This window comes from Mycobacterium sp. NGS51, from assembly GCF_059812525.1.
On sequence record NZ_JCALCV010000014.1, the window covers coordinates 56575 to 145836 of the forward strand.

An 89262-nucleotide genomic window follows, 5' to 3' on the forward strand; every position below is an offset into this window, starting at 1 on the left:
CACCACAACGATCGCCAGCGGCAGCAGCTTCGGACCCCGCGGCTCGGGCTCGGCGACCGCGTCTGAAGAGAAGCCGAAGTCGGGGATCGGCTCCGCGGGCCGACTGCGGATGCGCGCCGGCGGCCGGTCGGTGGTGCGACGAACCATCGTGGGTGCGTCGTGCGGCGGCGCCGAGAGTGCATCGCGGGCAGCGCGGGCCAGATCGCCGGCAGTGGCGAACCTGTGCTGCGGGTCCTTGGCCATCCCACGCGCGATCACGGCGTCGAATCGAGCTGGGATGGCACGCGGCCGCAGCAGGCTGGGCTTGGGCGGTGCGGCGGTCAGGTGCGCCTTGATCACCTGGCTCACCGTCGTTGCGCCGGCAAAGGGACTGTCACCGGTCAGCATTTCGCACAGCACGCCGGTCAGCGAATACACGTCGGCGCGGCTGGTCGGCCGCTCGTTGTCGAAACGCTCCGGCGCCGTGTACGCATAAGTGCCCGCCGTCGGCCCCCGTCCGTCGAGTGCTGTGTCGGCGATACCGAAGCCGAGTAGGTATACGACGTCGTCGCCGGTGACAAGGATGTTCTCCGGCTTGATATCCCGGTGGGTCAGCCGGGCCGCGTGAGCGACGTCGAGGACCGCGGCGAGCTGCTCGACGATCGCCACCGCGCGAGCCGGGGCGATCGGCCCATACATGGTCAGCAGCGACCGCAATGTTTCACCGGCTGTCGACGCAGTCGCGACATAGCCCACGCCGTCGGTCTCGCCCCAATCACGAAGCGGCAGGAGGTGCGGATCTGAGAGTCCCGCCACGATCGGCAACTCGCGGAAGAACCGCTCGCGATCCAGGGTGGGTGGCAACACGATGACCGCGACCGTGCGCTCCCCGGCCGTGTCCGGCCCGATTTCCACGGCCTGGTAGACCCGGCCCACGCCGGTTTGGCCGAGGACCGCCCGTATCTCGTAGCGGCCGAATCGCGTCCCGACTCGTGCGTCATCGGGCTGCTGCCCCATTGCGTGTCCCCTAAAGTCCCAAGCAATTCCAAACTCTAGCCTTTAGGAACGACGTACCGGCTTAAATCACGCTGAGACAATCGCGGGCAATGGCCAACTCTTCGTTGGTCGGAATCACTAGCACGGCAACGGCTGAGTCATCGGTGGAAATCCGCCGCGCATCGCTCGCAGGTTGGTTATTGCGCTGTTCGTCGATCTCGATACCCAGCGCGCCGAGTCCGCTCAGCGTGTCGCGCCGTACGGCCGCCACGTTCTCGCCAATGCCGGCGGTGAACGTCACCACGTCGGTATGCCCCAATACCGCCAAATATGCGCCGACGTATTTACGCAAGCGGTACACGAACACGTCGTAGGCCAACTGTGCTGTGGCATCGCCGGATTGGATCATCTCTCCCAGCCGGCGAAAGTCGCGTTCACCGGCTAATCCCAACATCCCGGAGTGTTGGTTGAGCATGGATTCGACATCGTCGACGCTCAGTTTCGCTTCCCGGCACAAATACCCGATGATGCCGGGGTCGATGTCGCCGCTCCGAGTGCCCATCACCAGGCCCTCCAGTGGAGTCAGACCCATCGAGGTGTCGACGGGCCGACCACCGGCAATCGCCGAGGCTGACGCGCCGTTACCCAGATGCAGCACAATCTGATTCAGCTCGCCCAGCGGCCGGCCGAGAAACGCCGCGGCCTGCTCACTGACGTACTGGTGCGACGTGCCGTGAAAACCGTACCGGCGGATCCGCCACTTCTCAGCGAGCTCATGCTCGATGGCGTAGGTCGCGGCTGCCGCGGGCAGGTCGTGAAAGTACGCCGTGTCGAAGACAGCGACGTGCGGTAGATCGGGCAGCATCTTGCGGGCCACCTCGATACCGCTCAGCGCCGGCGGATTGTGCAGCGGGGCCAGCGACGACAAATCCTGCAGCGCGGCGATCACCGTGTCGTCGAGGACGGTGGGATGATAGAACTTCGTTCCGCCGTGCACCACGCGGTGCCCGACCGCCGCCAGCCCGCAGCTTTTCAGGTGGATGCCGTTTTCGGCCAACTGGTCGAACGCCGCCCGGAGCGCCGCGTCGTGGTCGGCGACCGGCGACGACGGTTCGCCGATCTGCTCGATGATGCCGTCCGCCAGCGAGGTGCCCGAACCAGCTTGGATCAGCTGGTATTTCAGCGACGACGAGCCGGAGTTGATCACCAGCACAACACGCTCGGTCATGTGCCTTGCGCCTGGATCGCGGTGATGGCGACGGTGTTGACGATGTCTTCGACCAATGCCCCGCGGGACAGGTCGTTCACCGGCCTGTTCAAGCCCTGCAGTACCGGACCGACCGCGATGGCGCCGGCGCTGCGCTGCACCGCCTTATAGGCGTTGTTGCCGGAATTGAGGTCGGGGAAGATCAGCACGGTGGCCCGGCCGGCGACCGCCGAGTCGCGCAATTTGGTGGCTGCCACCGACGGGTCGACGGCGGCGTCGTATTGGATTGGGCCTTCGACCAGCAGATCGGACTGTCGCTTGCGCACCAATTCTGTTGCTGCCCTGACCTTGTCGACGTCAACGCCGGAGCCCGACTCGCCGGTGGAATATGACAGCATGGCGACCCGCGGCTCGATGCCGAACTGGGCGGCGGTGCGCGCCGAGCTGATCGCGATGTCGGCGAGCTGCTCGACCGTCGGATCCGGCACGATTGCGCAATCGCCGTAAGCCAACACCCGATCCGGCAGGCACATCAGGAAAATACTGGACACCGTGTCGACATCCGGAGCAGTCCGGATGATCTCGAACGCGGGCCGGACGGTATGCGCGGTGGTGTGCGCCGCGCCGGACACCATGCCGTCGACATAGCAGTTGTACACCAGCATCGTGCCGAAGTACGACACGTCCTGCATGACCTCGCCGGCCCAGTCGACCGTGACTCCTTTGCCTTTGCGGAGCTCGGCGTACTGGTGGGCGAACTTTTCGCGCAGCTCGCTGCTGATCGGATTCAGCACCTCGGCATCGGACAGGTCTACTCCGAGCTCTGCTGCCCGGGAACGGATCTCGGTTTCGTCACCGAGAATGGTCAGGTCCGCTACCCGTCGCCGCAGCAGCCGCCCCGCCGCATGCAGGATGCGGTCGTCGTCTCCTTCGGGCAGCACGATGCGCTTGCGGTCCGAGCGCGCTCGCTCCAGCACCTGGTAGGCGAACATCTGCGGCGTGGTGACAGATGGAATCGGAATCGCCAACCGCGCCAACAAGTCCGAGACGCCCACATTGCGCTCCATCAACGCCAACGCGGTGTCGACCTTGCGTTGCGACGTCGCGGTCACCCGCCCGCGGGCCGTCGCGGCGGCGCTGGCCGTTTCGAAGGTGCCGGTCGTCGTTGCGATGATCGGCAGCCGCAGCCCCAGCCCGGACACCAGCGCCGCGATCGCCGGGTGTGGCTCCAATCCGCCGTTGAGGATGAGGCAGGACAGCGATGGAAATCCTTCGGCCGCATGGGCGCTGGCCACCGCGAGCACGACGTCGGAGCGATCGCCCGGGGTGATCACTGCGATGCCTTCGGTCAGCCGCTCCAGCACGTGTTCGGCGGTCATGCCGGCGACCAGCACACCGCTCACTTCGCGATCCAGCAGGGCGCTGTCGCCGCTGATCAATGTCCCGTCGACGGCGTGCTGCATCTCGGTGACGGTCGGCGCGACCAGCAGCGGTTCGTCGGGCAGCACGTAGGTTTGCGGTTCGAAACGCTCCAGCGCCGCGGCCACCGCCGAGACGTCGGCCGGCGCGCATCGGTTGGCGACCACCGCCGCGGTGTGAGCGTGCTGGGCGGCGAGCTCGGCCAGACACACGTCGACGACCCGGACGACGTCGTCGGGGGTCCGGTCCTTTGCGCGCACCGTCAACACCACCGGCGCCCCGAGGTTCACCGCGATGCGGGCGTTGACCGACAGCTCGGTGGGAGTCGCGACGTCGGTGTAATCGCTGCCGACGATCACTACCGCGTCGCACGCATCGGCCATCGCGTGGAACCGTTCGACGATTTCGGCGATCGCGGCGTCGGTGTCGTCGTGCAACTGCTGGTAGCCGACGCCGACGCATTGCTCGTAGCGCAGGTCGGCGGTGGCGTGAGCCAGCAGCAACTCCAGGATGTAATCGCGGGGCTCGGGTCGAACAATCGGCCGGAACACGCCGACCCGGGCCACCGTGGCTGTCAGCAGGTGCACCACCCCGAGCGCGACCGTCGATTTGCCGGTGTCGCCTTCCGGGGAGGTGATGTAAACGCCGCGCGACGTGGCCACGTCAGCCGAGGCGCCGCAAGCGCGGCGCGAGGTCCTTTTGGAAGAGATCGAGGAACCGGCGCTGGTCGTGTCCGGGCGCATGGAACACCAGGTGGTTGAGGCCCCACGTGACGTACTGGCCGACCTTTTCGACGGCCTCGTCGGGGTCCGACGCCACGATCCAGCGTTTGGCGACCTGTTCGATCGGCAGCGCGTCGGCTGCCTTCTCCATCTCGATCGGGTCGTCGATGCTGTGCTTCTGCTCGGCGGTCAGCGACAGCGGTGCCCAGAATCGGGTGTTCTCCAGCGCCAGCTCCGGCTCGGGGTCGTAGGAGATCTTGATCTCGATCATCTTGTCGATGTCGTCGACGTTGCGCTCAGCGGCGGCCGCACCGTCGCGCACGGCCGGGATGAGCTTCTCCCGATATAGCTCCTCCCCTTTGCCGGAGGTGCAGATGAAGCCGTCGCCAGCCCGCCCCGCGTACTTGGCCACCGCCGGGCCACCGGCAGCGATGTAGATCGGCACCCCGCCCTCGGGCACGTCGTAGATCGAGGCGCCTTTGAGCCGGTAGTAGTCGCCGTTGAAGTCGACCCGGTCTCCGCGCCACAACTCGCGCATCAGCCGCACCGATTCGCGTAACCGGGCGAAGCGCTCCTTGAACTCCGGCCAGTCGCCCTCGTAGCCGGTGGCGATCTCGTTCAACGCTTCCCCGGTGCCCACGCCCAGGAAGATGCGGTCCGGGTACAGGCAGCTCATGGTGGCGAACGCCTGCGCCACGACGGCGGGGTTGTACCGAAACGTCGGGGTCAGCACCGAGGTGCCCAGCAGGATGCGCTCGGTGCGCTCACCGACCGCAGTCATCCAGGACAGCGAGAACGGAGCATGCCCACCCTCGTGCCGCCACGGCTGAAAATGGTCGCTGACCGTGGCGCTGTCCATCCCGTGAGCCTCGGCGGCAACCGCCAGCTCGACGAGCTCCCGCGGCGCGAATTGTTCCGCCGATGCCTTGTATCCGAGTTTCAATTCAGCCACGCTGTCGTTTCTACTCCACGCTTAAACTCACGGGCATGGCACCGGCGCTGACGGCCATCACCGAGACCGTGCACCTCGCCCAGGGCGAGGCGGTCAACTGGCTGCTGGTCACCGACAACACCGGGGTCATGCTGATCGACGCCGGCTATCCCGGCGACCGCGACGACGTGCTGGCCTCGCTGCGTGAACTGGGATATCAGGCCGGCGACGTCCGCGCGATCCTGCTCACCCACGCCCACATCGACCACTTTGGCTCGGCGATCTGGTTCGCCAAAACCCACGGCACCCCGGTGTATTGCCATCCCGACGAGGTGGGCCACACCAAGCGGGAGTATCTGGAACAGGCGTCGCCGCTGGACGTCGCGCTGCGGATCTGGCGGCCCCGCTGGGCGGTGTGGGCGGTGCACGTGGTCCGCAACGGCGGCCTGATCCGCGAGGGCATTCCGACCGCGCAGCCGCTGACTGCTCAGGTGGCCGCGGGCTTACCCGGCCAGCCGCTGGCCATTCCCACTCCCGGGCACACCGGCGGGCACTGCTCGTATTTGGTCGACGGTGTGCTGGCCAGCGGCGATGCCCTGGTCACCGGACATCCGTTGCTGGCACGCAGCGGCCCGCAGCTGTTGCCGGCGGTGTTCAGCCACAGCCAGGACGACTGCGTGCGCAGCCTGGCGGCGCTGGGCTTGTTGGAGACCGAGATTTTGGCTCCCGGTCACGGCGACTTGTGGCGCGGTCCGGTCCGTCAGGCCGCCGAACAGGCCCGTGCGCTCGCTCAAGTCCGCTGAACGCGGTCACAATTCGGTCACGGTGCAGATCACGATTCGTTAAGAACTCTCACGCTTTCGCTATCGCTCTCGTCGATTGCTTACCGAAAACGGCCGCAATTGAGATTCATTTCACGCGCGTGTGCCGGTCATGCACCGCGGCACCGGTTTTCGCGGATTTTCACACAGTTGACGCTCTTCGAGCCGCGCGTACTTTGGGCCTCGGGTGTCGGCAACCCCAATCCAATCACCGTGCAATTCGAGGAAACAACCAATGATGAAATTCCGTGGTATGACCGCGCGCCGGCAAGCCGCCGGCATCTCCGCCGCCTGCTGCCTTTTCGGGGGCCTGGCTGCAACCACGATCCTGGCGCCGACGGCGTCCGCAGCGCCGGACTGCAGTCCTGCCGGGGTGCAGAACACCGTCAACTCGGCGACCGGGTCGGCTCGCCAGTACCTCAACGGTCACCCGGATGCCGACACTGCGGTGACGGATGCGTTCAGCCGGCCGCGTCCGGAGGCGGCGGCCAGTCTGCGCACCTACTTCACTGCGCACCCGCAGCAGTACCACGACCTGCGGGGCATCCTGGCGCCGATCGGCGACACGCAGCGTCAGTGCAACACGACAGTGCTCTCGCCCCAGCTGCAGTCGGCCTACGACGAGTTCATGGCCGGCTGAACGTCGAGATGATCCCGCAGGGTTCGACCGGTGTATCGGGTGCGGTAAACACCGCGGTCCTGCAATAGCGGGACGACCCGGTCGACGAACTCGTCGAGCCCATGCGGGGTCAGGTGCGGCACCAGGATGAACCCGTCGCAGGCATCGGCTTGCACGTAGCGGTTCATCTCGTCAGCGATCTCGGCGGCTGTCCCGACGAATTGCTGACGGCTGGTAACGGCGATCACCAGTTCGCGGATGGTCAGGTTTTCTGCCTGGGCACGTTCCCGATAGAGCTTGGCCACCGCGACTGGGTCGCCGTGCCGCACCCGGCCCTGCGTGATGCCGGTGTCACCGGCTGGTTCGACGTCGGGCAGCGGGCCGTCGGGGTCGTAGGCCGACAGGTCGCGGCCCCACACCTGTTCGAGCATGGCGATTGCCGTCGGGCCGCTGACCTGCTGGTGGCGGATGTGCTGCGCTTTCTCGACCGCGTCGGCGGCGGTGTCCCCCAGGACGAAGGTGGCCGCGGGAAATACTTTGAGCGCGTTCGGGTCTCGGCCAGCGGCTACTGCTCGGGCTTTGACGTCGGCGGTGTAACGTTGTCCGTCCTCCAGCGAGCCGTGCAGCGTGAACATGGCGTCGGCGTGCCGCGCTCCAAACGATCGGCCTTCCGGCGAGTCGCCGGCTTGCAGCAGGACCGGATGGCCCTGCGGTCCGGCCGGCAGTGTCGCCATCCCGCGCACGTCGAATTGCTCGCCGTGGTGTTCGACGTTCCGGATGCGGCTGGGATCGACGTAGATTCCGGCGTCGACGTCAGCCAGCACGGCGCCGGAGGCCCAGCTGTCCCAGAATTGACGTGCTACTGAGAGGAATTCCTCGGCACGTTGATACCGGTCGGCGTGGTCGAGGAATCCACCGCGACGAAAGTTCGCCCCGGTGAACGCGTCTGACGAAGTGACGATGTTCCAGCCGGCCCGGCCCTCGGACAGATGATCCAGAGTGGCGAATTGCCGTGCCACTTCGAAGGGTTCGTTGAAGGTGGTGTTGATGGTGCCGGTCAGGCCGATCCGGTCGGTGACGCCGGCCAGTGCGGCCAGCACGGTGAAGGTGTCCGGGCGGCCCACCACATCCAGGTCGTAGATGTGGCCGCGGTGCTCGCGCAGCCGCAGTCCTTCGGCCAGAAAAAAGAAATCGAACAGTCCGCGTTCGGCGGTGCGGGCCAGATGTACGAACGAGTCGAACTCGATCTGGCTGCCTGCGGCCGGGTCGGTCCACACGGTGGTGTTGTTGACGCCCGGGAAATGTGCGGCCAGGTGAACCTGCTTCATTCGCACCGGCCCCGGCTTCGTCCGAACCAGCACTGCGCGATCAATTCATGCGAGCGCAGCCGGTCCTCGTGGCGATGGGTGACCGAGGTGACGACGAGCTCGTCGGCGCCGCTGACCCGCTGCAACGCTGTCAACCGCTCGGCTACCTCATCAGGATCGCCGACGAATTGTGTTGCCAGTCGGTCATTGACCACCGTCAGCTGCTCGTCGGTGAGCTGCGGGCAGTCGTTTGGGTCCGGATAGGGCATCGCGCCGTCGTCGGCCCGAATGGAGTACACCCACTGGCCGTAACTGGCGGCCAGCCGCCGTGCGGTAGCGGTGTCGTCGCCGACGACGATGTCGGCCGAGATCACCACATAGGGCTCGGTCAGTGTCGCCGACGGTACGAACGCGGCGCGGTAGGCGTCGACGGCGTCCAGCGCAGTGGCCGGGGTGAGGTGATAGCTGGCGACGAAGGGCAGCCCGAGCGCGCCGGCCAGCTGTGCGCTTTTGCCCTTGCTGCTGCCGAAGATCCACGGCGTCAAGCCGGTTCGCTCACCCGGTACCGCGTGCACGTCGAACCCGTCGGCCTGGTAGTTGCCGTCGAGCATGGCCAGGATGTCGCCGAGTTGTTCGGCGAAGTCGGGAGCGACGGCCTCGGGTTGCTGCAGGATCGCCATGGTGGCCTGCACACGTTCTTTGTTGAGTACCGTGCGCAGGTCGAACGGCGGCGGCACCACCACCCCATCAATCTCACGCCACTCGCGAGGCAATTCAATCTTGGGCCGTGGCTTGCGCGTTTTGTTGGTCCTGCGGCGTTGCCCCGAGCGGCCCACACCGAGGTCGATGCGGCCCGGATGGAATGCCTCGAGCATTCCGAAGCTTTCCACTACCGCGGCCGCAGTGGTATGGCTGAGCTGTACCGCTGCCGAGCCGACCCGAATCGTGTTGGTAGCGGCGGCGATCTGGCCGATCAACACCGCCGGCGACGAGCTGGCGACGGCGACGAAGTGGTGTTCGGCGATCCAGAACCGCCGATATCCCCACTGTTCGGCGTGCCGCGCCAGGTCGACGGTGTTGCGCAGCGCGGTCGCGGCGTCGCTGCCGGCGCTGATCGGCGCCAGGTCGAGAACTGACAACGGGACGTTGGTCATCGGGTCGCATACCTGTTGTGGGCCACCGGCAATCCAAGACGCTCGCGCAGCGTCTCGCCGCCTCGGTAACGACTGCGGAACACGCCGCGCTGCTGCAGTAACGGCACTACTTCATCGACGATCAGCGGCAGGTCTGTCGTGTTGACTGCCGGCCGTAGCCGGGCGCCGGCGATGCCCAGCTGCTGCCAATCGAGCATGAGATCCACCAATTCTGTTGGACTGCCGTCGAACACATGAGCATCCGATCGGAAGTTGGCATCGCCGCCGAACGTCACCACCACGTCGGCGTAGACCTTCAGCCGCTCGTCCAGCTCGTCGAGGATTGCCCGAAGCGATGCGTCATCGGTCGGTGTGACGAACACGAGATCGGCGCTGGCGGAAGCGAATTGGTAGATGGGTGTTGCGTGGGCCAGCGCAGCGACCACCGGTTGCCCCTGGGGCGGACGCGGGGTGATGGACGGGCCTTTGACCTTGAAATACCTTCCGGTGAAGTCGATGTAGTGCAGTTTGTCCCGGTCGACGTAGCGCCCGGTGGCCGCGTCGCGGATCACCGCGTCGTCCTCCCAGCTGTCCCAGAGCCGGCGAACCACCTCTACATAGTCGGCGGCCTCGTCGAACAGGTCGCCGGATGCCTCGCGTCGGCCGAACAGGGCCGCCTCGTGGGCGGTCGCACTGACTCGGGCCTGCCAGCCGCCCCGTCCGCGTGACACGTAGTCGAGGGTGGCGATGGCCTTGGAGAGATGGAACGGCTCGGTATGGGTGACGGTGGCCACCGGGATGAGCCCGATATGCCGGGTCACCGGGGCGATGCGGGCGGCGACCAGCACCGCGTCCCCGCGTCCGGCCAACCGGCGCGGATCGATTGCTTCACGGCGCCCGGGCTGGGGCATCAGGGTGTCGTCGATGGTGAGGAAGTCGAGCAGTCCGCGTTCGGCGGTGACGGCCAGGTCGGCCCAATAGCCGCCGGTGAGTACCTGCTGCGCCGCCGGTTCCGGCGTGCTGCGCCAGGCCTGCGGGTGCCAACCGTAACCGTCGAGCGCCACGCCCAGCTGCAGCCGCCTGGTCATGACAGATCCTTGCCGAACGCGACCGGATACACCGGTTCGGTCGAGGGCAACGGTTCGGCCAGCCGGGTGTAACCCGCGGCGTGATACAGCGCCTCGGCCTCGGGTTGCCGATCACCGGTCATCAGGTAGATACGCCGATAGCCGCGAGCGGTGATCGCCGCCTCCAGCTCGACCAGCAGTGCTGCCGCCAGGCCGCGACGACGGTATGCCTGGTCGGTCCAAATCCGCTTCAGCTCAGCAGTTTCGGCGTCGAATCGGCGAAACCCGCCGCCAGTGACGGGCGCACCGTCCAGCACACCGATCAGCCAACCACCGTCGGGTGGACTGAATTCGGCCGCCGGATAATCGCGCAGCCAGGTCAGCACGGCCTGCGGTGCGCCGCCGTAGCGCTGCGCGTACTCGGCGGCCAACTCGGTCAGCAGTGGCTGCGTCAGCGGATCGTCCTGGCCGACCGGCACAAACTGCAGGGTTTCTGGCATCACCTAACTGTCTACCGTGGATCGCCCGGTTGCATTCCCCCGGCTGGCTTTCCCGAGACCGTGAACGGACTGACCGGCCGGGTCAGGGCACAGCGATGATATCCAGTGCGCGATGCAGACCGAGAAAATCCGCTTCGTTGCGGGTAATGAGCGGGACTCCCAAAGCCACTGCCACCGCAGCGATGAGCAAATCAAATCGGCGCGGCTTGGGGTTTCGGCCGATACCGCGGACGCTCGCGCACAACGCTCCATAAACACGGGCGGCGGTCGCGTCGAATGGGATCGGCGCGAATGTGTTGACGATCCAGTGGTATCGCTGCTCGCGAACCGCGTTGACGAGCGGATCGTCGGTGTGCAGTCCGTAGGACAGTTCGGCGAGCGTGATGGTGCTGACCGCGGCGGTTGCGCTATGCGCGGCGATGGCATCAGCCGGAAAGTCGATCACGACGGAGGTGTCGAGCAATACGCGTTCATGCATCCGGTTACCTGACGTGGCGCCATGGATCGATGTCATCGTCGTCGACAGCGCCGTCGAGCGCGTGCAACTCCGCAGCGAAGTGCTCTGCGTTCCAGTCGGGAAGTCCGGCGGCGCCGGCAGCGATTTCCGCTACCGCGACGAAACGTGGCCGCTCGCCTGCATTGGTGCGCTCATGCGGTACCAGGTCCGCCACCGGAACACCGTTTCTCGTCACCGTGAAACTATCCCCGCGCTCGACGCGGCGCATGATCGTTCCGCTGTCGTTGCGCAACTCGCGCTGACTGATGGTGCTCTTCATTCCCCTACCGTAGCACGATTGTGCTACAGCTTGTAGCACTTGACGGCCGAGAAAGTGAACGATCGCCTCGATGCCGAGTGCCTGCCTCGTTGCGAATGCGACCTGCTGAATACCAATAATTAGTATTATGGGTTGATGGGTAAGAGCACCTCCTTCAGCCTCGACGAGCATTACAGCGCCTTCATCAACGCCGAGATCGCCGCGGGTCGTTATCGATCGGCCAGTGATGTCGTACGCTCCGCGTTGCGGCTGCTTGAGGACCGCGAAACCCAGTTGCGGGCACTGCGCGATGCCCTCGAGGCCGGTGAGCGCAGCGGCACCTCGACACCGTTCGACTTCGACGCCTTCCTCGACCGCAAGCGGTCTGAGGCTTCGCGCGGCCCGTGAGCAGCCGATACCTTCTCTCTCCTGCCGCCCAAGCAGATTTGGAGCAGGTCTGGGACTACACCCATGACCGTTGGGGTGTCGACCAGGCCGAGCAGTACCTGCGCGAACTTCAACAGGCCGTCGATCGCGCTGCGGCAAATCCTCGGATCGGCCGAGCCTGCGATGAAATCCGTCCCGGCTATCGCAAGCTCGCCGCCGGGTCACACACGCTGTTCTTTAGGGTGACCGCCGATGACGTCGTCGACGTCGTGCGTATCCTGCACCAACGTATGGATGTCGACCGTCACCTCTGACTCTCTATGCCACCATCCGTGACATGCTTGCCTGCATCCGCGCGGCTAGCTCCGCCCTTCCTGCCGCCCCGCCGTCAGGCCTCGTCGCCGCACCATGAGCACGGCCGCCGCCCGCCAACCCAGCAGTAGTACCGCGGTGACCGTCGAGGCCACCACCACGAAGCTGACAGCGACACCGGCCGAGCTGGCCTTGCGCAGCAACATCCCGACAACCACCGTGCACACCCAGACGATCACGCCGGTCGGAGCCAGCGCCGTCGGCCGCCGCCACCCTCGCGACAGCAGCCAACCCAAAATCGTGCCGATCAAAAACGGCCATGCCGTCGTCGCTACACCGGCAACACTGAGTCCTTCGTCATGGCTGCGCCGGCCCAATGCGCAAAACACCAGCACACAGATGACGTCAACGCCCAGCCAACCCAGGGCCATCGATGGTCGCATGCCGCGACAGTACCGGGCTTGACCGCCACCCGAACTGAATATAGATTCGTCCAGAATGAACGCCAATTCACCCTACGCAGACATCACCTACGAGATCGACGCTGCTGCGGCGATCATCACGATCAACCGGCCGCACCGCTACAACGCCTTCACCGGCAAGACCGTCGAGGAACTCGTCAGGGCGTTCCGCGCCGCGTGGGCCGATACCCGAGTGTCCGCAATCATCTTGACAGGCGCCGGCGACAAGGCGTTCTGCACCGGCGGCGACGTCAAGCAGCGGGCGGAGACCGGTGACTACGGGCCCACCGAGAGCGGCATGTTCGAAATCGGCTATCTGCACAAGCTGATTCGCGACGTGCCCAAGCCGGTGATCGCCGCGGTCAACGGAGTCGCGGTCGGCGGCGGTCATGTGCTGCATGTGCTGTGCGATTTGTCGATCGCCGCGGAGCACGCGACGTTCGGCCAGGCCGGACCGCGAGTCGGGTCGTTCGACGCGGGCTTCGGATCGGCGTATCTGGCGCGGGTGGTTGGCGAGAAGCGGGCTCGCGAAATCTGGTTCCTGTGCCGACGCTACGACGCCGCCACCGCCGAACGCTGGGGTCTGGTGAACTACGTGGTGCCCGCCGACCAACTGATGGCCGAGGCCAAGGCCCTGGCGGCGGAGATCGCCGAGAAGAGCCCGACCGCGTTGCGTTTCCTCAAGCAGTCGTTCAACGCCGACACCGACCACCAGGCCGGCCTCTCCAACATGGCGATGTCAGCGCTGGAAATCTTCGTGCACACCGACGAAGGCCGAGAAGGCGCGCAGGCGTTCGCCGAAAAGCGTCCCGCCGAGTTCGGCCGCTATGTCACGGCCTGAGGAGAAGCCGCAGATGAGCAAGCTCGCACTGGTGACCGGGGCCGGATCGGGTATCGGCAAGGCGATCGCGCTGGGGTTCGCCGCCCAGGGTGACCGGGTCGTCGCCGCCGACCTCGACCAAGCTGCTGCCGAGGCCACCGCCAAAGCACACCCCGAGTTGATCACCGCACTGCCGGTCGACGTCGCCGACCGCGCACAAGTGGACACCCTGCGCGACCGCACCCGCGCCGAGGTCGGTGTCCCCGACGTGTTGGTCAACGCCGCCGGCTGGGATCGCACCGACCAATTTCTCAACGCCACAACCGAGTTCGCCGAAAAGGTGGTGGCGATCAACTACCTCGGCCCGGTGCACATGTGCAGCGCGTTTCTGCCGGGCATGATCGAAGCCGGTGGTAATGGGCGAGTGGTCAACCTGGCCAGTGACGCCGGACGGGTGGGCAGCGCGGGCGAAACCATCTACGCCGGCGCCAAGGGCGGTGTCATCGCGCTGACCAAGTCGCTGGCCCGCGAAATGGCCCGCCACCAGATCACGGTCAACTGCGTGTGCCCCGGCCCGACCGACACCCCGCTATTCGCGGCGCAACCGGACAAGCTGAGAGAGGCTCTGGTCAAGGCGATCCCGTTTCGCCGATTGGCCCGGCCCGAGGAAGTCGCGGCGCCAGTACTGTTTTTCGCCTCCGACGCCGCGTCGTTCATCACCGGCCAGGTGATCAGCGTCAGCGGCGGACTTACCATGGCGGGATGATGAGCTTCGACCCCTACGATCCACTCGGCCTGGATGTGTCGTTGTCCAGCGACGAGATTGCGGTGCGGCAGACGGTCCGTGATTTCTGCGCCGAGAATGTCACCCCCTATGTCGCCGACTGGTTCGAAGCGGGCGATTTGCCGGTGGCCCGCGAACTGGCCAAGCAGTTCGGCGAGCTGGGCCTGCTGGGCATGCACCTGAAGGGTTATGGCTGCGGCGGCGCATCGGCGGTGCACTATGGGCTGGCCTGCACCGAGCTCGAAGCCGCCGACTCGGGCATCCGTTCACTGGTATCGGTGCAGGGGTCGCTGGCGATGTTCGCGATCTGGAACAACGGCTCCGAGGAGCAGAAGCAGCAGTGGCTACCGGGCATGGCGGCCGGCGAGCTACTGGGGTGCTTCGGGCTGACCGAGCCCGATGTGGGGTCCGATCCCGCAGCAATGAAAACCCGTGCGCGACGCGATGGTTCGGACTGGGTGCTCAACGGCCGCAAGATGTGGATCACCAACGGCACGGTGGCCGATGTTGCGATCGTGTGGGCGGCCACCGCCGACGGGATCCGCGGATTCATCGTCCCCACCGACACGCCCGGCTTCACAGCCAACACCATTCACCACAAGTTATCGCTGCGCGCGTCGATCACCTCCGAGTTGGTGCTCGACGACGTGCGGCTACCCGACGACGCAATGCTGCCGAACGGCAAAGGCTTGCGCGGGCCGCTGGCCTGCCTGTCCGAGGCGCGGTACGGCATCATCTGGGGGTCGATGGGCGCTGCGCGGTCGGCCTGGCAATCCGCGCTCGACTACGCCACCCAGCGCACCCAATTCGACCGCCCCATCGCGGGATTCCAGTTGACTCAAGCCAAACTCGTCGACATGGCCGTCGAGTTGCACAAGGGGCAGCTGCTGTCGCTGCAGTTGGGCCGACTGAAAGACAGCGTCGGGCTGCGGCCGGAGCAGGTCAGCTTCGGCAAGCTCAACAACACCCGGGAAGCGATCGAGATCTGCCGTACCGCGCGAACCATCTTGGGCGGCAACGGGATATCACTGGAATACCCGGTGATCCGGCACATGGTCAATCTGGAGTCGGTGCTGACCTACGAGGGGACCCCGGAGATGCACCAACTGATACTGGGGCAGGCCTTTACCGGCCTGGACGCCTTCCGATGAGCGCGCTGAGCTACACAGCCGAGCACCACCAGTTCCGGGAGCTGGTGCGTGGCTTCGTACAGCAGACCGTGCTGCCGGCCCACGAGAACTGGGAACGGGCCGGGTGTTGGGATCGGTCGCTGTTCACCGAGGCGGGCAAGCTTGGGCTACTGGGCTTTCCGGTGCCTGAAGACCTCGGCGGTCCGGGTGTCCACGACTTTCGCTACCACGCAATCGTTATTGAAGAACTGCAGCGGGCCGGCGCAGCCGCCGAGGCGATCGCCTTCTCGCTGCAAAACGACGTCGTGCTGCCCTATCTCACCGACATGACCACCACCGAACAGAAGCAACGCTGGCTGCCCCGAGTGGTGACCGGCGAGACCGTGCTCGGCATCGCAATGACCGAGCCCGGCACCGGCAGCGATTTGGCCGGCATCCGCACGACGGCGGTCCGCGACGGTGACCACTACGTCGTCAACGGCGCGAAAACCTTTATCTCCAACGGCCAGAACGGCGACCTGTTCGTCATCGCGGTCCGTACCACGGCCGAGAAGCACAAGGGACTGTCGCTGCTGGTGGTCGAGCCGGACACACCGGGATTCAGCCGCGGCCGCAACCTGGAGAAGATCGGCCTGCACGCCCAGGACACCAGCGAGTTGACCTTCACCGACATGCGGGTTCCCGTCGACAACCTGCTCGAGGACGAGGGCAAGGGCTTCTACCAGTTAATGAGCAACCTTCCCCAAGAACGCCTTTCGCTCGGCGTCGGTGCCGTGGGCGCCGCCGAAGGCGTGCTGGCCGAGACTATGGAGTATGTCCGGCAGCGGCAGGCGTTCGGCTCGCCGATCGCCGACTTTCAGAACACCCAATTCGTACTCGCCGAACTGGCCACCGAACTCGACGTCGCCCGGACCTTCCTCGACGACTGCATCGTTGAACACCTGACCGGTGAGCTCACCACCGCGCGCGCGGCCCGGCTGAAGTGGTGGACCACCGAACTGCAAGTGCGGGTGGCCGACCGCTGCCTGCAACTGCATGGCGGCTATGGCTATATGCGGGAGTATCCGGTGTCGCGGGCGTTCGTCGACGCGCGCATCCAGACCATCTATGGCGGCACCACCGAGATCATGAAGACGATCATCGCCAAGGATCTGGGCTTCTGATGGTGCTCGACTACGGCGACCTGCCAGTCGAGGAGGCCGTGCGCGCCGTACGCGCCAGCACGCGCCGCCGACAGTTGCTCGACGCCGCGGTTACGGTGATGGGCCAGAAAGGCTTTCACCAGATGTCGATGCAGGATTTGGCGGCCGAGGCCAGCGTCAGCGTGGGGCTGATCTACAAGTACTTCGGCGGCAAGGAGGATCTGCTGCTGGCGACGATCGTGCGGATCCAGGACGCTTTCCGCGACCAGTTGGCTCCGGTCATGGAGGCGGCCGGTGCCGACTCCGCCGAACAGCTGGCCGCCGGGATCCGGCGCTACATCGAGATCGTCGACGAAAACCTGGATGCGGTGGTGCTGACCTACCGGGAGAGCCGCACCCTCGACGCGGCCGGGCGTGCCCAGATCAAAGACCTGGAGATCGCCACCGCCGCGCCGCTGCGTGCGGCGATCGAGACGGGTATCGCCGACGGCACGTTCCGCGACGCCGACGTGGATCTGGTGGTCTTCGACATCATGCTGCTCGCACACGGATGGGCCTTGAAGCATTGGCATTTCGGGCCCAACTACAGCCTCGACGACTACATCCGCCTACAGACGCAGCACGTGCTCAACTCGTTGCAGTGTCGAGGCCGTGAATGACCGCACGGATCTGATGCTCGACGGCGCTGCCGGCGACGAACAACATTTCGTCGCCGGCCTCCAGCACGTCGTCCGGTTGCGGAAGGATGATCTCGTCGCCGCGCAGCACGGTGATCAGCGCGGTGTTCTCGGGTAGCGCCAAGTCACGGACCCGTTGTCCGACGAGTGGGTTGTCCGCGGGGAGCGTCAGCTTTTCCAGGTTGGCCTGGCCCCGCCGAAGCCCCATCAATCGCACCAGGTGGCCGACATCGATGGCGCCCTCCACTCCGGCCACCATGGCCGTCGGGGTGGAGACCGCCACGTCGACGCCCCAGGCGTCGGTGAACAGCCATTCGTTGCGCGATTCGTTGACTCTGGCCACCACCCGGGCCACGCCGAACTCGGTCTTGGCCAACAGAGCCGCGGCGAGGTTCACCTTGTCATCGCCGGTGGCGGTGATGACCACATCGCACATCTCGATGCCGGACTCTTCGAGCGAGGTCAGCTCACACGCGTCGGCAAGCAACCACTCCGCATCGGGAACGGCACGCGGCTCGTAGTGCCGGGGGTCGCGCTCGATCAGTAAGACTTTGTGCCCGTCGTCGAGCAGTTCCCGCGCGACGGACCGACCGACAGCGCCTGCGCCCGCGATCCCGATCCGCACCTCTGGTCTCCTCACCGCCGTTGCCCGGGGTGGTACTCGGCCGGTACCACGGCATTCACTAGCGTTGGTACTGATTTGCCGGCCTGAACGCAACTCCGGTGACCTTTGCTGCACGCAGTAGGCGGGATGTTCCGTCGCACGTGCGCAGGCCCGACGAGGATGACATGACCCTGCAGCAGCTGTACGTGGCGCTGCTGATCGGCGGCGTTGTGCTGCTGGCCAGCATCGTCGCCACCCGGTTGGCGGCCCGGGTGGGTTTGCCCAGCCTGTTGCTGTTCCTCGCGGTCGGCGTCGCGCTCGGCAACGACGGGCTCGGGCTGGACTTCAGCGACGTTCAACTCGCCAGTGATCTCGGCACCGCGGCGCTGGCCGTCATCCTCATCGAGGGCGGTTTGACCACGCGGTTCGCCGATATCCGGAAACTGCTGGCACCCGCCGGTGTTCTGGCCACCCTAGGCGTCTTCGTCAGCATGGTGGTCACTGCTGCTGGTGCGCACTTCCTGCTCGGGATCAACTGGCAACTCGCGCTGCTGCTGGGCGCCATCGTTTCCCCCACGGATGCCGCCGCGGTCTTTTCTATCCTGCGCGTCCTGCCACTACCGAGGCGCGTTGCGGGGCTACTGGAGGCCGAGTCCGGATTCAACGACGCGCCGGCGGCCATTCTCGTCCTGATGCTCAGCGCCACGCCGCTGACTTTTGCGCCCGGACCCGCCATCGCCGGGGTGGTGTACGAGTTGATTGCCGGCGCGGCAATCGGATTGGCGTGCGGGCTGGTCGGCGCCATCGCGCTGCGGCGCGCGGCCCTGCCGGCCTCGGGCCTCTATCCGCTCGCGACGTTCGGGCTGGGCATGGTGGCCTTTGCCGCGGCGGGCAGCGTGCACGCCAGCGGGTTCCTGGCCGCCTACCTGTCCGGAGTTGTGTTGGCCAACTCCGGGCTGCCGCATCGCTCGGCAACTCGCTCCTTTGCACAGGGGCTGGGCTGGCTTGCCCAGATCGGCCTGTTTGTTCTGCTCGGCCTGCTGGTGAGTCCGGGCCAGTTGGCCGGTGATTTGGTGCCGGCGATCGTCGTCGGAGCCGTCCTGCTGCTGCTCGGCCGACCGCTGTCGGTCATCGCCTCGCTTGCGTGGTTCCGGGTGCCGTTGCGCGAGCAGGTGTTTCTCTCGTGGGCCGGACTGCGCGGCGCAGTCCCGATCGTGTTGGCGACTTTTCCGATCGTCGAAGGTGTTCAGGACAGCTACCGACTGCTCAACATCGTCTTCGTCCTGGTGGTGGTGTTCACCCTGGTGCAGGGCCCCAGCTTGGGCTGGATCGCGCACTGGATGAGGTTGATCTCCCGCGAGGCCACCCGGGAAATCCAGGTGGAAGCGGCTCCGCTGGACGTGCTGGAGGCTGAGCTGCTGACGATGACGGTGTCCAAGGCGTCGCGGTTGCACAACGTCTCGCTTCTGGAGCTGCGGCTACCCGAACCCAGCGCCATCACCTTGATCATCCGCGACGGCAGCACGTTCGTGCCCCAGCCGGACACTCGCATCGAGGCCGGCGATGAGCTGCTCATCGTCACCACCGCCAAGACACGTGCGTCCACCGAACGGCGACTGCGGGCAGTCAGCCGCCGCGGCAAACTCGCGTACTGGTTCGACGAGTACGGCGAACCAGATTAAGACCGGGTTCCACACCGAACTTGACACCTGTAAAGTCGCTGGCCATGGACAACATCAGGGGTAAGACCGTCGTCATCACCGGCGCTGCCCGGGGTATCGGTCACGCCACCGCCAAGGCGCTGCTGGCCCGCGGTGCGCGGGTGGTCATCGGCGACCGCGACATCGACGTGCTGGAAAAAGCCGTCGCGGGGTTGAGCAGTCTGGGTGCGGTGTCGGGCCATCCCCTCGACGTCACCGAGCGAGAGTCGTTCGCGGCCTTTCTCGACAAGGCCAGCGCCGACGGCGGCGGGCACATCGATGTGCTGATCAACAACGCCGGTGTGATGCCGGTGGGCCCGTTTTTGCAGCAGTCTGCCGAGGCCATCCGCTCCTCGATCGAGGTCAACTTCTATGGCGTGCTCACCGGCTGCCAACTGGTGCTGCCGGAAATGGTCAAGCGCCGCAGCGGCCACATCGTCAACATTGCATCGATGGCCGGCATGGTGGCGGTCCCGGGCCAGGTGGTCTACGCCGGCACGAAGTTCGCTGTGGTCGGGCTCTCCAGCGCGATGGCCGACGAATTCGCCCCGCAGGGCGTCAACGTCAGCGCGGTATTGCCGACCTTCACCAACACCGAATTGATCTCCGGCACCGCTACCACCGCCGCGACCAAGCCGGTGCAGCCCGAAGACGTCGCCGCCGCAATCGTCAAGGTGCTCGACAAGCCGAAAGCGCAAGTGTCCGTACCCGGCTCGTCGCGCTTCATCGGCATCGTCACGATGTTGCTGCCGTCTCGGGGCCGGCGCTGGCTGGGCAAGAAGATGGGCACCGACACGGTGTTCCTCAACTTCGACAGCACCGCCCGCGCGGCCTACGAGGACCGCGCACAGCACGCGACCGGCGTCGTCGAGCACAAGGACTGAGCACTGGCCTGACCGGAGGCGTCGGTTTAGCCTCGATGAGGTGAGCCCGCCTGCAACCCAGCGTCACCGTGTCGTCATCATCGGGTCGGGCTTCGGCGGCCTGACCGCGGTCAAGGCTTTGAAGCGAGCGGATGTCGACGTCACGCTCGTCTCCAAGACCACCAATCACCTGTTTCAGCCGCTGCTCTATCAGGTGGCGACGGGGATCTTGTCCGAAGGCGAGATCGCCCCGGCCACCAGGCTGATTCTGCGCAAGCAGCGCAACGCCCGGGTGCTGCTCGGGGATGTCGAAGCGATCGACCTGACCGCGCGCACCGTGACGTCGAAGTTGATCGACATGCAAACGGTGACGCCCTTCGACAGCCTCATCGTTGCCGCGGGTGCGCAGCAGTCGTATTTCGGCAACGACCAATTCGCCACCTATGCACCAGGCATGAAGACGATCGACGACGCGCTGGAACTGCGCGGCCGGATCCTCGGCGCGTTCGAGGCCGCCGAGGTCACCACCGACCACGCCGAGCGGCAACGCCGTCTGACCTTCGTAGTGGTCGGGGCGGGGCCGACGGGCGTCGAGCTCGCCGGGCAGATCGCCGAGCTCGCCGATCGCACGCTGGCCGGGGCGTTTCGCACCATCGAGCCGACCGATTGCCGGGTGATCTTGCTCGACGCCGCACCCGCAGTGTTGCCGCCGATGGGTGAGAAGCTCGGGCTCAAGGCGCAGCGCCGGCTGGAGAAGATGGGCGTGGAGATCCAACTCGACGCGATGGTCACCGCCGTCGACTATCAGGGCATCGGGGTCAAGGACAAAGACGGCACCGAGCGGCGCATCGAATGCGCCTGCAAGGTATGGGCGGCCGGCGTGCAGGCCAGCCCGCTGGGCACGATGCTCGCCGAGCAGTCCGACGGGGCCGAGGTGGACCGCGCCGGACGTGTGGTCGTCGAACCCGACCTGACCGTCGAAGGACATCCGTACGTGTTCGTGGTCGGCGATCTGATGTCGGTGCCGGGTGTGCCCGGGATGGCGCAGGGCGCGATTCAGGGCGCGACCTACGCGGCCAAGTGCATCAAGCGCGCACTGAAAGGCCACGACGACCCCGCGCAGCGCGCGCCGTTCAAGTACTTCGACAAGGGCAGCATGGCGACGGTGTCGCGCTACAGCGCCGTCGCCCAGGTCGGCAAGCTGGAGTTCGGCGGCTTTCTGGCGTGGCTGGCGTGGCTGGTGCTGCACCTGTATTACCTTGTGGGACATAAGAATCGGTTCACCGCCGTGGTTGCCTGGGCCGTCTCGTTCCTGGGCCGCGGTCGCGGGCAGATGGCCATCACCAGCCAGATGATTTACGCCAGGCTGGCGATGAGCAGGGTGCGTGAGCAGCAGGCGGGCGCGTTGGCCGCGGTCGAGCAGGCCGAGCACGCCGAACAGGAGGCGGCGAGTTAAGACACCGGACCGGTGCTCAGCGCCCGAATCGTTTGAATTTCGCTGCCCTGGAAGGGCTGCCCGTCGGGTCGTAGCAGGTCGTGGAACCATACTCTCGGAATTGACGTGTACGGGTGGTTCCACGAGTCCCATGGGAAGTAGGTCTGGGTCCTGCCGGCGACCAGACCCCAGTTGAACGCTCCAACGTTGTGCTGCTTGGCAATTGGCAGGATTCCCTCGACCGTGCTGCCCTGGGTCCGCGCCATGTATTCGGTGCACAGCATCGGCCGTCCCAGCGGCGCGAGCTCGCCGATCCGGCTGGCGAAGGTGGCCGGTTTGGCATAGGAGTGGAACGTGATCACGTCGGAGTTGTCGAGCTGAATACTGGCTATTGTGCTGCGGCGTGCGGGATCTCCCCACTCGCCGTCCCACACACCGCTGGTCAGTGGCTGGCTGGGCTCGACTGAGCGTGCCCAACCGAAAACCTGAGGAAGCAACTCGGCAACCAGCTCCAGCTTGTCGCTGCGCTCGACGCTGCGGTACTGGTTCGCGGGATTGTCGGGCTCATTCCACAGGTCCCAGCCCAGAACACGATCGTCGTTGCGGAACTGGCTGATCACCCCGGTGACATAGGACTGCATAACGCGTTGATAGCCGCGGTCATCGAGACGTTCAGCGCCCGGGCTCTGCACCCAACCGGAGTTGTGGACTCCTGGTCTCGGTGCGTGCTGCCGGCCCAGTCTGGGGAACGGATCCCAACACGAGTCGAAGAAAACGAAAAGCGGTTTGATGCGATGACGCGCGGCAATGTTGACGAACTGCGCCAGGCGCATTTGAAAGCCCCGGGAATCCTGGGCCCAGAGCTGATCGTGCAGGAAGACCCGCACACTGTTGAGTCCGTGAAACCGCGCCCAGCCCAGTTCGGTGTCGATGCGCCGTGGGTCGTAGGTGCCGGGCTGAAACATCTCGAGCTGATTGATGGCGGTTGAGGTGCTGTAGTTCGCGCCGACGGGCCAACCCTGCGCTTGATACCACCGGTTGGCACGGTCAACCGACCACCGACTTGACTCGCCAGAGGCGCGGGGCGGGTCCGCAGCAGCGTGCGGCGCCTGGGCCATCGCCGCGCCTGCTGCCACCAGCAGCGGCAGCTTCAAGACGGTTCGGCGATACACAAAATGACGATATGTTGACCAAGGCGGTGTCCCCGGTATTTGCCCCGCGCGTTGCGCTAGATAGTCGTTAAAAAGTTATGCGGCAGCTGTAATCTCACAAATATCGTCAGCTCAGCGCCCGGTCGAGGTCGGCGATCAGGTCGTTGGTGTCTTCCAGCCCCACCGAGATCCGGATGACCCCTTCGCCGAGGCCGATCGCGGCCCTGCCTTCGGGTCCCATCGCCCGATGGGTGGTGGTCGCCGGGTGAGTGACAAGGGATTTCGCGTCGCCGAGATTGTTGGAGATGTCGATGAGCTGCAACTTGTCCAACAGGTCGAAGGCCCGCTGCTTGACCACGCCGGCCGGGGCATCGAGCTCGAACGTGACCACCGTCCCGCCGCCAGACATCTGCCGCTTGGCCAGATCGTATTGGGGGTGCGACGCCAGATAGGGGTACCGCACCCAGCGTACGCTCGGGTGACTTTCCAGGAACTCGGCCACCCGCTGCGCCGACGAGTTGGCGTAGTCAACCCGAACCGCCAGCGTCTCAAGGCCTTTCAGTAATACCCAGGCGTTGAAGGCGCTGATCGCCGGACCGGTGTGCCGCATCAGCTTCTGCACCGGGCCGTCGATGTATTCCTGGTCGCCGAGGATCGCCCCGCCCAGCACCCGGCCCTGCCCGTCGAGGTGTTTGGTCCCGGAGTACACCACGACATCGACGCCCAGCGGAAAGCCCTGCTGCAGCAGCGGCGTGGCGAAGACGTTGTCCAACACCACCTTCGCCCCGGCGGCATGCGACATTTCGGTGACTGCGGCGATGTCGACCAGCGACTGCATCGGGTTCGACGGTGTTTCGAAGAACACCGCCTGGGTGGGCACCGACAGCGCCTGCTCCCATTGAGAGAGGTCGTCGCCGTCGACGAACACGGTCTCCACACCCCAGCGCGGCAGGATCTCGTTGCACACTACGAAACACGAGCCGAACAAGCTGCGGGATGCGACCAGTCGGTCACCGGCACCCAGCAGTGCGCCCAGCGAGGTGAACACCGCCGCCATGCCGCTGGCGGTGGCGAACGCGGCCGGCGCACCCTCGATCAGCCGCAGCCGCTCCTCGAACATGGTGATGGTCGGGTTGCCGTAGCGGGAGTACACATACCGGTCCACCTCCCCGGTGAACGCTTGCTCGCATGCGGCCGCGGATTCGTAGACATAGCCGGAGGTCAGATACATCGCCTCGGCAGTCTCGTGGAACTGCGACCGCAACACCCCGCCACGCACCCCGATGGTGGCCGGACCGACACCCTCGGGCAGCGGCGGTGGTATCCGGATCGAGCGTTCGTCGTCGGCGCTAGTCATGACTGTTTCCACGGCAATCCGATTGCCCGCCAGCCGGTCACGCCGCGGTGGCCGGCCTCGTCGAGATCTCCTTCGAATCCGTCCAGCACGTTGTAGGACGGTGCGATGCCGGCGTCGGTGGCGGCCTCCGCGGCGCCCACGGAGCGGTTACCCGAGCGGCACAAGAACACCACCGGTCGGTCGTCTCGCGCCGGGACCTGGTTTAGCAGTTCGGCGACGAAATTCTCGTTGCGGGTGCCGTCCACGCTGTTCCACTCGATGTACACGATGTCGCGGCCGAGACTGGACAGGTCGGCCATGCCGACGAAGCGCCATTCGGCGTCGGTGCGTACGTCGACCAACACCGCTTCGGGATTCTCGCTGAGCAGCTGCCAGGCCTGCTGCGGCGTGATATCTCCTGCGTAGGGCATGTGCGCGAGTCTCTCACGACCGCCAATGCTTGCGCAGCGCGGCCGACGCCTGACGGGCGCGGTCACGCGCGGTGGCCACGTCGTCCGCGGTGATGACGGCCAGCCCAAGCCGGTGCCGCCCCTCGGCTTCCTGGCCGAAAACCCGCACATCGCTTTCCGGCACGGCCAGCGCTTCGCGTAGGGCGCTGCCTATGGTTCCGGGCTGATCGACCGCCTCCGTGTACACGACGTGTGCGGCCCCTGGCGAAATCATGATGGTGTCGGTGCGCAGGCCGAGGATCGACCTGGCCTGCAACTCGAACTCCGACAGCCGTTGCGTGCGCAGCGTCACCAGCCCGCTCTCGTACGGCGACGCGCTGACATCGCAGAAGTACACCTCGTCGCCGCGGACCATCAACTCGACCCCGAAGACGCCCCGTCCGCCGAGTGCCTTGACAATGCGCGCGGCGATCGACTTGGCGGCATCCAGCGCGGCCGGCGTCAGATTCTGCGGCTGCCATGACTCCACCACGTCGCCGGTGGTGTCGCCGTGCCCGATCGGAGTGCAGAACTCCACCACCGGACCGGTCGGTCCCTCGCTGCGCACAGTGAGCAGGGTGACCCGGAAGTCGATTTCGACGACGGTCTCGGCCAATACCCGGTTGGGTGTGCGAGATCCGCCGGCCGATACGGCGCGCTGCCAGGCCGCATCGAGGTCATCCGGCGCCGAGATCACCGTCGCTGCCTGGCCGTCAACGCGCGTGACCGGCTGGACCTGCAACGGGTACCCGGCGTAGTCGGCCACCGCGCGGAGTTCCTCCAGCGATCCGGCGAACCAGAACGGCGCAGTGGGCAACCCGAGTTCGTCGGCGGCCAGCCGCCGCAGAGCCTCCCGGTCGGTGGTGAGCCGGGCGCTGCGGGCGGTCGGGAACACCTGCGCGAAATCGGTTTCGGCGGCGGCCGTCAGCGCGTCGGCTGCGACCGCATCGGTCACGGTCACCACGAAATTGGGTTGCAACCGCCCGATTACTGCGGCCAGCTCGTCGGTGTCGGTCAGGTCGACGACGACCGACTCGTCGGCAACCCGGTGCGCGGGCGCGTCGGCATGCCGCCCCACCGCGATCACCTCAGCGCCGAGGCGCTGAAAAACCACCGCCAGCTCGCGGCTGAACTCACCCGCACCCAACAACATCACCTTGGTGTGTTGGATGTCATCGCTGCGGAGCTGCTCGTCCTCGACCGGTTCGGCCTGCATGCTGCTCAAGGATAGAGCGGGAAACTAAGCGCTGAACTGGTCGCAGGGTTGGCAGCCGGGCCGCTGTCGTGGTGGATACGGCCGTCGATATCGACCAGCCGACCGCCACCGCCGCCCCAGCGTCGGGCGATGATGTCGGCGGCAATCGACACCGCGGTCTCCTCTGGGGTGCGTGCCCCGAGATCCAGCCCGATCGGGCTGGCCAGCCGGCTCAGCTCGACGTCGGTCAACCCTGCTTCGCGTAGCCGGACCATCCGGTCGTCGTGGGTGCGGCGCGATCCCATCGCCCCGACGTAGCCGACGTCCAGGCGCAGTGCGACCTCGAGCACCGGCACGTCGAACTTCGGGTCGTGGGTGAGCACGCAGATCACCGTGTGCCGATCGATGGCGCCCGCCTGCGCCTGCGCCGCTAGATAGCGGTTGGGCCAGTCGACGACGACCTCGTCGGCGGTGGGAAAGCGCGCCGGTGTCGCGAATACCGAACGGGCGTCACAGACGGTGACCCGGTAGCCCAGCAGCGAGCCCTGTCGCGCCAGTGCCGCAGCGAAGTCGATGGCGCCGAACACCAGCATCCGCGGCCGCGGCGCGTGGCTGGCCACGAACACATCCATGCCTTCGCCCAGCCGTTGGCCGTCGGGCCCGTAACGCAGGACCTCGCTGCGCCCGGTCGCCAGCAATCCCCGCGCGTCATCGGTGACCGCGGCGTCGGCGCGCGCCGTACCGAGTGAGCCGGACACCGCCTCGGGGCGGACGATCAACCGTCGGCCCAGCCGCGTGGGGTCGGGATGAACGATCACGGTGGCGATCGCCACCGGCCGGTGGGCGTCCAAATCGTCGGCCACCATGCTTAGTTCTGGAAACGCTTCCCGCGAGATCGCCTCGATGAAGACGTCGATGCTGCCACCACAGGGCAATCCGACGGCGAACGCGTCGTCGTCACTGATGCCGTAGCGCTCCAGCCGCGGCGTCCGGCTACGCGCGGTCTCGGCGGCGAGCTCGTAGACGGCGCCCTCGATACAGCCGCCCGATATCGATCCGCTCACCGACCCGTCGGGAGCCACCACCATCGCCGCGCCCGGCGAGCGTGGTGCGGACTGGAAGGTTCGCACCACGGTTCCCACGCCGGCGGTGCCGCCGGCGTGCCAGATCGACATCAGATCGGCGAGCACGTCGCGCACGAGACCAACCTACGGCTGGCCGGGCAGCAACCGCACCATCAACGCGTGTACCTCGGCTAGCACAGTGTCCTCGGAGTCGACGAGCTCTCCGGAGATGAACGCCTTGCGGCCCTCGGTGGAATCGATGCGTGCCCGCACGATCAGCGGGGTGTCGATCGGAGTGACCTTGCGGTAGTCCACTTTCAAGAATGCGGTTCGGCTGATGGGCCGGGAAGCCGCGTGCACCACCATGCCGCAGACATGATCGAAGATCAGCGGCAGCACACCGCCGTGCACGGCCGAGTTGCCGCCGACGTAGTAGCGGCTGAACTGCCCGCGCATTTCGACACCGTCGGGGTCGAACTTGGTCATCTTCCACGGCGGCATCAACAGACTGCCCATGCCGGGCATCGACGGCACCCGGCCGGCCGGCGCCACGCCCTCCGGCGCTTGGAACGGATCGAGCAGCTTGACCAGTTCTTCGGCCCGCTCGGCGGCACTGTCCCACGTGTCGTCATCGGGATCGGTGGACACCGCCAGGTCTTGCAGGCGCCGCATCGCGGTGACGAACCGAGCGAAACCCGGACCCGGTTCGGCGGCCTCGTACCGCGGAAACCCGCCATGCTTTCCGTAATCGGGGTCGACCGACTCCGGTTGATCTGTCATCGGCGCACCTGCAGAACATCGCGGCGCACAATGGTTTGGTCTCGGCCCGGACCGACCCCGATGCACGAAACGTGTGCTCCGGCAAGCTCTTCCAATCGCAGCACGTAGTCACGCGCCTTGGCCGGCAGGTCGTCGAACTCCCGGGCGTGTGAGATGTCTTCCCACCAGCCCGGCAACTCCTCGTATATCGGTTCGGCGCGACCCAAATCGCTTTGGGTCATTGGCATCTCGTGGGTGCGTTTGCCGTCCACGGTGTAGCCGATGCAGACCGGAACGGTCTCCAGGCTCGACAGCACGTCGAGTTTGGTCAAGAAGAAGTCGGTGATGCCGTTGACCCGGGTGGCGTAGCGAGCGACGACGGCGTCGAACCAGCCGCAGCGCCGGCGCCGGCCGGTGGTCACCCCGAACTCGCCGCCGGTCTTGGACAGGTATTCGCCGTTTTCGTCGAACAATTCGGTGGGGAACGGTCCCGAACCCACCCGGGTGGTGTAGGCCTTGAGGATTCCCAGCACCGTGGTGATCCGGGTCGGGCCGATGCCGGAGCCGACGGCAGCGCCACCGGCCGTCGGATTCGACGACGTCACATAGGGATAGGTGCCGTGGTCGACGTCGAGCAGGGTCCCCTGCGAGCCTTCCAGCAGCACCGTTTCACCGGCCTCCAGCGCGTTGTTGAGCAGCAGACGGGTATCGGCGATGCGGTGCTTGAAACTTTCGGCCTGCTCCAGCAGGTTGTGCACGACCTGCTCGGGCTCCAGTGCCTTTCGGTTGTAGATCTTGACCAAGATCTGGTTCTTGAGCTCCAGTGCGGCCTCGATTTTGTGGGCTAATTGTTCGGGGTCCAGCACATCGGCGACCCGGATGCCCATCCGTGCGATCTTGTCCTGATAGCAGGGGCCGATGCCGCGACCGGTGGTGCCGATCTTCTTGCTGCCCATGTAGCGCTCGGTCACCTTGTCGATCGCCACGTGGTAGGGCATCAACAGATGCGCGTCGGCCGAAATCAGCAGCCGGGAGGTGTCGACGCCGCGGTCCTCGAGGCCTTCGAGTTCGTCGAGCAGCACACCGGGATCGATGACTACGCCGTTGCCGATGACGTTGGTGACGCCGGGTGTCAGCACACCCGACGGGATCAGGTGCAGGGCGAAGTTCTCGCCGGTGGGCAAGACGACGGTGTGCCCGGCGTTGTTGCCGCCCTGATAGCGCACCACCCACTGCACGCGTCCACCGAGTAGATCGGTGGCCTTGCCTTTGCCCTCGTCGCCCCATTGGGCGCCGATCAGGACGATTGCCGGCATGGTTCTCCTGTTTCTTGTGGTTCCAGCCGGTGTCTCACACTATCTCAGGGGTTTGCGAGGACGCCGCTGAACCGCCCGGCTAACTGCATCTGCGCGCATCTGGCAAACCGCTACTAGCCGTGCCCTGGCGGGGTTACGATCCGCGACAAGAAAGTTCCAAGACGTCTGCTCGAGACTTTGCCAGCCCCGTAGCACACCCTCCACAGGGGGAAGAGCAATGACGACAACATCCCGCCAGCCCGGCTGGTACGACGACCCCAACGACCCGAACGCCCAGCGTTACTGGGACGGTCAGGACTGGACACCGCACCGTCAGCGAAAGCAGGCCACGCGGCCCGCGGCGCGGCAGCAGCCCCCTCCACCGGAGCAGCCGGCCGGCAGGTCGGCGCCGCCGCCACCGCCTCCGCCGAACGAGCCGCCACCACCGCCCCCATCCAGCGGGCCACCACCCACGCAGGCACAGCCGGCTGCCGCGTCCCGGGTCACGTCCGGCGCGATCAAGACCGCGGCCATCGTCGCCGGCGTTGCGCTGGTGGTGGTCATTGCCGCGTTCGTGGCCGGCCGCGTCCAGTTCGGATCGTTCCTGCCGGGCATCCTGATTGTCGCCGCGATCGCGGCCATCATCGGGTTCTTCACGCTCCGGTCGCATCGATCCGTTGCGTACAAAGCGTTGGTCGTCACCGCCATAGTGGCCGTCTTCGTCGTAGCGATACCGGCGAGTTCGAAAGTGGTGTTCCCGGTGTACAGCCACTTCTTCGGGCAAGAGTCCGGTCCGGGCTCGCAAGCGGAGCCTGGCGGCTCCGGCTCGGGGCCTGGGGGTTCGCACCATGGGGGAGGATCAGGGAAAGCGGCAGACGCCCCGACGTCAGGAATACTGGTGATGTCGAATGACGGCTCTGGCCTCAACTATGGCTACATTGATCCCGGCACCGGCAAATACGGTCTTGTCTCGACGTTCAATGTCACAGGATCAGGATCAGGAGCCACCGATGATCTGGAACAGGTATCTCCAGATCTGACCAAATTAGCCACGATGAAGCAAGATGATACCGCGGGGCCATACAGCGCAACCCGCGCCGGATGGGTCGATACCAGCGGAAAATTCACCGCAGTCAGCCCCGCCGCGCCGAAGGCGGGCGATTTTCAGCAAAGTCTGCCACCGACCTACAGCTCGCCGCACTTCGACGGAGCAGGAAACTTCTATTACGTGGCAAACCAAAACGGAAAGTCTCACCTGTACAAGCTGCCGTCGGGGTCAACATCGGACCCCCAAGAGGTCACGCCGACCCCCAAAACTCAAGGCACCGCTCCCCTCCGGAATCCCGACGGCACCCTCAATTTCGACTGCGCGGAGATACCCGGACAGTGGCTCGGGTCCGACAGCCGCATGGAAGTCGCCAGTACGTCCGGTCTGCCCGGCAGCTCCAGCAGTTCGTCATCTCCAGGGTTCGCTATCGTCAAATACCCCATCACCACCACCGGCAGTGGCTGCCCTTCTATCAAGCAGGGCGGCGAGGACGTCACGAAGGTTTTCGACTTAGGTATCCAAAACGTGAGCCAGCCGGTAGCGAATCCCGACGGCACCAAGATCGCGTTCATCAACACCAACTCGCCAGGCGGCCTGTACGTCGTCGACGTCGGCGGCGACAACAAGTCCAACCGCATCGCCTCACCAAGCGACCTCGATCTCGGCCAGATGACGTTGATCGGTTGGAACTAATAGACAATGGGTGATCGCTGAATTCGACCGCGCTTGCCCGGAATCCATGAATACCGGCGGGAATGCCGCCAGCGTGGCGGTGTTGTTGTTCGGCGATCGTCGTGCCCCGGCTCCGCTGCGCAGCCTGCCCGCCCGCCGGGTCACCAGCCCGGCCGACGTGGACGCTGCCGCGAAATCCTGTCAGCGGCTGGTGGTGGTCGGCGCCGATGCCGACCTGGCCACCGTGCTGATCCGGCTGCTGCGCGCCGAGCTGCTGAACGTCGAGGTGGCCTACGTGCCGCGCCGCCACAGCCCGGCCACCCGGGCCTATCGGCTGCCGGCCGGGTGGCGCGCTGCCCGTCGAGCGCAAGGTGGCACCGCCAAGCGGGTGCCATTGATCCGCGACGAGACCGGGTCGGTGATCGTCGGGGCCGCCGAGTGGCAACCGTCCGGTGACGCACAGTTGCTGCACGGCGAAGCCGTGGTCGACGACACCGTGCTCGTCGACGGCCATTTCGGCGGGGCGCGAATCGAGCCGACCGCGACGGTGCCCGGCCTGCGCGCCCGGGTAGTTGGCCGGCGCCGCTGGGTGACCGGACGAGCTGCCCAGCTGGGCACCACCGGCGCCGCGGTGATCCGCGACGGGATACCGGCCGCCCGTCCGGCACGGCGCTCGACGTTCTACCGGAACACCGAAGGCTGGCTACTGGTCCGGTAGCGTCGTGACGTGAGCATTCGCGGTGTGCACCAATCGGTGCGGCCCAGCCCGATCTTCCTGGCGATCGTCGGTCTAACGGTGCTGGGCGGTGCGCTGGCGTGGCTGGCCGGTGCCAACATCGCGCCGCTGGCCTATGCCGGCGTGTTCGTCATGGTGATCGCCGGATGGGTCGTGTCGCTGTGCCTGCACGAGTTCGGGCATGCCGTCACCGCCTGGCGGTTCGGCGATCACGACGTCGCCGTGCGCGGCTACCTGACGCTGGATCCGCGCCGTTACGCCCATCCGGGTCTGTCGCTGGGCCTACCAATGCTGTTCATCGCGTTGGGCGGAATTGGGCTACCCGGCGCCGCTGTTTATGTGCGCACTTCGTTCATGACGGCCACGCGGCGCACCATCGTCAGCCTGGCCGGACCGTCGGCCAACCTGCTGCTGGCGGTGCTGCTGCTGGGAGTGACCCGCATCTGCTACGACCCGGACCACCCAGTGCTGTGGGCCGGCGTGGCTTTCCTCGGCTTCCTGCAGGTCACCGCGGTCCTGCTGAACCTCCTGCCGATTCCGGGCCTGGACGGTTACGGCGCACTTGAACCACATTTGAGTCCCGAAACGCAGCGAGCACTGGAACCGGTCAAACCGTGGGGCTTGCTGGCGCTATTGGTGCTGCTCATCGCGCCGGTGCTGAACCAGTGGTTCTTCGGGATCGTCTACTGGTTCTTTGAGCTATCCGGAGTGCCCGCGATGCTGGCAGGTGCCGGCGGACAGCTGACCCGGTTCTGGAGCGCGTGGATGTGACCTTGCCATATATGCGCTAACACGCATATATTTCGTGGCATGGGCGCCGGTCACCAGCACACCGATGTCGACGCCCGAATATCCAGGTTGCTCGCCGCCGCGGCGCTGCTGAGCGGGTTCTTCGCCGTCGAGATCGCCACCGCGCTGGCCATCGGCTCGATTGCGCTGCTGGCCGACGCCGGACACATGTTGACCGACGTGGTGGCCGCGTTTATGGGGCTGGCCGCCGTGTTGCTGGCCCGTCGCGGCAGTACGTCGCCGCGGCGCACCTATGGCTGGCACCGCGCCGAAGTGTTCACCGCTGTCGCCAATGCGGCGCTGCTGATCGGGGTGGCGGCGTTCATCCTCTATGAAGCGGTTCGGCGGCTTGGCGACGCCCCGGCGGTGCCGGGCGTACCGATGATTGTGGTCGCGCTGCTCGGCCTGGCCACCAACGCCGTGGTGGCGCTGATGCTGCGCTCGCACGCCGCCCAGAGCCTGGCCGTCAAGGGCGCGTACATGGAGGTCATCGCCGACGCGATCGGCAGCGTCGGCGTGCTGATCGCGGGGCTGGTCACCGTCACCACGCACTGGCCGTACGCCGACGTGGTGGCGGCCGTCGTCGTTGCGCTCTGGGTGTTGCCGCGGGCGTTCTCACTGGCCGCCGAGGCGTTGCGGATTTTGTCCGAAGCATCTCCTGGCCACATCGACGTCGAGGAGCTGCGTTCGGCCCTGTGTGCCGTCGACGGTGTGACCGACGTCCACGACCTGCATGTCTGGACGCTGGTACCGGGCAAGGACATGGTGACCGCGCACCTGACCAGCCACGGCGACTCGGCCCGGGTGCTCGACGAGGCCCGCGCGGTGTTGGGCACTCGCGGATTGGCGCATGCCACCGTCCAGGTCGAGCCGACGGGCGGCGCGGATAGCTGCGGAGCCAGCTGGTAACTAACTCAAGCCGAGCGCGGGGCGGGCGTTCGGGTCGCAGTCGTCGAGTAGATCTCGACAGCGCACGTATTCATCGGTTTCGCCGATGGCGTCGGCGGCCCGCGCCAGCGCGGCCACACACCGCAGGAAGCCACGGTTGGGCTCGTGCGCGTAGGGCACCGGACCGAAACCCTTCCAGCCGTGGCGGCGCAGCTGGTCCAGTCCGCGGTGATAGCCGGTGCGGGCATAGGCGTATGCGGTGACGGCCTGGTCGTCGGCCAGCGCCTCTTCGGCCAGCACCGCCCAGGCCACCGACGCCGTCGGGTGCGCGGCGGCGACAATGGCCGGTTTCTCGCCGGCCCGCAACTCGGTCTCGGCCTCGCTGTCGCCTGGCAGCAGGATCGGGTCCGGCCCTAAGAGGTCACCCATGGAAGTCATGACTTCTATCTTGCCGTTGCCTCGGTCTCGCCGCGGCGTCGCCACACAAACTGGGTCGGGTCGCTAAGCTCCCACATACCGATTCGACTGCGGGGAGGACAGCAGCGCTCATGCCCACGTCACCAGGGCCCGACCGCGACAGCAGGTCGAATAAGGCTGGATTCGATCCAGACGCCGGCAACGACCCGGCGGGCCCGGGCGCCGGTCCCGCCGACGGGCACGCTGGCCCCGACGACGAGGCCACCGAGGCCTACCGGCGAGCGCCGTCGGACGCCGAACCCGCCACCGAGGTGATCGCCAAAGGCCACGACACGGAGCACGAGGACGCCCAACCGCAGCGCGAGCGCGGTGAACGGCGTTTTACCGCACCGGGTTTCGACGCCAATGAGACCGCGGTCATTGACACCGGCCCGGAGCCGGCCACCGAGGTGTTCCAGGCCGGTGAGGCGCAGCCTGGCGGCCAGGGCCGGTTAACGCCGAGAGCTGCTGTGCCCCAGCTGATTCCGCCACGGCTGGGGGCCAAGCTGCGTCCGTCGAGCCAGCGCAGCTGGGGCTGGGTGTTGGCTCTGATACTGATCATCCTGGCGCTGGCGGCGATCGCGGTGCTGGGAACGGTGGTGCTGACGCACGGAAACAAGAAGAAAGCCGCTTCCCAGGAAGATGAGGTCCGCAGCACCATCCAAAGTTTCGACGTCGCTGTGCAAAAAGGCGACCTGGCTGCGTTGCGCGGCCTAACCTGCGGCACCGCCCGCGACGGCTATGTGAATTATGACGAGCACGCCTGGGAGGACACCTACCAGCGCGTCGCGACCGCCAAGCAGTATCCGGTGGTGGCCAGCATTGATCAGGTGGTCGTCAACGACGGTCACGCCGAGGCCAATGTCACCGCGTTCATGGCCTACGCCCCGCAGGTCCGCTCCACCCGCAGTTTTGACCTGCAATACCGCGACGACCAGTGGAAGATCTGCCAGTCCAGCACTGGCTGATCACTATAAGCGGCCACGCGGGATGGCCCATTGCTGTGCAAACGTCAATACGGTTGCGGCCGTGTCGAAGTCGGCGTCATAGTGCACGACGGTGAGGTCGTGGGCTGCGGCCAGGGCTGCGGTAAGTAGATCGGCGACCCCGACAGAGCGGTGCCGGGCCGTTCGAGCGAGTTCACGCTGAGCGTTAAGAGCGGACTGCCAATGCTCGTCGTTGGTCGGTAAGTATTCATAGGCTGCGCGGCGATCGTGCCATAGCTGTTCGTATTCGCTTGGACTACGCGCGCTGTGCAGCGCTTCGGCGTCAAGCGAAGCAGTGGTCGCCACCAGTCCGGCCTCGATCAACGGGGTGATCCGTCGCGACACGTCGGGGTGCCGCATCCGGGCCGCGGCGCTGGTGTCGATCAGGTAGCGTGCGATTAGCGCCACACGTCGACGCGTTTCTGCGGTTCGGCCATCTGCTCTAGACCGCCACCGACAAGCCATTCGACTTGGCGCGCACGGGCGGAGTTGGCCGCCGCGTGTTCCAGGGCCAACCGCACGGTGTCCGAAACGCCAGTTGTATTGAGCGCACGTTGCGCCGCGATGAGCAGGTCATCGTCAAGATCAATCAGCCGCTTTGTCACCACACCTCCACATACACATATATACGTTCAACGCCTAAAGTATATATGGCGCATGGTCTCGCGCTCCCACATCCATAAGTAGCGGTGCGCGCCGAGCGGTGGCCATGACGTGCTGTTTTCGGCGAGCTAGCGGTTAGCCGGACAGCGACTTTCCGGCGCAGTGCAAGTCGTTGCAGGCCTCGATGACCCGCTCGGTCATCCCGGCTTCGGCCTTTTTCAGATAGCTACGCGGGTCGTAGACCTTCTTGTTGCCGACCTCGTCGTCGACCTTGAGCACGCCGTCGTAATTGCTGAACATGTGCCCGGCGACCGGGCGAGTGAACGCGTACTGGGTGTCGGTGTCGACGTTCATCTTGACCACGCCGTAGCCCAGCGCCTCTTCGATCTCCGACTTCGCCGATCCGGAGCCGCCGTGGAACACGAAGTCGAACGGCTTGGCGTCGTCGGATAAGCCGAGCTTGGCCGCCGCCACCTTTTGGCCTTGCGCCAGGATGTCGGGACGCAGCTTGACGTTGCCGGGCTTGTAGACGCCGTGCACGTTGCCGAACGTCGCGGCCAGTAAGTACTTTCCGTGTTCGCCGTGGCCCAGCGCGTCGATAGTTTTCTCGAAGTCGTCCGGTGTGGTGTACAGCTTGTCGTTGATCTCGTTGGCGACGCCGTCCTCTTCGCCGCCGACGACGCCGATCTCGATCTCCAGGACGATCTTGGCGGCCGCCGCGTCCTTGAGCAGCTGGCGGGCGATGTCGAGGTTCTCGTCGATCGGCACTGCCGAGCCGTCCCACATGTGCGATTGGAACAGCGGGCTCTTGCCGGCCGACACCCGCTCCGAAGAGATCGCCAGCAGCGGCCGCACGTAGCCGTCCAGCTTGTCCTTGGGGCAGTGGTCGGTGTGCAGCGCCACGTTGATCGAGTACTTCTCGGCGATGATGTGGGCGAACTCGGCCAGCGCCACCGCGCCGGTCACCATGTCCTTGACGCCGAGACCGGAAGCGAACTCCGCACCACCGGTGGAGAACTGGATGATGCCGTCACTGCCGGCGTCGGCGAACCCCTTGATCGCGGCGTTGACGGTCTCCGAAGATGTGCAGTTGATCGCCGGGAAGGCGTAGCAGTTCTGCTTGGCCCGCTCCAGCATCTCGGCGTAGACCTCGGGTGTTGCGATCGGCATGGAACTCCTCCTGAGCTGGTGTGAAGCGGGCCGGCGGCGGCTGCACCTGAAGACGTGTCCGCCCAGTATCGCAACACCGCGCGGGCGTCGAGACCCCACCCGGGCCGCGTCTGGTCAGAGCGGGCCCCGGACGCCGGTATCTTGGGTCCTCATGGACACCGCCGTGTTGGCCTTGCCCGACCTGATGGACCCGATGTATTGGATCGGTCCGCAGGGCCTGTTCGCGTCGGCGGTACTGCCCGCCATCCTGCTCATCGTCTTCATCGAGACCGGCCTGCTGTTCCCGTTGCTGCCCGGCGAGTCGCTGCTGTTCACCGGCGGACTGCTGGCCGCGCACGGGACGATGAACATCTGGGTGCTGGCCCCGGCGGTCGCGCTGGTCGCGGTGCTCGGTGACCAAACCGGGTATTTCATCGGTCGCCGGATCGGGCCGGCGTTGTTCAAGCGGGAAGATTCCCGCTTCTTCAAGCAGCATCACGTGACGGAATCGCACGCGTTCTTCGAGAAGTACGGTCCGATGGCCATCATCCTGGCCCGGTTCATGCCGTTCGTGCGCACCTTCACCCCGGTGGTCGCCGGGGTGTCCTACATGCACTATCCGACGTATCTGGCGTTCGACATCGTCGGCGGCATCGCCTGGGGTGGCGGTGCGACGGTGGCGGGCTACTTCCTGGGCAACGTGGACTTCGTCCATCGCAACTTGGAAGCGATCATCCTGTGCATCCTGTTCGTGTCGATGTTGCCGGCGTTGATTGCGGTCGGGCGGAGCTCTCTGAACCGCCGTAGGGCAGCCAAGAGTGACCCCGAGCAGCTCACGGTGTCCGAGTAGCCGCTAGTCCAGTGCGACGGTGAAATCGCAGCCGGTCTTGGCGCGCACGTCCTCGACCGTCACCCCGGGATGCAGTTCTTTGAGAGTCAGCCCCCGGTCGGGTTCGACGTCGAAGACGCACAGGTCGGTGATGATCATGTCGACCACGGCCTTGCCGGTGATCGGCAGGGTGCATTGCTTGAGAATCTTCGGGCTGCCGTCTTTGGCGGTGTGATCCATCACGACGATCACCCGCTTTACGCCCGACACCAAATCCATGGCGCCGCCCGGTCCTTTGACCATCTTGCCCGGCACCATCCAGTTCGCCAGGTCGCCGTTCTCCGCGACCTCTAATCCGCCCAGGATGGACAGATCGATGTGGCCGCCGCGGATCATCGCGAAGGACTCGGCGCTGCTGAAAAAACTCGAGCCGGCAAGCGTGGTGATGGTCTGCTTCCCGGCGTTGATGAGGTCGGGGTCGATCGCATCCTCGGTCGGGTAGGAGCCGATACCCAGTAGGCCGTTCTCTGACTGCAGCGTCACGCTGATGCCCGACGGAATGAAATTGGCCACCAGCGTGGGAATTCCGATGCCCAGGTTGACGTAGTAGCCGTCACGCAGTTCCTGGGCGGCCCGGCGGGCCATCCGCTCGCGAATCGGACTGTCGTGCTTGAGCGCGGCACCGCTTGTCACCGTGCGGAATTCGATGCGCTTCTCGTAGCTGGGCCCTTCGATGATGCGGTCGACGTAGATGCCGGGAGTGTGAATCTGATCGGGATCCAAGTCACCGACTTCGACGAGCTCCTCCACCTCGGCGACGGTCACCGTGCCGCAGGTGGCGATCATCGGATTGAAGTTGCGCGCGGTCTTGCGATAGACGAGATTGCCCGCTGTGTCGCCCTTCCATGCCTTGACGATGGCCACGTCGGCGCGAATGCCTTCTTCCAGAACATATTCGGTGCCGTCGAAGACCCGGGTGTCTTTGCCCTCGGCGAGATTGGTGCCGTAGGCGGTGCGGGTGTAGAAGCCCGGAATGCCTGCCCCGCCGGCGCGCAACTTCTCCGCCAGCGTCCCCTGCGGAGTGAGGGCGAGATCCAGTTCACCTGACAGCACCTGGCGTTCGAACTCCTTGTTCTCGCCGACGTAGGAGGCGATCACTTTTTTCACCTGTCGGGCCTTGAGCAGCAGGCCCATGCCGAAATCGTCCACGCCGGCGTTGTTTCCGACGATCGTGAGGTCCTTGACACCGCTGTCCACCAGAGCCTGGATCAGGTTCTCCGGAATGCCGCACAGGCCGAAACCGCCAGCGGCGACGGTGATCCCGTCCTTCAGCAGGCCGTGCAATGCGGTCTCTGCGTCGGGATGGACTTTAGTCATTTGCGCCATTCCTCTCTACTGCGCTGACTGCGTGGGCGGCCTCCATCAGCATCCAGCCGGACAGCTGCACCGACAGGTCACGCTCGGCGACCTCGGAGCCGGTCACCGCGCCCTCGACGAACTCGGCCTCTTTGCCGCCCGTCGACGGCAGGTCGGCGGTGCGATCCCAGAACGGTCCGAACAGCGGCAGCCCCTGCACCGACTGCCGGTAGTCCCACGCCGACTGCGCGGAGTCCAACACCAACTCGCGAGCGGTGTCACGGGCCGCGGCGTCTTCGACCGACTCCCCCGGCAACGTGGTGGCGACCTGCGCCAGGTAGCGGACGGTGACCCCGCCGAACAGTCCCCCGTCGCCACCGCCTTCGCCCTTGAGCACCCCCGCCGGCGCCATGTGCTCCTTGACGGCGTCGACCAGCCGGTGCACCCGCGGCGCGTGCCGCGGATCGCCGGTGCGCGCGGCCAATTCGGTCTCCAGCCCCAGCACCACGCCCTGGCAGTAGGTGTACTGGGCACGGACCAGCGAACCGGCTTTGATGCCGTCGAACACCAGATGCGTCTTCGGGTCGATCAGCGTGTTGTCGATCCAGTCGGCCATCTGCTGCGCGCGCTTGAGGCGGTCGCCGTAGCGGGCCAGAAAGATTCCGGCCGGACCGTTGCCCGGGGCGTTGAAGAACTGGTCCTGTTTGCGCCAGGGGATGCCGCCGCCATCCTCGGGCACCCAGGCTTTGACGAACTGGTCGGTCAGTGTGTCAAGGGCGCGATGCCGGTCGACGCCGACAAACCGGGACGCCCGCTCGAGCGCCAGCGCCAGCCAGGCCATGTCGTCGTAGTAGTCGTTGACCCATCGCCCGACGTTGCGCAGCCGATGTGCGCGGATCTGGCGTTTGATCTCTTTGTGACGCTCCGACGTTGGGTCGCGTAGTTGGGCGTCGACCAGACAGTCCAGCAGATGCGCCTGCCACCAGTAATGCCAGTGTCCGAACAACCGGTCACGTCGCACCGGCGGCCAGGCCACCACGCCCAACTGGGTGCCCGGCAGCGCCCACAGTCGTCTGAGGTGCCGGGCGGTCACCGCCGCTTCGGCGCTGGCCGCCCGGTTGGCCCATAGCTGATCCATATGCACTGATCCTAAGGTGATTGCCCTTACCAGGCTTTCGCGACGTCTCCGTGTTGGGTGATCCAGGCGTGCATGGCGATCCCGGCGGCCACCGCGACGTTGATGCTGCGCGTCGAGCCGAACTGAGCGATCGAGACGGTCAGCGCCGCGCCGGCGCGGGCGTCGTCGCTGATGCCGGGCCCCTCCTGGCCGAAGACCAGCAGGCAATTGCGTGGCAGCGGCGTCTGTTCCAGCCGGGCGGCGCCGGGGACGTTGTCGACGGCCACCACGGTCAGCCCGGCGCCGGCAGCAAAATCCAACAGGTCGGCGATGTGGTCGTGATGGGACAGCCGCTGGTAGCGGTCGGTCACCATGGCGCCGCGGCGATTCCACCGGCGGCGGCCCACAATATGCACGGTGTCCACCGCGAACGCGTTGGCGGCGCGCACCACCCCGCCGATGTTGGAGTCGTGGCCGAAGTTCTCGATCGCGATGTGCAGCGGATGCCTGCGCTGGTCGATGTCGGCGATGATCGCCTCCCGCGTCCAGTAGCGGTAGGCGTCAACGACATTGCGGGTGTCACCGTCACGCAGCAGTGCCGGGTCATACCGCGGATCGTCCGGAAGATCTCCCACCCACGGGCCCACCCCCGCACTGGGCACGCCCCACTCGGTGGGCCCGGGCTCAGTCATTGTGTGGTCCAGACCGCGGCGTGGGTGCCGACTACCGCGACAGTCGCGTACAACAGCGCCTGGTTGATCTCGCCCTGAGTGCACAGCGACGCGTCGACGTGTACAGCGTCCAGCGACGCCTCGGGCAACAGCAACACTGACGACCCGTACGCCGAGCAGGCGGTGCTGAGCCCCGGCGGGGGCAAGGTTGGGGTGGCCAGCAGCATCATGGGCCCATCGCGGGCAGCCGACTCCTCGCGGTAGCGCGCCGCAACAGTGTCAGCGACCAGGCCCAGCAGCATATAGCCGTTGCCGCTGAACACGGCCGGGTCGCCCAGCGACTCTTGAGTCAACTGGGTGCCGTCGGCGCGCCAGGCCGACACGCTGGTGGTCTTGACCACCATGCCGATGTCGTTCTCCTTGGTCGGCAGCATGCCCACCGGAAACGTCGCCGGATACGCGGCCGCGGTGGCGGCGATCCGGTCCCGTGGCGAATACAGGTACACCCCGCGCACCGCGCTGCGGTCCTTCAGTGGGCCCAGGCACACCGTGCCGGTCAGCCGGTCCGGCGTGGGTGCGGAAAGATGCTGCACGACAACATTTTTCGCGCCTTCGCAGCTGCCGATGCCGGTGGCTTCCATCGGGTGGGCCAGCGCGCCGTAGAACCCGAACCGGAAGTCCTCGGGCTTCGCGTGCGCTGCAGCCGGGTCGGTCGGGGCGGCGTCGACGTCGACCAGAACGTAGTCGGCATTCCAGCGCAGATTGGACATTGCGACGTTCCAGCCCAACACTGCCAGCGATTCGCCCAGCCGAGCGGACTGCGCGCCGTAAACCCGGTTATCGTGTGCCGCACCCGAACAGGCCGATACCAGCGCCAGGGTGGCCACCATTGCGATCAGAGCCCGCACGGTGCGAGGCGGGCTGTCGCGCGACAATTAACGCAGTCCTAGATCGGCGAGATTCAGCACGCTGCGGTAGGGCAGGCCTTCGGCTTGAATCGCTTCGGCGGCGCCGGTCGCGCGATCCACCACGGTCGCCACACCCACCACGTCGGCGCCCGCGTCACGCACCGCCCGTACCGCAGTCAGCGCCGAGGCTCCGGTGGTACTGGTGTCCTCGACCACCAGCACCTGCTGGCCGGTAATGTCGGGGCCCTCGATAAGACGTTGCATGCCATGGGCTTTCACCGACTTACGCACGACGAACGCGTCGATCGGGCGGCCCGGGGCATGCATGACGGCGGCGGCGACGGGATCGGCACCCAAGGTCAGACCGCCAACCGCCGCGTACTGCCAGTCTTGGGTGAGTTCGCGCATCAACCGGCCGATCAGCGCGGCGGCGCGGTGATGCAAGGTGGCCCGCCGCAGATCGACGTAGTAGTCGGCTTGCTTGCCCGACGACAAGGTGACGCGGCCGTGCACCACCGACAGTCGGCGCACCAGGTCGGCCAACTCGTCGCGGTCGGCGGGCTCAGGTGCGGCCACGGCCCCGGCCAATCACATTGGTAAAGCCGCGGACCAGGCTTCGCGGCGCCATCCGCCCGGCCGTGGTGAGCGCCTTGTATTGCAACCCCGGAACGCTGATCACCTTGCCGCGCGCGATATCGGCCAGGCTTTCCCGAATCACGTCGTCGACCTCGAGCCACATGAACGACGGCATCGAGGCCATGTCGATGCCCGCGCGGCTGTGAAATTCGGTGTGTACGAAGCCCGGACACACCGCATGTATGCCCACCCCGGTGCCCTTCAGCCCACCGGCCAGCCCTTCGGTGAACGACACCACCCAAGCTTTGGACGCCGAGTATGTCGACCCGCGACCCGACACCAGTCCGGCGACGCTGGCGACATTGATGATGGTGCCCGAACCCGCGTCGACCATGGCCGGCAGCGCGGCACGGGTCAGCTGCATCACCGCGGTCACATTGACATCCAGCTGGGCTTGTAGCAGCGCGGGATCGGCGGTCCAGAATTCGCCGGAGGTCCCGAAGCCGGCGTTGTTGACCAGTACGTCGACGCCGGCTGCGAGCCGCTCGGCGACCTTGCCGCGATCAGCAGCGTCGGCCAGGTCGGCCGGGAGTACCTCGACCGCGCGGCCGCCTTCGTCGCGCAGTTCGGCGGCCAATTGCTCCAGTCGGTCAGCATCGCGGGCTACCAGTACCAGGTCGTGGCCGTCGGCGGCGAAGCGGCGGGCGAAGCCTGCGCCGATCCCCGATGTGGGCCCGGTGATCAGGGCGACGGGCGACGGCATGACCGACAGCGTAGCTGTCAGATATCAACGCTGATAATGCGTGGCCTGGTAGCCGTTGCTGGGTGGCGGCGGGCGGCGGACGGCCTCGTCGGGTGCCCGCCGCGCCGGCTCGGATCGCCCGGAGGCTTCGGCGCGCTTCGGTGCCGCCTCCGCCCGGGCGGTCGGGGCCAGCGGGCGACTCGGCGCGGCGTTACGGCGGCCGGCGGACTGGGTCAGCGCGGCCTGCTTGGGTACCGGCGGCAACACCCGCAGCAAGTCGTTGAACTGGCGCACGGTGCGCAGACCCTCGTCCCACTGGGCGCGGGTGCTGGCGATCGGCATGCTGACCAGTGTCCAGTTCTCCTCGTTCCACATGATCTCGGCGCAGTCCGGTGCGGTGTGGGCGAAGGTGACCATCCGGCGGTCGCATGCGCGCCGGGCCGCGTCCAGGTTGGTGGAGTACACCATCCGCGGCCCGATCGCGCCGAGCAGCCAAATGTCGTTCTCCCGCGGCTCTTTCAGGCCTTTGAGCCGGACGTCGACCACGACGTTGGTGCCCACCTTGCGGTGCAGCGCGATCACCGTGGCGACTTCCTCGAGGTCGAAGATGAACACCGCTTCGCCGCGGATCTGGCCCAGCACCACGTTACGGGCGGGTATGTCGCCGACGGTCGACATCACGCCGCGCTTCCAGCGCTGGAGGATGCCGGTGGATTCCGGTTCGTAGTCGAACCCGTGCGAACGCGCCCAGGATTTGCGGCGCCGGCCCCGCCCGCGGCGTCGATCGATGTCGACGTAAAGCAGCACCACCGCGCCGACGAAGCACAGCGCGGAGAGCGTGAACCAAAGCGGGACCATCGCACGTAGCCTACTTGCTTTTCGTGGAGAATCACGAATGCTTGCAGGTCACAACCCCATCACACCCCCGCTGCCGAACGTCGACTTGTTGGGCGATTTTTGGGAAATGTCCACAACAAGTCGACGTTCGAGCGCGGCTCAGCCCAGGATGAGGGCCTCGCCGTCGGGGCTGACGTTGACCGGCACGGTGTCGCCGTCGTGCACCTCGCCGGCCAGCAGCATCTTGGCCAGCTGGTCGCCGATGGCCTGCTGTATCAGCCGCCGCAGCGGACGCGCCCCGTAGACCGGGTCGAACCCGCGCTGCGAGAGCCACTTCTTGGCCTGCAGCGACACTTCCAGCTGTAGCCGCCGCTGCGCCAGCCGCTTGCTCAGCTGCTCGAGCTGGATGTCGACGATGTGCACCAACTCCTCGGGGTTGAGGCCCTCGAAGATCAGCACGTCGTCGAGCCGGTTGATGAATTCCGGCTTGAACGTCGCCCGCACCGCGGCCATCACCTGCTCCTCGCTGCCGCCCGACCCGAGGTTGGACGTCAGGATCAGGATGGTGTTGCGGAAGTCGACGGTACGGCCCTGCCCGTCGGTGAGCCGACCCTCGTCGAGGACCTGCAGCAGCACGTCGAACACGTCCGGGTGGGCCTTTTCGACCTCGTCGAAGAGCACCACCGTGTAGGGCCGGCGGCGGACCGCCTCGGTCAGCTGACCGCCCTGGTCGTATCCGACGTAGCCGGGCGGCGCTCCGACCAGGCGGGCCACCGAGTGCTTCTCGCCGTACTCGCTCATGTCGATGCGGACCATTGCCCGCTCGTCGTCGAACAGGAAGTCGGCCAGCGCCTTGGCCAGCTCGGTTTTACCGACACCGGTGGGGCCGAGGAACAAGAATGCCCCGGTCGGCCGGTTGGGGTCGGCGACGCCGGCGCGTGAGCGCCGGACCGCGTCGGACACCGCCTGCACCGGCTTGCGCTGGCCGACGACCCGCTTGCCCAGCTCGTCTTCCATCCGCAGCAGCTTGGCGGTCTCCCCTTCGAGCAGTCGCCCGGCCGGGATGCCGGTCCACGCGCTCACCACGTCGGCGATGTCGTCGGGCCCGACCTCCTCCTTGAGCATGACGTCCTCGCGGGCCTGCGCGGACGGCAGCGCCGCGTCGAGTTTCTTCTCGACCTCGGGGATGCGGCCGTAGCGCAGCTCGGCGGCCTTGGCCAGGTCGCCGTCGCGTTCGGCGCGGTCGGATTCGCCGCGCAGGGTGTCCAGTTGCTCCTTGAGTTCGCGGACGACGTCGATGGCGTTCTTCTCGTTGTGCCACCGGGTGGTGAGTTCGGCCAACTTTTCTTTGTGGTCGGCCAGTTCGGCGCGCAGCTTCTCCAACCGTTCGCGCGACGCCTCGTCTTCCTCTTTGGCCAGCGCCATTTCCTCGATCTCGAGGCGGCGGACCAGCCGCTCGACCTCGTCGATCTCGACGGGCCGCGAGTCGATCTCCATCCGCAGCCGCGACGCGGCCTCGTCGACCAGGTCGATGGCCTTGTCCGGCAAAAACCGCGCGGTGATGTAGCGGTCACTCAGTGTGGCCGCGGCGACCAGCGCCGAGTCGGTGATGCGCACCCCGTGGTGCACCTCGTAGCGGTCCTTCAATCCGCGCAGGATCCCGACGGTGTCTTCCACCGACGGTTCACCGACGAAGACCTGCTGGAAGCGGCGTTCCAGGGCGGCGTCCTTCTCGATGTGCTTGCGGTATTCGTCGAGCGTGGTGGCGCCGACCAGCCGCAGCTCGCCGCGCGCCAGCATCGGCTTGATCATGTTGCCGGCGTCCATCGCCGACTCGCCGGTGGCGCCGGCGCCGACGATGGTGTGCAGCTCGTCGATGAACGTGATGATCTGTCCGGCGGAGTTCTTGATGTCGTCGAGGACCGCCTTGAGCCGTTCCTCGAACTCGCCGCGGTACTTGGCGCCGGCCACCATCGAACCCAGGTCCAGCGAGACGACGGTCTTGTCGCGCAGGCTCTCCGGCACGTCGCCGGCCACGATGCGCTGGGCCAGGCCCTCGACGATCGCGGTCTTGCCGACGCCGGGCTCACCGATGAGCACCGGGTTGTTCTTGGTCCGACGGCTCAGCACCTGCACAACGCGGCGAATCTCGTTGTCGCGGCCGATGACCGGGTCGAGTTTGCCTTCGCGGGCGCGCGCGGTCAGGTCGGTGGAGTACTTCTCCAACGCCTGGTAGGTGGCCTCCGGATCGGGGCTGGTGACCCGGGCGCTGCCGCGGACCTTCACGAATGCCTCCCGCAGGGCTTGCGGGGAGGCGCCATGACCGGTCAGCAGTTTGGCGACCTCGGAGTCGCCGGTAGCCAGCCCCACCATCAGGTGCTCGGTGGAGACGTACTCGTCGTCGAGTTCGGTGGCCAGTTGCTGGGCGGTGGTGATCGCCGCCAGCGATTCGCGCGACAGCTGCGGCTGCGAGCTGGCGCCGCTGATCTGCGGCAGCCGGTCAAGTAGACGCTGGGCTTCGGCGCGGATGGTGGCGGGCTCGACGCCGACAGCCTCCAGCAGTGGCGCGGCGATCCCGTCGTTCTGCGTCAGCAGCGCCAACAGCAGATGAGCGGGCCGGATCTCGGGATTACCGGCGGCGGAAGCCGCCTGTAACGCCGATGTCAGCGCCGCTTGCGCCTTGGTTGTCGGGTTGAAAGAGTCCACGACGCCTCCGTTCTGGGTCTGGGAAAAATGCTTGTCGCGTTGTTCAACGCCGTCAAGGTTGAGTCTGTTCCGCTCAAGTCTATCGAGATGCTGAGCGGACGGCTACCGTGCTGGCGTGACAGGCAGCTGGGGTTCGGCGCTGACCGGACTTCTTTCCCTCGCGCTGGTGATCAGCCTTTCGCCGCTGTCGATCATTCCCGCCGTGCTGGTATTGCACACCCCCCGACCGCGGGCGACCGGGCTCGCGTTTCTCGGTGGTTGGCTGGTGGTGCTGGCTGGGCTGACGGCTCTGTTCGTCGCGATCTCCGGGTTGCTCGGCGGCCTGCAGAAGTCGCCACCGGCGTGGGCGTCGTGGTTGCGAATCGTCGTCGGTTCAGCGCTGATCCTCTTCGGCATCTACCGGTGGCTGAGCCGCCACCGCCACACAGAGACGCCGCGATGGATGCAGTCGCTCACCACGCTCACGCCGATCAGGGCCGGAGTGACCGGGGCGGTGCTGGCAGTGGTACGGCTCGAAGTGCTGCTGATCTGCGCCGCGGCCGGTTTGGCGATCGGCAGCGCCGGCCTGGGCGCCACCCGCGCATGGATCTCGGCGGTGTTTTTCGTCGCGGTCGCCGCGTCGTCGGTCGCCATCCCGATCCTGGCCTACGCCGCTGCCGGTGAGCGCCTCCACGAACCGCTGGGCCGACTCAAGGATTGGATGGAGCGCCACAACGCTGCGATGCTCGCGGTGATCCTGGTACTGATCGGTTTGCTGGTGCTCTACAAGGGAATTCACACCCTCTAGGCAGAAGTCTTGTTCGCCGCGGCGACCATGTGCCTAAACAGGCCTAAAATCGTCGGCCGTGGGCCTTGACGACCGAGATGCGCTGCGGGTGTTGCACGCCGCGTTCGACGGCGAAGCCCCATCCGGCGCCGACGGGCTCGTCGGCCAGTTTTATGCCCGCTGGTTTTCCCTCGACGTGGCACTGCGCGATTTGTTCCCGCCGGATATGGCCGGACAACGGGCCGCGTTCGCGCACGCGCTGCACTGGGTGTACGGCGAACTGGTCGCGCAGCGCGCTCAGTCGCCGGTGGCATTTTTGGCTCAGCTGGGCCGCGACCACCGCAAATACGGCGTCATCGCCAAGCACTACGAGACGTTGCACCGCGCGCTGTATGCGACGCTGCGCGACACGCTGAGCCACGCCTGGACCGATGCCGTCGACGAGGCCGCTCGGCAGTCACTGAACCTGATCACCGGGGTGATGAGCGGTGCCGCCGATGCCGACGAGGGCCCCGCTTGGTGGGACGGCACCGTGATCGAACACCTGCGGGTGTCGCGCGATCTGGCGGTGGTGCGGTTGCAGTTGAACCGGCCGCTGCACCATCATCCCGGCCAGTACGTCAATGTTGCGGTCCCGCAATGCCCGCGGCGGTGGCGCTACCTGACGCCGGCCATCCCGTCGGATGACAGTGGCGCCATCGAATTCCATGTCCGGGCGGTACCCGGCGGCCTGGTCAGCACCGCCATCGTCGGCGAAACCCAGCCCGGTGACCGGTGGCGGCTGTCCAGTCCGCACGGCGGGATGCACGTCGACCGCGACTGCGGCGACGTGCTGATGGTGGCCGGCAGCACCGGCCTGGCGCCGCTACGGTCGATCGTCATGGACCTCGCCCGCTTTGGGCAGAATCCGCGGGTGCACCTGTTTTTCGGCGGCCGCTACCCCTGCGAGCTCTACGACCTGCCCACGCTGTGGCAGATCGCGGCGCACAACCCGTGGCTGTCGGTGTCTCCGGTGTCGGAGTACGCCGGTGACCCGGCTTGGGCCGCCGGCTATCCCGACGTGACCCCGCCGCGCGGGCTGCATGTGCGGCAAACGGGCCGACTGCCCGACGTGGTGACCCGATACGGCGGCTGGGGCGATCGCCAGATCCTGATCTGTGGTGGACCGGAGATGGTGCGCGCCACCAAGGCGGCGCTGATCGCCAAAGGAGCGCCGCCCGAGCACATCCAACACGACCCGCTGCACAGCTAGCGCACCAAGTCCGCGGCGACCCGCTGCGCCCGGCTTCGCCGTGCTTGCGATCGCCTAGGCTGGCCGACGTGCACATCGTCACGCTGCGTGACCCGGCGTCAACCGTGCAGGCGCAGTTCGTGCCGGAGGCCGGGATGATCGGCGTCTCACTCACGGACTCCGGTGTGCAACTGCTCGGCCAGCGCCGTGGGCTGGACGCATACGTCGCCGACGGTAAGACGATGGGCATCCCACTGCTCTACCCGTGGGCGAATCGGTTGGGGGCCAATACTTATCGCGCCGAGGGCGAGACGGTCAACTTGGTGCCGGGCAGCAACGGAGTTCGGGCCGATCCGCACGGGCTACCGATTCACGGTGTGCTCGCGGCGTATCCACGCTGGCGGGTGGTGGCCGAATCCGAGAGTGAACTGACCGCCGAGGTCGATGTCGGCGCGGATCCTGAGTTGCTGTCCAGCTTCCCGTTCCCGCATCTGCTGGCGTTGACCGTTCGACTCTCGCAGCGGACGCTGACGCTGCGAACGGCGATCACACCGACCGGGAACGCCGCCGTGCCGCTGTGTTTCGGCTTTCATCCGTATCTCCAGTTGCCGGGCGTGGCGCGCAGCGAGTGGATCATCGAGACTCCGCCGCTGCGGCACCTGAGCCTCGACGAGCGCGGTCTGCCCACCGGTGAGTCGTCACCGCAGCCGGCGACCAGAGACGCATTGGGCGACAAGACTTTCGACGACGGCTACGACCAGGTTACCGACGACGCGGTGTTCGCAGTCTCCGGTGGCGGCCGACGCATCGAAGTGCACTTCGAGCTGGGCTATCCCGCGGCGCAGATCTTCGCTCCGCCCGGCGAGGACGTGGTGTGCTTCGAGCCGATGGCCGCGCCGACCGATGCGCTACGGCGCGGCGGCTACCGGGCGGCGCAGCCGGGCGGCTCGGCCATCGCCCAGTTCTCGATTCGGATCAGCTAACCGCCGAACGTGAAACCATTGCGAGTTTTTCGCGATTTTTTCGCAACCATTTCACGTTCGGCGGTGAAGCCTCAGCGCGGCCGGCGGGGTTGCCAGACCACCACCGCGGTGCTCTTGGGCACGACGGCGACATCACGCCGTTGAGTGGCCCGCAATGCCTCGATTTCGGCGGCCATCTCGCGGAGCCGCGACTGCAGCGCCTCGACTTGATTGGTCAGCTCGATAATCCGTTTGATGCCGGCCAGGTTGACGCCTTCATCTTGGGAGAGCCGCTGCACCTCGCGGAGCAGTTCAACGTCGTGCTGCGAATACCGCCGTCCGCCACCGGAACTGCGCTGCGGACTGACCAGCCCGAGCCGGTCGTAGGTGCGCAGGGTCTGCGCATGCATACCGGCCAGCTCGGCGGCCACCGAGATCAGAAACGTGCGGGCGTCTTCCTTCTTAGCCATCAGCGGTTACCTGCCCATCCGGCCCGCGGGTCGAAGCCGCTGGACCGCTCGGCGGCCGCGTAGGCTTCCAACGCATCCTGGGCGGCACCTTCGAGGTTCGGCGGGACAGCGACTTTGACGGTGACCAGCAGGTCACCGCTACCGCCGGCGCGCTTGGGCACACCGCGCCCACGTACCCGCAAAATGCGGCCGTCGGCGGTGCCCTTGGGCACCCGAACACCGACCCGCCCGTCCAGCGTCGGCACCGAAAGCGTGGTACCCAACGCCAATTCGGAGAAGCTGACGGGAATCGTCACGGTCAGGTCATCGCCGTCGCGGCCGAAGACATTGTCCGGCCGCACATGAACGGTCACGTACAGGTCACCTGACGGGGCGCCCCGCAGCCCAGCCTCGCCCTGGCCGGCCAGCCGGATCCGTTGCCCGTCCTCGACACCCGGCGGGATCCGCACGTTGATGGTGCGGGTGCGGGTGGTGACACCGGTGCCCTTGCACTCGTCGCAGGGGTGCTCGATGATCGACCCGCTGCCGCGGCAATCGGTGCAGGGCTCGGAGAAGCCGAACGCGCCCTGGTTGCGGCTGATCACCCCGGAGCCATTACACGTGGCGCAGACCTTGGGGCTGGTTCCTGGGCGCGCGCCGCTGCCATGGCAATTCGTGCACGGCGCAGGGCTGGTGAGCCGCAACGGCATCGCCACGCCCTTGGTGGCCTCCAGGAAGCTCAGCTCAGCTTCGGTCTCCAAATCGTTGCCACGCCGTGGCCGGCTCGGACGTGGGGCTCCACCCCGGCCGAACAAGCCGCCGAACAGGTCACCGATATTGGTGCCGCCGCTGCGGCCGGCGGCGTCGAACAAATCGTTCAGATTGAATTCGGCGCCGTCGCCGCCCACGTTGAAGCCGCCGCCGAAGTCGCCGCCGTTGAACCGGCGACCGAAACCGCCGCCCGCGAACAGGCGGCGGGTTTCGTCGTACTCCTTGCGCTTGGCCTGATCCGTCAGGACTTCCTTGGCCTCGGACACCGCCTTGTAGCGGTCTTCGGCCGCCTTGTTGCTAGGGTTGCGGTCGGGATGGTTCTCGGCGAGCAGCTTGCGGGCCACCCGCTTAATTTCGTCTTGGCTGGCGTCAGGGGAGACGCCTAACTCCTTGTAGAAGTCCTTTTCGACCCACTCCCGTTGGGCCATTGCGCGTCACCCCCTCTCACCTTTCTGCATTTGTCTCGTCGTTAATTCTCCGTTGGTTCTGATTCTGCGGTCTGCTCGGCGTTATTGGCGTCGTTATCGGCTGTGTCGGCGCCCTCTTCCGGGACGGTGTCGACCACGCCGACCATGGCGTGCCGCAAAATCTGGTCACCGAGTTTGTAGCCCTGCCGCATGACATTGCCGATCACCGGCCTCGAGCCTTCACCCCCGTCGCCTTCGTGCTGGACAGCTTCGTGCAGCTCCGGGTCGAAGTCGTCGCCCTCGGCGCCGAACGCCGCCAGGCCAAGCCCGGTCAGCGTGCTGGTCAGCTTGTCGGCGACCGAGCGCAGCGGACCTGACTCCAGATCACCGTGGCTGCGTGCCCGGTCGAGATCGTCGAGCACGCCCAGCAATTGGCTGACCACGGTGGCCTTGGCACGGTCCGCCGCCGCCTGCTGGTCGCGCAGCGCCCGCTTGCGGTAGTTGGCGAAGTCGGCGTGCGCCCGCTGCAGATCGCCGGTCAACTCGGCGACCTTGTCGGCATCGGCCGGCCCTTCGGACGCGGCGGCCTCCGGTGGCGGCCCGCTAGGGGCCGCACCGGACGCCACGTGTCGTACCTCGCCGGTCTCGGGATCAACCCGCCGCTTGTCGGTGACAGTTACCGGTTCGTGTGGGTTGCCTTCGGTCACTTGGCCTCCCGGTCATCATCGACCACCTCCGCGTCGACGACGTCATCGGCTCCGCTCGGTCCGGCCTCAGCGCCGCCGCCGGCAGCCTGCTCGGCTTGGGTGGCCTCGTAGATCGCCTGGCCCAGCGCTTGAGACTCCTGGCCCAGCTTCTCCATCGCGGCCTTGATCTCCCCGATGTCGGTGCCTTCCAGCGCCTTCTTCGCCTCGCCGATCGCCGCGTCGACCTTGGTCAGGGTGTCCTCGGGGACCTTGGATCCGCCCTCGGCCTCGCGCTGGTCCTTGACGAACTTCTCGGTCTGGTAGACCAGCGATTCGGCTTGGTTGCGGACGTCGGCCTCCTCGCGACGCTTGCGGTCCTCATCGGCGTGCGCCTCGGCGTCCTTGATCATCCGGTCGATCTCCTCCTTGGACAGGCCGGAGCCCTCCTGGATTTTGATCGTGTTTTCCTTGCCGGTGCCCTTGTCCTTGGCGGTGACGTGCACGATGCCGTTGGCGTCGATGTCGAAGGTGACCTCGATCTGCGGAACACCGCGCGGCGCCGGCGGAATACCGGTCAGCTCGAAGGAGCCGAGCAGCTTGTTGTGCGAAGCGATTTCGCGCTCACCCTGGTAGACCTGGATCTGCACCGACGGCTGGTTGTCGTCGGCGGTGGTGAAGGTCTCCGACCGCTTGGTCGGAATCGTGGTGTTGCGCTCGATCAGCTTGGTCATCACGCCGCCCTTGGTCTCGATACCGAGACTCAGCGGTGTGACGTCAAGCAGCAGAACGTCTTTCACCTCGCCCTTGAGCACACCGGCCTGCAGCGCGGCACCCACCGCGACCACCTCGTCGGGGTTGACGCCCTTGTTGGGCTCCTTGCCGCCGGTCATCTCCTTGACCAGTTCCGACACCGCGGGCATCCGGGTGGAGCCACCCACCAGTACGACATGGTCGATCTCGGACACCGCGATACCGGCGTCCTTGATCACCGACTGGAATGGGTTACGGGCGCGGTCCAGCAGATCTTGGGTGATCTTCTGGAACTCCGCACGGGTCAGCTGCTCATCGAGGAACAACGGGTTCTTGTCAGCGTCGACGGTGATGTAGGGCAGATTGATCGAGGTGCTGCCAGACGACGACAACTCGATCTTGGCCTTCTCGGCCGCTTCCCGCAGCCGCTGCATGGCCATCTTGTCCTTGGTCAGGTCAATACCGCTGCTGCCCTTGAACTTGTCGACCAGCCACTCGACGATCCGGTCGTCCCAGTCGTCGCCGCCGAGGTGATTGTCACCGGAAGTCGCGCGGACCTCCACGACGCCCTCGCCGATCTCGAGCAGCGAGACGTCGAAGGTGCCGCCGCCCAGGTCGAACACCAGGATCCGCTGTTCCTTCTCGCCTTTATCCAGCCCGTAGGCCAGCGCGGCCGCGGTCGGCTCGTTGACGATCCGCAGCACGTTCAGCCCAGCGATCTGGCCGGCCTCTTTGGTGGCCTGCCGCTGAGCGTCATTGAAGTAGGCGGGTGTGGTGATCACCGCGTCGGTGATGTCCTCACCGAGGTAGGCCTCGGCGTCGCGCTTCAGCTTCATCAGAACCCGGGCGCTGATCTCCTGCGCGGTGTATTTCTTGTCGTCGATCTCGATCGACCAGTCCGTGCCCATGTGCCGTTTGACCGACCGGATGGTGCGGTCGACGTTGGTCACTGCCTGGTTCTTGGCGGGCTGACCGACCAAGACCTCGCCGTTGCGGGCGAACGCAACGACCGATGGTGTGGTCCGGGAGCCCTCGGAGTTGGCGACGACGACGGGGTCACCGCCCTCCAGAACTGCGACGACGGAGTTGGTGGTCCCGAGGTCGATACCGACCGCACGAGCCATAGTGAATCCTCCCTGATTATCGAGCCTTGTCAGTTGCACTACGCTGAGTGAACCTCGCTCAAGACTGCCTCCGCTGCCGCGGTGCTGTCAAGCCAAAGGTTGAGTTTGGTGCGCTCAGGTTGTCGAAGGGGTCAACGGCCTCGGTTGGCCATTTGTTCCCGGCCCGGATGATCCCTCCTTTTCAGGACCCCGCTCGTCCCGACTTCCCGATCGCAGGTACGACAGCGAATAAAATCAACGCAAGTTGATATTATGCGAATGAAGCGGTAACTTTTGACCATGACCGTGAACAGCACGCCGGTGTCGAAGGTGCGTCGCGGGCGTCGGCCAGGCACCAGTACGACCCGGCAGGCCATCTTGGACGCAGCCCGCGCCCGGTTCGCCAGCGACGGCTTCGCCGCGACAACGATCAGGCGGGTCGCCGCCGATGCCGGTGTTGACGCGGCGCTGGTCATGCAGTTCTTCCGGTCGAAAAACGAGCTATTCGCCGCAGTCATGTCGATCTCACCGGAGACGTTGGCGCGCTTGGGTACCGCATTCGACGGACCCGACGAACACCTCGGCGAACGTGTGGTCCGCGCTTTCATCGATGTATGGGAGGGGGATCCAAAGGATTCGGAGCCGCTCATGGCGATTCTGCGCGGTGCCATCGTTAACGAGCAGGCCAGCGAGCAGCTGCGCGAGTTCATCCAGACCCGGCTGCTCGATGCCGTCGGGCCGCGCGCAGACAGCGACGCGGCGCTGCGCACCGGCCTGGCGTCGTCGATGCTGGTCGGAATCGTCCTGGGACGACGAATCGTCGGAGTCCCCACACTCGCGAACACCGATACCGAGACACTCGTCGCGCTCGTCGCACCGGCAATCCAGGACGTGCTGACTTCCACGCCACCAGCAGTCCGGTGCAGCCAAGCCTCTCCGTCATGGGGAAAACCGATTGGAGCCGCAAATGGCTGACACGGGTCAACCGTCGAACTGGGGGCGGTGGGGCGACGACGACCAGTTGGGCACGTTGCATTTGATCGATACGGCAGCGCGGAAGCGGGCCGCCGCCGAGGTGCGCAGCGCCCGGCACGTCAGCTTGGCCCGCGTGGTCGAGCCGGTGCCATTTTCGGGCGGCCCTCCGATCGGTGGCACGGCCACTATGCCCGCCGCGGTGATGAAAACGCTGAATTTCACCGGTGTCCGCCCGATGGCCATCACTGACTCGCTCGTAATCAACACCCACAACGCGGGTCTGACTCATATCGACGCCGTCTCGCATGTGCCCGTGCAGGACAAGATCTATCCCGGCGTGCCGTTAGGTGATGCGGTGACCCCGGGTGGAGTTCGGCACGGGTCTAGCGACGCCTTCGGAGCGGGCATCCTCACCCGGGGCGTCTTGTTGGATCTGGCGCCCGACGGGCAATTGGATGCCGAGCATCGCGTCGAGGCAACTGACCTCGATCATGCGCTGCAGCGGACCGGGACCGACGTGCACAGCGGTGATGCTGTCGTCGTGCGCGGCGGCTGGGATACCAACCAGCCGCTCGACCAGCCGGTGCCCGGACTGGGCCTGGGTGCGGTGAGCTGGCTTCGCGACCACGGGGTCAGTGTTTACCTCGGCGATATCGGCGACGCGCGGCCATGGTCGCCGCCGCTCGCGGTGCACCAGATCGCGCTGGCGCGTTTGGGCATGCCCTTGGTCGATGCGACCTCGGTCGACGAGCTCGCCGACGTGTGCCGGGCGGAGAAGCGCCACAGCTTTATGTTGGTGCTGGCTCCGCCGCGAATCAGCGGCGCGACCGGCCTGCCCGTCAACCCCATCGCCATCTTCTGACGAGACGACAAGAGACCAGCTATGCCAACTCATTCCGAAGACGAGCGTCCGATCACCTTCATCAATGTCTTCGACATCTCCGAGGACGAGATCGACGAGTTCATCGCCCGGTGGGAGCGGCGCTCTCGCCTGATGACCGCCGCCGACGGATTCATCTCAGCTGAACTGCATCGTGCCGCCGACGCGGACACCGAGTTCCGAGTGGTCAACGTCGCCAAGTGGACCAGTCGAGCTCATTTCGAAGCGGCAATCAAGGCGCCGCAGTTCAGAGCTGAACTCGAAGCCGACTCGACTGCGCCGGCTTCAACCTGGACCGCACACCGGGGCATCTACCGCACCGCCGCCAAACTCGTCGGAAAGGCCGCCGACGAGCCGTCAGATCCTTAGCAGCGCTTCGACGTTGGTGTGCGCAACGGCGTGCATCTGCTGATCGGAAAGCCCTGAGGCGGTGAGGAATTCGGTGACGTTGTCACGCTTGACGTACGGGAAGTCCTCGGAATAGACGATCCGCTCAGCGCCCAGTTCGGCAACCACGTGGTCGAGCTGACGCTGATTAAACATTCCCGACGGGGTGACCCAGATCTGTTCCCGGTAATAGTCGCTGACGTTGCGCTCCGAGCCGTTGCGCACCAACGCGAAAGTCTCGTCGAGGCGTTCGAGCCAGAACGCCATCAGCTCGCCCCAATGGCCACTCAACAGTTTCAAGCCGGGATGCCGGTCCAACGCGCCGGAGAGAATCAACCGGATGACGTGGATTCCCGCCTCAGCATGCCATCCGAACGCTGGACCCGAGAACATCATCCCGATCGCAGCAGACCAGTCGCCGAAGTAATAGGGCCGGCTGACCTGCGGATGCGGCAGCCCCGGGTGCACATAGATCGGCAGATCGACGGCCTCAGCGGCAGCAAGGATCGGATCGAATCGGGCGTCATCGAGGAACAGCCCCTCGAAGGTTCCCGCGATCAACGCGCCGACGAACCCCAGGTCTCCGACGCAGCGGCGCAGTTCCTCGGCCGCTGCAGCGGGATCGTAGAGCGGAAGTGTGGCGAAGCCGCGGAACCGGTCGGGATTCTTCGAGATCTGTTGGGCCAGATTGTTGTTCACCTGACGGCATAAGGCCACCGACTCCGGGGACGCCAGCGAACTCGGGCTGCCGTTGCCGTGAGAGACGACTTGAACATCGACACCGACGGCGTCCATGTGCGCCAGCCGATGCCCACCTAGCAAGGTTGCAGCGTTGCGGTCGTCATTGAAGACCGAACCGAATGCGGCGAGCTCTTCCAACGGTAGCCCGCTTGGTGGGCCGCCCAGCTGTAGCACCCGCTGGCTGACCTCGGGGTGCTCGAAGTGCTCTTCGACGGTGATGATGCGCATCCGGTTAACTCTTTCGCCGTTCCGACGCCCGCGATCAGGTTAGACCGCCAGCCTGTGGTAAGTGCTCCCCGTAGGTGTGCGTAGGTACGGCGAGCCGGGTCAAAAGCCTTCGCCCCCTAGGCCATCGTTGTCGGGGGCTTCCTGATGTCCTACGAGCAGCGGGGAACTCGACAACAGCACCGCACCCGCGGCGAGCAGGGCCGCGCCCAGTCCCGCGCCGAGCAGCCACAGACCAGTGCGCACCTGCTCGTGGAAGAGTCCGACACCCCACGCGCCCGCGACCAACGGGCTGGCGAGCGTGATGCCCGGCTGGGAGGCGACCAGCCGCCCGGCCTGCAGAGCGTTCTGCAGCAGGAAGAAGCCGCCGACGCCGGCGACGAGCAACACCCAGGTCTGCCAGGTAGCGATAGCCGCCAGGAACCCGCCGCTCAAGGCGGCCGCCATCGCCTTGACCAGGCTAGCGATCAGACCAGAAGCCACCCCTGCCGCGATTCCGGCAAGTGCGGTACTGAGTGCGGGGCGTCGGGTGAACTGACCCGCCATGAGGATCGCGGCGATCACTGCGGTCGTCGCCCCGAGCCCGAGCAGCCAGGTGAAAAGGTTCACGGATTGGGGGTCGCCGCCGGTGGCGGAGAGGGAGAACAGCACAACGGCAACTCCGAGGGTCATCGCGACGAGGGCCGACCATTCCCGTGCTTGCAGCCGGCCGCCCAGGATGAGCCCTGACAGGATGAGGGAGAAGGGCAACTCCATCACTATCACGAGCTGTATCTGCGACACTGGCCCATTGGCCAGGGCGATCACCTGTATCGCGAAGCCGGTGGCAAGGGTCACAATTCCGGCAGCCCACACCGGGCGGCGTCGAATCAGCACCCACAGCAGTTGCAGCGAAAACTGCGGACGCTCGGGTTCGGCCTGCGTCGCTTTACGTAACAGCACCAAACCCAGCGCGCTGACGGTGGCCGCGGCGAGCGCGATCACAATCACCAGCATCGGATCCCGTCCTTCAATCCCGTCGTCCGTTGATCCTGTAATCACCGGCAGCCCGGTCACCGACTTCCCGCACGTGAGCGCCGAGCGTGCATCCAGGGCGGAAAATTCGCCCCCCGAATCCCCACCCTCAGCGCACGCTCGAAGCCGCCAACGCCCCAAGCCTATGGGCGCATCACGTAGGCGCCGTCGTACGCCTTGACCCGCTGCCAAACCCGGTCAAAGCGGTCTGCGTCCACGACTGGCCTGCGCACCGCCGATAGCGCCCATTCCTGTTGTGCCGAAGTGGAACTCGGTTTGCCGTGCAACGCGACGCCATGCGTGGAGAAGTCGCGGATCTGGACGTCGAAGATCTGGTCCACCAGGTCATGATCTAGCCCGATCAGATCGGCCTGTTCAAGAATCAGCTGCCCGTAGACAACGAGGGTGAACAGGTGACCGACGACGAGGAGAAAGTCGAGGTCGCTCATCTGGTCCGGGGCCGGTGCAGCGGTGACCAGCAGTTCCTTCAGCGCCCCGGCCTGCTCATAGAAGCGCGCGACGTTCGGTACAGCCAGGAATTTTTCGTAGCTGGGGGCCCAATCGGCGAATTGCACCTTGGACGCGCCCCGGGCCGGACCTTGCGCCCAGAAGAACACGTCATCGGCCGGGTCGTTGCGGGTGCCGATCTCGGAATAGTCGGTCGGGCTGAACATGTAGTTGGGCATGAACTTCAGGATCTGCGCCACATTGACGTGCACCGTACCTTCGAGCCGCGGCAACGCACCGATCAGCCGCGCGACCTGGCAGAAGTAGGTGTTCTTCTCAAAGCCCTTGGCGGCCAGGATATCCCACAGCAGGGTGACAACTGTCTCGCCCTCGGACGTCACCTTGGACTTGGTGACCGGATTGAACAGCAGGTATCGACGGTCGTCGCGGCTGGCGCTGCGGAAGTAGTCGATCGCGCGGTCGCTGAACAGCTTCATCGCGACCAATCTCGCGTAGGCCTCCACGAAGCTGGCGCGCACGTGCGGGAAGTCGGTGACCGGGTTGCCGTAGAGGATGCGGTTGTTGGCATGCGTGATCGCCTCGTAGAAGGCGTGCTCGCACATGCCGATTGAGCCGCTGCACAGGTTGAACTTGCCGACATTGACGGTGTTGAGCGCGACCGAGAACGCGTCGGGTCCGGTGCACAGGATGTCCTCCTCGTGCACCGGGTAGTCGTTGAGCCGGAAGTTGCTGACGTACATCTGGCCGTGCACGACGTTGCCGATGAGTTCGTAATTCTCGTGCGTGCTGTCTGCGACGAACCATACGTAGCCGTCGGCGCCGTCGACGTCGGCGCGGCGCGAGAACACCGACACCATACCGGCCGCGTTGCCGTTGCCGATGTAGTACTTCTCCCCCGAGGCGCGGAAGACAACTCCCTCGCCGCCATCGTCGCTCGAGGGTGTCAGCACCATGTCGGTGTTGTAGATGTCCGCGCCGTGCTCGCGCTCGGAGAGCGCGAATGCCATCACGCCGCCCGCCTCGAGTTGCTCAGCCGCGCGCTCCTTGGCCTTGATGTTGTCGCTCTGCCAGATCGGCCCGAGGCCCAGGATCGTGACCTGCTCCGCGTACCAGTACGCCAGCCCGTAGAACCCGAAGATCTCGCTGAGCGCCGCATTGCGCGAGGTGTCCCACCGCTTGTTCGGGTCATCACCGCCATACTCCGACGGCGTGAGGAAGGTCGCGAAGATTCGCTCTCGCTTGATCAAGTCCAGGAAGTCCGAGACCCATACGGCGTCCAGATCGTCCTGTAGAAGCTTTCGCTTGCCGCGCCCTTCGAACCAGTCGATCACGGCCCGGAGTTGACGCCGCGTCTCGGGGTCGAACTGGCGCGGGTCGTAGACGTTCGGGTTGAACAACAGTCCGCTGGGCTTCGCCATGGCGTTTGAATCTAGCAGTCGATAGCGCCGAGACGATCGAAAACCGCAGCTCAGCCAATGCCGGACCATCCAGGCGGGGTAGTCGGATACCCTTTCCCCCAGCCCGTTGCACGGGTGCCCCCGGCGTCGCCGTGTACGCCCGGTCACGACGATAGGAATCCGATGCCACCGCTGCCCGACGCGCCTACGCCGGCGGTGTCCGAAGTAGCGGACTTCTTGACTCGCGAAGACGCCGGGTATCACAAGGAGCTGCGTCCCCGGCAACTGCAGATGATCGCGATCGGCGGCGCCATCGGAACCGGCCTGTTTCTGGGGGCCGGCGGGCGGCTGGAGTCGGCGGGGCCGGGGTTGTTCCTGGTCTACGGGATCTGCGGCGGCTTCGTGTTCCTGATCCTGCGCGCGCTCGGCGAACTGGTCCTGCACCGCCCCTCGTCGGGATCGTTCGTCTCTTACGCCCGCGAATTCTTCGGTGAGAAGGCGGCCTTCGTGGCCGGCTGGATGTACTTTCTGAACTGGTCGATGACCGGAATCGTGGACTCCACCGCGATCGCGAATTACTTCCACTACTGGACGGCGTTCCACGTGATCCCACAGTGGACTCTCGCATTGATCGCGCTCGTGGCGGTGGTGTCGGTGAACATGATTTCGGTGAAACTCTTCGGTGAGTTGGAATTCTGGGCCGCGCTGATCAAGGTGGTCGCGCTGATGACGTTTCTGGTCGTCGGGACGGTTTTTTTGGCCGGGCGCTACCAGGTCGACGGCCAGGACACCGGACTCAGTCTGTGGTCCAATCACGGTGGGTTCCTGCCGACCGGTCTGCTACCGCTGGTGCTCGTGACTTCCGGAGTCGTATTCTCCTATGCCGCAGTCGAGCTCGTCGGCACCGCCGCCGGTGAAACGGCCGAGCCGGAGAAGGTCATGCCCCGTGCCATCAACTCAGTGGTGGCCCGCATCGCGATCTTCTACATCGGGTCGGTTGCGCTGCTGGCGCTACTGCTGCCGTACACCGCCTACAAAGAACACGAAAGCCCGTTCGTCACATTCTTTTCCAAGATCGGCTTCGGCGGCGCGGGGACGCTGATGAATGTGGTGGTCCTGACCGCAGCGTTTTCCAGCCTGAACGCCGGACTGTATTCCACTGGCCGAATTCTGCGTTCGCTGGCGATCAACGGCAGCGGCCCGAAATTCACCGCGCGAATGTCGAAAAACGGTGTGCCCTACGGCGGTATCCTGCTGACCAGCATGATCGGACTGTTCGGAGTCGTGCTCAATGCAGTCAAACCGGGCCAGGCCTTCGAAATCGTGCTCAACATCGCGGCGATGGGCGTGATGGCGGCCTGGGCCACGATCGTGGCGTGCCAGCTGTGGCTCTACCGGGCGGCGAAGGCAGGGAAAATGCAGCGGCCCCATTTCCGGATGCCGTTAGCCCCCTACAGCGGCTACGCGACATTGGCCTTCCTGGCGGCGGTACTGGTGCTGATGATGCTCGACCATCGGCGCGGCCACTGGATCGTTGGCACGCTGGCGGTGGCGATCCCGGCCTTGATCGGCGGTTGGTACCTGGTCCGCCACCGGGTGATGGCTACCGCTAAGGAGGGAAGCCGATGAGCCGCAATCGATATGCGGCCACACCGCCGCTCTACGGAATGGTGATGGTCTTCCTCGCTATCGCGATTGTCGCCGTCACCGCATATCTGCACGCCGGCTGGTGGTCGATTCTGAGCTACGGAGCCGCCGCCGTGATCGCGGTGACGGGCTTCGCGCTCGCCTTCCGGGACTTCTCGTAACGAACGAAAGGATGATGCCGTGGCCATTGGCCTGACCTACCACGACAAGATCGCCGTCCTGAACCTCGGTGACGACGAAAACCGGTTCTCGCCGGTATTTCTCGACGAGATGAACTCCCACCTCGACGAAATCGTCGGCTCCGGGGCAGCTGGCCTGGTCACCACAGCAGCCGGCAAGTTCTACACCAACGGGCTGGATCTGGACTGGCTGGCCGCCCATGGTGAGCAGACCCAGTGGTACGTCGGGCAGGTGCAGGCCATGCTGGCCCGGGTATTGACGCTGCCGATTCCCACCGCGGCCGCTGTGGTCGGCCACGCGTTCGGCGCCGGAGCAATGTTGGCCCTGGCACACGACTTTCGGGTGATGCGGGCCGACCGCGGCTACTTCTGCTTTCCCGAAGCGGATATCCGCATTCCGTTCACTCCCGGTATGGCCGCGCTGATCCAGGCCAAACTCACCCCGCAAGCGGCGGTCGCTTCGATGACCACTGGACGGCGCTTCGGCGGGGCCGATGCGGCGAGCCACGGCCTGGTCGATGCGACCGCACCCGAAGGTGCAGTGACCAACGCTGCAATTGATCTGCTGCGCCCACTCGGCGGGAAGGATCCCGGCACGTTAGGCGCAATCAAGCAGACGATGTTCGGCCGGGCTGCTGACACGCTGATCGCGGATGCCGCTGCATCCTCGGCTTAGCTCGAAACCGACTGTGCACGCAGGGGTTTGAGTGTGTACTCAGGGACGGCCGCCGGCGGAAAAAAGCCCGCCCAGGATTCACACTCGACTCCCAGCATTCACACTCGATAGTGTTGCGTCCTCCTCCTCCGGGTCGTCCCAGAGCAGCAGTTGACGCACCGCGGGGCGTGATCCGTAAGGCTGCAGCATCTGACTGGCCGGGCGCGGACGCACCCGCTGCGGCCACCAGAACCAGCGCCCCAGCAGCGCCGCGATGGACGGCGTCATGAACGAGCGCACGATTAGCGTGTCGAACAGCAGGCCCAGCGCGATCGTGGTACCGACTTGTCCGAGAATCACCAACGCGCTGAAGGCGAACGACGACATGGTGGCGGCAAACACCAGGCCGGCAGTAGTGACCACCGAACCGGAGCCGGCCATCGCGCGGATGATGCCCGTCTTCAACCCCACGCCGATCTCTTCCTTGAACCGGGAGATCAGCAGTAGGTTGTAGTCGGATCCGACCGCCAACAGCAGGATGACGGCCAGCGCCAAAACAACCCAGTACAACTGCATCCCGAGGATGTCCTGCCAAACCAGCACGGAGAGCCCGAATGATGCGCCCAACGACAGCGCCACCGTGCCGACGATGACGATCGCGGCGACCAGGCTTCGGGTGATGAACATCATGATGAGCAGGATCAGGCTCAGCGCGGCGATCCCGACGATCATCAGGTCGTATTTGACCGAGTCCTGGATGTCTTTGTAGGTCGCGGCGGTACCGGCGAGATAGATGTGGGAGCCCTCCAGCGGCGTTCCCTTTACGGACTCTTTCGCCGCCTTTTTGATGGCGTCGATATGCGAGATGCCCTCGGGCGTCGCGGGATCACCTTCATGGGTGATGATCATCTGCGCCGCTTTGCCATTCGGCGACATGAAGAGTTTCAGCCCTCGCTTGAAATCGGGGTTTGAGAACACCTCGGGAGGCAAGTAGAAGGAGTCGTCGTTTTTAGCTTTGTCGAAGGCCTGACCCATTGCGGCCGGGTTGTCATTCGCGAAGGCCGACTGATTGTTGATCCCCGAGTTGGTCGCGTAGTTGGACAGCGTCAGCTCCAGATTCGTCATCTGACTCTGGATTTGGGGCGGGATCAGCGCTACCAGTTGCGGCTGGAGCGCATCCAATTTATCCAAAGACGCGGTAATGGCTTCGAACTGCTCAGTGAGTTCGTCGATGCCGTCGATGGCGTCGAAGACGTTTCTCAGTGCGAAGCAGACGGGAATGTCGTAGCAGTGCTTTTCCCAGTAGAAATAGCTGCGGATGGGCCTGAAGAAGTCTTCGAAGTTGGCGATCTTGTCTCTCAGGTCAGTGATCGTGGCGATCGTGTCATGAAAGCTTTGAGTCTGCTCATGGGTAGCAGCGGCGGTTTGCTGTTGGAGGGCATATTGCTGCTGCAAGATGTCGATCGTTTTCCTCAGCTCGCCGGCCTGCTTGAGCAAGTCGGTAGCACGGTCTTTTTGGTACTTCAGGTTCATGACCTGCCCGACGCTTTGCTGGCTGAGCTGAAACGGGATCGAGCTGTGGTCGAGCGGTGTCCCCAACGGCCGGGTAATCGCCTGCACCTTCGCGATACCCGGGGTGTGGAAGACGTTTTTGGCGACCCGTTCCAAGACGAGCATGTCAGCGGGGTCGCGCAGGTCGTGATCCGCCTCGACCATCAGCAACTCGGGATTCAGCCGGGCCTGTGAGAAGTGCCGTTCTGCGGCCGCATATCCGACCTTGGCCGGGGTGGCGGCCGGCAAGTATGGCTTGGAGTCGTAACTCGTCTTATATCCCGGTAGGGCAAGCAGACCGACTAGCGCGACCGCGATGGTCACCACGAGGATAGGTGCCGGCCAGCGCACGATGGCGGTACCGATGCGCCGCCATCCCCGGGTCCTCATGGTGACCTTGGGTTCGAGGAGACCGAACCGGCTGCCCACCGCAAGCACGGCGGGCGCCAAGGTCAGCGCGGTCAGCACCGAAACCAGCATTCCCACCGCAGAGGGAACGCCCATCGATTGAAAATAGGGCTGGCGGGCAAACGTCAGGCAATACACCGCGCCGGTAATCGTCAGTCCCGAGCCCAACACGACGTGGGCGGTGCCATGAAACATCGTGTCGAAGGCCGTATTTCGATCTTCGCCAGCTCCACGCGCCTCGTGATAACGACCCAGAACAAAGATCGCGTAATCCGTGCCGGCGGCGATCGCCAGCAACGTGAGGATATTGACCGAGAACGTCGAAAGCCCGATCAAACCGGAGTTCCCCAGCACGGCAACGACTCCCCGCGCCGCAGCCAGTTCGACAAGGACCGTGACAAGTACCAGCATTGTGGTGACGACGGAACGGTAAACCCACAGCAACATCGTCACGATCACCATCAAAGTGATGATTGTGACCTTGACGATGCCTTTGTTGCCAACCTCGAACTGATCGGTGATCAGCGGTGCCGCACCCGTGACATAAGCTTTGACGCCCTTGGGGGCGGGCGTGTGATCGACGATGTCGCGAACCGCGTCGACGGACTCGCCGGCTAACGCGTCGCCTTGATTACCGGCCAGATACACCTGAACCAACGCGGCCTTACCGTCGTTGCTTTGCGAGGCCGACGCCGTCAGCGGATCGCCCCAGAAGTCCTGGATGTGTTCGACGTGCTTGGTGTCCTGCTCAAGCCGATGGATCAGGGTGTCGTAAAACCGGTGCGCGTCGTCGCCGAGGGGCTTATCGCCCTCCAGCACGATCATGGCCGCGCTGTCGGAGTCGAATTGTTCGAACACCTTGCCGATGTGTTTCATCGCCTGCAACGCCGGCGCGCTCGGGGAACTCATGCCCACCTGATGCGCTTTGGCCACGGTCTCCAGATTCGGTACCGCAATGTTGGTGACGGCAGCCACGCCGACCCACAACAGGATGATCGGCACGGCAAGCCGGCGGATGGTGTGCGGCACGAAGCGCCGCGGGGCGTGGTGGTTACTCATCCGGATTTGTCGAGGCAGTAGGTGTAGGCGTTCACAGCGTTGACGGTCCTCTCGTCCTTGACCTCGTCATTGATGATGATGCGGCAGCCGAGCGTGCTGCTGTTGCCTTGCGCGGTCAGGTTGGCGATGACTGCGGGATCGGTAGTGATGTCCTCGTATTTCCACGGCAACGGAGCGTGGTCGACTCGCTGCGGCACCGCGTGGATGTCTTGGTAGTTGATGGTGGCCACCGCTCCCGGGTCACCGAAGACCTCGTAGACCACGCGCTTCGGGTTGAACGGAACGCTGTCATTCAGGACGCCACTGGGAGTGGACGTGTCGTTGTGCGAGCCGAAGATGCCGTGCAGCCGGTATACGCCGAAACCCGCGAGCGCCACGACCGCGACGGTGATCAGCACCATCCACCAGCGCCTGACCAGGCCGAAGACTGAAAGCCGCTTCACCCGTTGGCCTTTCGATCACCGGTGACGCCGAGGTCATCGTCGCTGTATGAGCAGAAACCTAGGAGAACAGTACGGTACCGGACCGGACTGCACAAGAGACGATGCCGTATACAGTCGGATGTCGGCAGCTGGCCGCGCTAGCGGGTGAGACTGGGCAGGATGACGTCGTCGACGAGGGTTTGCACCGTCTGCGGGTTGGCGGGCCGATCCTGGACGACAGAGCGGAAGATCAGGTAGCCGGGCAGCAGATCCCAAAGTTCGTCGTTGATCGCAGCGCTGACGATCTCACCGCGATCGACAGCCTGCTGCAGCACGTGACGGACGAGGGCCTTCCGTTGGTCGACGAATTCGTGTTGCATGACCTCGTTGAGCGCGGGGTTGCGCGACGTCTCGACCAGCACGGCGCGAATGGTGCTGGCATGCTGGCGAGTCTCCTGGGCGACCAGCTCGCCCAATCGCAGCAAATCACCGCGTAGCGTGCCGGTGTCGGGCGGGACGGCGACCTGGCGGATCCCCTCGATGAGCGCGGCCAACACCAGCTCGGCTTTCGACGGCCAACGCCGGTACACGGTGGCCTTGCTGGCCCGGGCGGTGGCCGCGACAGCATCCACCGTCAGCCGGTCATAGCCGTGTTCCTGCAGTAGTTGCAATGTCACCGCAAGCAACTCGGTTTCGCGCGGCGACCACGGCGAAGGGTCCGCTGCGCAGTCGGCAACCTGGGTCACAGCGCCCACAATAGAGTCCGTCGTTTAGTACTGTCCAGTACCGTACCGGCGGGTTCAGGCGGGTTCGTCGATATCACGGCCGCTGGCCAGGTCGCTGCAGTCGACGTTCTCGACGTCCGCCCGGTCGCGCAGGTAGGTGCCGGCGCCGGTGTCTCCGCTGACACTGGCCAGCACCTCGGGCCAGTGCCGGCGCGCGATGACGACGGGGTGGCCGGGCCGGTTACCGAACGTCGCACGCGCCAGACCCCCGCGAGATACCAACGCCCGCTGCAAGACTCGGCTCACCACGTCACTCCCGACGTCGGGAGTATCGACAACGTGCAGCGCGGCGTAGTCGGCCTGCAGGCGATCGGCGGCGGCCAAACCGGTGCGCACCGACGCGCTCAGCCCGTCCTGCCAGTCAGGTGCGGTGACCGCGGTGACACCCGCGGGGGCGGGCACCTCGGCGGCGCCGAGCACCAGCACGACGTCGTCGCATCCCCCGTCGCGAAGCGCCCGCACCGCGATCTCCAGCCAGTCGTCGACCAGCACTTTCGGTTTGCCATAGCGTCGGCCGGCGCCGGCCGCCAGCAGCACCCCTGTGGTTTTCATGGCCCCACGTCGTGGTGGATGCGGCCGTCGACCTCGGTCAGCGGTCGCCCGCCACCGCCCCAACACCGGGCGATGATCTCGGCGGCGATCGACACCGCGGTTTCCTCCGGAGTGCGAGCACCGAGATCCAGGCCGATCGGGCTGGCAAGCCGGTCGAGTTCGGCTTCGGTCAGTCCGGCCGCACGCAGTCGCTCGAGCCGGTCGTCGTGGGTGCGACGCGAACCCATCGCACCGACATAGCCGACAATGGGCAGCCGCAGCGCCACCTGCAGTAGCGGTAAGTCGAACTTGGGATCGTGGGTGAGCACGCAGACGACGGTTCGCGCGTCGATCGCGCCCTGCGCGGCCTGCGCGCGCAGGTAGCGGTCGGGCCAGTCGACGATGATGTCGTCGGCGGTCGGGAATCGGGCCCGGGTGGCGAACACCGGGCGAGCGTCACACACCGTGACCCGGTATCCGAGGAAGGCGCCCTGTCGTGCCAGCGCCGCCGCGAAGTCGATGGCACCGAAGATCAGCATCCGCGGCGGTGGTGCGTGGCTGGCCACGAACACCTCCATGCCGATGTCCTGGCGTTCGCCGTCCGGACCGTAGGTCAGCACACCGGTGCGTCCGGCGGCCAGCATGCCCCGAGCGTCGTCGGCGACGGCGGCGTCGGTCCGCGCCGACCCCAGCGAGCCGTCGAGCGAATCGGCGGTGATGACCATCCGGCAACCCAGCCGGCCGGGGTCGGGGTGGGCGATCACGGTGGCCACCGCGGTGGGGCGGTGGGTGGCGATGCGATCGGCCACCGCCTGTAATTGCGGAAAGGTGTGCCGGGAGATCGGCTCGGCGAAGATGTCGATTTCCCCGCCGCAGGTCAGGCCGACAGCGAACGGATCGTCAGCGCTGATGCCGTAGCGCTGCAGTTCAGGTCGCCCGGCGCGCGCCACCTCGGTGGCCAAGTCATAGACCGCCGCCTCCACACATCCGCCGGACACCGAGCCGGCGACCGTTCCGTCCGGCGCAACCATCATCGCCGCACCCGCCGGCCGCGGCGACGAGCCCATTGTGCGCACCACGGTCGCGACGCCCGCGATGCCACCGGTTCTCCAAACCGAGGTCAACTCCGGCAAGACGTCACGCACGACCACTCCGTGGCACCCGGGCTATCGACTGCGATAACCGCACTCTCATATAATGGCATTGCACTTCTCATAATGCGATAACCTGCTGAAGCGAGATGGAGCGATGGCATGGCTGACCTGGCGCAACGGACCGTCGCCCCTCGATACGCCGGCACTCGGGTGCAACGGGTCGAAGACACCCGGCTGCTCACCGGCCGGGGCACATTCGTCGACGACGTCACGCGGCCGGGCATGCTGCACGGTTGTTTTGTGCGCAGCCCGTTTGCCCGCGCCCGAATCAACGGCATCGACACCTCCGCGGCGCTGGCGCTACCGGGCGTGCGGGCGGTGTTCGTCGCGGCCGACCTCAACCCGTGCGTCAAAGAAGCCTGGCACGCGGTAGCCGGCAAGGACGTCGCGGACACTCCGCGCCCGCCGCTGGCCGAGGGCGAGGTCAAGTTCGTCGGCGACCCGGTTGCCCTCGTCGTGGCCGAGAGTCGGTATGTCGCCGAGGACGCGGTCGAACTAGTCGAGGTGGACTACGAGCCACTGCCTGCGATCGCCGACTTCACCGCCGCTCAAGGCTCCGACGTCGTGGTCCACGAGGGGTATCCCGACAACGTCGCGGGCGGCATGGCCGGAGCACCGCCGGACGAGGAGACATTCGCGGCCGCCGCGTGCGTGGTTTCCGAAAACGTCTATCAGCAGATCTATCTGCCGGTGCCGATCGAGACGCGCGGCATGGTCGTCGAATGGACTTCTGCGGCCGATGAACTCACCGTCTGGGCATCCACCCAGACGCCGCACGAGCTGCGGGCATTCGCCGCTCGCCTACTGGGCATTCCGGCGCAACGAGTGCGGGTCATCATGCGCGACACCGGCGGCGGCTTCGGCCAGAAGGTGGTGCCGATGCGCGAAGACATGTGCATCATGCTAGCGGCGCGTAAAGTGCCCGGGGCGCTGAAGTGGATCGAGGACCGCCGCGAGAACCTGATGTCGGCCGGACAGGCACGTCACGTAAACGGCAGAGCCCGAATGGCTTTCGACGACGACGGCACCCTGCTGGCAGCCGACATCGACTTCGCTCAAGACATCGGCGCCTATCCCACGCCGTATCCGGTGTTGACCACCGCCGCGATCGGCATGTTCTTCCCCGGCCCCTACCGGGTGCCCAAGGCCAGCTTCAACTACAAGACGGTGTTCTCCAACACCGCCGGACTGGCGGCCTACCGTGGGCCGTGGCAGTACGAAACGCTGGCCCGCGAGATCCTGCTCGACATCGCCGCCCGCACAATGGACCTGGATCCGGTGGAGCTGCGTCGGCGCAACATCCTTCGCGGCGACGAGATGCCCTACTTCAACCCCAACGGCATGCCCTATGACCACGTCGCACCGAACGACACGTTCGAGCAGGCGGTGAAGATCCTCGACCATGAAGGCTTTCGCAAAGAGCAGCGCGAGGCACTGGTGCAGGGACGCTATATCGGACTTGGGTTTTCGGCCTACATCGAGCCGACCGGCGCGGCCACCGGCCATCTGGCCACCGAGGGCGCCACCATCCGCATCGAGTCGACCGGCAAGATCAACGTCTACGTCAACGGGGGCTCGACCGGTAACAGCATCGAAACCACCGTCGTTCAGTTGACCGCCGACGCGCTGGGCGCTGACATCGCCGACGTGGCGTGCATCCAGGGCGACACCGCGGTCACGCCATACGGGGCGGGAACCCAGGGCAGCCGCAGCGGTCCGATGACGGCCGGGGCGGTCAACGAGGCGGGCGGCATGCTGCGCACGCAGGTGGTGGCGATGGCTGCGCACTACCTCGGCGTGGCGGAAACAGATGTGGAACTGGCGAATTCACGCGTCACCGTGCACGACGATCCCGAGAAGAGCGTGAGCTTCGCCGATCTGGCGTACCGGGCCTACTACGAGCCGCAGCAACTGCCGCCGAGGACGTCGGCGTCGTTGGAGGCGACGGCACGCTTCACCTCGCAGGCGCCGATCCACTGGGCCAACGCCACCCACGCCTGCACCTGCGAGGTCGACGTACAAACCGGCCACGTCAAGCTGCTGCGCTACATCGTCAGCGAAGACGTCGGCCCGATGATCAATCCCAATGTGGTGGAAGGCCAGATTGCCGGCGGGACAGTGCAGGGCATCGGCGGAGCGCTGATGGAAAACCTGGTCTACGACGACGACGGCAACCCGCTGTCGTCGACGTTCGTCGACTACCTGTTGCCGACCGCCACCGAGGTGCCGCCGATCGAGTTCGGTCACGTCGAAATTCCCGGTCCCGGCGTCGGCGGCTACAAGGGTGTCGGCGAGGGCGGGGCCATCGGATCGTCGCCGGCGGTGATCAACGCGATCAACGACGCGCTGGCGCCGTTGGGCGTGACGCTGACACATCTGCCCGCCAGCCCGGCGTCGATCGTTTCGCTGCTCGAGCAAGCTCACGACAAGTAAGGACCCCGAAGTTGGAGCTCAACAACGAATTTCGTGTCGCGGTACCGCCGGCCAAGACGTGGGAGGTGCTCACCGACGTCGAACGGGTCGCCCCCTGTCTGCCCGGCGCCACTCTGTTGAGCGTCGACGGCGACGAGTTCACCGGTGCGGTCAAGGTCAAGGTGGGCCCAATCACCGTGTCCTACCAGGGAATCGCCTCCTTCCAGGAAAAGGACGCGGCCGCCCAGCGGGTGGTGCTCAAAGCCAACGGCAAAGAGACCCGCGGCAACGGCAACGCCGCCGCGGTGGTGACCGCCCAACTCAAAGACGAGGGGGCGGCGACCGCCGTCGTCATCACCACCGACCTGACCATCTCGGGCAAAGCGGCCCAGTTCGGCCGCGGCGTATTGGCCGACGTGTCCACCAACCTGATCGCCCAGTTCGCCAAACGGCTCGAGGCCGACTTACTCGGCGACCAAGTCGGCACTGAGACCTCCTCGGCGGCAACGACATCCGCTCCGTCCACGCAGGATCCCGCGACCGATTCGGTCGACCTCCTCAAGGTGGTCGCGCTTCCGCTGGCCAAGCGGGCCGTGCCGGTAATCGCCGGTCTTGCCGCCGGGACAGCGCTCGGGTTTCTGCTGGGCCGCCGGAACCGGCGGGCGGGTGCCCATCCAGTACTGGCCGAGGATCTGCAGGCCGCTTTGGTCCGGCTGCTGTCATGAAAGCCGCCCCGTTCGCCTATCACCGTCCCGAGTCGGTCAAAGAGGCGGTGGGCCTACTCGACGAGTACGGCGACGAGGCGAAGATCCTGGCCGGCGGGCAGAGCCTGGTGCCGATGCTGGCGATGCGCCTGACCTACTTCGAGAACCTCGTCGACATCTCGCGTGTCGACGAGTTGGTGGGCATCGACCTGTGTGGCGACGAGGTGCGGATCAGCGCGGCGACCCCGCACGCATTGGTCGGAATGGACGACGAGGTCGCCGATTCCGTTCCGCTGCTCACCCGGGCCACGCCGTTGATCGGGCACTTTCAGATCCGCAGCCGGGGCACCCTCGGTGGTTCGATCGCCCACGCCGATCCCGCGGCGGAGTACGGCGCGGTGGCGCTGGCGCTCGGCGCACAGATGGAGGCGGTGTCGTCGACGGGCAGCCGGGAGATCGCTGCCGACGACTTTTTCACCGGGCTGTGGGAGAACTCGCTGGAGTCCGGCGAAATACTGACCGCCGTGCGCTTTCCGGTGTGGGGCGGCCGGTCGGGTTTCGCCATCGAGGAGTTCGCGCGCCGCCACGGTGACTTCGCGATCGCCGGCGCCGCGGTGGCGGTCCAGCTCGACGACGGCAACCGGATCAGCCGGTGCGGTATCGGGCTGCTTGGGCTCGGGTCCACTCCAGTGCGGGCGTCGGCCGCCGAGCAGGCAGTGCTCGGCCGTCCCGTCGACGACATCACGTCCCAGCAGATCGGTGAACTGGCCATGGCCGAACTCCACGATGTTCCCGCCGACCTGCAGGGATCGGCTGCATACCGAACCAGAGTGGGAGCCGCGATGGTGGGGCGTGCCTGGACTCGGGCGCTTCAGGAGGCACGCAGTGAATGAATTGCCGGTCCGCGTATCGGTCAACGGGCACCCGACCGAAGCCATCGTCGAGCCGCGGCTGACGCTGGCCGACTATCTGCGCGAACACTGCGGGCTGACGGGCACCCACTTGGGCTGCGAGCACGGTGCCTGCGGCGCATGCACCGTGCTGCTCGACGGGGCGGCGGTGCGATCTTGCCTGATCTTCGCCGTCCAGACCGACGGCATGGAGGTGACGACGGTCGAAGGCGTCGCCTCCCCCGACGGTGAGCTGTCGCCGGTGCAATCAGCACTGCGTGAATGCCACGGCCTGCAATGTGGTTTCTGCACACCGGGTTTCGTCATGTCGATTACCGCGCTGCTGCGCGACAACCCGCAGCCCACCGACACCGAGATCCGCGAGGGTCTGTCCGGCAACTTCTGCCGCTGCACCGGCTATCAAGGCATCGTCAACGCCGTTCACCGCGCCGCCGAGGTCATGCCACAAGCAGACGGGAGATAACCCCAGCACAAGGCGCGTCCCTGCAGTCACCGGCGTCACCTCCTGCGTACGCTGATTTCGATATGTCTGGGCGGAGGACAAGACGCGGTCGCATCGGCGGGTCGCTGCTGGCGGCAGCGCTGTTGGTGGTCGGCTGCAGCACGTCTACCGACGGCAAGCCGGTAGCGGTCCCGGGCGCAGGAGCGCCCGAACCGTCGTTCCCGACCGCCCGGCCGTCCCTTCGGCCGACGGCGAAGCCGCCAATGCCCAGCCCGTCGCCGAGCCCGACCGCGCCGGGCGGGGCTATTGCGCTGCCGCCCGACCAGAACGGTTACGTCTTCATCGAAACCAAATCCGGTCAGACACGCTGCCAGATCGCGACGGACAGTGTGGGCTGCGAAGCGCAGTTCACCAACTCGCCGATCAAGGACGGTGAGCACGCCAACGGTGTCAATATCACCGCCAGCGGGGACGTGCAGTGGGTGCTGGGCAACCTGGGCGACATCCCTGCCGTGACCATCGACTACCGCACCTATGACGCGCAGGGCTGGACGATCGATGCCTCCGAGAGGGGCACCCGCTTCACCAATGAGCGCACCGGCCACGGCATGTTCGTCAGCATCGAGAAGGTGGATACGTTCTGAGCAGGGGCAGCAGCCGTAGTCTGTCGGGCGTGGACTTCCGGGTTTTCGTCGAACCGCAACAAGGCGCCAGTTACACCGACCAACTCGCCGTCGCGCAGGCCGCCGAATCGTTGGGCTTCTCTGGGTTTTTCCGCTCCGACCACTACGTGGCGATGAGCGGTGACGGATTGCCCGGCCCCACGGATTCCTGGGTGACGCTGGGCGGTATCGCCCGGGAGACGTCGTCGATCCGGCTCGGCACGCTGGTCACCTCCGCGACGTTCCGGCATCCGGGGCCGTTGGCGGTGTCGGTCGCGCAAGTCGACGAGATGAGCGGCGGGCGTGTCGAATTCGGCATCGGCGCCGGCTGGTTCGAGCGGGAGCATCAGGCCTACGCGATCCCGTTCCCACCGCTGGCCGAGCGGTTCGCCCGGCTGACCGAGCAACTGGAGATCATCAGCGGGCTGTGGACCACCCCGGAGGGCGAAACGTTCGACTACGCCGGAGCTCACTACGCGATCAACGACTCCCCCGCGCTGCCCAAGCCGGTGCAGCAACCGCAACCCCGCATCATCATCGGCGGGATGGGCGCCAAGCGGACACCGCGGCTGGCGGCAACTTTCGCCGACGAGTTCAACGTGCCGTTCGCGCCGTTGGACACCATCCGCGCCCAGTTCGATCGAGTCGGCGCCGCAGTGCAGGCGGTGGGCCGGTCGGCGGACTCGATGACCTATTCCGCGGCCTTTGTGCTGTGCGCCGGGCGTGACGACGCAGAGATCCGCCGGCGGGCCGCCGCCATCGGGCGTGATCTCGACGAGCTGCGGGACAACTCTCCCGTGGCGGGCAGCCCCGACGAGATCGTCGACCGGCTGGGGCCGTTCGCCGAGACCGGTGTACAGCGGGTGTATTTGCAACTGCTGGACATGTCGGATCTGGAGCACCTGCAGCTATTCGCCGACGAGGTGCTGCCCCAGCTGTGACAGTCGTAGGATCGATCCGTGGCCCGTTACGGTCCCCCGGATAATCCAAGCAACCAGCCCACTCAGCGGGCCGACTACGACCCGAACGCACAACAACCGACCGGTCCGATCGAATCTGCTCAGCTCGCCGAGTCCGACGCCGCACCAACGCCGTGGTATCGCAAGCGCTCACTGCTGGCCGCGTGGGCCACGGTGGTGGCGATCCTGGTCGCGCTGATCATCTACGGGCTGGTCGAACTCTCCACCGGTGGCGGTGGCGCGCCCACCCCGACGACGTCGTCGACGTCGACGACCACCACCAGCCCGTCGTCAACGACGACCACCACGAGCCCCTCGCCGTCCAGCTCGAATGAACCGCCGCCGCCACCACCGCCGGCGCAGAACGCGCCCGTCCCACGGCAGCCCGCACCGGCCGCGCCGCACCAACCTCCGCATCTGCCCAAGTTGCCGCCGTTGCCGCATCTGCCGTCGACGATCACCCTGCCGCACACGGTGATTACCCTGCCGCCGGGCATCTGAGCCGAGGCGCCGACGGCCGGTCGGCCTGCCGTCCGCGTGGCACCGGTGTCGCTGCGATGGTCAGAGCTACCATCACCCACCGTGACAGGCTACGAACCCCCCGGCAATGGCGGCGACGAGCCGACTCAGTACGCGCCCAATTACGGGCAAAGCGGCGACCCGACCCAGTACGCCGGCAACTACAACGAGTACCAGGCGGGTCCGGAATACGACGACGGCGGCGGCGCCACGCCAGAACCTGAACCCACCCCGTGGTATCGCAAACCCGCAGCGCTGGTCGCCTGGGGTGTGGCAGTCGCAATTCTCATCGCACTGATCGTTTGGGGCATCGTGCAATTGGTGAGCGGAGGCGGTACCTCCACCACGACGACGTCGTCGACCACCACGACCACCACCACACCGGCGCCCACGACGACCACCGCCGCGCCGGTCGTGCCGCCCAGCACAGCTGCTCCCACCACCACGACTGCCCCAACCAGCACCACCACGACGACAACGACCACCACCACCGAGACAACGACCACCACGACAACGACCACCACTGAGACGACCACGACGACGACCACCACTACCGCCAGCGCGCCCCCGCCGGGAGCGTTCAACGCGCCGTCAGTGATCACCCTGCCGCCGATACCGACTGCAATCACGCTGCCGCCAGGCCTCTGAAGCGATAACATCGCTCGTCGTGGGGGTCAGCGAACCACCTGGCAACGCCGACGACTCGCGCTCAGGCGGCAATGGTGACGACCTGTTCAGCCGCACCGACGAACCGTCGCCCTGGTTTCTCAAGCCTTGGGTGCTGGCCGGCTGGGGCGTGCTGGTCGCAATCCTGATCGCGGTGATCATCTACGGCCTGGTCATCCTGGCCAGCGGCGGTGGCGGCACGCCCGCCACCACTACACCGTCATCTACCACGACGACGACCACCACCACCACGAAGACCACGGTCAGGACCACCACCACTACCACCACTACGGTCCCGTCCGAGACAACCGAGGAACCCCTACCGCCGGAGCCTTACCCGCCGCCGACTGAGCAACAGCCCCGTCATCACTGGTGGCAGGACCTGCCCAACATTCACGTGCCCTCTATCCCCTGAGCCGTTGGCATTGCGGTCGTCAGCAGCACCACTCCGGCGCGGACGGCGGCACCGGCCACATCGGTAAGGTGGGTGCCAGCGATCGATTGTGCGGGAATCTGCGGCACAGCGTGCGACGGCATCGGGATTGCGCACCGGAACAAACACGAAGTCCAGCAATGAGTTTGCCACGGAACCTCCTGTTCGCCTGTTACCAACGACCCTGGTATTCACAGCAACCCCCAAGCTGTTTCCCATCTTGTCTCGACCGCAGCCCGACTCGTGAGGGGTGCGCAGCCCGCTGTGATAACTGCTGGATTAGAGCGCGCCATAACGGGGGACTGACTATAGGGATCGTGGGGCAGTGCCGGCGCTGTGGGCCAGGGGGGTCTTGGCCGTCGGCCATGTGTGGGATACAGAGGTGTGCGATATGAGCGATCCGCTCGGGCTGTCGGTCGGGGTGGCAAACCTGGTGGCAGCGCGGGTGGGGAGCGCGCCGGTGACCCGTCGATCGGTGTTGACGGTGTTCGACCACCGGCCACCCGAGGTCGGCGTCCCGGAGGACAATCCGAAGCTGAACGAACCGGGCCTGATCTTGAGCGGATTCATCGAGCGGGTCGACGACCCGGCGCCGTTCATCGGGCCCGACGGATCGATTCACCGCAGTGACGTGTTGGCGGCCGAAGCCCTCGACGCGGTGGCCCGCGCCGCTGGCGGCGGCGCGCCAACGGCGGTCGCGGTTCCCGGGCACTGGGGCCAAAACGCGGTCGCTGCGCTGCGCGAGGCATTGCGCGCCAAACCCGCGCTGACACCCAACGGTGCATTGCCTGCCTTGATTTCCGACGCCACCACGGCGCTGGCCGCGCTGTACGCGAAACCGGGATTCCCGACGGACGGCGTCGTCGCGCTGTGCGACTTCGGTGCGAGCGGCACCAGCCTCACCCTCACCGACGCGGCAGCAAACTTTCGGCACATCGGTGAAACCGTCCGCTACACCGAATTCTCCGGCGACCAAGTCGATCGCGCGATCCTGAACCGACTGCAGGCTCGCGGTACCGGCAGCACCGACGCGGTGGGCACCGGGCCGGTCGGCTCGCCGGTGCGCCGCCTCGACGAATGCCGGCGCGTCAAGGAGCAACTGTCCGCGGCGACGGTCGCTGTGGTGCCCGCCGAGATGCCCGGCCTGGGCGACGAGGTGCGGTTCACCCGCGCGGAGCTGGAGGACCTGATCTCCGGACCGCTCGAGCGGTTCGTCAACTGCGTCCAAAATATGTTGCGGCACAAAGAAATTCAGAGAACCCAACTGGCAGCGATCGCGACGGTCGGCGGTGGGGCATGCATCCCGTTGGTCACTCACCAATTGGAGGAGCGGCTGCAGGTGCCGGTGGTGACCACACCACAACCCACGCTGAGCGCTGCGATCGGCGCGGCGGTCCTCGCCGAACAGCAATCGTCGACGAGCGGTGTGGCCGCCGCGGCACCTCCGACTGCGGTTGGACCCACCGTCGCCGCCCCAGCGGAGCCGCGCGGTATCGACGAGGTCGAGCGGAGCGACCCAACCGAAATGGTCCCCGCGGGCTGGGCCGCCGGGGTCAGCGCCGCGGCCGCGGGGCAATCGGTCGAGGACGGCGCCCGCTCGGCGACCTATCGCGCCTTGGCCTGGTCCCAGGAGGCCTCCACGGGTAGCGAGCCGCTGCCCTATACCGGTGAGGACCACAGCGGCGAATACGAGCAGGCCCCGCCTCCCGCCCCGCCGGCTGCCCCGCCGCCAGCGCCCGCCGCGCCCGAACGGTCGCACTGGTACAAACGATCAGGAGTGCTGTTCAGCGTGGCCGCGACCGCCGCCCTGGTGGCGCTGCTCGGGGCCGGTGTCGTGGTGTTCAAGCTGAGCGCCGCCAACCAGAACCCCACCAAAAGCACCACCACCGTGCCCACACCGAGCCAATTGCCCAGCGTCGGACCGCTGACCACGGAACCACCGCCGCCGGCGACCGAGCCGCCCGCCCCCGAGCCGATCGAGCCGGTCAATCCGGCCCCACCGCCACCACCGCCGCCAACGACCACCCAGCCGCCCGTGACCACCACGACGACGCAACCGACGACTACCACTACCCGACCGACGACGACCATGCCGACGACCACGCAACCGACCACCACCTTCACCTACCCGCCGGTCACGACGCGTCCGCCCACGACTGCCCAGATCCCGACGCTGGTGCCGGTCACGCCCACCTACGGCCGCTGACGGGCCGCTCGCTCGCTACGGGCATGAGTTAGGGCAGCCTTGGTCGCGCTCGTCGCCGCAAAGATGTCACTATGAGCTGGCCGAGCAGGCACCTGCAGCTAAGTTACCGGCTAGTAACATTACTTAAGTTACCGATCAGTAGCGCCAGAATTGGAGAGACGCTCAGTGGACACACAGATGCTGATCAGACTGGTAGTCGGCCTGGGCATGACGGCGCTCGTGGTGCTGTTCGCCGCCCGACGGGTCGGCTGGCTGGCCAAACTCACCCTGACCGGCCAACCGGCCAGCGGACGCACCGACAATATCGGCGAACGGATTTGGATCGAGCTCTCCGAGGTCTTCGGGCAGCGCCGGCTGCTGAAATGGTCGATCCCCGGCCTGGCCCACTTCTTCACGATGTGGGCTTTCTTCATCCTGCTGACGGTCTACATCGAGGCCTACGGGTTGCTGTTCGACCAAGAATTCCACATCCCGGTTATCGGTCGCTGGGACGTGCTCGGCTTCATTCAGGACTTCTTCATCGTTGCGGTGACTGCCGGGATCGTCACCTTTGCGATCATCCGTCTCCTGCGCAATCCGCGTGAGATCGGGCGCGCCTCCCGGTTCTACGGCTCGCACAACGGCGGGGCCTGGCTGATCCTGTTCATGATTTTCAACGTCGTCTGGACGTTTGTGTTGCTGCGTGGGGCGGCCGTCAACAACGGCACGCTGCCCTACGGTAAGGCGGCATTCGTTTCACACCTGTTCGGTGTGATCCTCAAGCCGCTGGGCCACACCGGCAACGAGATCCTGGAAACCGTTGCACTGCTGCTGCACATCGGCGTCATGTTGGCGTTCCTGATCATCGTGCTGCACTCCAAGCACCTGCACATCTTCCTGGCGCCGATCAACGTCGTGTTCAAGCGGCTGCCCGACGGTTTGGGACCGCTACTGCCGATCGAGTCCGGCGGCAAGCCGATCGACTTCGAAAACCCGCCCGATGACGCCGAATTCGGCCGCGGCAAGATCGAGGACTTCACCTGGAAGGGCATGCTCGACTTCGCCACCTGTACCGAGTGTGGACGCTGCCAGTCGCAGTGCCCGGCCTGGAACACCGGCAAGCCGCTGTCGCCCAAGCTCGTCATCATGGACTTGCGTGATCACTGGATGGCCAAAGCGCCCTACCTGCTCGGCGAGAAACAGGCCGGCGAGGAGGCCGGTGAAGGCGGCTACATCGAGTCCGGTCGCGGCGAAGGTCACCACGTCCCGGAATCCGGGTTCGGCCGGGTGCCCGGCTCCGGGCCCGAGCAGGTCAACCGCCCGCTGGTCGGCACCGAAGAGCAGGGCGGCGTGATCGACCCCGACGTGCTGTGGTCCTGCGTGATGTGCGGCGCCTGCGTCGAGCAGTGCCCGGTGGACATCGAGCACATCGACCACATCGTCGATATGCGCCGCTACCAGGTGATGATGGAGTCGGAGTTCCCCTCCGAGCTCTCGGTGCTGTTCAAGAACCTGGAAACCAAGGGCAACCCGTGGGGGCAGAACGCCGCCGACCGGACCAGCTGGATCAAAGAGGTCGACTTCGACGTCCCGGTCTACGGCGAAGACGTCGACAGTTTCGACGGCTACGAGTACTTGTTCTGGGTCGGCTGCGCCGGCGCCTACGACGACAAGGCCAAGAAGACCACCAAGGCCGTCGCCGAACTGCTGGCCATCGCCGGGGTGAAATTCATGGTGCTGGGCACCGGGGAAACCTGCAACGGCGACTCGGCGCGCCGTTCGGGCAACGAGTTCCTGTTCCAGCAGCTGGCCGCCCAGGCCGTCGAGACGCTCGACGGAGTCTTCGAAGGCGTGGAGACCGTCGACCGCAAGATCGTGGTCACCTGCCCGCACTGCTTCAACACCATCGGCCGCGAATACAAGCAACTGGGCAGCAACTACTCCGTGCTGCACCACACCCAGCTGCTCAACCGCCTGGTGCGCGACAAAAAGCTGGTGCCGGTCGACCGTGTGGATAGGAACGGCGGCGACGGACCTTCGATCACCTACCACGACCCGTGTTATCTGGGCCGGCACAACAAGGTCTACGAGGCGCCGCGCGACCTGATCGGGGCCTCGGGTGCGACGCTGACGGAGATGCCGCGACATGCCGAGCGCAGCTTCTGCTGTGGCGCCGGCGGCGCGCGGATGTGGATGGAAGAGCACATCGGCAAGCGGATCAACCACGAGCGGGTTGACGAGGCCCTGGGCACCGGCGCCACCACCGTGGCCACCGCCTGCCCGTTCTGCCGGGTGATGGTCAGCGACGGCGTCAACGACCGCGCCGAAGCCGCCGGCCGCACCGATGTCGACGTGCGCGACGTGGCCAACATATTGCTGGAGACCATCGACCGCAGCAACGTCACGCTGCCGGCGAAGGGCACGGCTGCCGAGGAGGCCGCCAAGGCCGCCCCGAAAGCCGCTCCGAAGGCCGCGGCAGCCCCCGCCGCGACCGCGCCGGCCAAGGAGACCACCGAAGCGGAAACCGCCGCGCCCACGCAGGAGAAGGCCACCAAGGCCGTTACCGGTCTGGGTATTGCCGGTGGCGCTAAGCGACCCGGTGCCAAAAAGGCCGCAGCGCCAACGCAACCGGCGCAAGAAGCCAAAGCCGCGGCGCCCGCCGCACCCGTGAAGGGGTTGGGCATGGCCGCCGGCGCCAAGCGGCCAGGCGCCAAGAAGACCGCTGCACCAGCAGAATCCGCGGCCGCCCCGGAAGCAAAGCCGGAAGCAGAGACCACGGCCGAAGCCAAACCGGAAGCCAAGGCGCCGGCCGCGCCGGTCAAGGGGCTGGGCATCGCCGCCGGGGCCAAACGACCCGGCGCCAAAAAAGCCGCTGCCAAACCCGCAGAAGCCCCCGCGCAACCGGCGAATGCCGAGTCGGCGCCGGCGCCCGAAGCAAAGCCGGAACCGGAATCCAAGCCGGCCTCCACGGACCAGGATGGCGACAGCGAAACGCCAACGCCCCCGGTCAAAGGGCTGGGGATCGCCAAAGGCGCGCGGCCCCCGGGCAAGCGCTGAGGCGCTTTAGCGAATTTTCACTGGACAACCGTGGCACCATAGTTGACGTGACTACGCATCAGCTGCCCTGGCAGGCCACCGGGCATCCGCCGCGGCAGCGCACGTTCGCGCAGTCGTCCAAACTGCAGGATGTCCTCTACGAGATCCGTGGCCCGGTGCATGATCACGCCGCACGGCTGGAGGCCGAGGGCCACCGGATTCTCAAGCTGAACATCGGTAACCCGGCACCGTTCGGGTTCGAAGCTCCCGACGTGATCATGCGCGACATGATCCAGGCGTTGCCGAATGCGCAGGGCTACTCGGACTCCAAGGGAATCCTGCCGGCGCGGCGTGCGGTGGTCACCCGCTACGAAGTCATCGAGGGCTTCCCGCGGTTCGACGTCGACGACGTCTACCTGGGAAACGGTGTCTCCGAGCTGATCACGCTGACGCTGCAGGCCTTGCTGGACAACGGCGATCAGGTGTTGATCCCGGCGCCCGACTATCCGCTGTGGACGGCGTCGACGTCACTGGCCGGCGGCACCCCGGTGCACTATCTGTGCGACGAGACTCAGGGCTGGCAGCCCGACATCGCCGACCTGGAGTCCAAGATCACCGAGCGCACCAAGGCGCTGGTCGTGATCAATCCGAACAACCCGACCGGTGCCGTCTACGGCCGCGAAGTCCTCACTCAGATAGCCGATTTGGCGCGCAAGCATCAGCTGTTGCTGCTCGCCGATGAGATCTACGACAAGATCCTCTACGACGACGCCGAGCACATCAGCATGGCTTCAGTAGCGCCCGACCTGTTGTGCCTGACGTTCAACGGATTGTCGAAAGCCTATCGAGTGGCCGGCTATCGGGCCGGCTGGCTGGCGATCACCGGTCCCAAAGACCACGCCAGCAGTTTCCTCGAAGGCATCCACCTGCTGGCGAACATGCGGCTATGTCCCAATGTCCCTGCGCAGCATGCCATCCAGGTCGCGTTGGGCGGTTACCAAAGCATCGACGACCTGGTGCTTCCGGGTGGCCGGCTGCTCGAGCAGCGCGATGTGGCGTGGACCAAACTCAACGAGATCCCCGGGGTGTCGTGCGTCAAACCCGCGGGTGCGCTGTACACCTTCCCGCGACTGGATCCCGAGGTGTACGACATCGCCGACGACGAGCAGTTGGTGCTGGATCTGCTGTTGACGGAGAAGATTCTGGTGACTCAGGGCACTGGATTCAATTGGCCCGCACCCGATCATCTGCGCATCGTGACGCTGCCGTGGGCACGCGACCTGTCTCATGCGATCGAGCGGCTGGGTAATTTCTTGGCCAGCTATCGCCAGTAAGCACACCTTTGGGTGTGCAAGATGTCAGCGTTGTTCCAGCAGGCCCAGTAGGTAATTGCCGTACCCGGACTTCGCCAGCGACCGGCCGCGCTGCGCCAGTTGCTCGTCATCGATGAAGCCGCTGCGCCAGGCCACTTCCTCGGGGACACCGATCTTGAGGCCTTGCCGTCGTTCCACGGTGCGGACGTAGTCGCTGGCGTCCAAAAGGGAATCGAACGTCCCGGTGTCCAACCAGGCGGTGCCGCGTGCGAGCACTTCGACGCCGAGCCTGCCTTGATTTAGGTAAATCTGGTTCACCTCGGTGATTTCGTACTCGCCGCGCGCCGACGGCCGCAGGCCACGCGCGATCTCGATCACGTCGTTGTCATAAAAGTACAGACCGGGAACCGCGTATTGCGATTTCGGGGTGGCCGGCTTCTCCTCCAGCGACAACGCAATGCCGTCGTCGCTGAATTCGACGACACCGTAGGCTGATGGGTTGGCCACCCAGTAGGCGAAAATCGCTCCGCCGTCGACGGTTTGGAAGCGGCTGAGGTTTGTTCCCAGGCCGGGGCCGTAGAAGATGTTGTCTCCCAAGGCTAATGCCACCGAGTCGTTACCGATGTGGTCTGCCCCGAGGACGAACGCCTGGGCCAGGCCGTCGGGCCGGTCCTGTACCGCGTAGGTGATGTTGATGCCGAATGCCGCGCCGTCCTCGAGTAGTCGCTGGAAAGCCGGCGCGTCGTGGCCGGTGGTGATGATCTGGATGTCGCGAATGCCGGCCATGATCAGCGTGGACAGTGGGTAGTAGATCATCGGTTTGTCGTAGACAGGCAGCAACTGCTTGCTGGCGCCCATTGTGATCGGATAGAGCCGGGTGCCCGATCCGCCGGCCAGAATGATGCCGCGCATGTGCTACTCCTCAGTCGACGAGGTCGGCCTCGGTGAGATCGGTCGCGGCCAGTGCGGCCGCCAAGTCGCGATGACCGAATACCGAGGTGATGTGATCGTGGACCACCCGGAACGCTGCCGCGGCAACGACGTTAGCGGGCGAATCGTCGGGGCTGGCCTTGTGTTCGACGACGACGACGCCGTCGTGCACATACATCCTGCCCGGTTCGGTGCCGCCCGGGCGATCGCTCGCCCATTGGCGCAGCGCGTCGTGCCCCTGACCGGCACCGTGTGCGTCGCCGACCTCGATGTCGTCGCTGGACAGGGCGACCAAGGTGTCGATGTCGGACGCGTTGAGGGCGTCGTACCAAGCCAGCACGGTAGCGATCTCCGATGTGCTCATGGACTGCAAAATACCGGGTCGGGCTGACCTAGAACGGCGTGTGGTCGAGCCAATTCTGCCAGACCGCGGTGTCGCCGAACACCGCGATATCGGTGTCGGTGGCCGAAACCCGCCGGGTGGCGGCCAACAGCAGGTCGGCGGCGGGGCCCCGCAGCGCCACCGTTCCCTTGCCGTGGTCATGCGACCAGGTGATCCCGGAGTCGCCGACGCCGATCGTCCATTCGCCCGAGGCGCCCAACCCGGGATCGCTGGCGTGCAGGTGCACGGTGTTGCCCTGCTCGAGCGGCATCGGTCTATCGTCGCGTCCGGCCTGGGCTGCCACACGTTCCAGCCATTCGCTGATGCCGTCGGCCGCCAACTCGGCGCTCAGCGTGTACTCGCTACCGAACGCGAGCGCAGCGTCGGCGCGGTGCACGGTCGCCTCGTGCAGGCGACGCCGCACCCACCAATACGCCGGACGCTGTCCGAGGAAGGTCCACACCGGGGTTTCCACGCCAGCCAGCTCGACGGCATCGATCAGCCGCCGCGCCCCGGCGTACAGCCACGAGATGGCGTCGTCGGGGTCTGGTGGCGGCTTGCCGCCCTCAACGGAGCGGGGATCCAGAAAGTGGTCGACTCGGTCGGTGATGATCTGCGCCGCCCACCGGTCGCCGCGGCCGACGTGCCGAAACAGCTGCTGGATCGTCCAGTCCGGGCAGGTCGGCACTGGGGTCGACGGGTCGCCGCTGCGGATCACCTCACCGAAGGCGCGGTTCTCCTCGAGAAATGCTGCCGCGTAATCCACCCGGTTAGGCTACGCGGCGGCCCAAGCAATACACCCGCCAACCCGCCTGCTGCCAGCGGGCGACGTCGAGACAGTTGCGGCCGTCGACAATGACTTTGGCGCGCACCTGATGAGCCAGGTCGCCGGGGTCGAGGTCGACGAATGCCGGCCACTCGGTGAGCACCAGCACGGCGTCGGCGCGCTCGCACGCCTCGGTGATCGACACCGCGTAGTTCAGGGTCGGAAACAGCCGTTGCGCGTTCTCCAGCGCTTTGGGGTCGTAGACGTTGACCGCGGCGCCGTTGAGCTGAAGTTGGCCGGCGACGTTGAGCGCCGGCGAGTCGCGCACGTCGTCGGATTCGGGTTTGAACGCGGCGCCGAGCACAGCGATGTTGGCGCCCAGCAGTGACCCGCCGCAGGCGGTGGTGGCCAGTTCGACCATGCGGCTGCGTCGGCGCATGTTGATGTTGTCGACTTCGCGCAGAAACGTCAGCGCCTGGTCGGCTCCTAGCTCCCCGGCGCGGGCCATGAATGCCCGGATGTCTTTGGGCAGGCAGCCGCCGCCGAAACCGAGGCCGGCGTTGAGGCATCGGCGGCCGATGCGCGGGTCGTGTCCGAGTGCGTCGGCCAGCATCGTGACGTCGGCGCCGGCGGCTTCGCAGACTTCGGAGACTGCATTGATAAACGAGATTTTGGTCGCCAGGAATGCGTTGGCGGCCACTTTGACCAGTTCGGCGGTTTGCAGATCGGTGACCAGGAACGGCACACCGGCCTGTCGCAGCGGTTGATACAGCTCACGCAGGGCGGCCTCGGCGTACGTGGAGCCAGGTTCCACCCCCAGCACGATGCGGTCTGGCTGCAGCGTGTCCTGCACCGCCAGGCCCTCGCGCAGAAACTCCGGGTTCCACGCCACCTCGACGTCGACTCCGGGCGGCGCGATGGACCGCGCGCGTCGACCCAGTTCGGCGGCGGTACCCACCGGCACCGTGGACTTGCCGACGATCACCGATGGGCGGGTCAGCCGCGGCACCAGCGCGTCGATGACGGCGTGCACATGGCGCAGGTCGGCGCCGTATTCGCCCCGTTTCTGCGGCGTGCCGACTCCCAGGAAATGCACGTCGGCGAATTCGGCAGCCATCTCGTAATCGGTGGTGAACCGCAGCCGGCCCGCAGCGAGATTGTCGCTCAACAGCTTTCGTAGGCCCGGCTCGTAGAACGGGATGTCGCCACCCGCCAGCTTGGCGATTTTGCCCGGATCGATGTCCACCCCGACGACGTCATGGCCCAGCTCGGCCATCCCGGCGGCATGGGTGGCGCCCAGATAACCCGTGCCGAAGACGGTGCATCGCATAACACCGTGTGTAGGCGGTCGCGACGAGCTGACCGTGACCGCTCCCTGATCGATAAGCGAACGTCAGATGACAGTTTGCTGCTACAGCCCGGGGACTCCCGGGATGCCCGGGACGCCGGGAATCCCGCCACCGCCGCCATGACCGCCGCCGTGACCGCCGCCGTGACCGCCGCCGTGGCCACCACCCGGAATACCGGGCGGCCCACCACCGCCGCCTGGAAGCCCTGGGATCTGCGGTATTTGCGGCACCGGCGCCGCAGGTGGCGGAGCGGCGGGGGCAGGCGCCGGCGCGGGAGCCGCAGGGGCCGGTGCTGGAGCGGGTGCGGGAGCGGGCGCCGCTGGAGCCGGGGCCGCCGGAGCGGGTGCAGGTGCCGGTGCCGAGGCGGGTGGCGGCGGGGCGGGAGGCGGCGCTTGCTGCGGTGCCGAATTGCCCGGCACGACCATCTTGTGCCCTGGATTGGGCTGCTCACCCGTCGGGCGCAGTGTGACCACCAGCGCAATCGCCAATGCCACGACGCCGACCACGAAGATCGCGGCCACCGCACCCGACACCAGGGTCAATCGCCTGCGCGGCCGGCTCTGCTGATCCTGATCTGGCTCCACTGGTTGGCGGTCGGCGAGGGCGGTGGGAGCGTTGGCTTCGTCGTCGGCGACGGCGCTGTAGGCAAGTGCGTCGCCTCCCGCTTGGGCGGCCGCGTCGGGCATCGGACGATATGCCGGAGTCACCGCATACGGGTCGACCGCACCGGTGCCGGGATCCTGTGCATACGCCAGCGCCGCGGTGGACGACGAGACCAACGGCGCGTGCGCCGAAGCCAGCGCCGCGCCGCGGGCGAGCGCCGTCGCGGGCTCCTCGGGTGAGCTCACCGGCAGCGAAGTGGTCGCTTCCAATTGGGGCTTGAGAGGGCCGACGTCCACCCCGGAACCGACCATGAAAAGTCCGTCCGGGCGCGACTCCAGAGTCTGCATGTCGCCGACCATCGCGGCCAACTCCGCGGCGGGATCACCGCTGGTAAACGGCTCGCGGCGCGCCTCGATGACCGATCCGTCCGCGGAATCGACAATGGCGGTCGTCGCGGCATCGGGTTCGACGAACAGCAGGCCGGTTCGGCCGTAGCCGTTGGCGCTGCCGACGCTTTGGGCCAGCGCGGCGGCAGCCAAAAACGCCGACACCAGCATGACGTTTTCGATTTTGTGGGCAGCCAGTGCGTCGCGCAGCGCGGCGGCCTCGGTCGGATCACTCCACGTCACCCCGGTCGATGCCAGCTGGTAGCCGCCTTCGGCCGCGCCTTCCCGGGTGCCCAGGATCGCCGACACCACCTGCTCCGGCGCGCCGGGCGGCGCCGCGTCGCCGTGGCCGGGCAGGGCAAAGTCATCCTGCTCGACGTTGGCGCCGTCGCCGTTTTCGCCCTCCACCAGCACCATGCGAACCGTCGAGGGTGCCATCGACACGCCAAGTACGGTGTCCACTGCTCCTCCAAATTTTGCCGCCGTCAGGGTCCGGTTGGAGGAGTACCCGTTTTTGCGGGGCGGAGGAACCGGCGCTTACCCGATACCGAGGTTGAGCCCCGGCACCGGCAGCGGGATCTTGATCCCCGGTCCGCCGCCGTGGCCGCGGCCGCCGCCACGACCGTGTCCCCAGCCACCGCCGCCGTGGTCATCGCCTCGCGGTCGAAGGGGTGGGCCTTGCTGCGGCGGCGCCAAGATCTCGCCGAGCTGCGGCAGTACCGGCGGCAGCGGTGGCGGAGCCGGCGGTGCAGGAGCAGGAGCCGGCGCGGGCGCGGGAGCCGGCGCGGGTGCCGGGGCTGGCGCAGGTGCAGGCGCGGGAGCGCCAGCCGGTGCAGGCGGAGGTGCGGCCGGCGTGGGCGGCGCGGGAGCCGGGGCGGGCACGTGTGCCGACGGCGGCGGTGGCGCAGGAGCCTGCTTAGACGGGGCGACGACGTTGTGTCCGATGTCGGGTCGTTCGCTGACCGACGGCCGGATGGTGAACGCCAGCGAAATGACCAGTGCCACAACGCCGCCGACGAAGATCGTCAGCACGCTGATGGCAGTCAGGAACGGCCTGCGACTCGGTGACTCGCCCTGCGCGAACCGAAAGTCGAGCATGCCCGAATCCAGGTTTTCGTCTTGGTCGTCGAGGTCGCTGTACGCCTGGGCCCCTTCTGCGGTGTAGGCCTCGGCTTCCTCGTCGGGGACCGCGCTGTAGGCGAGAGCCCCGTCCCCCGACTCCGCATCGGCGGGAACATTCGCGGCGGCGAGGTAACCGGGCGAGACGGCATACGGGTCCACGGCGCCGGTGCCGGGATCCTGGGCGTAGGCCAGTGCGGCGGTCGACGACGCGAACAGCGGTGCGTTCGCGGAGGCCAGGGCTGCCCCGCGCGCCAGCGCCAGGTCGGGTTCCGCGGGTGCGCTCACCGGTAGCGACGTCGCGGCCTCCAGCGCCGGTTTGATCAACGGGATGTCCACGCCAGAGCCGACGACGAATAAGCCGTCGGGGCGCTCTTCCAGCGCCTGGGCGTCGGAAGCCAGCTTGACCAATTCGGCAACGGCCGCGTCGTCGTCTTCGGGCAGCGGCTGGCGGTGCACGTCGAAGACGGACCCGTCGTCCGAGTCCACCACGGCCAGGGTGGCGGAGTCCGGCTGAATAAAGAGCAGTGCAGTGTTCGCGTAGTTGGAGGCGTTGGCGGCCGCCTGGGCCAACGCGGCCGCGGCCAAAAACGCCGACACCAGCATGACGTTTTCGATCTTGCGGGCGGCCAGCGCGTCGTGCAGCGCGGCGGCCTCGAGCTGATCGGTCCAGGTCACGCCGGTCGACGTCAGGTGGTAGCCGCTTTCGGCGGCGCCTTCACGGGTGCCCATGATGGCCGAGATCACCTGGTCGGTCACGGCAGGGTTTACTGCATGACCGTTGCCGTTGATCTCGAAGTTGTCCCGGTCGACGGTCGCACCGTCGGCATTTTCGCCCTCGACCAGCACCATCCGGACCGCTGAGGGTGCCATCGACACACCCAGTACGATGTCCACTACTTCCTCCAAAGTAGTTTGCTAGGTACGCGCGATAGTGGGCAGCACCTAACCCGTCCCCGCTGACCCTGTTATTTCGAGCCTACCGGCCCGCTCGCGTTTGGCAGGGCGGCCGCGACCGTGCGATGCCTCACTCGGCTCTACGGCGCGGCGTTACGGCTGGCTGGATTTGAGGAAGTTCTGGTAGGAGCGAGACGGCGTCGGGCCGCGCTGACCCTGGTATTTCGACCCGGCGCGCGCACTGCCGTAAGGGTGCTCGGCCGGGCTGGTCAACCGCAGGATGCACAACTGGCCGATCTTCATCCCCGGCCACAGCGTGATCGGCAGGTTGGCGACGTTGGAGAGCTCCAATGTGATGTGGCCGCTGAAGCCGGGGTCGATAAAGCCGGCGGTCGAGTGGGTCAACAGCCCCAGCCGTCCCAGCGACGACTTGCCTTCCAAGCGGCCGGCCAGGTCCTCGGGCAGCGTGCACAACTCCAGCGTCGAACCGAGCACGAACTCCCCGGGATGCAGCACAAACGGTTCGCCATCGACCGGTTGCACCAGGCTGGTCAACTCGTCCTGCTGCTTGGCTGGGTCGATGTGGGTGTAGCGGGTGTTGTTGAACACCCGGAACATGCTGTCGAGGCGGACGTCCACACTGGACGGCTGCACCAGCGCGTCGTCGAACGGGTCGATGCCCAATCGGCCGGCGGCGATTTCGGCTCTGAGGTCACGATCGGAGAGCAGCACCCGACGAGCGTATCGGCTGCGTGGGCGGCTGCGTTGCCGGTGAACGGCGCGGCGCCGGATGCTAGCCTTCGTCAAGCATCCGCGCCGATGTAGTTCAATGGCAGAACATCAGCTTCCCAAGCTGAATACGCGGGTTCGATTCCCGTCATCGGCTCCAGTTTGGG

General features: G+C 66.2%; 89 protein-coding genes, 1 tRNA gene and 1 pseudogene (1 of these 91 only partly in view). 40 read left to right on the forward strand and 51 right to left on the reverse strand.

Annotated elements, in window-relative coordinates; all coding sequences use genetic code 11:
* From AC5Y5W_RS17335 to fgd, 4 genes are all read right to left on the reverse strand, one after another.
* Window positions 1-996, reverse strand: the 5' portion of a protein-coding gene (locus tag AC5Y5W_RS17335) for a serine/threonine-protein kinase PknD (RefSeq protein WP_500011827.1). 846 nt of this gene lie to the left of the window's left edge; only the first 996 of its 1842 coding nucleotides appear in the window; it begins with the start codon at window positions 994-996; the stop codon falls past the left edge of the window.
* Between the two features lie 61 nt (window positions 997-1057).
* A complete protein-coding gene (locus tag AC5Y5W_RS17340; RefSeq protein ID WP_500011829.1) occupies window positions 1058-2203 on the reverse strand; it encodes an acetate kinase in 1146 nt (381 codons plus the stop codon).
* Window positions 2200-4263, reverse strand: coding sequence for a phosphate acetyltransferase (gene pta / locus AC5Y5W_RS17345; protein ID WP_500011831.1), 2064 nt, complete (start codon window positions 4261-4263; stop codon window positions 2200-2202). Before pta ends, AC5Y5W_RS17340 begins: the two co-directional genes overlap by 4 nt.
* 1 nt (window position 4264) lies before the next feature.
* Window positions 4265-5275: a glucose-6-phosphate dehydrogenase (coenzyme-F420) gene (fgd, locus tag AC5Y5W_RS17350; protein WP_500011833.1), complete on the reverse strand. Its 1011-nt coding sequence runs from the start codon at window positions 5273-5275 to the stop codon at window positions 4265-4267.
* A gap of 35 nt (window positions 5276-5310) precedes the next feature.
* Between fgd and AC5Y5W_RS17355 the strand changes: the two genes are divergently transcribed.
* The gene (locus tag AC5Y5W_RS17355; RefSeq protein WP_500011835.1) at window positions 5311-6057 is read left to right on the forward strand and encodes an MBL fold metallo-hydrolase; all 747 of its coding nucleotides are present in this window, start codon (window positions 5311-5313) and stop codon (window positions 6055-6057) included.
* 256 nt (window positions 6058-6313) lie between these two features.
* Complete coding sequence (locus AC5Y5W_RS17360) at window positions 6314-6715, forward strand: heme-binding protein (protein ID WP_500011989.1); 402 nt, start codon at window positions 6314-6316, stop codon at window positions 6713-6715.
* Here AC5Y5W_RS17360 and AC5Y5W_RS17365 read toward each other — a convergent pair.
* From AC5Y5W_RS17365 to AC5Y5W_RS17390, 6 genes are all read right to left on the reverse strand, one after another.
* Complete coding sequence (locus AC5Y5W_RS17365) at window positions 6691-8022, reverse strand: NtaA/DmoA family FMN-dependent monooxygenase (RefSeq protein WP_500011837.1); 1332 nt, start codon at window positions 8020-8022, stop codon at window positions 6691-6693. The genes AC5Y5W_RS17360 and AC5Y5W_RS17365 overlap by 25 nt on opposite strands.
* Window positions 8019-9155, reverse strand: coding sequence for an LLM class flavin-dependent oxidoreductase (locus AC5Y5W_RS17370; protein ID WP_500011839.1), 1137 nt, complete (start codon window positions 9153-9155; stop codon window positions 8019-8021). Before AC5Y5W_RS17370 ends, AC5Y5W_RS17365 begins: the two co-directional genes overlap by 4 nt.
* Entirely contained in the window at window positions 9152-10222 is a 1071-nt protein-coding gene (locus AC5Y5W_RS17375; RefSeq protein WP_500011841.1) for an LLM class flavin-dependent oxidoreductase, read from the reverse strand. Before AC5Y5W_RS17375 ends, AC5Y5W_RS17370 begins: the two co-directional genes overlap by 4 nt.
* Window positions 10219-10701: a GNAT family N-acetyltransferase gene (locus tag AC5Y5W_RS17380; protein ID WP_500011843.1), complete on the reverse strand. Its 483-nt coding sequence runs from the start codon at window positions 10699-10701 to the stop codon at window positions 10219-10221. The genes AC5Y5W_RS17375 and AC5Y5W_RS17380 overlap by 4 nt, the downstream gene beginning before the upstream one ends.
* An 82-nt stretch (window positions 10702-10783) precedes the next feature.
* Window positions 10784-11179: a type II toxin-antitoxin system VapC family toxin gene (locus AC5Y5W_RS17385; protein ID WP_500011845.1), complete on the reverse strand. Its 396-nt coding sequence runs from the start codon at window positions 11177-11179 to the stop codon at window positions 10784-10786.
* A 4-nt stretch (window positions 11180-11183) separates the two neighbouring features.
* Complete coding sequence (locus AC5Y5W_RS17390) at window positions 11184-11477, reverse strand: type II toxin-antitoxin system Phd/YefM family antitoxin (protein WP_500011847.1); 294 nt, start codon at window positions 11475-11477, stop codon at window positions 11184-11186.
* A gap of 135 nt (window positions 11478-11612) precedes the next feature.
* Between AC5Y5W_RS17390 and AC5Y5W_RS17395 the strand changes: the two genes are divergently transcribed.
* Complete coding sequence (locus AC5Y5W_RS17395) at window positions 11613-11864, forward strand: type II toxin-antitoxin system ParD family antitoxin (RefSeq protein ID WP_500011849.1); 252 nt, start codon at window positions 11613-11615, stop codon at window positions 11862-11864.
* Window positions 11861-12157 (forward strand): type II toxin-antitoxin system RelE/ParE family toxin, encoded by a 297-nt coding sequence (locus tag AC5Y5W_RS17400; RefSeq protein ID WP_500011850.1) that lies wholly within the window; start codon window positions 11861-11863, stop codon window positions 12155-12157. Before AC5Y5W_RS17395 ends, AC5Y5W_RS17400 begins: the two co-directional genes overlap by 4 nt.
* A 45-nt stretch (window positions 12158-12202) precedes the next feature.
* Here the strand turns inward: AC5Y5W_RS17400 and AC5Y5W_RS17405 are convergent, their stop codons facing one another.
* Window positions 12203-12598: a DUF3054 domain-containing protein gene (locus AC5Y5W_RS17405; RefSeq protein ID WP_500011852.1), complete on the reverse strand. Its 396-nt coding sequence runs from the start codon at window positions 12596-12598 to the stop codon at window positions 12203-12205.
* Between the two features lie 55 nt (window positions 12599-12653).
* On the opposite strand from AC5Y5W_RS17405, the gene AC5Y5W_RS17410 reads away from it, so the two are divergent.
* Genes AC5Y5W_RS17410 through AC5Y5W_RS17430 form a run of 5 tightly spaced genes read left to right on the forward strand, consistent with a single transcriptional unit; the run spans window position 12654 to window position 17151 of the window.
* On the forward strand, window positions 12654-13457 hold the full coding sequence (locus AC5Y5W_RS17410) for an enoyl-CoA hydratase-related protein (RefSeq protein WP_500011854.1): 804 nt from the start codon (window positions 12654-12656) through the stop codon (window positions 13455-13457).
* 13 nt (window positions 13458-13470) lie between these two features.
* A complete protein-coding gene (locus AC5Y5W_RS17415) occupies window positions 13471-14202 on the forward strand; it encodes an SDR family NAD(P)-dependent oxidoreductase (protein ID WP_500011856.1) in 732 nt (243 codons plus the stop codon).
* On the forward strand, window positions 14199-15371 hold the full coding sequence (locus AC5Y5W_RS17420) for an acyl-CoA dehydrogenase (protein WP_500011858.1): 1173 nt from the start codon (window positions 14199-14201) through the stop codon (window positions 15369-15371). Before AC5Y5W_RS17415 ends, AC5Y5W_RS17420 begins: the two co-directional genes overlap by 4 nt.
* On the forward strand, window positions 15368-16513 hold the full coding sequence (locus AC5Y5W_RS17425) for an acyl-CoA dehydrogenase family protein (protein ID WP_500011860.1): 1146 nt from the start codon (window positions 15368-15370) through the stop codon (window positions 16511-16513). The genes AC5Y5W_RS17420 and AC5Y5W_RS17425 overlap by 4 nt, the downstream gene beginning before the upstream one ends.
* Window positions 16513-17151, forward strand: coding sequence for a TetR/AcrR family transcriptional regulator (locus tag AC5Y5W_RS17430; RefSeq protein ID WP_500011862.1), 639 nt, complete (start codon window positions 16513-16515; stop codon window positions 17149-17151). The genes AC5Y5W_RS17425 and AC5Y5W_RS17430 overlap by 1 nt, the downstream gene beginning before the upstream one ends.
* Here the strand turns inward: AC5Y5W_RS17430 and AC5Y5W_RS17435 are convergent.
* Window positions 17120-17794, reverse strand: coding sequence for a potassium channel family protein (locus AC5Y5W_RS17435; RefSeq protein WP_500011864.1), 675 nt, complete (start codon window positions 17792-17794; stop codon window positions 17120-17122). The genes AC5Y5W_RS17430 and AC5Y5W_RS17435 overlap by 32 nt on opposite strands.
* 164 nt (window positions 17795-17958) lie before the next feature.
* Here AC5Y5W_RS17435 and AC5Y5W_RS17440 point away from each other — a divergent pair, with 164 nt between their 5' ends.
* From AC5Y5W_RS17440 to AC5Y5W_RS17450, 3 genes are read left to right on the forward strand one after another with little or no spacing between them, the layout of a single operon-like run.
* Window positions 17959-19455, forward strand: coding sequence for a potassium/proton antiporter (locus AC5Y5W_RS17440; protein WP_500011866.1), 1497 nt, complete (start codon window positions 17959-17961; stop codon window positions 19453-19455).
* Window positions 19456-19499: 44 nt separating this feature from the next.
* Window positions 19500-20357, forward strand: coding sequence for an SDR family oxidoreductase (locus AC5Y5W_RS17445; RefSeq protein ID WP_500011868.1), 858 nt, complete (start codon window positions 19500-19502; stop codon window positions 20355-20357).
* A 40-nt stretch (window positions 20358-20397) separates the two neighbouring features.
* Window positions 20398-21792 carry an NAD(P)/FAD-dependent oxidoreductase gene (locus AC5Y5W_RS17450; protein WP_500011870.1) on the forward strand — a complete coding sequence of 465 codons (1395 nt, stop codon included), beginning with the start codon at window positions 20398-20400 and terminating at the stop codon, window positions 21790-21792.
* On the opposite strand, the gene AC5Y5W_RS17455 is transcribed toward AC5Y5W_RS17450, so the two are convergent.
* The 7 genes from AC5Y5W_RS17455 to AC5Y5W_RS17485 form a co-directional block, all read right to left on the reverse strand.
* Complete coding sequence (locus AC5Y5W_RS17455) at window positions 21789-22943, reverse strand: glycoside hydrolase 5 family protein (protein ID WP_500011872.1); 1155 nt, start codon at window positions 22941-22943, stop codon at window positions 21789-21791. The two genes, AC5Y5W_RS17450 and AC5Y5W_RS17455, sit on opposite strands and share 4 nt — an antisense overlap.
* A gap of 106 nt (window positions 22944-23049) precedes the next feature.
* Entirely contained in the window at window positions 23050-24279 is a 1230-nt protein-coding gene (locus AC5Y5W_RS17460) for an O-succinylhomoserine sulfhydrylase (RefSeq protein ID WP_500011874.1), read from the reverse strand.
* The gene (locus tag AC5Y5W_RS17465) at window positions 24276-24689 is read right to left on the reverse strand and encodes a rhodanese-like domain-containing protein (protein WP_500011876.1); all 414 of its coding nucleotides are present in this window, start codon (window positions 24687-24689) and stop codon (window positions 24276-24278) included. Before AC5Y5W_RS17465 ends, AC5Y5W_RS17460 begins: the two co-directional genes overlap by 4 nt.
* A 13-nt stretch (window positions 24690-24702) precedes the next feature.
* Window positions 24703-25923 (reverse strand): formate-dependent phosphoribosylglycinamide formyltransferase, encoded by a 1221-nt coding sequence (purT, locus tag AC5Y5W_RS17470; RefSeq protein WP_500011878.1) that lies wholly within the window; start codon window positions 25921-25923, stop codon window positions 24703-24705.
* 5 nt (window positions 25924-25928) lie between these two features.
* Window positions 25929-27101 carry an XdhC family protein gene (locus tag AC5Y5W_RS17475; RefSeq protein WP_500011879.1) on the reverse strand — a complete coding sequence of 391 codons (1173 nt, stop codon included), beginning with the start codon at window positions 27099-27101 and terminating at the stop codon, window positions 25929-25931.
* Between the two features lie 9 nt (window positions 27102-27110).
* The gene (locus AC5Y5W_RS17480; RefSeq protein ID WP_500011881.1) at window positions 27111-27746 is read right to left on the reverse strand and encodes a PaaI family thioesterase; all 636 of its coding nucleotides are present in this window, start codon (window positions 27744-27746) and stop codon (window positions 27111-27113) included.
* Window positions 27743-29041 carry an adenylosuccinate synthase gene (locus tag AC5Y5W_RS17485; protein ID WP_500011883.1) on the reverse strand — a complete coding sequence of 433 codons (1299 nt, stop codon included), beginning with the start codon at window positions 29039-29041 and terminating at the stop codon, window positions 27743-27745. Before AC5Y5W_RS17485 ends, AC5Y5W_RS17480 begins: the two co-directional genes overlap by 4 nt.
* A 217-nt stretch (window positions 29042-29258) precedes the next feature.
* Here AC5Y5W_RS17485 and AC5Y5W_RS17490 point away from each other — a divergent pair.
* The 5 genes and pseudogenes from AC5Y5W_RS17490 to AC5Y5W_RS17510 form a co-directional block, all read left to right on the forward strand.
* Window positions 29259-29366, forward strand: a pseudogene (locus AC5Y5W_RS17490) (DUF2510 domain-containing protein); the annotation flags it as partial.
* 207 nt (window positions 29367-29573) lie between these two features.
* On the forward strand, window positions 29574-30761 hold the full coding sequence (locus AC5Y5W_RS17495) for a hypothetical protein (protein ID WP_500012000.1): 1188 nt from the start codon (window positions 29574-29576) through the stop codon (window positions 30759-30761).
* Between the two features lie 46 nt (window positions 30762-30807).
* On the forward strand, window positions 30808-31458 hold the full coding sequence (locus AC5Y5W_RS17500; protein ID WP_500011991.1) for a peptidase M50: 651 nt from the start codon (window positions 30808-30810) through the stop codon (window positions 31456-31458).
* 9 nt (window positions 31459-31467) lie between these two features.
* Window positions 31468-32247 (forward strand): site-2 protease family protein, encoded by a 780-nt coding sequence (locus AC5Y5W_RS17505; RefSeq protein ID WP_500011885.1) that lies wholly within the window; start codon window positions 31468-31470, stop codon window positions 32245-32247.
* 39 nt (window positions 32248-32286) lie between these two features.
* On the forward strand, window positions 32287-33174 hold the full coding sequence (locus tag AC5Y5W_RS17510) for a cation diffusion facilitator family transporter (protein ID WP_500011887.1): 888 nt from the start codon (window positions 32287-32289) through the stop codon (window positions 33172-33174).
* Here AC5Y5W_RS17510 and AC5Y5W_RS17515 read toward each other — a convergent pair whose 3' ends face one another.
* Complete coding sequence (locus AC5Y5W_RS17515; protein ID WP_500011889.1) at window positions 33175-33591, reverse strand: DUF3151 domain-containing protein; 417 nt, start codon at window positions 33589-33591, stop codon at window positions 33175-33177.
* 110 nt (window positions 33592-33701) lie between these two features.
* Between AC5Y5W_RS17515 and AC5Y5W_RS17520 the strand changes: the two genes are divergently transcribed.
* The gene (locus tag AC5Y5W_RS17520; protein ID WP_500011891.1) at window positions 33702-34577 is read left to right on the forward strand and encodes an Rv0361 family membrane protein; all 876 of its coding nucleotides are present in this window, start codon (window positions 33702-33704) and stop codon (window positions 34575-34577) included.
* A gap of 3 nt (window positions 34578-34580) precedes the next feature.
* On the opposite strand, the gene AC5Y5W_RS17525 is transcribed toward AC5Y5W_RS17520, so the two are convergent.
* The 3 genes from AC5Y5W_RS17525 to fbaA form a co-directional block, all read right to left on the reverse strand.
* Window positions 34581-35003: a PIN domain-containing protein gene (locus tag AC5Y5W_RS17525; RefSeq protein ID WP_500011893.1), complete on the reverse strand. Its 423-nt coding sequence runs from the start codon at window positions 35001-35003 to the stop codon at window positions 34581-34583.
* Complete coding sequence (locus AC5Y5W_RS17530) at window positions 34994-35200, reverse strand: DUF2191 domain-containing protein (RefSeq protein WP_500011895.1); 207 nt, start codon at window positions 35198-35200, stop codon at window positions 34994-34996. Before AC5Y5W_RS17530 ends, AC5Y5W_RS17525 begins: the two co-directional genes overlap by 10 nt.
* Window positions 35201-35333: 133 nt before the next feature.
* A complete protein-coding gene (fbaA, locus tag AC5Y5W_RS17535) occupies window positions 35334-36368 on the reverse strand; it encodes a class II fructose-bisphosphate aldolase (protein ID WP_500011897.1) in 1035 nt (344 codons plus the stop codon).
* A 151-nt stretch (window positions 36369-36519) separates the two neighbouring features.
* On the opposite strand from fbaA, the gene AC5Y5W_RS17540 reads away from it, so the two are divergent.
* On the forward strand, window positions 36520-37197 hold the full coding sequence (locus tag AC5Y5W_RS17540; protein ID WP_500011899.1) for a DedA family protein: 678 nt from the start codon (window positions 36520-36522) through the stop codon (window positions 37195-37197).
* Window positions 37198-37200: 3 nt separating this feature from the next.
* Here AC5Y5W_RS17540 and AC5Y5W_RS17545 read toward each other — a convergent pair whose 3' ends face one another.
* From AC5Y5W_RS17545 to clpB, 8 genes are all read right to left on the reverse strand, one after another.
* Entirely contained in the window at window positions 37201-38553 is a 1353-nt protein-coding gene (locus tag AC5Y5W_RS17545) for a 3-oxoacid CoA-transferase (RefSeq protein WP_500011901.1), read from the reverse strand.
* Complete coding sequence (locus AC5Y5W_RS17550) at window positions 38546-39670, reverse strand: glycoside hydrolase family 76 protein (protein ID WP_500011902.1); 1125 nt, start codon at window positions 39668-39670, stop codon at window positions 38546-38548. The genes AC5Y5W_RS17545 and AC5Y5W_RS17550 overlap by 8 nt, the downstream gene beginning before the upstream one ends.
* 26 nt (window positions 39671-39696) lie before the next feature.
* Window positions 39697-40341, reverse strand: a complete 645-nt coding sequence (locus AC5Y5W_RS17555; protein WP_500011903.1) for a TrmH family RNA methyltransferase — start codon at window positions 40339-40341, stop codon at window positions 39697-39699.
* Window positions 40338-41210: a hypothetical protein gene (locus AC5Y5W_RS17560; RefSeq protein ID WP_500011993.1), complete on the reverse strand. Its 873-nt coding sequence runs from the start codon at window positions 41208-41210 to the stop codon at window positions 40338-40340. The genes AC5Y5W_RS17555 and AC5Y5W_RS17560 overlap by 4 nt, the downstream gene beginning before the upstream one ends.
* Window positions 41211-41255: 45 nt before the next feature.
* A complete protein-coding gene (gene pyrE, locus AC5Y5W_RS17565) occupies window positions 41256-41804 on the reverse strand; it encodes an orotate phosphoribosyltransferase (RefSeq protein WP_500011905.1) in 549 nt (182 codons plus the stop codon).
* Window positions 41791-42567 (reverse strand): SDR family NAD(P)-dependent oxidoreductase, encoded by a 777-nt coding sequence (locus AC5Y5W_RS17570; protein WP_500011907.1) that lies wholly within the window; start codon window positions 42565-42567, stop codon window positions 41791-41793. The genes pyrE and AC5Y5W_RS17570 overlap by 14 nt, the downstream gene beginning before the upstream one ends.
* A gap of 24 nt (window positions 42568-42591) precedes the next feature.
* A complete protein-coding gene (gene ttfA, locus AC5Y5W_RS17575; RefSeq protein ID WP_499887633.1) occupies window positions 42592-43404 on the reverse strand; it encodes a trehalose monomycolate transport factor TtfA in 813 nt (270 codons plus the stop codon).
* A gap of 138 nt (window positions 43405-43542) precedes the next feature.
* The gene (gene clpB / locus AC5Y5W_RS17580) at window positions 43543-46089 is read right to left on the reverse strand and encodes an ATP-dependent chaperone ClpB (RefSeq protein ID WP_500011909.1); all 2547 of its coding nucleotides are present in this window, start codon (window positions 46087-46089) and stop codon (window positions 43543-43545) included.
* Window positions 46090-46204: 115 nt separating this feature from the next.
* Here clpB and AC5Y5W_RS17585 point away from each other — a divergent pair, with 115 nt between their 5' ends.
* The 3 genes from AC5Y5W_RS17585 (at window position 46205) to AC5Y5W_RS17595 (ending at window position 49069) form a co-directional block, all read left to right on the forward strand.
* On the forward strand, window positions 46205-46876 hold the full coding sequence (locus AC5Y5W_RS17585) for a GAP family protein (protein ID WP_500011911.1): 672 nt from the start codon (window positions 46205-46207) through the stop codon (window positions 46874-46876).
* Between the two features lie 58 nt (window positions 46877-46934).
* The gene (locus tag AC5Y5W_RS17590) at window positions 46935-48107 is read left to right on the forward strand and encodes an FAD-binding oxidoreductase (RefSeq protein WP_500011913.1); all 1173 of its coding nucleotides are present in this window, start codon (window positions 46935-46937) and stop codon (window positions 48105-48107) included.
* Between the two features lie 68 nt (window positions 48108-48175).
* Complete coding sequence (locus AC5Y5W_RS17595) at window positions 48176-49069, forward strand: aldose 1-epimerase (protein ID WP_500011914.1); 894 nt, start codon at window positions 48176-48178, stop codon at window positions 49067-49069.
* Between the two features lie 71 nt (window positions 49070-49140).
* Here AC5Y5W_RS17595 and AC5Y5W_RS17600 read toward each other — a convergent pair whose 3' ends face one another.
* Genes AC5Y5W_RS17600 through dnaK form a run of 4 tightly spaced genes read right to left on the reverse strand, consistent with a single transcriptional unit; the run spans window position 49141 to window position 53235 of the window.
* A complete protein-coding gene (locus tag AC5Y5W_RS17600; RefSeq protein ID WP_499887643.1) occupies window positions 49141-49518 on the reverse strand; it encodes a heat shock protein transcriptional repressor HspR in 378 nt (125 codons plus the stop codon).
* Complete coding sequence (gene dnaJ / locus AC5Y5W_RS17605; protein ID WP_500011916.1) at window positions 49518-50696, reverse strand: molecular chaperone DnaJ; 1179 nt, start codon at window positions 50694-50696, stop codon at window positions 49518-49520. Before dnaJ ends, AC5Y5W_RS17600 begins: the two co-directional genes overlap by 1 nt.
* A 41-nt stretch (window positions 50697-50737) precedes the next feature.
* Window positions 50738-51382, reverse strand: a complete 645-nt coding sequence (gene grpE / locus AC5Y5W_RS17610) for a nucleotide exchange factor GrpE (RefSeq protein WP_500011917.1) — start codon at window positions 51380-51382, stop codon at window positions 50738-50740.
* Window positions 51379-53235, reverse strand: coding sequence for a molecular chaperone DnaK (gene dnaK, locus AC5Y5W_RS17615; protein ID WP_500011919.1), 1857 nt, complete (start codon window positions 53233-53235; stop codon window positions 51379-51381). The genes grpE and dnaK overlap by 4 nt, the downstream gene beginning before the upstream one ends.
* Before the next feature lie 279 nt (window positions 53236-53514).
* Between dnaK and AC5Y5W_RS17620 the strand changes: the two genes are divergently transcribed.
* From AC5Y5W_RS17620 to AC5Y5W_RS17630, 3 genes are read left to right on the forward strand one after another with little or no spacing between them, the layout of a single operon-like run.
* Window positions 53515-54189 (forward strand): TetR/AcrR family transcriptional regulator, encoded by a 675-nt coding sequence (locus AC5Y5W_RS17620; RefSeq protein WP_500011921.1) that lies wholly within the window; start codon window positions 53515-53517, stop codon window positions 54187-54189.
* A complete protein-coding gene (locus AC5Y5W_RS17625; RefSeq protein WP_500011923.1) occupies window positions 54182-55051 on the forward strand; it encodes a cyclase family protein in 870 nt (289 codons plus the stop codon). Before AC5Y5W_RS17620 ends, AC5Y5W_RS17625 begins: the two co-directional genes overlap by 8 nt.
* A gap of 21 nt (window positions 55052-55072) precedes the next feature.
* Complete coding sequence (locus AC5Y5W_RS17630) at window positions 55073-55438, forward strand: antibiotic biosynthesis monooxygenase family protein (protein WP_500011925.1); 366 nt, start codon at window positions 55073-55075, stop codon at window positions 55436-55438.
* On the opposite strand, the gene AC5Y5W_RS17635 is transcribed toward AC5Y5W_RS17630, so the two are convergent.
* The 3 genes from AC5Y5W_RS17635 to AC5Y5W_RS17645 form a co-directional block, all read right to left on the reverse strand.
* Complete coding sequence (locus tag AC5Y5W_RS17635; RefSeq protein ID WP_500011927.1) at window positions 55427-56425, reverse strand: amidohydrolase family protein; 999 nt, start codon at window positions 56423-56425, stop codon at window positions 55427-55429. The genes AC5Y5W_RS17630 and AC5Y5W_RS17635 overlap by 12 nt on opposite strands.
* Window positions 56426-56524: 99 nt before the next feature.
* Window positions 56525-57478 carry a DMT family transporter gene (locus tag AC5Y5W_RS17640; RefSeq protein WP_500011929.1) on the reverse strand — a complete coding sequence of 318 codons (954 nt, stop codon included), beginning with the start codon at window positions 57476-57478 and terminating at the stop codon, window positions 56525-56527.
* Between the two features lie 101 nt (window positions 57479-57579).
* Window positions 57580-59322, reverse strand: a complete 1743-nt coding sequence (locus AC5Y5W_RS17645; protein ID WP_500011931.1) for an acyl-CoA dehydrogenase family protein — start codon at window positions 59320-59322, stop codon at window positions 57580-57582.
* A gap of 162 nt (window positions 59323-59484) precedes the next feature.
* Here AC5Y5W_RS17645 and AC5Y5W_RS17650 point away from each other — a divergent pair, with 162 nt between their 5' ends.
* Genes AC5Y5W_RS17650 through AC5Y5W_RS17660 form a run of 3 tightly spaced genes read left to right on the forward strand, consistent with a single transcriptional unit; the run spans window position 59485 to window position 61803 of the window.
* Entirely contained in the window at window positions 59485-60930 is a 1446-nt protein-coding gene (locus tag AC5Y5W_RS17650) for an amino acid permease (RefSeq protein ID WP_500011933.1), read from the forward strand.
* Window positions 60927-61109, forward strand: coding sequence for a hypothetical protein (locus tag AC5Y5W_RS17655; protein ID WP_500011935.1), 183 nt, complete (start codon window positions 60927-60929; stop codon window positions 61107-61109). The genes AC5Y5W_RS17650 and AC5Y5W_RS17655 overlap by 4 nt, the downstream gene beginning before the upstream one ends.
* 25 nt (window positions 61110-61134) lie before the next feature.
* The gene (locus AC5Y5W_RS17660; protein WP_500011995.1) at window positions 61135-61803 is read left to right on the forward strand and encodes an enoyl-CoA hydratase/isomerase family protein; all 669 of its coding nucleotides are present in this window, start codon (window positions 61135-61137) and stop codon (window positions 61801-61803) included.
* 78 nt (window positions 61804-61881) lie between these two features.
* On the opposite strand, the gene AC5Y5W_RS17665 is transcribed toward AC5Y5W_RS17660, so the two are convergent.
* From AC5Y5W_RS17665 to AC5Y5W_RS17685, 5 genes are all read right to left on the reverse strand, one after another.
* On the reverse strand, window positions 61882-64800 hold the full coding sequence (locus tag AC5Y5W_RS17665; RefSeq protein WP_500011937.1) for an MMPL/RND family transporter: 2919 nt from the start codon (window positions 64798-64800) through the stop codon (window positions 61882-61884).
* Window positions 64797-65243: an MmpS family transport accessory protein gene (locus tag AC5Y5W_RS17670; protein WP_500011939.1), complete on the reverse strand. Its 447-nt coding sequence runs from the start codon at window positions 65241-65243 to the stop codon at window positions 64797-64799. The genes AC5Y5W_RS17665 and AC5Y5W_RS17670 overlap by 4 nt, the downstream gene beginning before the upstream one ends.
* Before the next feature lie 137 nt (window positions 65244-65380).
* Window positions 65381-65980: a TetR/AcrR family transcriptional regulator gene (locus AC5Y5W_RS17675; RefSeq protein WP_500011996.1), complete on the reverse strand. Its 600-nt coding sequence runs from the start codon at window positions 65978-65980 to the stop codon at window positions 65381-65383.
* Between the two features lie 42 nt (window positions 65981-66022).
* Window positions 66023-66559 carry a nucleotidyltransferase family protein gene (locus tag AC5Y5W_RS17680; protein WP_500011940.1) on the reverse strand — a complete coding sequence of 179 codons (537 nt, stop codon included), beginning with the start codon at window positions 66557-66559 and terminating at the stop codon, window positions 66023-66025.
* Window positions 66556-67683, reverse strand: coding sequence for an XdhC family protein (locus tag AC5Y5W_RS17685; RefSeq protein WP_500011942.1), 1128 nt, complete (start codon window positions 67681-67683; stop codon window positions 66556-66558). Before AC5Y5W_RS17685 ends, AC5Y5W_RS17680 begins: the two co-directional genes overlap by 4 nt.
* 108 nt (window positions 67684-67791) lie before the next feature.
* Here AC5Y5W_RS17685 and AC5Y5W_RS17690 point away from each other — a divergent pair, with 108 nt between their 5' ends.
* The 7 genes from AC5Y5W_RS17690 (at window position 67792) to AC5Y5W_RS17720 (ending at window position 74283) form a co-directional block, all read left to right on the forward strand.
* Complete coding sequence (locus AC5Y5W_RS17690) at window positions 67792-70125, forward strand: xanthine dehydrogenase family protein molybdopterin-binding subunit (RefSeq protein ID WP_500011944.1); 2334 nt, start codon at window positions 67792-67794, stop codon at window positions 70123-70125.
* An 11-nt stretch (window positions 70126-70136) separates the two neighbouring features.
* A complete protein-coding gene (locus tag AC5Y5W_RS17695) occupies window positions 70137-70829 on the forward strand; it encodes an SRPBCC family protein (protein ID WP_500011945.1) in 693 nt (230 codons plus the stop codon).
* Window positions 70826-71701, forward strand: coding sequence for an FAD binding domain-containing protein (locus AC5Y5W_RS17700; RefSeq protein ID WP_500011947.1), 876 nt, complete (start codon window positions 70826-70828; stop codon window positions 71699-71701). Before AC5Y5W_RS17695 ends, AC5Y5W_RS17700 begins: the two co-directional genes overlap by 4 nt.
* Window positions 71694-72182, forward strand: a complete 489-nt coding sequence (locus AC5Y5W_RS17705; protein WP_500011949.1) for a (2Fe-2S)-binding protein — start codon at window positions 71694-71696, stop codon at window positions 72180-72182. Before AC5Y5W_RS17700 ends, AC5Y5W_RS17705 begins: the two co-directional genes overlap by 8 nt.
* 62 nt (window positions 72183-72244) lie before the next feature.
* On the forward strand, window positions 72245-72805 hold the full coding sequence (locus tag AC5Y5W_RS17710) for a hypothetical protein (protein WP_500011951.1): 561 nt from the start codon (window positions 72245-72247) through the stop codon (window positions 72803-72805).
* Between the two features lie 29 nt (window positions 72806-72834).
* Window positions 72835-73764 (forward strand): LLM class F420-dependent oxidoreductase, encoded by a 930-nt coding sequence (locus tag AC5Y5W_RS17715; protein WP_500011953.1) that lies wholly within the window; start codon window positions 72835-72837, stop codon window positions 73762-73764.
* An 18-nt stretch (window positions 73765-73782) separates the two neighbouring features.
* Window positions 73783-74283 (forward strand): hypothetical protein, encoded by a 501-nt coding sequence (locus tag AC5Y5W_RS17720; RefSeq protein WP_500011955.1) that lies wholly within the window; start codon window positions 73783-73785, stop codon window positions 74281-74283.
* Between the two features lie 179 nt (window positions 74284-74462).
* Here the strand turns inward: AC5Y5W_RS17720 and AC5Y5W_RS17725 are convergent, their stop codons facing one another.
* A complete protein-coding gene (locus AC5Y5W_RS17725; protein WP_500011957.1) occupies window positions 74463-74930 on the reverse strand; it encodes a hypothetical protein in 468 nt (155 codons plus the stop codon).
* A 38-nt stretch (window positions 74931-74968) separates the two neighbouring features.
* On the opposite strand from AC5Y5W_RS17725, the gene AC5Y5W_RS17730 reads away from it, so the two are divergent.
* The 4 genes from AC5Y5W_RS17730 to AC5Y5W_RS17745 all read left to right on the forward strand — a co-directional run bounded on the left by AC5Y5W_RS17730 (window position 74969) and on the right by AC5Y5W_RS17745 (window position 81955).
* Complete coding sequence (locus tag AC5Y5W_RS17730; RefSeq protein WP_500011958.1) at window positions 74969-75382, forward strand: hypothetical protein; 414 nt, start codon at window positions 74969-74971, stop codon at window positions 75380-75382.
* A 409-nt stretch (window positions 75383-75791) separates the two neighbouring features.
* Complete coding sequence (locus AC5Y5W_RS17735) at window positions 75792-77606, forward strand: Hsp70 family protein (protein ID WP_500011960.1); 1815 nt, start codon at window positions 75792-75794, stop codon at window positions 77604-77606.
* Window positions 77607-77771: 165 nt separating this feature from the next.
* Window positions 77772-80642, forward strand: coding sequence for a (Fe-S)-binding protein (locus AC5Y5W_RS17740; RefSeq protein WP_500011962.1), 2871 nt, complete (start codon window positions 77772-77774; stop codon window positions 80640-80642).
* Between the two features lie 20 nt (window positions 80643-80662).
* Window positions 80663-81955: a pyridoxal phosphate-dependent aminotransferase gene (locus tag AC5Y5W_RS17745; RefSeq protein ID WP_500011998.1), complete on the forward strand. Its 1293-nt coding sequence runs from the start codon at window positions 80663-80665 to the stop codon at window positions 81953-81955.
* Between the two features lie 24 nt (window positions 81956-81979).
* On the opposite strand, the gene rfbA is transcribed toward AC5Y5W_RS17745, so the two are convergent.
* The 7 genes from rfbA to dcd form a co-directional block, all read right to left on the reverse strand.
* On the reverse strand, window positions 81980-82846 hold the full coding sequence (gene rfbA, locus AC5Y5W_RS17750) for a glucose-1-phosphate thymidylyltransferase RfbA (RefSeq protein WP_500011964.1): 867 nt from the start codon (window positions 82844-82846) through the stop codon (window positions 81980-81982).
* A gap of 10 nt (window positions 82847-82856) precedes the next feature.
* A complete protein-coding gene (locus AC5Y5W_RS17755; RefSeq protein ID WP_500011966.1) occupies window positions 82857-83228 on the reverse strand; it encodes a nuclear transport factor 2 family protein in 372 nt (123 codons plus the stop codon).
* A gap of 28 nt (window positions 83229-83256) precedes the next feature.
* Entirely contained in the window at window positions 83257-84012 is a 756-nt protein-coding gene (locus AC5Y5W_RS17760) for a maleylpyruvate isomerase family mycothiol-dependent enzyme (protein ID WP_500011968.1), read from the reverse strand.
* A 4-nt stretch (window positions 84013-84016) separates the two neighbouring features.
* A complete protein-coding gene (locus AC5Y5W_RS17765; RefSeq protein WP_500011970.1) occupies window positions 84017-85342 on the reverse strand; it encodes a UDP-glucose dehydrogenase family protein in 1326 nt (441 codons plus the stop codon).
* Between the two features lie 81 nt (window positions 85343-85423).
* Window positions 85424-86812: a DUF7159 family protein gene (locus tag AC5Y5W_RS17770; RefSeq protein ID WP_500011971.1), complete on the reverse strand. Its 1389-nt coding sequence runs from the start codon at window positions 86810-86812 to the stop codon at window positions 85424-85426.
* A gap of 75 nt (window positions 86813-86887) precedes the next feature.
* Window positions 86888-88366, reverse strand: coding sequence for a DUF7159 family protein (locus tag AC5Y5W_RS17775; protein WP_500011973.1), 1479 nt, complete (start codon window positions 88364-88366; stop codon window positions 86888-86890).
* Between the two features lie 153 nt (window positions 88367-88519).
* On the reverse strand, window positions 88520-89098 hold the full coding sequence (gene dcd / locus AC5Y5W_RS17780) for a dCTP deaminase (RefSeq protein ID WP_500011975.1): 579 nt from the start codon (window positions 89096-89098) through the stop codon (window positions 88520-88522).
* An 83-nt stretch (window positions 89099-89181) separates the two neighbouring features.
* On the opposite strand from dcd, the gene AC5Y5W_RS17785 reads away from it, so the two are divergent.
* Window positions 89182-89255, forward strand: a tRNA-Gly gene (locus tag AC5Y5W_RS17785).
* The last annotated feature ends 7 nt before the right edge of the window (window positions 89256-89262 follow it).

Coding starts and splice junctions, on each gene's coding strand:
- AC5Y5W_RS17340 (WP_500011829.1), bottom strand. CDS start 2,203: ATGACCGAGCGTGTTGTGCTGGTGATCAACTCCGGCTCGTCGTCGCTG.
- AC5Y5W_RS17355 (WP_500011835.1), top strand. CDS start 5,311: ATGGCACCGGCGCTGACGGCCATCACCGAGACCGTGCACCTCGCCCAG.
- AC5Y5W_RS17360 (WP_500011989.1), top strand. CDS start 6,314: ATGAAATTCCGTGGTATGACCGCGCGCCGGCAAGCCGCCGGCATCTCC.
- AC5Y5W_RS17365 (WP_500011837.1), bottom strand. CDS start 8,022: ATGAAGCAGGTTCACCTGGCCGCACATTTCCCGGGCGTCAACAACACC.
- AC5Y5W_RS17370 (WP_500011839.1), bottom strand. CDS start 9,155: ATGACCAACGTCCCGTTGTCAGTTCTCGACCTGGCGCCGATCAGCGCC.
- AC5Y5W_RS17375 (WP_500011841.1), bottom strand. CDS start 10,222: ATGACCAGGCGGCTGCAGCTGGGCGTGGCGCTCGACGGTTACGGTTGG.
- AC5Y5W_RS17380 (WP_500011843.1), bottom strand. CDS start 10,701: ATGCCAGAAACCCTGCAGTTTGTGCCGGTCGGCCAGGACGATCCGCTG.
- AC5Y5W_RS17385 (WP_500011845.1), bottom strand. CDS start 11,179: ATGCATGAACGCGTATTGCTCGACACCTCCGTCGTGATCGACTTTCCG.
- AC5Y5W_RS17390 (WP_500011847.1), bottom strand. CDS start 11,477: ATGAAGAGCACCATCAGTCAGCGCGAGTTGCGCAACGACAGCGGAACG.
- AC5Y5W_RS17395 (WP_500011849.1), top strand. CDS start 11,613: ATGGGTAAGAGCACCTCCTTCAGCCTCGACGAGCATTACAGCGCCTTC.
- AC5Y5W_RS17405 (WP_500011852.1), bottom strand. CDS start 12,598: ATGCGACCATCGATGGCCCTGGGTTGGCTGGGCGTTGACGTCATCTGT.
- AC5Y5W_RS17410 (WP_500011854.1), top strand. CDS start 12,654: ATGAACGCCAATTCACCCTACGCAGACATCACCTACGAGATCGACGCT.
- AC5Y5W_RS17415 (WP_500011856.1), top strand. CDS start 13,471: ATGAGCAAGCTCGCACTGGTGACCGGGGCCGGATCGGGTATCGGCAAG.
- AC5Y5W_RS17420 (WP_500011858.1), top strand. CDS start 14,199: ATGATGAGCTTCGACCCCTACGATCCACTCGGCCTGGATGTGTCGTTG.
- AC5Y5W_RS17425 (WP_500011860.1), top strand. CDS start 15,368: ATGAGCGCGCTGAGCTACACAGCCGAGCACCACCAGTTCCGGGAGCTG.
- AC5Y5W_RS17430 (WP_500011862.1), top strand. CDS start 16,513: ATGGTGCTCGACTACGGCGACCTGCCAGTCGAGGAGGCCGTGCGCGCC.
- AC5Y5W_RS17440 (WP_500011866.1), top strand. CDS start 17,959: ATGACCCTGCAGCAGCTGTACGTGGCGCTGCTGATCGGCGGCGTTGTG.
- AC5Y5W_RS17445 (WP_500011868.1), top strand. CDS start 19,500: ATGGACAACATCAGGGGTAAGACCGTCGTCATCACCGGCGCTGCCCGG.
- AC5Y5W_RS17460 (WP_500011874.1), bottom strand. CDS start 24,279: ATGACTAGCGCCGACGACGAACGCTCGATCCGGATACCACCGCCGCTG.
- AC5Y5W_RS17465 (WP_500011876.1), bottom strand. CDS start 24,689: ATGCCCTACGCAGGAGATATCACGCCGCAGCAGGCCTGGCAGCTGCTC.
- purT (WP_500011878.1), bottom strand. CDS start 25,923: ATGCAGGCCGAACCGGTCGAGGACGAGCAGCTCCGCAGCGATGACATC.
- AC5Y5W_RS17480 (WP_500011881.1), bottom strand. CDS start 27,746: ATGACAGATCAACCGGAGTCGGTCGACCCCGATTACGGAAAGCATGGC.
- AC5Y5W_RS17485 (WP_500011883.1), bottom strand. CDS start 29,041: ATGCCGGCAATCGTCCTGATCGGCGCCCAATGGGGCGACGAGGGCAAA.
- AC5Y5W_RS17500 (WP_500011991.1), top strand. CDS start 30,808: ATGAATACCGGCGGGAATGCCGCCAGCGTGGCGGTGTTGTTGTTCGGC.
- AC5Y5W_RS17510 (WP_500011887.1), top strand. CDS start 32,287: ATGGGCGCCGGTCACCAGCACACCGATGTCGACGCCCGAATATCCAGG.
- AC5Y5W_RS17515 (WP_500011889.1), bottom strand. CDS start 33,591: ATGACTTCCATGGGTGACCTCTTAGGGCCGGACCCGATCCTGCTGCCA.
- AC5Y5W_RS17520 (WP_500011891.1), top strand. CDS start 33,702: ATGCCCACGTCACCAGGGCCCGACCGCGACAGCAGGTCGAATAAGGCT.
- fbaA (WP_500011897.1), bottom strand. CDS start 36,368: ATGCCGATCGCAACACCCGAGGTCTACGCCGAGATGCTGGAGCGGGCC.
- AC5Y5W_RS17540 (WP_500011899.1), top strand. CDS start 36,520: ATGGACACCGCCGTGTTGGCCTTGCCCGACCTGATGGACCCGATGTAT.
- AC5Y5W_RS17545 (WP_500011901.1), bottom strand. CDS start 38,553: ATGACTAAAGTCCATCCCGACGCAGAGACCGCATTGCACGGCCTGCTG.
- AC5Y5W_RS17550 (WP_500011902.1), bottom strand. CDS start 39,670: ATGGATCAGCTATGGGCCAACCGGGCGGCCAGCGCCGAAGCGGCGGTG.
- AC5Y5W_RS17555 (WP_500011903.1), bottom strand. CDS start 40,341: ATGACTGAGCCCGGGCCCACCGAGTGGGGCGTGCCCAGTGCGGGGGTG.
- AC5Y5W_RS17560 (WP_500011993.1), bottom strand. CDS start 41,210: ATGGTGGCCACCCTGGCGCTGGTATCGGCCTGTTCGGGTGCGGCACAC.
- AC5Y5W_RS17570 (WP_500011907.1), bottom strand. CDS start 42,567: ATGCCGTCGCCCGTCGCCCTGATCACCGGGCCCACATCGGGGATCGGC.
- ttfA (WP_499887633.1), bottom strand. CDS start 43,404: ATGGTCCCGCTTTGGTTCACGCTCTCCGCGCTGTGCTTCGTCGGCGCG.
- AC5Y5W_RS17600 (WP_499887643.1), bottom strand. CDS start 49,518: ATGGCTAAGAAGGAAGACGCCCGCACGTTTCTGATCTCGGTGGCCGCC.
- dnaJ (WP_500011916.1), bottom strand. CDS start 50,696: ATGGCCCAACGGGAGTGGGTCGAAAAGGACTTCTACAAGGAGTTAGGC.
- dnaK (WP_500011919.1), bottom strand. CDS start 53,235: ATGGCTCGTGCGGTCGGTATCGACCTCGGGACCACCAACTCCGTCGTC.
- AC5Y5W_RS17620 (WP_500011921.1), top strand. CDS start 53,515: ATGACCGTGAACAGCACGCCGGTGTCGAAGGTGCGTCGCGGGCGTCGG.
- AC5Y5W_RS17625 (WP_500011923.1), top strand. CDS start 54,182: ATGGCTGACACGGGTCAACCGTCGAACTGGGGGCGGTGGGGCGACGAC.
- AC5Y5W_RS17630 (WP_500011925.1), top strand. CDS start 55,073: ATGCCAACTCATTCCGAAGACGAGCGTCCGATCACCTTCATCAATGTC.
- AC5Y5W_RS17635 (WP_500011927.1), bottom strand. CDS start 56,425: ATGCGCATCATCACCGTCGAAGAGCACTTCGAGCACCCCGAGGTCAGC.
- AC5Y5W_RS17645 (WP_500011931.1), bottom strand. CDS start 59,322: ATGGCGAAGCCCAGCGGACTGTTGTTCAACCCGAACGTCTACGACCCG.
- AC5Y5W_RS17650 (WP_500011933.1), top strand. CDS start 59,485: ATGCCACCGCTGCCCGACGCGCCTACGCCGGCGGTGTCCGAAGTAGCG.
- AC5Y5W_RS17655 (WP_500011935.1), top strand. CDS start 60,927: ATGAGCCGCAATCGATATGCGGCCACACCGCCGCTCTACGGAATGGTG.
- AC5Y5W_RS17665 (WP_500011937.1), bottom strand. CDS start 64,800: ATGAGTAACCACCACGCCCCGCGGCGCTTCGTGCCGCACACCATCCGC.
- AC5Y5W_RS17680 (WP_500011940.1), bottom strand. CDS start 66,559: ATGAAAACCACAGGGGTGCTGCTGGCGGCCGGCGCCGGCCGACGCTAT.
- AC5Y5W_RS17690 (WP_500011944.1), top strand. CDS start 67,792: ATGGCTGACCTGGCGCAACGGACCGTCGCCCCTCGATACGCCGGCACT.
- AC5Y5W_RS17700 (WP_500011947.1), top strand. CDS start 70,826: ATGAAAGCCGCCCCGTTCGCCTATCACCGTCCCGAGTCGGTCAAAGAG.
- AC5Y5W_RS17710 (WP_500011951.1), top strand. CDS start 72,245: ATGTCTGGGCGGAGGACAAGACGCGGTCGCATCGGCGGGTCGCTGCTG.
- AC5Y5W_RS17735 (WP_500011960.1), top strand. CDS start 75,792: ATGAGCGATCCGCTCGGGCTGTCGGTCGGGGTGGCAAACCTGGTGGCA.
- rfbA (WP_500011964.1), bottom strand. CDS start 82,846: ATGCGCGGCATCATTCTGGCCGGCGGATCGGGCACCCGGCTCTATCCG.
- AC5Y5W_RS17755 (WP_500011966.1), bottom strand. CDS start 83,228: ATGAGCACATCGGAGATCGCTACCGTGCTGGCTTGGTACGACGCCCTC.
- AC5Y5W_RS17765 (WP_500011970.1), bottom strand. CDS start 85,342: ATGCGATGCACCGTCTTCGGCACGGGTTATCTGGGCGCCACCCATGCC.